At 71.4% G+C, this 115074-nt stretch carries 97 protein-coding genes and 5 pseudogenes (1 of these 102 only partly in view); 62 read left to right on the top strand and 40 right to left on the bottom strand.

Going from position 1 to position 115074, the window contains the following annotated elements:
- The 4 genes from ACWDA7_RS07695 to ACWDA7_RS07680 all read right to left on the bottom strand — a co-directional run.
- On the bottom strand, window positions 1-1011 hold the 5' portion of the coding sequence (locus ACWDA7_RS07695) for an NHLP family bacteriocin export ABC transporter peptidase/permease/ATPase subunit (protein WP_450603285.1). The gene continues 1149 nt to the left of window position 1, outside the view; only the first 1011 of its 2160 coding nucleotides appear in the window; it begins with the start codon at window positions 1009-1011; its stop codon lies beyond the left edge, outside the window.
- A gap of 74 nt (window positions 1012-1085) precedes the next feature.
- Window positions 1086-1892 (bottom strand): HlyD family efflux transporter periplasmic adaptor subunit, encoded by an 807-nt coding sequence (locus ACWDA7_RS07690; RefSeq protein ID WP_450603269.1) that lies wholly within the window; start codon window positions 1890-1892, stop codon window positions 1086-1088.
- 152 nt (window positions 1893-2044) lie between these two features.
- The gene (locus ACWDA7_RS07685; protein WP_450603268.1) at window positions 2045-2260 is read right to left on the bottom strand and encodes a type A2 lantipeptide; all 216 of its coding nucleotides are present in this window, start codon (window positions 2258-2260) and stop codon (window positions 2045-2047) included.
- A gap of 491 nt (window positions 2261-2751) precedes the next feature.
- Window positions 2752-3159: a PaaI family thioesterase gene (locus ACWDA7_RS07680; protein ID WP_450603267.1), complete on the bottom strand. Its 408-nt coding sequence runs from the start codon at window positions 3157-3159 to the stop codon at window positions 2752-2754.
- A gap of 190 nt (window positions 3160-3349) precedes the next feature.
- Here ACWDA7_RS07680 and ACWDA7_RS07675 point away from each other — a divergent pair, with 190 nt between their 5' ends.
- Window positions 3350-4660 (top strand): S1 family peptidase, encoded by a 1311-nt coding sequence (locus tag ACWDA7_RS07675; protein WP_450603266.1) that lies wholly within the window; start codon window positions 3350-3352, stop codon window positions 4658-4660.
- Between the two features lie 242 nt (window positions 4661-4902).
- Here the strand turns inward: ACWDA7_RS07675 and ACWDA7_RS07670 are convergent, their stop codons facing one another.
- Complete coding sequence (locus tag ACWDA7_RS07670) at window positions 4903-5862, bottom strand: helix-turn-helix transcriptional regulator (protein ID WP_450603265.1); 960 nt, start codon at window positions 5860-5862, stop codon at window positions 4903-4905.
- A gap of 162 nt (window positions 5863-6024) precedes the next feature.
- Here ACWDA7_RS07670 and ACWDA7_RS07665 point away from each other — a divergent pair, with 162 nt between their 5' ends.
- Both ACWDA7_RS07665 and ACWDA7_RS07660 read left to right on the top strand, forming a co-directional pair.
- Window positions 6025-8478 carry a SpoIIE family protein phosphatase gene (locus ACWDA7_RS07665; protein WP_450603264.1) on the top strand — a complete coding sequence of 818 codons (2454 nt, stop codon included), beginning with the start codon at window positions 6025-6027 and terminating at the stop codon, window positions 8476-8478.
- Between the two features lie 84 nt (window positions 8479-8562).
- On the top strand, window positions 8563-9084 hold the full coding sequence (locus ACWDA7_RS07660; RefSeq protein ID WP_450603263.1) for a metallophosphoesterase family protein: 522 nt from the start codon (window positions 8563-8565) through the stop codon (window positions 9082-9084).
- Between the two features lie 65 nt (window positions 9085-9149).
- Here the strand turns inward: ACWDA7_RS07660 and ACWDA7_RS07655 are convergent, their stop codons facing one another.
- Window positions 9150-10268, bottom strand: a complete 1119-nt coding sequence (locus ACWDA7_RS07655; RefSeq protein WP_450603262.1) for an XdhC family protein — start codon at window positions 10266-10268, stop codon at window positions 9150-9152.
- A gap of 525 nt (window positions 10269-10793) precedes the next feature.
- Here ACWDA7_RS07655 and ACWDA7_RS07650 point away from each other — a divergent pair.
- Window positions 10794-12779, top strand: coding sequence for a GTP-binding protein (locus ACWDA7_RS07650; RefSeq protein WP_450603284.1), 1986 nt, complete (start codon window positions 10794-10796; stop codon window positions 12777-12779).
- Between the two features lie 105 nt (window positions 12780-12884).
- Here the strand turns inward: ACWDA7_RS07650 and ACWDA7_RS07645 are convergent, their stop codons facing one another.
- Window positions 12885-14135 carry a YncE family protein gene (locus ACWDA7_RS07645; protein WP_450603261.1) on the bottom strand — a complete coding sequence of 417 codons (1251 nt, stop codon included), beginning with the start codon at window positions 14133-14135 and terminating at the stop codon, window positions 12885-12887.
- 222 nt (window positions 14136-14357) lie between these two features.
- On the opposite strand from ACWDA7_RS07645, the gene ACWDA7_RS07640 reads away from it, so the two are divergent.
- From ACWDA7_RS07640 to ACWDA7_RS07615, 6 genes are all read left to right on the top strand, one after another.
- Window positions 14358-15017, top strand: a complete 660-nt coding sequence (locus tag ACWDA7_RS07640; RefSeq protein ID WP_359406576.1) for a TetR/AcrR family transcriptional regulator — start codon at window positions 14358-14360, stop codon at window positions 15015-15017.
- A gap of 470 nt (window positions 15018-15487) precedes the next feature.
- A complete protein-coding gene (locus ACWDA7_RS07635; RefSeq protein ID WP_450603260.1) occupies window positions 15488-15781 on the top strand; it encodes a hypothetical protein in 294 nt (97 codons plus the stop codon).
- A 187-nt stretch (window positions 15782-15968) separates the two neighbouring features.
- Window positions 15969-17426 carry an aldehyde dehydrogenase family protein gene (locus ACWDA7_RS07630; protein ID WP_450603259.1) on the top strand — a complete coding sequence of 486 codons (1458 nt, stop codon included), beginning with the start codon at window positions 15969-15971 and terminating at the stop codon, window positions 17424-17426.
- Window positions 17427-17631: 205 nt separating this feature from the next.
- Window positions 17632-18159: a recombinase family protein gene (locus tag ACWDA7_RS07625; protein WP_450603258.1), complete on the top strand. Its 528-nt coding sequence runs from the start codon at window positions 17632-17634 to the stop codon at window positions 18157-18159.
- Window positions 18156-20126, top strand: coding sequence for a zinc ribbon domain-containing protein (locus ACWDA7_RS07620; protein ID WP_450603257.1), 1971 nt, complete (start codon window positions 18156-18158; stop codon window positions 20124-20126). The genes ACWDA7_RS07625 and ACWDA7_RS07620 overlap by 4 nt, the downstream gene beginning before the upstream one ends.
- Before the next feature lie 81 nt (window positions 20127-20207).
- Entirely contained in the window at window positions 20208-20591 is a 384-nt protein-coding gene (locus tag ACWDA7_RS07615; RefSeq protein WP_450603256.1) for a hypothetical protein, read from the top strand.
- Between the two features lie 240 nt (window positions 20592-20831).
- On the opposite strand, the gene ACWDA7_RS07610 is transcribed toward ACWDA7_RS07615, so the two are convergent.
- Window positions 20832-21740, bottom strand: a complete 909-nt coding sequence (locus ACWDA7_RS07610) for an EamA family transporter (RefSeq protein ID WP_450603255.1) — start codon at window positions 21738-21740, stop codon at window positions 20832-20834.
- Window positions 21741-21809: 69 nt separating this feature from the next.
- Between ACWDA7_RS07610 and ACWDA7_RS07605 the strand changes: the two genes are divergently transcribed.
- The 3 genes and pseudogenes from ACWDA7_RS07605 to ACWDA7_RS07595 all read left to right on the top strand — a co-directional run.
- Window positions 21810-22667, top strand: coding sequence for a LysR family transcriptional regulator (locus ACWDA7_RS07605; RefSeq protein ID WP_450603254.1), 858 nt, complete (start codon window positions 21810-21812; stop codon window positions 22665-22667).
- A 24-nt stretch (window positions 22668-22691) separates the two neighbouring features.
- A pseudogene (locus ACWDA7_RS07600) lies at window positions 22692-23174 on the top strand (GntR family transcriptional regulator); the annotation flags it as partial.
- Between the two features lie 312 nt (window positions 23175-23486).
- Window positions 23487-23819 (top strand): annotated as a pseudogene (locus ACWDA7_RS07595) (PIG-L family deacetylase); the annotation flags it as partial.
- Between the two features lie 226 nt (window positions 23820-24045).
- On the opposite strand, the gene ACWDA7_RS07590 reads toward ACWDA7_RS07595, so the two are convergent.
- Window positions 24046-25056, bottom strand: a complete 1011-nt coding sequence (locus ACWDA7_RS07590; RefSeq protein ID WP_450603253.1) for a M56 family metallopeptidase — start codon at window positions 25054-25056, stop codon at window positions 24046-24048.
- Window positions 25057-25060: 4 nt separating this feature from the next.
- On the bottom strand, window positions 25061-25486 hold the full coding sequence (locus tag ACWDA7_RS07585; protein ID WP_360993560.1) for a BlaI/MecI/CopY family transcriptional regulator: 426 nt from the start codon (window positions 25484-25486) through the stop codon (window positions 25061-25063).
- Between the two features lie 143 nt (window positions 25487-25629).
- Between ACWDA7_RS07585 and ACWDA7_RS07580 the strand changes: the two genes are divergently transcribed.
- Genes ACWDA7_RS07580 through ACWDA7_RS07570 form a run of 3 tightly spaced genes read left to right on the top strand, consistent with a single transcriptional unit; the run spans window position 25630 to window position 28343 of the window.
- Complete coding sequence (locus ACWDA7_RS07580; RefSeq protein WP_450603252.1) at window positions 25630-27015, top strand: MGDG synthase family glycosyltransferase; 1386 nt, start codon at window positions 25630-25632, stop codon at window positions 27013-27015.
- A complete protein-coding gene (locus ACWDA7_RS07575; RefSeq protein ID WP_450603251.1) occupies window positions 27012-27758 on the top strand; it encodes a polysaccharide deacetylase family protein in 747 nt (248 codons plus the stop codon). Before ACWDA7_RS07580 ends, ACWDA7_RS07575 begins: the two co-directional genes overlap by 4 nt.
- Window positions 27759-27818: 60 nt before the next feature.
- Window positions 27819-28343, top strand: coding sequence for a MarR family winged helix-turn-helix transcriptional regulator (locus tag ACWDA7_RS07570; protein WP_450603250.1), 525 nt, complete (start codon window positions 27819-27821; stop codon window positions 28341-28343).
- Window positions 28344-28352: 9 nt separating this feature from the next.
- Here ACWDA7_RS07570 and ACWDA7_RS07565 read toward each other — a convergent pair whose 3' ends face one another.
- Entirely contained in the window at window positions 28353-30119 is a 1767-nt protein-coding gene (locus ACWDA7_RS07565) for an ABC transporter ATP-binding protein (protein WP_450603249.1), read from the bottom strand.
- Window positions 30120-30341: 222 nt separating this feature from the next.
- On the opposite strand from ACWDA7_RS07565, the gene ACWDA7_RS07560 reads away from it, so the two are divergent.
- The 3 genes from ACWDA7_RS07560 to ACWDA7_RS07550 all read left to right on the top strand — a co-directional run bounded on the left by ACWDA7_RS07560 (window position 30342) and on the right by ACWDA7_RS07550 (window position 33214).
- Window positions 30342-31430 (top strand): S-(hydroxymethyl)mycothiol dehydrogenase, encoded by a 1089-nt coding sequence (locus tag ACWDA7_RS07560; RefSeq protein ID WP_450603248.1) that lies wholly within the window; start codon window positions 30342-30344, stop codon window positions 31428-31430.
- The gene (locus ACWDA7_RS07555) at window positions 31430-32059 is read left to right on the top strand and encodes an MBL fold metallo-hydrolase (RefSeq protein ID WP_450603247.1); all 630 of its coding nucleotides are present in this window, start codon (window positions 31430-31432) and stop codon (window positions 32057-32059) included. The genes ACWDA7_RS07560 and ACWDA7_RS07555 overlap by 1 nt, the downstream gene beginning before the upstream one ends.
- Before the next feature lie 186 nt (window positions 32060-32245).
- On the top strand, window positions 32246-33214 hold the full coding sequence (locus ACWDA7_RS07550) for an aldo/keto reductase (RefSeq protein ID WP_450603246.1): 969 nt from the start codon (window positions 32246-32248) through the stop codon (window positions 33212-33214).
- Window positions 33215-33296: 82 nt separating this feature from the next.
- Here the strand turns inward: ACWDA7_RS07550 and ACWDA7_RS07545 are convergent, their stop codons facing one another.
- Window positions 33297-33848 carry an RNA polymerase sigma factor gene (locus tag ACWDA7_RS07545; protein ID WP_359404584.1) on the bottom strand — a complete coding sequence of 184 codons (552 nt, stop codon included), beginning with the start codon at window positions 33846-33848 and terminating at the stop codon, window positions 33297-33299.
- Window positions 33849-33894: 46 nt separating this feature from the next.
- Here ACWDA7_RS07545 and ACWDA7_RS07540 point away from each other — a divergent pair, with 46 nt between their 5' ends.
- The 4 genes from ACWDA7_RS07540 to ACWDA7_RS07525 all read left to right on the top strand — a co-directional run bounded on the left by ACWDA7_RS07540 (window position 33895) and on the right by ACWDA7_RS07525 (window position 38324).
- The gene (locus ACWDA7_RS07540; protein WP_450603245.1) at window positions 33895-35280 is read left to right on the top strand and encodes a serine/threonine-protein kinase; all 1386 of its coding nucleotides are present in this window, start codon (window positions 33895-33897) and stop codon (window positions 35278-35280) included.
- Window positions 35281-35432: 152 nt separating this feature from the next.
- On the top strand, window positions 35433-36158 hold the full coding sequence (locus tag ACWDA7_RS07535) for a DUF4232 domain-containing protein (protein WP_450603244.1): 726 nt from the start codon (window positions 35433-35435) through the stop codon (window positions 36156-36158).
- 186 nt (window positions 36159-36344) lie between these two features.
- Window positions 36345-37601: a hypothetical protein gene (locus ACWDA7_RS07530; RefSeq protein WP_450603243.1), complete on the top strand. Its 1257-nt coding sequence runs from the start codon at window positions 36345-36347 to the stop codon at window positions 37599-37601.
- A gap of 72 nt (window positions 37602-37673) precedes the next feature.
- Window positions 37674-38324: an SDR family NAD(P)-dependent oxidoreductase gene (locus tag ACWDA7_RS07525; RefSeq protein ID WP_450603242.1), complete on the top strand. Its 651-nt coding sequence runs from the start codon at window positions 37674-37676 to the stop codon at window positions 38322-38324.
- A 6-nt stretch (window positions 38325-38330) separates the two neighbouring features.
- Here the strand turns inward: ACWDA7_RS07525 and ACWDA7_RS07520 are convergent, their stop codons facing one another.
- Entirely contained in the window at window positions 38331-40364 is a 2034-nt protein-coding gene (locus ACWDA7_RS07520) for an ArnT family glycosyltransferase (RefSeq protein ID WP_450603241.1), read from the bottom strand.
- A 437-nt stretch (window positions 40365-40801) separates the two neighbouring features.
- Here ACWDA7_RS07520 and ACWDA7_RS07515 point away from each other — a divergent pair, with 437 nt between their 5' ends.
- The 9 genes from ACWDA7_RS07515 to ACWDA7_RS07475 all read left to right on the top strand — a co-directional run bounded on the left by ACWDA7_RS07515 (window position 40802) and on the right by ACWDA7_RS07475 (window position 51890).
- Window positions 40802-41059 carry a hypothetical protein gene (locus tag ACWDA7_RS07515; RefSeq protein ID WP_450603240.1) on the top strand — a complete coding sequence of 86 codons (258 nt, stop codon included), beginning with the start codon at window positions 40802-40804 and terminating at the stop codon, window positions 41057-41059.
- 356 nt (window positions 41060-41415) lie between these two features.
- Window positions 41416-44310 (top strand): bifunctional glycosyltransferase/CDP-glycerol:glycerophosphate glycerophosphotransferase, encoded by a 2895-nt coding sequence (locus ACWDA7_RS07510; RefSeq protein ID WP_450603239.1) that lies wholly within the window; start codon window positions 41416-41418, stop codon window positions 44308-44310.
- Window positions 44307-45440 (top strand): glycosyltransferase family 4 protein, encoded by a 1134-nt coding sequence (locus tag ACWDA7_RS07505; RefSeq protein ID WP_450603238.1) that lies wholly within the window; start codon window positions 44307-44309, stop codon window positions 45438-45440. Before ACWDA7_RS07510 ends, ACWDA7_RS07505 begins: the two co-directional genes overlap by 4 nt.
- A gap of 273 nt (window positions 45441-45713) precedes the next feature.
- Window positions 45714-47030, top strand: coding sequence for an extracellular solute-binding protein (locus ACWDA7_RS07500; RefSeq protein ID WP_432936015.1), 1317 nt, complete (start codon window positions 45714-45716; stop codon window positions 47028-47030).
- A gap of 14 nt (window positions 47031-47044) precedes the next feature.
- Window positions 47045-48043, top strand: a complete 999-nt coding sequence (locus ACWDA7_RS07495) for a carbohydrate ABC transporter permease (protein WP_450603237.1) — start codon at window positions 47045-47047, stop codon at window positions 48041-48043.
- A 52-nt stretch (window positions 48044-48095) separates the two neighbouring features.
- A complete protein-coding gene (locus tag ACWDA7_RS07490) occupies window positions 48096-48935 on the top strand; it encodes a carbohydrate ABC transporter permease (protein ID WP_359404651.1) in 840 nt (279 codons plus the stop codon).
- A 29-nt stretch (window positions 48936-48964) separates the two neighbouring features.
- Window positions 48965-50329, top strand: coding sequence for a GH1 family beta-glucosidase (locus ACWDA7_RS07485; protein WP_450603236.1), 1365 nt, complete (start codon window positions 48965-48967; stop codon window positions 50327-50329).
- A gap of 525 nt (window positions 50330-50854) precedes the next feature.
- Complete coding sequence (locus ACWDA7_RS07480; protein WP_450603235.1) at window positions 50855-51550, top strand: L,D-transpeptidase family protein; 696 nt, start codon at window positions 50855-50857, stop codon at window positions 51548-51550.
- 154 nt (window positions 51551-51704) lie between these two features.
- Window positions 51705-51890 carry a hypothetical protein gene (locus tag ACWDA7_RS07475; RefSeq protein ID WP_359404622.1) on the top strand — a complete coding sequence of 62 codons (186 nt, stop codon included), beginning with the start codon at window positions 51705-51707 and terminating at the stop codon, window positions 51888-51890.
- 176 nt (window positions 51891-52066) lie between these two features.
- Here the strand turns inward: ACWDA7_RS07475 and ACWDA7_RS07470 are convergent, their stop codons facing one another.
- On the bottom strand, window positions 52067-53473 hold the full coding sequence (locus ACWDA7_RS07470; RefSeq protein ID WP_450603234.1) for a S1 family peptidase: 1407 nt from the start codon (window positions 53471-53473) through the stop codon (window positions 52067-52069).
- A gap of 116 nt (window positions 53474-53589) precedes the next feature.
- Complete coding sequence (locus ACWDA7_RS07465) at window positions 53590-54345, bottom strand: hypothetical protein (RefSeq protein WP_450603233.1); 756 nt, start codon at window positions 54343-54345, stop codon at window positions 53590-53592.
- Between the two features lie 17 nt (window positions 54346-54362).
- Here ACWDA7_RS07465 and ACWDA7_RS07460 point away from each other — a divergent pair, with 17 nt between their 5' ends.
- The 6 genes and pseudogenes from ACWDA7_RS07460 to paaI all read left to right on the top strand — a co-directional run bounded on the left by ACWDA7_RS07460 (window position 54363) and on the right by paaI (window position 59036).
- The gene (locus ACWDA7_RS07460) at window positions 54363-55109 is read left to right on the top strand and encodes a type 1 glutamine amidotransferase domain-containing protein (RefSeq protein ID WP_450603232.1); all 747 of its coding nucleotides are present in this window, start codon (window positions 54363-54365) and stop codon (window positions 55107-55109) included.
- A gap of 157 nt (window positions 55110-55266) precedes the next feature.
- The gene (locus ACWDA7_RS07455) at window positions 55267-55908 is read left to right on the top strand and encodes an HAD family acid phosphatase (protein ID WP_450603231.1); all 642 of its coding nucleotides are present in this window, start codon (window positions 55267-55269) and stop codon (window positions 55906-55908) included.
- A 278-nt stretch (window positions 55909-56186) separates the two neighbouring features.
- A pseudogene (locus ACWDA7_RS07450) lies at window positions 56187-56363 on the top strand (IS110 family transposase); the annotation flags it as partial.
- A gap of 298 nt (window positions 56364-56661) precedes the next feature.
- On the top strand, window positions 56662-57048 hold the full coding sequence (locus tag ACWDA7_RS07445) for a PPOX class F420-dependent oxidoreductase (RefSeq protein ID WP_361826132.1): 387 nt from the start codon (window positions 56662-56664) through the stop codon (window positions 57046-57048).
- Between the two features lie 112 nt (window positions 57049-57160).
- On the top strand, window positions 57161-58492 hold the full coding sequence (locus ACWDA7_RS07440; RefSeq protein WP_450603230.1) for an enolase C-terminal domain-like protein: 1332 nt from the start codon (window positions 57161-57163) through the stop codon (window positions 58490-58492).
- A 115-nt stretch (window positions 58493-58607) separates the two neighbouring features.
- Window positions 58608-59036, top strand: coding sequence for a hydroxyphenylacetyl-CoA thioesterase PaaI (gene paaI, locus ACWDA7_RS07435; protein WP_450603229.1), 429 nt, complete (start codon window positions 58608-58610; stop codon window positions 59034-59036).
- Between the two features lie 66 nt (window positions 59037-59102).
- Here the strand turns inward: paaI and ACWDA7_RS07430 are convergent, their stop codons facing one another.
- Window positions 59103-60383, bottom strand: coding sequence for a cytochrome P450 (locus ACWDA7_RS07430; RefSeq protein WP_450603228.1), 1281 nt, complete (start codon window positions 60381-60383; stop codon window positions 59103-59105).
- Between the two features lie 16 nt (window positions 60384-60399).
- Window positions 60400-61764 carry a glutamine synthetase family protein gene (locus ACWDA7_RS07425; RefSeq protein ID WP_450603227.1) on the bottom strand — a complete coding sequence of 455 codons (1365 nt, stop codon included), beginning with the start codon at window positions 61762-61764 and terminating at the stop codon, window positions 60400-60402.
- 345 nt (window positions 61765-62109) lie between these two features.
- Between ACWDA7_RS07425 and ACWDA7_RS07420 the strand changes: the two genes are divergently transcribed.
- The 10 genes from ACWDA7_RS07420 (at window position 62110) to ACWDA7_RS07375 (ending at window position 72215) form a co-directional block, all read left to right on the top strand.
- Window positions 62110-62298, top strand: coding sequence for a 4Fe-4S domain-containing protein (locus ACWDA7_RS07420; RefSeq protein ID WP_432936040.1), 189 nt, complete (start codon window positions 62110-62112; stop codon window positions 62296-62298).
- 2 nt (window positions 62299-62300) lie between these two features.
- Entirely contained in the window at window positions 62301-63509 is a 1209-nt protein-coding gene (locus ACWDA7_RS07415; RefSeq protein ID WP_450603226.1) for an NAD(P)/FAD-dependent oxidoreductase, read from the top strand.
- Window positions 63510-63520: 11 nt separating this feature from the next.
- On the top strand, window positions 63521-64327 hold the full coding sequence (locus tag ACWDA7_RS07410; protein ID WP_450603225.1) for an acetoacetate decarboxylase family protein: 807 nt from the start codon (window positions 63521-63523) through the stop codon (window positions 64325-64327).
- A gap of 33 nt (window positions 64328-64360) precedes the next feature.
- Window positions 64361-65824, top strand: a complete 1464-nt coding sequence (locus ACWDA7_RS07405) for an aldehyde dehydrogenase (RefSeq protein ID WP_450603224.1) — start codon at window positions 64361-64363, stop codon at window positions 65822-65824.
- The gene (locus ACWDA7_RS07400; RefSeq protein ID WP_450603223.1) at window positions 65817-66752 is read left to right on the top strand and encodes a 3,4-dihydroxyphenylacetate 2,3-dioxygenase; all 936 of its coding nucleotides are present in this window, start codon (window positions 65817-65819) and stop codon (window positions 66750-66752) included. The genes ACWDA7_RS07405 and ACWDA7_RS07400 overlap by 8 nt, the downstream gene beginning before the upstream one ends.
- A gap of 8 nt (window positions 66753-66760) precedes the next feature.
- Window positions 66761-67606, top strand: a complete 846-nt coding sequence (locus ACWDA7_RS07395) for a fumarylacetoacetate hydrolase family protein (RefSeq protein WP_450603222.1) — start codon at window positions 66761-66763, stop codon at window positions 67604-67606.
- 28 nt (window positions 67607-67634) lie between these two features.
- Window positions 67635-68249: a TetR/AcrR family transcriptional regulator gene (locus tag ACWDA7_RS07390; protein WP_450603221.1), complete on the top strand. Its 615-nt coding sequence runs from the start codon at window positions 67635-67637 to the stop codon at window positions 68247-68249.
- Between the two features lie 275 nt (window positions 68250-68524).
- Window positions 68525-69979, top strand: coding sequence for an APC family permease (locus tag ACWDA7_RS07385; RefSeq protein ID WP_450603220.1), 1455 nt, complete (start codon window positions 68525-68527; stop codon window positions 69977-69979).
- A gap of 38 nt (window positions 69980-70017) precedes the next feature.
- Entirely contained in the window at window positions 70018-71508 is a 1491-nt protein-coding gene (locus ACWDA7_RS07380) for an aldehyde dehydrogenase (RefSeq protein WP_450603219.1), read from the top strand.
- Window positions 71505-72215: a gamma-glutamyl-gamma-aminobutyrate hydrolase family protein gene (locus ACWDA7_RS07375; protein ID WP_450603218.1), complete on the top strand. Its 711-nt coding sequence runs from the start codon at window positions 71505-71507 to the stop codon at window positions 72213-72215. The genes ACWDA7_RS07380 and ACWDA7_RS07375 overlap by 4 nt, the downstream gene beginning before the upstream one ends.
- A gap of 193 nt (window positions 72216-72408) precedes the next feature.
- Here the strand turns inward: ACWDA7_RS07375 and ACWDA7_RS07370 are convergent, their stop codons facing one another.
- Both ACWDA7_RS07370 and ACWDA7_RS07365 read right to left on the bottom strand, forming a co-directional pair.
- Window positions 72409-72981 carry a MarR family winged helix-turn-helix transcriptional regulator gene (locus tag ACWDA7_RS07370; protein WP_450603217.1) on the bottom strand — a complete coding sequence of 191 codons (573 nt, stop codon included), beginning with the start codon at window positions 72979-72981 and terminating at the stop codon, window positions 72409-72411.
- 167 nt (window positions 72982-73148) lie between these two features.
- A complete protein-coding gene (locus ACWDA7_RS07365) occupies window positions 73149-74351 on the bottom strand; it encodes a permease (RefSeq protein ID WP_450603216.1) in 1203 nt (400 codons plus the stop codon).
- A gap of 194 nt (window positions 74352-74545) precedes the next feature.
- Between ACWDA7_RS07365 and ACWDA7_RS07360 the strand changes: the two genes are divergently transcribed.
- Window positions 74546-75208 (top strand): peptidoglycan-binding domain-containing protein, encoded by a 663-nt coding sequence (locus ACWDA7_RS07360; protein ID WP_450603215.1) that lies wholly within the window; start codon window positions 74546-74548, stop codon window positions 75206-75208.
- Window positions 75209-75397: 189 nt separating this feature from the next.
- Here ACWDA7_RS07360 and ACWDA7_RS07355 read toward each other — a convergent pair whose 3' ends face one another.
- Window positions 75398-76297: an N-acetylglucosamine kinase gene (locus ACWDA7_RS07355; protein ID WP_450603283.1), complete on the bottom strand. Its 900-nt coding sequence runs from the start codon at window positions 76295-76297 to the stop codon at window positions 75398-75400.
- Between the two features lie 286 nt (window positions 76298-76583).
- Between ACWDA7_RS07355 and ACWDA7_RS07350 the strand changes: the two genes are divergently transcribed.
- Window positions 76584-78413 (top strand): hypothetical protein, encoded by a 1830-nt coding sequence (locus ACWDA7_RS07350; RefSeq protein ID WP_450603214.1) that lies wholly within the window; start codon window positions 76584-76586, stop codon window positions 78411-78413.
- A gap of 74 nt (window positions 78414-78487) precedes the next feature.
- On the opposite strand, the gene ACWDA7_RS07345 is transcribed toward ACWDA7_RS07350, so the two are convergent.
- Window positions 78488-79174, bottom strand: coding sequence for a nucleoside/nucleotide kinase family protein (locus tag ACWDA7_RS07345; protein ID WP_450603213.1), 687 nt, complete (start codon window positions 79172-79174; stop codon window positions 78488-78490).
- A gap of 211 nt (window positions 79175-79385) precedes the next feature.
- Between ACWDA7_RS07345 and ACWDA7_RS07340 the strand changes: the two genes are divergently transcribed.
- From ACWDA7_RS07340 to ACWDA7_RS07330, 3 genes are all read left to right on the top strand, one after another.
- Entirely contained in the window at window positions 79386-80243 is an 858-nt protein-coding gene (locus tag ACWDA7_RS07340; RefSeq protein WP_450603212.1) for an ANTAR domain-containing protein, read from the top strand.
- A 115-nt stretch (window positions 80244-80358) separates the two neighbouring features.
- Window positions 80359-81099 (top strand): beta-phosphoglucomutase family hydrolase, encoded by a 741-nt coding sequence (locus tag ACWDA7_RS07335; protein ID WP_359397587.1) that lies wholly within the window; start codon window positions 80359-80361, stop codon window positions 81097-81099.
- On the top strand, window positions 81096-83453 hold the full coding sequence (locus tag ACWDA7_RS07330) for a glycoside hydrolase family 65 protein (RefSeq protein ID WP_450603211.1): 2358 nt from the start codon (window positions 81096-81098) through the stop codon (window positions 83451-83453). The genes ACWDA7_RS07335 and ACWDA7_RS07330 overlap by 4 nt, the downstream gene beginning before the upstream one ends.
- Window positions 83454-83554: 101 nt before the next feature.
- On the opposite strand, the gene ACWDA7_RS07325 is transcribed toward ACWDA7_RS07330, so the two are convergent.
- The 5 genes and pseudogenes from ACWDA7_RS07325 to ACWDA7_RS07305 all read right to left on the bottom strand — a co-directional run bounded on the left by ACWDA7_RS07325 (window position 83555) and on the right by ACWDA7_RS07305 (window position 87945).
- Window positions 83555-84316 (bottom strand): SDR family NAD(P)-dependent oxidoreductase, encoded by a 762-nt coding sequence (locus tag ACWDA7_RS07325; protein ID WP_450603210.1) that lies wholly within the window; start codon window positions 84314-84316, stop codon window positions 83555-83557.
- Between the two features lie 145 nt (window positions 84317-84461).
- Window positions 84462-85764: pseudogene (locus ACWDA7_RS07320) on the bottom strand (CAP domain-containing protein).
- Window positions 85765-85824: 60 nt separating this feature from the next.
- Window positions 85825-86130, bottom strand: a complete 306-nt coding sequence (locus ACWDA7_RS07315) for a DUF1232 domain-containing protein (protein ID WP_450603209.1) — start codon at window positions 86128-86130, stop codon at window positions 85825-85827.
- A gap of 125 nt (window positions 86131-86255) precedes the next feature.
- Window positions 86256-86642 (bottom strand): hypothetical protein, encoded by a 387-nt coding sequence (locus tag ACWDA7_RS07310; protein ID WP_450603208.1) that lies wholly within the window; start codon window positions 86640-86642, stop codon window positions 86256-86258.
- Window positions 86643-87024: 382 nt separating this feature from the next.
- Window positions 87025-87945: an SIS domain-containing protein gene (locus ACWDA7_RS07305; protein WP_432936092.1), complete on the bottom strand. Its 921-nt coding sequence runs from the start codon at window positions 87943-87945 to the stop codon at window positions 87025-87027.
- 184 nt (window positions 87946-88129) lie between these two features.
- Here ACWDA7_RS07305 and ACWDA7_RS07300 point away from each other — a divergent pair, with 184 nt between their 5' ends.
- Both ACWDA7_RS07300 and ACWDA7_RS07295 read left to right on the top strand, forming a co-directional pair.
- Window positions 88130-88516, top strand: a complete 387-nt coding sequence (locus ACWDA7_RS07300) for a hypothetical protein (RefSeq protein ID WP_450603207.1) — start codon at window positions 88130-88132, stop codon at window positions 88514-88516.
- A 259-nt stretch (window positions 88517-88775) separates the two neighbouring features.
- Window positions 88776-89789: an alpha/beta hydrolase gene (locus tag ACWDA7_RS07295; protein ID WP_450603206.1), complete on the top strand. Its 1014-nt coding sequence runs from the start codon at window positions 88776-88778 to the stop codon at window positions 89787-89789.
- An 85-nt stretch (window positions 89790-89874) separates the two neighbouring features.
- Here the strand turns inward: ACWDA7_RS07295 and ACWDA7_RS07290 are convergent, their stop codons facing one another.
- The gene (locus tag ACWDA7_RS07290) at window positions 89875-90711 is read right to left on the bottom strand and encodes a hypothetical protein (RefSeq protein ID WP_450603205.1); all 837 of its coding nucleotides are present in this window, start codon (window positions 90709-90711) and stop codon (window positions 89875-89877) included.
- A 142-nt stretch (window positions 90712-90853) separates the two neighbouring features.
- On the opposite strand from ACWDA7_RS07290, the gene ACWDA7_RS07285 reads away from it, so the two are divergent.
- The gene (locus ACWDA7_RS07285; protein ID WP_450603204.1) at window positions 90854-91837 is read left to right on the top strand and encodes an aldo/keto reductase; all 984 of its coding nucleotides are present in this window, start codon (window positions 90854-90856) and stop codon (window positions 91835-91837) included.
- 65 nt (window positions 91838-91902) lie between these two features.
- On the opposite strand, the gene ACWDA7_RS07280 is transcribed toward ACWDA7_RS07285, so the two are convergent.
- Window positions 91903-92190 (bottom strand): hypothetical protein, encoded by a 288-nt coding sequence (locus ACWDA7_RS07280; RefSeq protein WP_450603203.1) that lies wholly within the window; start codon window positions 92188-92190, stop codon window positions 91903-91905.
- A gap of 246 nt (window positions 92191-92436) precedes the next feature.
- Here ACWDA7_RS07280 and tgmA point away from each other — a divergent pair, with 246 nt between their 5' ends.
- Both tgmA and tgmB read left to right on the top strand, forming a co-directional pair.
- Entirely contained in the window at window positions 92437-92628 is a 192-nt protein-coding gene (tgmA, locus tag ACWDA7_RS07275; protein ID WP_450603202.1) for a putative ATP-grasp-modified RiPP, read from the top strand.
- Between the two features lie 13 nt (window positions 92629-92641).
- Window positions 92642-93586 (top strand): ATP-grasp ribosomal peptide maturase, encoded by a 945-nt coding sequence (gene tgmB / locus ACWDA7_RS07270; RefSeq protein ID WP_450603201.1) that lies wholly within the window; start codon window positions 92642-92644, stop codon window positions 93584-93586.
- Window positions 93587-93712: 126 nt separating this feature from the next.
- Here tgmB and ACWDA7_RS07265 read toward each other — a convergent pair whose 3' ends face one another.
- The 3 genes from ACWDA7_RS07265 to ACWDA7_RS07255 all read right to left on the bottom strand — a co-directional run bounded on the left by ACWDA7_RS07265 (window position 93713) and on the right by ACWDA7_RS07255 (window position 97727).
- Window positions 93713-95305 (bottom strand): serine/threonine protein kinase, encoded by a 1593-nt coding sequence (locus ACWDA7_RS07265; RefSeq protein ID WP_450603200.1) that lies wholly within the window; start codon window positions 95303-95305, stop codon window positions 93713-93715.
- Between the two features lie 163 nt (window positions 95306-95468).
- The gene (locus ACWDA7_RS07260; protein ID WP_450603199.1) at window positions 95469-96701 is read right to left on the bottom strand and encodes a 4-hydroxybenzoate 3-monooxygenase; all 1233 of its coding nucleotides are present in this window, start codon (window positions 96699-96701) and stop codon (window positions 95469-95471) included.
- Between the two features lie 54 nt (window positions 96702-96755).
- Window positions 96756-97727 carry an LLM class F420-dependent oxidoreductase gene (locus tag ACWDA7_RS07255; protein ID WP_450603198.1) on the bottom strand — a complete coding sequence of 324 codons (972 nt, stop codon included), beginning with the start codon at window positions 97725-97727 and terminating at the stop codon, window positions 96756-96758.
- Between the two features lie 153 nt (window positions 97728-97880).
- Here ACWDA7_RS07255 and ACWDA7_RS07250 point away from each other — a divergent pair, with 153 nt between their 5' ends.
- Window positions 97881-99344: a serine hydrolase domain-containing protein gene (locus ACWDA7_RS07250; protein WP_450603197.1), complete on the top strand. Its 1464-nt coding sequence runs from the start codon at window positions 97881-97883 to the stop codon at window positions 99342-99344.
- A gap of 65 nt (window positions 99345-99409) precedes the next feature.
- Here ACWDA7_RS07250 and ACWDA7_RS07245 read toward each other — a convergent pair whose 3' ends face one another.
- From ACWDA7_RS07245 to ACWDA7_RS07230, 4 genes are all read right to left on the bottom strand, one after another.
- Window positions 99410-99970, bottom strand: coding sequence for a type 1 glutamine amidotransferase domain-containing protein (locus ACWDA7_RS07245; protein ID WP_450603196.1), 561 nt, complete (start codon window positions 99968-99970; stop codon window positions 99410-99412).
- Between the two features lie 354 nt (window positions 99971-100324).
- Window positions 100325-100675, bottom strand: coding sequence for a UBP-type zinc finger domain-containing protein (locus ACWDA7_RS07240; RefSeq protein ID WP_450603195.1), 351 nt, complete (start codon window positions 100673-100675; stop codon window positions 100325-100327).
- Entirely contained in the window at window positions 100672-102171 is a 1500-nt protein-coding gene (locus ACWDA7_RS07235; protein WP_450603194.1) for an ATP-binding protein, read from the bottom strand. The genes ACWDA7_RS07240 and ACWDA7_RS07235 overlap by 4 nt, the downstream gene beginning before the upstream one ends.
- 22 nt (window positions 102172-102193) lie before the next feature.
- Window positions 102194-103873 (bottom strand): FAD-dependent oxidoreductase, encoded by a 1680-nt coding sequence (locus tag ACWDA7_RS07230; RefSeq protein ID WP_450603193.1) that lies wholly within the window; start codon window positions 103871-103873, stop codon window positions 102194-102196.
- A gap of 142 nt (window positions 103874-104015) precedes the next feature.
- Between ACWDA7_RS07230 and ACWDA7_RS07225 the strand changes: the two genes are divergently transcribed.
- Window positions 104016-104885 carry a universal stress protein gene (locus ACWDA7_RS07225; protein ID WP_450603192.1) on the top strand — a complete coding sequence of 290 codons (870 nt, stop codon included), beginning with the start codon at window positions 104016-104018 and terminating at the stop codon, window positions 104883-104885.
- Window positions 104886-105002: 117 nt separating this feature from the next.
- Here the strand turns inward: ACWDA7_RS07225 and ACWDA7_RS07220 are convergent, their stop codons facing one another.
- From ACWDA7_RS07220 to ACWDA7_RS07200, 5 genes are all read right to left on the bottom strand, one after another.
- A complete protein-coding gene (locus tag ACWDA7_RS07220) occupies window positions 105003-105779 on the bottom strand; it encodes a dienelactone hydrolase family protein (RefSeq protein WP_450603191.1) in 777 nt (258 codons plus the stop codon).
- A gap of 144 nt (window positions 105780-105923) precedes the next feature.
- Complete coding sequence (locus tag ACWDA7_RS07215; protein ID WP_450603190.1) at window positions 105924-108557, bottom strand: SpoIIE family protein phosphatase; 2634 nt, start codon at window positions 108555-108557, stop codon at window positions 105924-105926.
- Window positions 108558-108809: 252 nt separating this feature from the next.
- Complete coding sequence (locus ACWDA7_RS07210) at window positions 108810-110741, bottom strand: AMP-dependent synthetase/ligase (protein ID WP_450603189.1); 1932 nt, start codon at window positions 110739-110741, stop codon at window positions 108810-108812.
- Between the two features lie 193 nt (window positions 110742-110934).
- Window positions 110935-111885, bottom strand: coding sequence for a TauD/TfdA dioxygenase family protein (locus ACWDA7_RS07205; RefSeq protein WP_450603188.1), 951 nt, complete (start codon window positions 111883-111885; stop codon window positions 110935-110937).
- A 228-nt stretch (window positions 111886-112113) separates the two neighbouring features.
- Window positions 112114-113133 carry an LLM class flavin-dependent oxidoreductase gene (locus ACWDA7_RS07200; protein ID WP_450603187.1) on the bottom strand — a complete coding sequence of 340 codons (1020 nt, stop codon included), beginning with the start codon at window positions 113131-113133 and terminating at the stop codon, window positions 112114-112116.
- 191 nt (window positions 113134-113324) lie between these two features.
- Here ACWDA7_RS07200 and ACWDA7_RS07195 point away from each other — a divergent pair, with 191 nt between their 5' ends.
- Entirely contained in the window at window positions 113325-113765 is a 441-nt protein-coding gene (locus ACWDA7_RS07195) for a cupin domain-containing protein (protein WP_450603186.1), read from the top strand.
- Between the two features lie 446 nt (window positions 113766-114211).
- A pseudogene (locus tag ACWDA7_RS07190) lies at window positions 114212-115074 on the top strand (IS200/IS605 family accessory protein TnpB-related protein); the annotation flags it as partial.

Genomic DNA, 115074 nt, shown 5'->3' with positions numbered 1-115074 from the left:
CGCGCGCAGCTTGGCCGTGCGCGTCGCCCTCAGCCGTACGACGACCCGCATCGCCACCACGTTCAGCAGCGCGACGCCGATACCGACGAACGTCAACTGCGGGTCGTACGTGTACAGCAGCACCGCGTAGAGCACGACGACGACCGCGTCGACACCGGCCGCCGCGAGGTCGCGGGCCAGGGTCTCGGCGACCGCGTCGTTGGACTGGAGCCGCTGCACCAGATCGGCGGGGCTGCGCTGGGCGAAGAACGTGACCGGCAGCCGCAGCAGATGCCGCAGGAAGCGGGCACTGGAGAGAGTGGAGGAGATGATCCGCCCGCGCAGCAGGTTCGCCTGCTGCAGCCAGGTCAGCACGATCGTCAGCAGCACGCAGGTCGCCATCGACGCGAACAGCACGCCGAGCAGCGAGGTCTGGCCGCCGATCAGGAACATGTCGATGTAGGTGCGGCTCAGCGCGGGGAGCGCGGCCCCGACCACCACCAGGAGGAGACTCGCCAGGACGGCGGCGGGCATGGTGCCCGACGTGCCGCGCAGCCGGGCCGGCATGGCACCGAGGATGCCCGGCCTGCGGCCGCCCCTGGTGAAGCCCTCACCCGGCTCCATGACCAGGACGACGCCGGTGAAGCTGGTGTCGAAGTCCTCCATGGGCACGAAGCGGCGGCCCTTGCCCGGGTCGTTGATGTACACGCCCCGGCGGCCGAAGCGGCGGCCCATGCCGTCGTAGACGACGTAGTGGTTGAACTCCCAGAACAGGATCGCGGGTGCTTTCACCTCGGCGAGCGCGGCCGTGTCCATCTGCATGCCCTTGGCCGTCAGGCCGTAACTGCGGGCCGCCTTGAGGAGGTTGCTGGCGCGCGAGCCGTCGCGGGAGACGCCGCAGGCGATGCGGAGCTCCTCGAGCGGGATGTGCCGGCCGTAGTGGCCGAGCACCATCGCCAGGGAGGCGGCACCGCACTCCACGGCCTCCATCTGCAGCACGGTGGGGGTGCGCACGGTCTTGCGCCTGCCCATGGGAACGGTGCGCTTCGGCGGCGGCGCGGCACGGCGTCTGCCCCGGACCGGGGGCAGGGTGTCCTGGGGAGCGGTCACGGCAGCAGCCAATCGACGGGACGCTGATCGGCCAAGCGGATCGAACCCGTGGCCAGGGTCATGGAGGAGAGGGCGAACGGGGGGCCGTCCGCGGACGACCACTTGTAGCCGCTCTTCGAGCGGGACGAGGAGTCGAGCCGCACGAGCACGGCCACCGGCCGGTCCTTCTTGGTGAACTGCTCGCCCAGCTGGCTGTCCCCGAGGAACGCGGCGATCTGCTGCGCCGACTGGGGGGTGCGGTCCACGGACTTCACATGACCGCGCAGCACGCCGTACTCCTGCGCAGGCACCGACTGGACGGTGACGTCGACGGCGGCGTCGGCGGGGATGGAGGCGGCGTTCTCGGCGGGGATGTACACCGTCGCGTACAGCGGGTCCGACGCGTGCGCGACCTTCTCCACGGCGGCGACGCTCGCGCCGGTCTGGATGATCTGGCCGATGGTCGCGGCGAGCGCGGTGACCCGCCCCGCGGCGACCGTGCGCACCACCGAATCGCCTTGGCTGGTGCGGACCTGCAGCACGGGGGAGTCGGCGGGCAGCCGCTCTCCCTCCTTGGCGAGGACCGCGGTGACCTGCCCGGCCACGGGGCTCTGCAGGATGTAACTGCCCTCTCCGTGCGTGAGGATGGCGGGAGCGCTGACCGTGGAGGCCACGGAGCCCGTCACGGCCCACACGGACGCGGCGGCCATCGCGGCCACCGTGACCGTCAGTACGAACCAGCCCTGGGGGCGGGCGAAGCGCACCGGAAGGTCGAGCTCTTCGGGCGACTGCAGCTTGGCGAGGGCCTGTTGGCGGAACTGCACGGAACTTTCCCTCACCTGCGGGTGACTGGGAGCCGGCTCGGGTGAGCCGGGTCAACGGGGGAGCCGGCCCGTGTGCGAGCCGACCGATTCACGGCATCCGTGAGTCCCGGAACCGGTATGCGGTTCCGGGACTCAGCGGCGCAGGGGCGCGATCAGAGACCGGCGACCAGCGAGGTGACCGGGGCGGTGTTCAGGCCGGTGACACCCTCGACGGTGCCGACAGCCGTGCCGGCCAGACCGGAAACCGGGGCGACGCCGTCCACCAGGCCGGTGACGGTGCCGACGGCGTTGAGGGACAGGCCACCGGACACGGCGTCCAGCTCGGCGTCCGAGATCTCGGCGGTCTCAACCTGGGGGGTGGAGTTCATGATGGAACTTCCCTTCATATGGGTATTCACAAGGGGAGAGCGGCCCGTCTCTGGGGACAGACGTCCGGCCGCGGTCCGCAGGCGCCGGGAACCCGTTGCCGGGTGCATCCTCGGCGGCCCCGCGGTGCAACGGATCAAAGCACGCCGACGCTCGGCGATTCCACTCAACCATCGCTCTCACCAGGGCAATTGACGTCACCGGAGAGCGATCCGTGCAGGCTTGCGCACGTCTTTGAGGCGACTTCTTCACATGCTGCGCGGCATCGACGCACACGGTGCCTTGTCGCCGAGGGGCCGAATGGGACAGTCCTCTCCAATGGCGCGTCCCCCCGCGCGCGACTGTGCAGATCCGCCGTACACGGTGACTTGCTTGAGTAATCGGTGTGCAGATTCCCTGAAGTCGGGATTCCGCCGGGCGTCCGCCACCTTGCGTCACCGGCCGGTGGCGTACGGTGCCCGAAAGGCCCCCGGCCGGTGTCCGCCGGGCGTCCTCAGCCGAGCAGCGCGTACACCGTGCTGGCCCGCGCCGCGATCTCCGCCTCGCCCTCCGCGGTCATCGTCACGTCGGCGAACGCCATGCGCCGGCCGAGCTTGGTGAGTACGACCTCCACCAGTACGTCGGCGTCCATGACCGCGCGCTGGAAGCTGGTCGACTGCTGGACCGTCGTCATCGGCACAAAGCCGCCGCGCGCCGCCGAGACCGCGATCACCGTGGCCGTGTCGGCCGCGGCCATCAGCGCCTGTCCCGAAAGACCGCCGCCCTCCCGGGCGAGCCGGGTGGACCACGGCAGTCGCAGGACGGTCCGTCGGTCGTCCAGTTCCACCACGCTCAGGCCCAGCTCGAGCACCCAGGGGGCGAAGTTGTCGGAGAGGAGCTTGTCGGCTTCGGCTGGAGTCATGCGTGATTCTTTCCCCCGCCGCGCTCCGTCAGACGTGTTTGCCACCTATTTCACGCTTTCGCATACGCCAACTCGGCCAGTTGCAAGAGCGATTGAACGGCCCCCGTGACGCGTGCGTATCAACAGGCATCCAGGCGCCCAGTCAGCTGCCGGACGGCGGCAACGCACCCCCGTCCCAGGAGGTCAAGAGTTGAGTCACAAACGCATACCCAAGCGCAAGGCCGCGATCGCGGCGGGAAGCGTGGCGGCGCTCGGAGCTGCGGCCCTTCTGCTGCCCAACGCCAACGCCTCCCAGACGGACTCGTCGACGGACGCCACCCCCAGGACGTTCAAGGCCGGCGACGTCTCGGACCTCGCCTCGCAGTTGGCCTCCCAACTCGGTGACGCCTTCGCGGGCTCCTACTACAGCGCGGACAAGCAGCAGATCATCGTCAACGTGGTCGGCAACGACAGCAACGTCGTCAACACCATCAGAAAGGCGGGCGCGGTCCCCAACCAGGTGCGCAACAGCACCGCCGCGCTCCAGACCGCCGCGAAGACCCTCCGGACCAGGGCGACGATCCCCGGCACCGCGTGGTCCGTCGACCCGAAGACCAACGAGATCCGGGTCACCGCCGACAGCACCGTCACCGGCTCCGAGTGGAACACGCTCCAGTCGACCGTCAAGAGCCTCGGCTCTGGTGTCGCGACCGTCAAGAAGTCCGCCGGGACCTTCAAGGCGTTCGTGTCCGGCGGCGACGCCATTTTCGCCCAGGTGAACGGCGGCGGCGTCCGCTGCTCCCTCGGCTTCAACGTCACGGCGAGCGACGGCAGCCCGGCCTTCCTGACGGCCGGTCACTGCGGAGTCGCGGCCAAGCAGTGGTCCGACTCGCAGAACGGCCAGCCGATCGCCACGGTCGACCAGGCCACCTTCCCGGGCAACGGTGACTTCTCGCTCGTCAAGTACGACGACCCGAACACCCAGGCCCCGAGCGAGGTCAACGTCGGCAACGGGCAGACGGTCCAGATCAACCAGGCCGCCGACGCGGTGGTGGGCCAGCAGGTCTTCCGGATGGGCAGCACCACCGGTCTGCACGACGGGACCGTCACGGGCCTCGACGCCACCGTCAACTTCCAGAGCGAGACTGACCCCAACGGCGTCGACACCGTCACGGGCCTCATCCAGACCGACGTCTGCGCCGAGGCCGGCGACAGCGGCGGCTCCCTGTTCACCCAGGACGGCAGCGCCATCGGCCTGACCTCGGGCGGCAGCGGCGACTGCACCACGGGCGGCGAGACCTTCTTCCAGCCGGTGACCACGGCGCTCCAGGCGACCGGCGCGACGCTCGGCGGGGGCGGCGCGGCCGGCTCTGGCGCGGGCGACCAGTCCGGTGCCGTCGACCCGAGCGCCGGTGGGCAGACGGCGAGCCCGGGCGACCAGCCGAGCGGCGCGGCGGACCCGTCGGGCCAGTCGCAGAGCAACGGTGTCGGCGACGGTTCGGGACTGGTGTCGGGTCAGTGACCGGGACGCCGTAGCGGTTCCTGCGCGGCCGCTGAAGCGGTCCGGCCCCGGCGGGAGGGCTGGACCGCTTCCGTGTGTTCAGCAGGCCGCATACGGGCGTTGGCGTCCGCAAAATGAGCAAAGTCACGCTGGTGCGGCGGGACCGCGACGGCCGGACCTCGCCGGCGCGCGTCCGCGGGTCGGGCAAGCGTGCGTCGCACGCGCGACGCCGCGGACCTCGGATGCCGCCCGTTCACGGGCGTTCACCCTCTGTCGGCGGAAGCAGAACGACGCCCGGCCCGCCGCCCGCCCCGGCTTCCGCGGCTCCCGCCGGAGGCGGCGGAGTCGCGGCCGGTACGCGCATCGTGCGCCGACGTGTCAGGGTCGGCCGGTCGCCCGCCGGGGGCGTGCAGACTGGCCAGCAGCGCCAGCAGTTCGGCGCTGCGGCTGCCTGGTTCGGCGTGGAAGACGACGAGGGTGAGCCCGTCCGTCCCACCGATCTCGAATTTGTTCGAGTGCAGCTCCAGGTCACCGACCTCCGGGTGGGTCAGCCTGCTGAGGCGGCCGCGTCGGGGCAGCACGTCATGACGGCCCCACAGCAGCCGGAAGCGTTCGCTGCGCACGGACAACTCGCCTACCAGCTCGACGAGTCGCGGATCGTCGACCTCGGAGCCCACGTGCGCGCGCAGACTCGCCACGCCCTCGGCGGTGGCCTCTTCCCAGTCGCGGCGCAGATCCCGCTCGGCGGGGTCCAGGAACACGGCCCGCAGCAGGTTCACGCCGGGCGCGTAGTGGGGGGAGAGGGCCGCGGCGAGTGCGTTGACAGCGAGGATGTCGGTGAACTTGTTCTGCACATAGGCCGGGTTGCCCGTCCAGCCCTCGATGAGCTGACGGATGCTCACCGGGACCTTCTCGTCCCGCGCGGAACGCTTTCGGGCGCCGGGCTGTTGGGGCTGTGCCAGGCCGATCAGATGCGTGGTCGTGTCGTCGTCCAGGCCCAGGACGCGGGCGAGCGCCCGGAGGACCTGCACGGACGGATTGCGGTCGCGCCCCTGCTCCAGACGCAGGTAGTAGTCGGAGCTGATACCGGCGAGCGTCGCCACCTCCTCGCGGCGCAGCCCGGGGACGCGGCGCAGCCCGCCACCGGTGATCCCCACATCCTCGGGCCGTACCTGGGCCCGCCGGGCGCGAAGGAAGTCGCCGAGCGCGTTCGTGCTGTTCATAGGACCACGGTAGGACTGCGTGCGGGTCCCAGACTGGCCCTGTCACCCCCAGGAACGCGGCTGAACACGAGCGCGGCGGCCGCGTCTCACCCGTCGACGTTTGCGCGTACCGGGTTGCGCACAGGGGCTGCGCCGACGTCGCGGAAGCGCTGTAATTGCAAAATGGGCAGTGAGGGCGCTGCGGGGCGCAGAACGAGATCGCTCCGTGCCGAACTTGCCCTCAAGACCCTCACCACGGACCTCGACCCGCGCGAGCGCCTGCGCCGCGTCCTCGAACAAGCCCTCGTCTTCGCCGGCGCGGCCCTCGCCGCCGTCTACGCCCTGGCGGAGGACGGCGGCCAACTGTGCCTCACCGAGTCGGTCGGTGTGCCGCGGACTCTGTACGGACTGCGCGACGCCTACTCCCTCTCCGACGGCCCGGCGGCGCGCGTGCACCGCTCCAGGAAGTCCGTGTGGCTCACCGCCGAGGACCTCGCCCGCTGCGCCGAGGCCGAACGGCTGCCGGGCGGGGACTTCTCGCTGGCCGTCCTGCCGCTTCCGGACGGAGGGCGGCTGGTCGCGGTCAGCGACAGGCTGGACGGGTTCGACGCCGAGGAGCGCGGCTGTCTGCGGCTTCTCGCCGAAGCCATCACCGGACCCGCCCGCACCGAGGGTGATGTGGTCGAGCCGTCCGCCGGAAGCTCGTTCAGCCTCGCCGTGGACAGCGGCCGGGTCGAGGTCGACGACGAGATGCTGGAGTTGTTCGGTATCGCCCAGGACGAGTTCGACGGCCGGGTCGAGACCCTCCTGGCCCGGACCGTGCCGGAGGACGTGCCCTCCCTGATGTCCGTGGTCGAAGCCGACCACATGTCCCTCGGCGACCGGGAACTGGAGTTCCGCATCCTCAAGCCCTCCGGCGAGCCGAAGTGGTTGCGGCTGCGCGGGCGCATGCTCCCCGGCGGGGAGGGCCGGTCGGCCCGGCTGGTCGGCACCGTCATCGACGCCTCGAAGCTGCGTCCAGCGGTCAGCGACGTCACCCGTATCCAGCGACTGGCGGCGGACCTCGCCACGGCGGGCACGGTCCGGGACGTGAGCATGGCGGTGATCGGTGCCCTCCGCAAACCGCTCAAGGCCGACCGTGTGGCCCTCGCCGAGTTGGAGTCCGACCGGCTCGTCGTCACCTTCCTCGACCCGCCGGAGCCGGAGGCGTGGCCCGAGGTGTGGCGGACGGAGTGGCGCTCGGAGTGGCCCGACGCGCCCGTGCGGGCCATGCCCACTCTCGCCGCCGCGCTGCGGGAGGGCCGCCCCGCGGTCTGGCCCGCCGGGACCGAGCTGGAGCCCGCGGTCGCGGAGGTCGGCCCCGGCGGCCTCGCCGTGCTGCCGCTGCCCGCCGCGGGCACCATGGCCGGTGCCTGCCTGATCGGCTGGGACAGCCCGCACGACTTCGGTGCGGACGAGCGCGCCCTGCTCACCGCGGTAGCGGGCCTCGCCGGACAGGCCCTGGTGCGCGCCCACGCCTTCGACGCCGAGCACGAACTGATCGGCATGCTCCAGCGCGCCCTCCTCCCGCGCCGTCTGCCCGAGCTGCCGGGCGCGGTCGCCGTCGCCCGCTATCTGCCCACCACCGCGGGGCTGGAGCTCGGCGGCGACTGGTACGACGTGATCCCGCTGCCCGACAACCACGTGGCCTTCGTCATCGGCGACGTCCAGGGACACAACGCCGGTGCTGCCACCCTGATGGGCCAGATGCGCACGGCACTGCGTGCCTACGCCGCCGAGGGCCACCCTCCGGACGTCGTCGTCTCGCATGCCAACCGGCTCCTGGTGGACATGGAGTCCGATCTCTTCGCCACCTGCTGCTACGTCGACGTCGACATGGAGGAGGGCAGTGCCTGGTGCGTCCGCGCCGGCCACATTCCGCCCGTGCTCCGGCACCCGGACGGCAGCACGGAGATCGCCGAGTCGGAGGGCGGACCGCCTCTCGGCGTCCTCACCCAGGCCGACTTCCCGATGAGCCCGCTGCGGCTGCAGCCCGGGACGGTCCTCGCCCTGACGACCGACGGTCTGGTCGAGTCCGCCGACGTCGACATCGAGGACGGCCTCGCCCGGATGGCCCGCGAACTGTCCGCCGCCGATCCCGGGCACCTCGGGCTCGTCGCGGACGCCCTGCTCACCGGTGCCAACCGCAGCGACGACGTCGCCCTCCTCCTCATGCGCTACGACGGCATGGCGGTGCGTCCGCTGCGCGAGAGCTGGACGGTGTGGCGGGTCCCCGAGGCGGTCCGCCACGCCCGCCGCTTCACCCGCCGGACCCTCCGCGCCTGGAATGCGACCGAGGAACTCGACGCGGTGCTCCTCCTCGTCTCCGAACTGGTCACCAACGCCCTGGTCCACACCGAAGGCCCGGTCCGCCTTGACCTCACCCTCTTCAACCACCGGCTGCGTATCGCGGTCGCCGACGCCTCGCCGCGCACCCCGGTCAGGCCGACGAGCATCGGCTGGGAGGCCACGGGCGGACGGGGCATCTGGCTCGTCGAGGCCATGTCCACGGCGTGGGGCACAGTGCCGGTCAGCGGCGGCAAGCAGGTGTGGGCGGACCTCGCCCTGCCGCAGGCGCCGTCGCCGGAGCGCACCTGAGCCCGGCTCTCCGGGCCCACGCCGCACATCCGGCCAAGAAGTCGCGGGCAGGACGGGGCCCGGACGGCGTGACACCCTGACGTCGTGCGCCTGCTCCTCATGTCCGACACCCACCTCCCCAAGCGCGCCAGGGAACTGCCCGCGCGGCTGCTCGCGGAACTCCCGCACGTGGATGTGGTGATCCACGCCGGAGACTGGGTGGACGTCGCCACCCTGGACCTACTGGAGAGCCGGTCCGCCCGGCTGATCGGTGTCCACGGCAACAACGACGGCCCGGACTTGCGAGCCCTCCTCCCCGAGGTGGCCCGCGCCGAACTCGACGGCGTGCGCCTCGGAGTGGTCCACGAGACCGGGGCCGCCCAGGGCCGGGAACGCCGCTGCGCCGAGCGCTTCCCCGATCTTGACGTGCTGGTCTTCGGGCACAGCCACATTCCCTGGGACACCACGGCGGACAGCGGGCTGCGCCTGCTCAATCCGGGTTCCCCGACCGACCGCCGCCGCCAGCCCCACTGCACGTACATGACCGCGACCGTGACCGACGGCGCACTGACGGGCGTGGTGCTGCACCGGCTGCCGCCGTGGGCCGGACGGCCGGCGGACGACTGAGCCCGGCCGCCCGTCGCGGTCGGCGCGGCGCGTCCTGGGGTGCCGCAGCGCCGACGGATTGCCTGCTACGACGGCTCGCGACCGGTCCGGGCGGCATGGATCGCGCCGTCCGTCGCCGCCAGTGGCGTGCCGCTGCCTCCCCACCGCAGTGCGACGATCTCGGCGGCGACGGACACCGCCACCTCCTCGGGCGTGCGCGCCCCGAGGTCGAGACCGATCGGCGAGCGCAGCCGGGCGAGCTCGGCCGGTGAGAGCCCGGAATGCGTCAGCCGGCTCATCCGGTCCTCATGGGTGCGGCGGCTGCCCATCGCCCCGATGTACGCGGCGGGCCGACGCAGCGCCTCCTCCAGCAGGGGCACGTCGAACTTCGGGTCGTGGGTCAGCACGCAGATCACCGTGCGGTCGTCGGTGGCCGTGGCGTGCAGATAGCGGTGCGGCCAGTCCACGACGACCTCCACGCCCTCGGGGAACCGCTTCGGCGTGGCGAAGACGGGGCGGGCGTCGCACACCGTGACCCGGTAACCGAGGAAGTCGCCGATACGGGCGACCGCGGCCGCGTAGTCGATGGCGCCGAAGACCAGCATCCGCGGCGGTGGCGCGAAGGAGTGCAGGAACACGGAGACGGCGTCCTCGCGCCGCTCGCCGTGCGGGCCGTAGTGCCGCCGCCCGGTGGCGCCCAGGGCGAGCTCGCCGCGCGCGTCGGCCGTGACCGCCACGTCCAGGCCCGTCGACCCCAGGGACCCCGCCACCTCGTCGGCCCATACGGCGAGCGTGGCCCCACGCGGCGCGGGACCGTCGATCACCGTCGCCACCGTCACCGGACGTCCGGCGGCCACGGACTCGGCCACCGCCCCGAAGGAGACGTCCTCCTGCGGCGTCACCCGGCGCACCAGCAGCGTGATCCGGCCGCCGCAGGTGAGCCCCACGGCGAACGCGTCCTCGTCGCTGTAGCCGAAGGTCTCGAGACGGGCCTCGCCCGACTCGATCACCTCCTGCGCCAGTTCGAACACGGCGCCCTCGACACAGCCGCCCGAGACGCTGCCCACCACGTCGTCGCCGGCACCGACGGCCATCGCGGCGCCCGGGCCGCGCGGAGCGCTGTCGCTGACGGTGACGACCGTGGCGAGTCCGAACGGGGACCCCGCCGCGTACCACCGGTGCAGCGCCGGAAGGATCTCACGCATCACGTCCTCCATCGGTCACGGTCCGCTCCTGTCACCTGCGCCGCAAGTCTTCCGTGCGGTGGTCCCCTGTCTCTCGGCGAGCGCGTCCAGACCGGTGGCCCGGGCACGTGCTCGCGGCGGGCCCTGCGAGCACGTCCGGAGCACCCGGTGCGCGAGCCGGTGGGGGAGGCGCGCCCGGCCCGCGACGGGACCGGATCGCTCTGGGGCGGGGGGAGGACGGGCCGCGCCGTTCACCGGCCGGGTGCCGCCGGGCGGGTGACGGACGGCAGGCCGTCAGCGTACGGGGCCACCGGATCCGCCCACACCGCGAACGGCCCGACACGCCGGGAGGGCGCGGTGTGGGGGGACCGCGGCAGGGTCGCCCGCGACGGACGCCGTTTCGTTGAAGGTTAATCCGTTGCCGTCGCCGACGGGGTCCTGCTGCACTGCACGGGACCAGTCGTCGAGGCCGAGGAGCGGCAATGCGCACAGCGTTCATGTCCACCCAGGAAGGAATCACTCCCATTTCGAAGGACATGACGCTTGGTGCACACGCGCAACCCGCACACTCTGAATCTGGGAATCCTGGCGCATGTAGACGCCGGTAAGACGAGCCTGACCGAGCGGCTGCTGCACTCGGCCGGGGTGATCGACGAACTCGGAAGCGTGGACGACGGCAGCACCCGGACGGACTCGCTCGCGCTGGAGAAGCAGCGCGGCATCACCATCAAGTCCGCCGTGGTCTCGTTCGCGCTCGACGACATCACCGTCAACCTGATCGACACGCCCGGTCACCCCGACTTCATCGCCGAGGTGGAACGGGTGCTGAGCGTGCTAGACGGCGCGGTGCTCGTCGTATCGGCCGTCGAGGGCGTCCAGGCGCAGACGCGCGTCCTGATGCGGACGCTGCGGCGGCTGCGGATCCCCACACTCATCTTCGTCAACAAGATCGACCGGCGTGGGGCCCAGGAGGAGGGCGTGCTGCGCGCACTGTCCCAACGCCTGTCCGTGGCGGTCGTGCCGATGGGACGCGCCGGGGAACTGGGCACCCCTGAGGCGGACTTCGTACCCGGCCTGGGCCCGTCGGCGATCGACGTGCTCGCCGACCACGACGATGCGCTGCTGTCGGCGTACATCGAGGACGCCCTGGACGACGAGCACCTGTACACGGCTCTCGTCGACCAGACCCACCAGTCCCTGGTGCATCCCGTGTACTTCGGGTCCGCCATCACCGGGGCGGGTGTGGACGAGCTGATCGGCGGCATCAGGGAACTGCTGCCCGCCGCCGACGGCGCCCCTGACGAACCCCTCTCGGCCACCGTGTTCAAGATCGAGCGGGGCCCCGCCGGGGAGAAGGTGGCGTACGCGCGGATGTTCACCGGAACGCTCCGCGTCCGCGACCGCGTGCCCTTCGGCGACGGGCGCAAGGAGGGCAGGGTCACCGCGATCAGCGTCTTCGACGACGGCGGGGACGCCCGTTGCGACGCCCTGCAGGCGGGCCGGATCGGCAAACTGTGGGGACTCGCCGACATCAGGATCGGGGACGGCATCGGTGTACTGAGGAAGGCATATGGGCAGTTCTTCGCGCCACCGACACTGGAGACCGTTGTGGTGCCGGGGCCCGGCGTCGACACAAGGGCGCTGCACCTCGCGCTCATCCGGCTCGCCGAGCAGGACCCGCTGATCGGCCTCAGGCACGACGAGGTGCGGCAGGAGACCTCCGTGTCGCTCTACGGAGAAGTGCAGAAGGAGGTCGTCCAGGCCACGCTCGCCAATGAATTCGCCCTGGAGGTCACCTTCCGGGAGACGACGCCCCTGTGCATCGAGCGGCCGGCCGGCACGGGAGCGGCCGTGGAGTTCAACAAGAAGGACCCGAACCCGTTCCTCGCCACGGTCGGGCTCCGCGTCGATCCCGCCCCGGTCGGCTCGGGCGTGGACTTCCGGCTGGAGGTGGAGCTGGGCTCGATGCCGTACGCCTTTTTCAAAGCCGTCGAGGACACGGTGCGGGAGACGCTGGGACAGGGGCTGCACGGCTGGGAGGTGACCGACTGCACGGTCACCATGACCCACTCCGGCTACTCGCCCCGCCAGAGCCATGCCCACCAGGGATTCGACAAGAGCATGTCGAGCACCGGCGCGGACTTCCGGGGACTGACCCCACTCGTGCTGATCGAGGCGCTGCGCCGGGCGGCCACCCGGGTGTACGAGCCGATGCACGACTTCCGCATCGAGGCTCCGGCGGACACGCTCGGCGCCCTGCTGCCGGCGCTGGCCGCGATGCGGGCCCTGCCCCGGACGACCGGGACGAGGGGAACCCTCTGCGTCCTGCAGGGCACGGTCCCGGCGGCCCAGGTGCACTCCCTGGAGCAGCAGTTGCCGGGACTGACACGGGGCGAAGGGGAGCTGGAGAGCGACTTCGGCCACTACGCACCCGTCGGGGGCGGATCGTCGCCCAGCCGGCCGCGCACCGACCACAACCCGCTGAACCGGAAGGAGTATCTGCTGAACGTGACACGCCGGCTCGAGGGATGAGCCGCTCCGGCCACCACCGGGGGTGCGCGGACGGGGCGACGGCTCCGTCCGCGTCTTTGCTGAGCCCGGTGCGGACGGAGCCGTCGGTGCGGCGGGCAGAGGAGGTCAGCCGGCGGAAGGGCCCGCCCAGTCGGCCGGGACGTGTGCGAGGCGCACCCGCTGAGGGTGGTCGCCGACCGGGACCGAGGTCACCTTCTGGCCCGTGGCGAAGTCGATCGCGGTGACCTGGTCGGCGCCGCTCTCCGAGATGATGCAGTCCTCGCCGTCACCGCTCACCGTCGCCCAGTAGGGCTTGGAGGCGGTGACGAGCGGGCCCTCCTGGAGCGTGGCGCGGTTGACGACCGTCGCGTAGTCGTCCATCGTCCCCGCGACACACAGCTCGGTGCCGGACGGGTTCATCGAGATGCCGTGGTGCCGCGAGTCGTTCACCCATGTCGTACGGTCCTCGCTGGTGGCCGGGTTCTTCGGCAGGGTCTTCACCCGGGTGATCCGGTCGGCGGCCACGTCGTACTCCAGGAAGCCGTTGAAGAACGACACCTGGAAGTAGAGTTTGGACTCGTCGGGGCTGAAGACCGCGGGCCGCACGGCGTCGGAGAAGTCCTTGAGCCCGATCGCGTCCAGTCGGCTCCGCATGTCGATGACCTTGACCTGCTTGAACGTGGTGGCGTCGACGACCGTGATGTGCCGGTCGCCCTTCGTCCAGTCCCAGGCCGGGTCGTCGAGCAGGGTGTTGACGTCGCCGATGGCCATGTTCCAGATGTACTTGCCGTCCTTGGTGAAGATGTTCTCGTGCGGCTTGTCGCCCGTGGCGAACTCGCCCAGCTGCCTGCCGGTGCTGATGTCCAGCACCTGCACCTTGTTCGCGGTGGACGCGGAGACCGCGACTCTGGTGCCGTCGGGGGAGACCGCCATGTGGTCGGCGCGGTAACCGGCCAGGGGGAAACGCCAGTTGATCTTCCCCGTCGCGAGGTCGATGGAGACGACGTCGGCGAAGCTGGGCCGCGAGACGACCATGGAACTTCCGTCGGGTGTGGAGTACATGTCGTCGACGAACTGGTCGTGGCCCTCGCCGACGCTGTTGCGGATGGCCATGAAGTAGATCCACTTGATCGGATCGGCGTTGATCTCCGCCATCCGCTGTGCCTTGTCCGGGATGACGTTGACGCGGCCGATCCTGGCGAAGTCTCCGGTGGACTTGATGACGTCGGCGGTGCCGTCCCAGTTGTTGCCGACGAACATCACCTCGCGCAGCGCGGCGGGGGAGTCCTGTGCGGAGGCGGCCGTGGCCGTTCCGCCGGCGGTCAGGGCGAGGGCGGCGGCGAAGGAGAGGAGGTGGCGGGGTCTGGGCACGGACATGGGGGGTCCCATCTGTGAGGTCAATCCTGATCTAGGCATGACAAGCAGCGCTGAAGGGTCGGCTCGGGGGGCCGGGGGTGCCGCAGTTCGGGAATCTGAATACGCCCGCGTTCACAGTGGACTTACTGGAAAGTAAGGAAGGGGCGGCCCTCTCCACAAGACTCCGTACGCGACAAAATCGAGCAACGGTCGAACGGATCAGTGAGCGACGAGGGGGAGCGGGTGGCGGGCAGGCTCAGGCAGCCAACGGGCCGGTACGGCGGCAGGTCGGCCGAGGAGCGCCAGGCGGAGCGGCGCCGGCGGTTCCTGGGGGCCGCGCTGCAACTCTTCGGCGACAGGCCGGGCTTCCGCGCCACCACCGTCGCCGCACTGAGCGAGGCGGCGGGCCTGTCGACGCGTCAGTTCTACGAGGAGTTCCACACCCTCGAGGACGTGCTGGCCGCGCTGCACCTGCAGGTCAACGACTGGGCGGAGGAGGCCGCGACCGCCGCCCTGGCCGGGGCCCGCGACCGGCCGCTCGCGGAGCGGGCCGCCGCGGTCTTCCGGGCGTACGCCGCGAACGTCACCTCCGATCCGCGCCGGATCCGCATCGCCTTCGTCGAGATCATCGGCGTCAGCCCGCGACTGGAGGAGCAGCGGCTCGAACGCCGGTCCCGTTGGGTGGACTTCATCTGCGCCGAGGCCGCCGAGGCGGCGGCGCACGGCGAGGCGGCCCCCCGCGACTATCGGATCGCCGCCACGGCGTTCATCGGCAGCGTCAACGGCCTGCTGCACGACTGGCGGGCCGGCTGGGTGGACGCGACCCTCGACGAGATCGTCGACGAACTGGTCCGGCAACTGCTGGGCATCCTGCGGCCGGCCGGGTGGCTGCCGGGCGCCTGAGACTCGGCCGGACCGTCGGCCGCGGGCCACGGCGAGACCGGCGGCGGGTGCGGACGCGCCTCACCGATGCCGGGTCCGACCCCTGCGAACGGCACGACGGGCCGGCGGACAGGGGTGGGGGCGCGCGGCTCGCAGCACCGAACGCAGAAGGGAGACGGACGCGCGCAGACCTGCCGCGTAAACGGGTGATGGCAGCGAAGTCCGGCCCTGCCGGCCCAGTTCCGCCCGTGCGGAGAAGGTCCAGGAGAGCCGCGAGCCGACCTGGAACTTCAGACGCCGCTGTCTTCCTACTCGTCCCATCCCTGACCTCCGTCGAGGGCCCGGCCCGGGGAGCGGCGGGGCGTGGAGGGCCTCTTCATCGAGCGTCCCCCGCTGACAGGGGCCCGGCAAGCGCAGCGGACTGTGCCCCTTGCGGGTGAGGGCCGAGGTGCTGCCCGTGACCGTCCGTAGCCCCGTGACGTTGCTGGGGTATGATCTCAACACGACGCATCGTCGCCGCAGTCGGTCTCGCCGTGGGCGTCACGGGCCTGGCCGCGCCGGTGGCCGGCGCGGCCACCACGCCCCAGGACGCGGGCAGGCTCAACCCGGTCACCTTGCTCGACTCAGCGGCCCGCACCGGTGTCCCGGCCCAGTACAGCGAGGAGATCCCGACGGTCTCCGGCCAACTCGCGGGGCTGAACCACCTGAACGACCTCCAACAGCTCCATCAGGCCACCGACCTGGCCGCGCCCGCGACGGGGCTGCGGCCTGCCGTCGAGTCCTGAGGGCGACGCGGCCCGCGACCGCAGTGTGACAAGGCCCCCGGCCGCACAAGACGCCGGGGGCCTTGACATTCCCGGAGGCCCGCCGGAGCATCGCGAGGGATCAGTGAATGGGATTTCACCAGGCGAACAAGCCTGCACGGTTCGCCCGGTCCTCCTGCCGCCCTAGCCCGTACCAAAGGAAGCCGCCATGCCCCTCACCCGCGAACTCCTCATCGGCGGCAAGGACGTGCCCGCCGCGTCCGCCCGCACCACCGTCGACGTCAACCCCTACACCGGTGAGGTGTACGCGACCCTCGCGGCGGCGGGCCCCGAGGACGTACGGCGGGCGGTGGACGCCGCGGACGCGGTCTTCGAGGACTGGGCGGCCCTCGCGCCCTTCGCCCGTCGGGCGATCTTCCTCAAGGCGGCCGACCTGCTGGACGCCCGGGGCGAGCAGGTGGCCGAGACCATGGCCCACGAGGCGGGCGCCACCCGGCCGTGGGCCTACTTCAACGTGTCCCTGGCGGCGAACATCCTGCGTGAGGCCGCGGCCGCGATCACCGCGCCGCGCGGTGAGGTGCTCAGCGCCCAGGAAGAGGGAACGCTCGGCCTCGCGGTGCGCGAACCCCTCGGCGTCGTGGCCGCGTTCGCGCCGTGGAACGCACCGGTCATCCTCGGCGTACGGGCAGTGGCGGCACCGCTCGCCGCAGGCAACACGGTGGTCGTCAAGCCGAGCGAGGACGCGCCGATCGCCTGCGGTCTGCTCATCGCCGACCTCCTGCGGGAGGCCGGGCTGCCGGACGGGGTGCTCAACGTGGTCACCAACGCCCGAGAGGACGCGGCCGAGATCGCCGAGGCGCTGATCGGCGACGACCGGGTGCGCGCGGTGAACTTCACCGGCTCGACCGGAGTGGGGCGGATCATCGGCGAGCTCGCGGCGCGTCATCTCAAGCCCGCCGTCCTGGAACTGGGCGGCAAGAACGCCGTGCTCGTGCTGAACGACGCCGACGTCGACCATGCCGTCGACGCGGCCACCTTCAGCGTGTTCATGAACTCCGGGCAGATCTGCATGTCGGGCGACCGGATCCTGGTCCACGAGTCGCTCGCCGAGGAGTTCACCGAGAAGTTCGTGGAGAAGGTGGCCTCGCTGCGGGCGGGCGACCCCGCGCATCCGCGGACGGTGGTCGGCCCGCTGATCAGCGCACGGTCCGCGCAGCGGCTGGCCGCGCTGGTGAAGGACGCCGTGGCCAAGGGCGCCGACGTGCTCACCGGTGGTGAGCCCGAGGGAGCGGTGCATCCGGCGACCATCCTCACCGGCGTACCGAAGGACGCGGAGCTCTACTTCACCGAGTCGTTCGGCCCGGTCTGCGTGCTGGAGACGTTCGCGGACGATGACACCGCGGTAGCGCTCGCCAATGACACTGAGAACGGCCTGACCTGCGGAATCATCACCGAGAACGCCACCCACGGGCTGGCCGTCGCCCGCCGGGTGCGCACCGGCATCGTGCACATCAACGACCAGTCGGTGGCCGACGAGCCCCAGGCCCCCTTCGGCGGGGTGAAAGCCTCCGGGTACGGCCGCTTCGGCGGACGGTGGGGCATCGAGGCGTTCTCCAACACCCGCTGGGTCACCCTCGCCACCCGGCACGCGCGCTACCCGTTCTGACAGAAGGCCCGGGGCGGCGGCGACCGGCCGTCGCCCAGCGGTCACCCGAGCGCCACTGCCGCCTGCCAGGTTCACCGATTTGATGGAGAATCCTCGGTGATCGTACGGTGACCGTGTGGAGTTACTTCGACTGTCAAAGGCCATGAAGCGTCTGGGCGTTCATCCGGTTGCGCTTCGTCTGTGGGCTGACTCGGGGAAGACTCTGGTGACGTGGGTCGGTCGTGAGCGCCGGTTTTCCTCGGTCGACATCGAGGCGATGAAGGTCTCCAGTGGAGGCGAGCGCCTGCGTCTGGAGGGCCTGTATGTGCGGGTGGCCGGTTCCAGCGGGCAGGAGTCCTCACTCGATGCCCAGGAGAAGGAGCTGCGGGCCACCTCCACCGGTCAGGTGGTCAAGGTGTTCCGCGACCGGGCCTCTGGCGTGCGGGCGGATCGTCCCGGTCTCCTGCCCCTGCCGGGCGCTGTCGCCGACGGCTGTGTCACCCTGGTGCGTGTTACGCATGAGGGCCGTCTGGCCCGGTTCGGTGCGGGCCGGCTCAAGCGACTGCCGACCGTGTACGGCGCCACGCTTGAGGTACTGCACTCGAAGAAACTCGGTGGCCGGGAAGAACTCGTCGAAGACTTCGTGTCGCGGGTGACCACGTTCGCCGGCCGCCTGTACGGGATGCAGTCGGCCGTGAACCGGCGCCGTCTGCTGGCCGAGTTGAGCCAGTGCGGCACCGGGCGCGCCGCGTGAGCCGGAAGCTGCCGCTCGGTGAGGGCGAAACCTCCCGCACCGCCTGCGCTCGCGCCCTGCTCCGCGGCGGGCTGGACGAGAAGAGCGGCGAACTCCTGTCCTCTGGGGTGCTTGCGGAGCGTGTGGGCTGGTGCGTCGACCTGGTGTCCGCCATGGTGACGGATCTGCTGTGCGGGCGCTTCAACAGCCGTGATGTGAATGTCCTTGCCTGCGGCGTGGACGCCGGGGGACGGAAGTTGCCGTCCAGCGCCTGGATGGCGCTGCGTCGTCTGGGCTGGGCCGCGGCCCCGCCTCAGGGTGTGCGGGTCAACGACCGGATCGTGCGCATGGCCCAGGAGCAGGCCGGACGCACCCTGCGCTCGGCCAAGTGGCGTGCCGACCTGACCGCGGGGGTGCTGGCGACGTGGCCGGTCGATCCGCGCAAGCGCACGGCCGCCGAGTGGGAGCAGGTGCGTGCGGCCGTGCCGGGCGGGCCATATCTGCCGTCCAGCATCATCAAGGCCCGCACCCGCCAGGCAGCCGCGTTCCTCACCGCGCACGGCCGTCTCCCGGTGGACCTGTTCGAACTCGAGGACACACCTCACGTACCCAGGACGCTGCTGCTGTCGGCATGCGACGGACAGCAAGCCACGATCGAACGCTTGGAGACCGACCTCACCAGGGCAGTGTTACGGCTTCAGCTGCCCACCCGCCCCGACCCGGCCACGTACCGGGACTGGACATGGGTCACGTGCCTGATCACCCTGCCCCCGACCGTTCCCGTCACCGCGGTCCTGCACCTGCCAACCCTCCGCACCGCAGTCGGGAAGGTACACGTCGACGTCGCGTACACCCACGCCGTACCCAAGGCCCAAGCAACCGGGCACACGGTGGCACTCGGTGTGGACTGGGGCCTGAACACGCTGCTGTCCGCCGGTACCCTACGGCTCCACGACGATGGGCAGATCACCGCGCAGGGTGCCGGTGCCCAGTTCCGAGCCGCCGGCGTCCTGGCCAAGCAGCACCGGCTGCGCCGCCTGTCGGAGCGGCTTAACGCCAAGACGGACCAGTACATGCGGCTCATCGGTCACAGCGGACACCATGCGCTCGCTGGCAAACGGGACGTGCTCCGAGACGAGATCCGGAACGTGTCCGACCGTAGATCGAACCTCAACGACGCGCTCGCCCGGGCTGCCGCCAGGTGGGCCGTCGACCAGGCCATCGCAGCCGGGGCGACGGTGATCTATCTGGAAGACCTGCGGTCGATGGAAGCCCGCGGGATGGGCCGCACCATGAACACGCGCCTGTCCCAGCAGGTGCGGGGCCAGATCGCCGACCGTATGCGGCACCTGGCCACCGAGCACGGCATCGCGGTGGTCACGGTCCCGGCGCGCAACACTTCCAAACTGTGCCCGCACTGCCTGACTCCGCTGCGGCATCGCAAGGCCCCCGACCGCCCGACCGTCACGGGATGGAAGTGGGCCATCTGCCCCCGCCAGGAGTGCCGTTGGCAGGGCGACCGCGACCACGGTGCTTGGCGCCGTATCGCCGCCCGCGGACTCGCACACCAAGCCAAGACCATCATCGATCCCACCAGTGGCCAGATGGTCATCCGCACCGTCGTGGACACGCTGGAATCGACGGCGATCGTCACGTCCGCGAAGACCAGCCGGAAGGACCGGTCGAAAACCGGCCCCACCCGGCGCCGTTCCACACGCCCCGCGCCCAGGCGACGCAGGGCACCCTCCCCAGCACGGACCCGTGGTCCTGCTGGCCAGCGTCCGGAGGGACACGCTCACACGGGCCGGACCCAGCTGCCCCGCGCAGCCCACCGGCACCAGCGCGTGCACACGATCAGCACACCCACCCACCGGCACCAGCCGCGAGGGGCAGCCCTGGGCGCTGGATTCCATCTCCACGCCCATGCATCCCCACCACGGTGGGAAACGATCCCGGAAACTCACTCCGGCTCAGGATCACATAGCTGATCAGAGACGCTGACGGGATGGACAACGCTGCTGGAGCCCGTACCGGCGCATCGCACGGCCCGGATCGAGGTGATCCGAGCCGTGGACGAGGCGGCCGAGATCGTGTGCGAGACACCCGTGGAGCTGACCAACGTGATCGGCTCGCTCCATTCCGGCGGACTGATCGCCCTGCTCGACGCGGCAGGACTCGGCGCCCTCATTGCGTCAGCCCTGCACGCCCGCGCACTCGATGGGGTCGTGCCCCTCGGTACGGCGGCGGACTTGTGGAGTTCCTCGCCCCGGCCCGGGGACGCCTCGTCGCCTCCTGCGGTCGAGGAGGCCGGGCGCACCCTTGAGCCGCTGTGGCGGGGCGAGACCGACCGGGTCCGGCTCGCCACCCGGGCCGCGATCACCGATGCGGCAGGAACGGTGGTGTGCCGTGGCCGGTTCGACTGGACCGTGCGCCGCACGGCGCCGGCGGGATGACGCGGTTCGGCTGACGGAACGGGATCACTCCCGAGCCCTCACCCGCGGCAGGCCCCCACGCGCCGGACCGTCGCTCCACGAAGGCCAAGCCGTCTTCTCCACCGCCGTGGCGTCCGCGCGCGTTCGAAGGTCGCCGGACCAAGGTGAACAGGACGTGATGTGAGCAAGCGGCGCTCCCGGAGGAGCCCGAGGCCGTGGGCCCGACGCGCGGCGGGCTCCAGCGCGGGAGCAGTGCCTCCGTCAGTCGCGGCGTGCGCTGATGCTGACCGCGTTGGCGGCCACGACGGCCCCGATGCCCGCCCACTCCGCCCACCCCAGATGCTCGTCGAGGAGCACCCGGCCGACCACGGCGGCCACGACGGGGTTGACGCTCATGAAGAGCCCGAAGGCCGGAGCCGAGACCCGGCGCAGAGTGAACAGGTCCGCGAGGTACGGCACCGCGGACGACAGGACACCGGCGGCCACCGCGCAGACCGCGGCCTGCGCGGTGGGCGGATGCCGGACGGCGACGACGGCTCCGACCGGCAGGAACAGCAGCGCCGACACGGCGGCGGCCGCCGCCGAACCCTGCGCTCCGGGGGTGCGCCGGCCGACGGTGCGGTTGAGCAGGATGTACGACGCCCAGCAGTAGGCGGCCAGCAGACCGAGGCACATCCCGACGTAGTCGGTGGACGGCCGGGGACGCATCAGGGTGACGACACCCGCCATGGCGACCAGCGCGCAGCACGCGTCGACGCGCCGCCGGGTGGCGGCCAGGGCGATGCCGAGCGGGCCGAGGAACTCGAGGGTCACCGCGAGACCGAGGCCGACGCGATCGATGGCGGTGTACAGAGACAGGTTCATGGTGCCGAATACCAGGGCCAGCAGCAGGACCGGCCACCACTGCCGCCAGGTGAAGGCGCGCAGCCGCGGCCTGCCGACGAGGAGCAGGACGAGCGCGGCGACGTACTGGCGCACCGCGACTACACCGACCGGCCCAAGTACGGGGAAGGCGAGCGAGCCGAGCGCGGCGCCGACCTGGTTGGACAGGCCGCTGCCGGCCATCGTGGCGACTCCGGCGGGGCTCGTCCGGGCGCGCCTCGGGCCCGGGGAAGCCGGACCGGCCCGGCGCGTGACCGCGGCCGCCGGGCGTGCGGATGCTCCATGCATGGCCCGATCGTGCGAGAGCATCGGCCCTTGCGGAAAGTGCATCCGCCCCACTTTCCATACGCTTTGGTCATGCATGAAGTGGAACTGCGCCAGTTGCGGTGTCTCGTCGCGATCGTCGACGAGGGCACGTTCACCGACGCGGCCATCGCCCTCGGTGTCTCGCAGGCGGCCGTGTCCCGCACGCTGGCCTCGCTCGAACGCGCACTGGGCGTACGACTGCTGCGCCGTACCTCCCGCGAGGTGACCCCGACCGGCACCGGACTGCGCGTGGTCGCGCACGCCCGGCGGGTGCTGGCCGAAGTGGACGAGCTGGTCCGGGGGGCCACCTCCGGCCCGGCCCGGTTGCGTATCGGCTACGCCTGGTCGGCCCTCGGCCGCCACACCCTCGCCTTCCAACGGCGCTGGGGCGAACTTCACCCGCAGACCGAACTGCACCTCGTGCGCGTCAACTCGGCCACGGCAGGGCTCGCCGAGGGTGCCTGCGATCTCGCGGTGGTGCGCAGGCCCGTGGACGACCGCCGTTTCGACTCGGCGATCGTAGGGCTCGAACGCAGGCTGTGCGCGATGGCGGCGGACGATCCGCTGGCCGGACGCCGCTCGGTGCGCCTGGCGGATCTCAGCGAGCGCGTACTGCTGGTCGACCGCCGCACCGGCACCACGACCGCGCACCTGTGGCCCGCGGACGCCCGTCCGGCGACAGAGGAGTCCCACGACGTCGACGACTGGCTGGCCGCCATCTCCACCGGGCGCCGGATCGGGGTGACGGCGGAGTCCACCGCCAACCAGTACTCCCGGCCCGGGGTTGTCTACCGGCCGGTGCGCGACGCGGAACCGATCGCCGTACGGCTCGCCTGGTGGCGCGACGGCCCGCATCCCGCCATGCAGCCGGTGGTGGAACTGCTGATCTCGCTGTACCGCACGGGCTGAGCCCGCCGCCAGGGGCGGCGGGCCCTCGGCCTGGAGGCCCAGGGCCTGGTCGAGCGGATCCGCAACCGCGGCTCACGGGTGCGGGTGGTGACTGTCGAGGAGGCGGTCGCCATCACCGAGTGCCGCATGGTCCTGGAGGGGTTGTGCGCGGCCAAGGCGGCCGTCACGGCCGACGACGAGCAACTGACCGAACTGGCCGATCTGGGCACGGCGATGAGCACGGCCGTGGCCGGCGGCGAACCGGTGACGTACTCCGAGCTCAACCAGGAACTGCACGAGCGGATCAGGCTGTTCTCCGGCCAGCAGACGGCCGTGGCACTGCTGGAACGTCTCAATGCCCAACTGGTGCGCCACCGCTTTCAACTGGCGCTCCGTCCGGGGCGCCCGCAGCAGTCCCTGAGCGAGCACCTGGCCGTGATCGAGGCGATCCGGGCCAGGGACCCGCAGGCCGCCGAGGCGGCCGTCCGTGCCCACCTCACCAGTGTGATCGAGGCGCTGCGCGACTGACGCGAGCGAGGCGGGCGCGACCTGTCCAACCCGGCGAGTGAGCCGAACGGGCGGGTCGGTGTCGAAAGCGTGGGGTGTTCCAGCTCGCTTGCAACGGCAAGGGGCCAAGGCCCGATGGGCCGAGCACGCTCGCGTTGTCGGCACCGGCTGTGCCGCCCCGTCGACGAATCGCCTGAACGAGGAGAGTTTCAGCGATGACGCACGGCACCGCGCCCGCCGCCCCCGAGCCCCCGGCTTCTCCGCCGCTCCCGGCTCCGCTCGAGCAGGGGGCCCCATGAGCAGGCGGGACCGCCGTCACGGTCCACGCTCGTCATCACCGCCCATGCGGGGGACTTCGTGTGGCGCGCAGGGGGAGCCATAGCCCTGGCCGCCTCCCGCGGGGAGAAGGTCACCATCGCGTGCCTGACCTTCGGCGAGCGCGGCGAGTCCGCCAAGGCGATCCGCCGGGAGGAGGCCGAGCAGGCCGCCGCCGCCCTGGGCGCCGAGGTCGCCTTCTTCGACGCCGGCGACTACCCGCTGATCGCCACACCCGAGCTGACCGACCGTCTGGTGGCCGTGTACCGCGAGGCACAGCCTGACGTCGTGCTCACCCACCCGCTGGAGGACCCCTACAACGGCGATCACCCGGCCGCGGCCCGGATGGCTCATGGCGACTGGGGTTTCACCGCCTTCGCGCTGGCCGGAGTCTCGTCCATGATCTTCATCGGCCTGGCCGCGCTGCGCTTGTTCAGGCAGCCCCGTACGGGCACCGCGCAGTAGGAACTGCTCGCCGCCCACTGAGTCGGGCGGACGCGCGCACCGGGCCGGGCTCATTGGGGGAGCCCGGCCCAGCACGTCGGACACCCCGAGCAGACGGCCCCCCGCCCCCGGACTAGCCGTGGCGCCGCTCATGCTCCCCGTGCCGGTGGTGGCCGCAGCAGGTAGGGCGCTCCGCGGAGGACGCCCGGGCCCACGGCGGCTCGGCGTGCGCCGCGGACTCCGCCCGCTGTGCGCTCTCGACCATCCTCTCGCTGTCGGATGCCGCGTTGGCCACGCTCGCGCAGCACACCGCCAGCAACACGGCGCCCGCGGCGAACGGCAGGGCCCGCAGCGGGGGAGCGGGGGCGAGCAGCGCCCGTACCCGCTGCGGCACGGCCCCGCCGGTCGCGGCCAGCGCCGCGGGGCGGGAGGTCTCGGAGGCGGAGGCGAGGGCGGCCCGCCCGACCGCGCGGGCGACGACCGTACGGCTGCCGATCCGCGCCGCGGCCTCCTCGTCGGCCCAGCGTTCCAGGACGAAACCGCCCGTGTCGGCGAGCGGCCGCAACAGCGGATTCACGGCTGCCGCGAGCCGCCAGACGGTCTGGAAGAGGTGGTGCCTGCCGCGCAGATGGGCCCGCTCGTGTGCGAGGAGGGCCTCGCGCTCCCTGTCGCCGAGACAGCGCAGCATGCCGCGGGAGACCACGATCCGCCCGGGCGCGCCGGGAAGCGCGAAGGCATGGGGCGTGTCGTCGTCGAGCACGGCCAGTTCCGTGTCGCCGGGCAGACGGGCGCACTCCCGCCGGGCCCACCGGAGATGACGGACCTGACGTACGGCTGAGACGCAGAGCGCGACCATGCCCCCGGCCAGGGCGAGGGCGCCGGCCACCGCGACGACGAGGTACACCGGGTCCTCGGCCCTCAGGGCGTCCACCGACCAGCGGCCCTCCTCGGCGACTTCGGGGATCTGGGCGAAGCCGGTGAAGGCCAGCAGGGCCAGCGAACCCGTCCAGGCGAGCGCCGCCACCAGAGCGGCACACGCCAGGGCCCAGGCGGCCGGCCTCGGTGCCAGCCGGCGGGCCGGTCGCGGCGCGAGGACCGTGAGCGCCCCGGTGACCAGGAACGGAACGTAGACGCTGATCAGCACCGGGTCAGGGCCCTTCGTCCCGGGGCCGGGTGTCGTCGCGCCCGTCGTGCGCGGACAGCAGTCGCTGCAGCAACTGCTCGTCCTTCTCGGACAGTTCGGAGACGAACCGGGCCAGCACCGCCTCGCGGTCCGAGCCGCGCTCCAGCAGGGTGTGCATCCGCTCCGCGGTGTGGGTCGCCTCGTCCCGGGCCGGCTCGTAGGCGTATCCGCGGCCCTCGCGGTGGCGGACCAGCATGCCTTTGTCGTACAGCCGGGACAGGATCGTCAGCACGGTTGTGTAGGCCAGGTCGCCCGGCAGCCGCTGCCGGACCTGTCGCGCCGTCAGCGGTCCTTCGGACGCCCAGAGTGCGGCGAGCACACCGCTTTCCAGTTCGCCGCGTGCGCGCCTGCCTGATGCCCCACCGGACTCGTCACTCCTTCGGTCCTGCATCGTTCACCTCCCCTTCGCCGCTCGGCTCCCCAGACTACCCGGTGAGCTACTACAGGATGTAGGAAGTATGCTCCGGGCTTTGAACCGTGAACTACTACATGTTGTAGAGTTCCGTTCCCCTCGATGTGCGGAGGAAGAAGCCCATGCCCCACTCCGGAACGACGGTTCCCGCGCCCGCGCTCACGGGTGCCGTTCCGCCTCCCAGAGCAGCCACGACGCCGTCGGGGCGGGTCACGATCGTCTCCGCGAGCGTGGGGGCCGGCCACGACGGCGCCGCCGCCGAACTCGCCCGCCGTCTCGTGGCGGACGGATTCATGGTCGACCGCTACGACCTGATGGACCTGTTGCCCGCACGTCTCGGCAGGGCCGTCAAGGAGAGCTACCAGCGGATGCTGTTCCGGGCGCCGTGGGCGTATCAGCGGATCTACAACAGCACCGAGCGTGCCGGCGGCAGCGGCCCGGCGGCGCGAGCGCTGCTGCGCGCCGCCGAGGACCGGGTGCTGCGCGCCCTGCCCCTGGGCACAGGCGCGGTCGTCTCCACCTACCCGGGGGCCAGCAGAGTGCTGGGCAATCTGCGTCGCCACGGCCGGCTGGCCGTTCCCGTCCTCACCTATCTGACCGACTTCTCGGTGCATCCGCTGTGGGTGGCGGACGGCGTGGATGTGCATCTCGCGGTCCATGACGTGCCCGCCGCCCAGGCCCGCGCCGCCGGTGCCCGGGACGTCCGGGTGTGCGGACCGGTGACCGACCCGCGGTTCCGCCCCGGCGACGCTCAGGAACGACGCCGGGCACGGGCTCGGTTCGGGCTGCCCGAACGCGCGCCGCTGGCGCTGCTGGTCGCCGGATCCTGGGGCGTCGGGCCGGTCCGGCAGGTGGCGCTCGAGCTGCGGGACTGCGGCGCGGCCCTTCCGGTCGTCGTCTGCGGCCGCAACGAGGCCCTGGCCGAACGGCTGCGCGCGGACGGCATCGAGCACGCCTACGGCTGGGTCGACGACATGCCCGGCCTCATGCACGCCTCCGACGTCCTCGTGCAGAACGCCGGTGGACTCACCTCCCTCGAGGCGTTCGCCACGGGCCTGCCCGTCGCCGGCTACCGCTGCATACCGGGCCATGGGCTGACCAACGCCGCCGCCCTGGACGAGGCGGGTGTCGCCGCCTGGATCCGGGACCCGGCCGACCTCAGGACCGTGCTCTGCGACCTGATCGACGGCCCGCTCGGTCTCCGGCAGCGCGAGGCCGGCCTCGCCCTCTTCGCCGGACCGGGCGCCGGCCCCGCGGCCGAGATAGCCCGCGTCCACCGTTCGGGACCCGGGCACGAGGTGCCGCCTTCCGCCCCGCGGCGCCGCCGCCGCGGCTCCCGCAGGCTCGCCGCCACCACCGCCGTGGCGTGCGCCGTATCGGCCGGTGCCGTCGGTACCGGGATCGCCGGCACGGACGATGGCCCCAGCCTGATGCACGCCATCGGTCATGGCCTGGATCTGGACGACTCCGCTCCCGGTCACGCCCACGCGTCGGGGGGCCACCAGTGACCGGGACCCGGCTCGTGCGCGCGGCCGCGCTCGCCGCCCTGCCCGCCCTCGCCGCGGTGCACGCCGCGCCCGTCGTCTCCACCTTCGGGCCACTGCGCAACCGCGTCATGCCCCGCCTCTCGGGGCGTGGCCGTGCCGGTCACGTCGCCCTCACCTTCGACGACGGACCCCACCCGCTGTCCACCCCGCTCTTCCTGCGACTGCTCGCCGAACGCCGGGTGCAGGCCACCTTCTTCCTGCTCGGCAGCGAGGTCCGCCGGTCTCCGGGGCTGGTCCGGGAGATCGAGGCGGCAGGCCATGAGATCGGCATCCACGGCTGGCTGCACCGCCCGCTGCTGCTGCGCGGCCCGCGCGCCACGTACGACGACTTCGCCCGGGCCCGGGACATCGTCGCCGAGATCACCGGTCGCCGGCCACGGCTCTTCCGGCCGCCCTACGGGGTGATGTCGGCCTCCGCCCACGTCGCCGCCCGCCGACTCGGCCTCACCCCCGTCCTGTGGACCTGCTGGGGCGAGGACTGGACGGCCCGTGCCACGGCGGAGTCCGTGCACCGCACGGTCACGGCCGACCTGGACGGCGGCGGTACCGTGCTGCTTCACGACTCCGACTGCACCTCCGCCCCCGGCGCCTGGCGTTCGGCCCTCGGTGCCGTGCCCCGCATCCTGGACACCTGCGAGCAGCGGGGCTTCGAAGTCGGCCCGTTGCGCGACCACGGCTGGCCCCGCCCGTCCTCGGTGGTCTGACAGCAAGGGCCGGAGGAGCAATTTACTTGAGTTAGGCAACTATATGGTAGACTGACGGGTATGCCCACTGCACAGCCGCCCTCAGCCGCCGCCTCACCGGAAGTGATCGAGATCGAGCGAGCGCTCAGCCGTATCACCTATCTGAGCACGCGCGCCCGGCAGCACGACCGTCTGATGGCCATGGCCGGAGTGCCGCTGGACCGTGCGGCGGTGGCGCTGCTGAGGCAGATCGCCGACTCCGAGCCGCTGCGACCGGGCGAACTGGCCAACCGGCTCGGAGTCGAGGCGTCCCATGTGACCCGCCAGGTGCAGCAGTTGGAGAGGACGGGGCATGTCTCGCGGGTCCCCGACCCGGACGACCGCCGCGCCCAGCGCATCCAACTGACCCCCCAGGGCCGGGACGCCATCGACCGCATTCGCGCCGCGGGCGTCCGCGGCATGCAGGCCGCTCTGGCCGCCTGGTCGCCCGAGGACCTCGGGCGGCTGGCCTCCCTCTTCCACCGCATGGTCGACGACTTCCTCGCCTACGCCGCGGACGACGAAGCCGCCCACGAGATCCCCGCGGCCGCTCACCCGAAATCCTGACCGTCCCGCTCAGCCCGCCGTCGCCAGGAACTGCGTCGCGGCCAGCTCGGCGTAGAGCGGGTCGGCGGTGACCAGTTCGCGGTGCGTGCCGATCGCGCTGACACGGCCCGCGTCCATCACGACGATCCGGTCGGCCGTGGTCACCGTGGACAGCCGGTGCGCGACCACCAGGACGGTGGTCGACTGCGCGACCTCCGCGACCGTGTCCCGCAGCGCCGCCTCGTTGACCGCGTCGAGCTGTGAGGTCGCCTCGTCCAGCAGGAGCAGCCGGGGACGGCGGAGCAACGCCCGGGCGATCGCCACCCGCTGGCGCTCACCGCCGGAGAGCTTGGTCCCGCGATGCCCGACCAGGGTGTCCAGACCCTTGGGGAGCCGTTCCACCAGAGCGTCGAGCCGCGTCGTGACGAGCACCCGCCGCACGTCGTCGTCCTCGGCCCGCGGATTGCCGAGGAGCAGATTGTCGCGCAGGGAGCCGGACAGTACCGGCGCGTCCTGCTCCACGTAGCCGATGGCGGACCGCAGTTCGGACAGGTCCCACTCGGCGATGTCCCGGCCGTCGATCGTGATGCCGCCCGACTCGGGATCGTAGAACCGCTCGATCAGCGAGAACACGGTCGTCTTTCCCGCGCCCGAGGGGCCGACGAACGCGGTCATGCCCCGGGCCGGTACGGCGAAGGACACGCCGTGGTGCACATACGGCAGGTCGTCGGCGTACCGGAAGCGCACATCGTCGAAGGCGAGCGCGGCCGGCGGGGCGGCGGGCGACGGCAACGGGGAGGCCCCGGCGGGCGGTTCGGCGGGTAGCCGCAGCGCCTCGTGGATACGGGCGAGCGCGGCGGCCCCCGTCTGGTACTGGGTGACAGCGCCGACCACCTGCTGGATCGGGGACATCAGATAGAAGACGTAGAGCAGGAAAGCGACCAGGGTGCCCACGTTGATGGCGCCGGTCGCGACCCGTGCGCCGCCCACAGCCAGCACGGTGATGAACGCGATCTGCATCGCGAGCCCCGCCGTGTTGCCCGCGGCAGCCGTCCACCGGGCGGCTCGTACGCTCTGCCGCCACGACTCCTCGGCCGCCGCATGGACGACCTCCTCCTCGCGGTGCTCCGCACCCGAGGCCTTGACCGTGCGCAGCGCACCGAGGACCCGCTCCAGGGAGGCGCCCATCGCGCCCACCGCGTCCTGCGCCTTGCGGCTCGCCCGGTTGATGCGCGGCACGATCACTCCGAGCACCATGCCCGCCAGCAGGATCACGCCGAGTGTGACGCCCAGCAGGACCGCGTCGACCAGGCCCATCATCACCACCGTCGCGACCAGCGTCAGCCCGCCGGTGCCGAGGCCGACCAGCGAGTCGGTGGTGACCTCCCGCAGCAGTGTCGTGTCGGAGGTGACCCGGGCCATCAGATCGCCGGGCTCGGTGCGGTCGACGGCGGAGATCCGCAGCCTCAGCAGATACGACGACAGGGCGCGCCGTGCCCCGAGGACGACCGACTCGGCGGTGCGGCGCAGCACATAGGAACCCAACGCGCCCACCGCCGCGTTGGCGACCACCAGGCCTGACATGCCGAGCAGCGCCCCGGTGATGGACCGGTCGTGCGCCAGGTCGTCGATCAGCCCCCTGGCCACCAGCGGCAGGAGCAGCCCGGTGGCGCCGGTGGCCAGTGCCAGCAGCGCACCGGCGAGCAGTGCCCACCGGTGCGGCCGTACGTATCCGAGGAGCAGCCGCCACGAGGGCGGCATCGATTGCGGCTCTGCTTCCGTCTCTGCGATGCTCACGGCTTTCCTTGCGGCGTAGGGAGGTTCAGACTACGTCCGCCGTGGGGCGCGGGTGTCACCCGGATGCGTTCCGGGAGGATGCGGCCCGCAGCCGATCTCACATTCGCCGCGCGGGATACGTGCGGGGGCAGTGCCCGCCGCGCGAGGATCAGCGTGCGGGCCGCCGAGACCCGCACCGGGCGCGGGAGGCGTCCGCGACACCTACGGGAAGGCAGTAGCACCATGGCGCAGGAAGTACGCGGCGTGATCGCCCCTGGCAAGGACGAGCCGGTGCGGGTCGAGACCATCGTCGTACCGGATCCGGGGCCCGGTGAGGCAGTGGTGCGCATCCAGGCCTGCGGGGTGTGCCACACCGACCTGCACTACAAGCAGGGCGGCATCACCGACGACTTCCCGTTCCTGCTCGGGCACGAGGCCGCCGGGATCGTCGAGTCGGTCGGCGAGGGCGTCGACGACGTGGCACCCGGCGACTTCGTGATCCTCAACTGGCGGGCGGTGTGCGGGAAGTGCCGCGCCTGCCGCCGTGGCCGGCCCTGGTACTGCTTCGACACGCACAACGCGCGGCAGAAGATGACCGTTGCCGCCACCGGCCAGGAGCTCACCCCGGCCCTCGGCATCGGTGCCTTCGCGGAGAAGACGCTGGTCGCGGCCGGACAGTGCACGAAGGTCGACCCAGCCGTCTCCCCGGCCGTGGCGGGCCTGCTCGGCTGCGGCGTGATGGCGGGCATCGGCGCCGCCGTCAACACGGGCAACGTCGGCCGGGGCGACTCGGTCGCGGTCATCGGCTGCGGCGGCGTCGGCGGCGGGGCGATCGCCGCCGCACACCTGGCCGGCGCTTCGAAGATCATCGCGGTGGACGTCGACGACCGCAAGCTCAACTCCGCCAGGGAACTGGGCGCCACCCACACGGTCAACTCCCGGGAGACCGATCCCGTCGAGGCGGTCCGCGGGCTCACCGACGGCTTCGGGGCCGATGTCGTCATCGAGGCGGTAGGCCGCCCGGAGACGTACACACAGGCCTTCTACGCCCGTGATCTGGCCGGCACCGTCGTCCTCGTCGGCGTCCCCACCCCCGAGATGAAGCTGGAACTCCCGTTGCTGGAGGTCTTCGGACGCGGCGGTGCCCTGAAGTCCTCCTGGTACGGCGACTGCCTGCCCTCCCGCGACTTCCCCATGCTCATCGACCTGCATCTGCAGGGGCGCCTGCCGCTGGAGAAGTTCGTGTCCGAGACCATCGCCCTCGACGAGATCGAGAAGGCCTTCGAACGGATGCACCACGGCGACGTGCTGCGTTCGGTGGTGGTGCTGTGATGACCGCGCGCATCGACCACCTCGTCACCTCCGGCACCTTCTCCCTCGACGGCGGCACCTGGGAGGTCGACAACAACGTGTGGATCGTCGGCGACGACCACGAGGCCGTCGTCATCGACGCCGCCCACGACGCGGACGCCATCGCCGAGGCCGTCGGCGACCGGCGGCTGCGCGCCATCGTGTGCACGCACGCCCACAACGACCACATCGACGCCGCCCCCGCGCTCGCCGACCGGACCGGCGCGACGATCTGGCTCCACCCCGACGACCTTCCGCTGTGGCGGATGACCCATCCCGAGCGGCTGCCCGACAACTGGCTGGCCGATGGCCAGATCATCGAGACGGCCGGAACCGATCTGACCGTCCTGCACACCCCGGGCCACGCGCCTGGCGCGGTCTGCCTCTACGACGCGGGCCTCGGCACGGTCTTCACCGGGGACACCCTCTTCCGGGGCGGCCCGGGCGCCACCGGGCGCTCGTACTCCGACTTCCCGGCGATCATCAGGTCGATCCGCGACCGGCTGCTGAGCCTCCCGCCCGAGACGGTGGTCCGCACCGGGCACGGCGATACCACGAGCATCGGCGACGAGGCGCCCCACCTCGATGAGTGGATCACCCGCGGCCACTGACCCGGACAGGGCGACAGAGGGTCCGGGACGCGGGCGATCCGGTGGGCCCCGGCGGCGGGGCTTCGGGGCACCTAAGGTGGGCAGGGATCACGTCGTCAGGGCCAGGGCGCTACGCCACCGGCCCGTGCGGCCGCGACCGCGCGGTCCGCGGCGCCCTGCCCCGCCCCGAGTGAAAGCAGGACGCGCATGGAGTACGTGAAGCTCGGCTCGACGGGTCTCGAGGTGTCCCGGATCTGCCTGGGCTGTATGAGTTTCGGCATCCCCGACCGCGGCGGTCACACGTGGAGCCTCGATGAGGAGGCGTCCCGGCCCCTCATCCGCCGGGCCCTCGACGCCGGCATCACCTTCTTCGACACCGCGAACGTCTATTCGGACGGCACGAGTGAGGAGATCGTCGGCCGGGCGCTCGCCGAATACGCACAGCGCGACGAGATCGTGCTGGCGACCAAGGTGCACGGCCGGATGCGGCCCGGACCCAACGGCGGCGGCCTGTCCCGCAAGGCGATCATGACGGAGATCGACCACAGCCTGCGCCGCCTCGGCACCGACTACGTCGACCTCTACCAGATCCACCGCTGGGACCCGGACACTCCGATCGAGGAGACGATGGAGGCCCTGCACGACGTGGTCAAAGCGGGCAAGGCCCGGTACATCGGGGCGAGCTCGATGTACGCCTGGCAGTTCTCCAAGGCCCAGTACACGGCCCGGCTCGGCGGCTGGACGCGGTTCGTGTCGATGCAGAATCACTACAACCTCCTCTACCGCGAGGAGGAACGCGAGATGCTGCCGCTCTGCGCGGACCAGGGCGTCGGCGCCCTGCCCTGGAGCCCGCTGGCCCGCGGGCGCCTGACCCGGGACTGGGACGAGGCCACCGAGCGCAGCCGCACCGACGAATTCGGCAAGGGGCTCTACCAGGAGGGAGACCGGGCCGTCGTCGAGGCGGTGGCCGCGGTCGCCGCCACCCGGGGCGTCCCCCGCGCACGGGTCGCCCTCGCCTGGCTGCTCCAGCAGAGCACCGTCACCGCGCCCATCGTCGGTGTCACCAAGCCGCACCACATCGACGACGCCGTGGCGGCGCTCGACCTCGACCTCACCGACAAGGAGATCGAGGCGCTCGAGGAGCCGTACCGCCCGCACCCCATCCGCGGCCACTGACGGTTCGCCGGGACGCGGCCCGCACGGCGGGACGGTACGCGACGCCCGTACCGTCCCGCGTGGGAGATCCGGCCCGGCACCCTCACAGGGAGCCGGTCAGCCAGGGCCTGACCTGCTTGCGCGCCTCGTGCAGCCGGGACTTCAGCGTGCCCAGCGGGACACCGACACGCTCGGCGGCCTCCGCGTACTCCAGCTGGCAGATGTCCCGGTAGACCAGCGGTGCCACCAGGTGCGGGTGCTCGCGCTCCAGCCGCTCCAGGGCCTCCAGCAGATCCACGCGAGAGCCGGCGATCACGCTGGTGGTCCGCGGGTCCACGTACTGGGCCGCGTCGATGGTGGCGGGCTGCTCGGCGGCCCGCCGCTTCAGCTCCCGGTACTTCTGCCGGGCGCAGTTCGCGACCACCGTGTACAGCCAGGTGCTGAAGCGGCTGCGGCCCTGGAAAGTGCCGATCTTCCGGGCCACCTGGAGCAGCACGTCCTGTGCCGCCTCCTCGGCGTCCTCGCGGCACGGCAGGAACCGTCCGCAGCGCCGTACGACCTCCGGCTGGATCTGCTGGAGCAGCGCGTGCAGAGCCGCTCCGTCCCCCGCGGCCGCGCGCCGGGCGAGCTCCTCCGTGTCCGCAGCGTCACCCACTGGGAGCTCCCCTCGTCACCGTTTACCGACCAGGCATGATAGTCGCATGCACTCCCTGGAGCGGATCGACCGCTACCGCCTGCAACGGCGCTTGGGCGGCGGCGCGTTCGGCGTCGTCTGGCTCGCCCTCGACGACGTCCTCGAAGCACCGGTCGCCGTCAAGGTGCTCGCCGAGAACTGGGCCGACCGGCTCGATGTCCGGGAGCGCTTCCTGGCCGAGGCGCGCCTGCTGCGCCGCGCCGACTCGGCCCGGGTCGTGCAGGTCTACGACATCGGTGAGCTCCCCGACGGCAGGCCCTACTTCGTCATGGAGTACGCGGACGGCGGCACCCTCGCCGACCGGATCGCCGACACTCCGCTCCCGGTGGCCGAGGCGATGCGCCTGACGGCCCTCGCCGCGCGCGCCGCGGCCGCCCTGCACGAGGCCGGCATCGTGCACCGGGACATCAAGCCGTCCAACGTCCTGCTGCGCACCGCGCCCGACGGTTCCACCCGGCTGCTGCTCGCGGACCTGGGTCTTGCCAAGAGCCTCGCACAGGCCTCGGGACTGACCATGGCGGCCGGATCCGCCGGGTACGCGCCGCCCGAGCAGACGGAACCCGGCTCGGGCATCGACGCACGCGCCGACGTCTACAGCCTCGGCGCCCTGGCCTACCACCTGCTGACCGGCACGGTCCCCGCCCCGCCCGGCAGGGTCCAGCGCCCCGACCGACTCCGCCCCGACCTGCCGCCCGAGGTCCAGCGGGCGGTGCTGCGGGCCATGGAGCCCGACCGAGACCGGCGCTGGCCGACCGCCGACGCCTTCGCGGACGTACTCGACCGGCTCGCGGGATCCGCCTTCCCTGCACAGGCGGCCGAGCGGCCGAGGCGCCATCGGGGGACCCTGTACCTCGCCCTGGCGGCCGTGGCCGTCGCCGCCGCCGCGGCGGTCACGACGACCCTGCTGCTGCGGCAGGCCCCGGCCGCGGACGCGAAGGTCCAGGACTCCACCGGGCGCATCCACGCGGTCGTTCCGGCGGCCTGGGACCGCCAGCTGCGCGACGCGGGCTGGGACCCGAAGACGGTGGGCCTGCCCACCGGGCAGGAACCCGCTCTCGCCGTCGCCGACGACCTGTCTCACTGGTCCGACCTCGGCACCGCCGTGAACGGCGCGTTCATCGGTCTGAGCGTGCACGGGGACCTCGCCGCCAAGGTCCGTGAGCTCCGGCACACGAGCTGCCACTACGCGGGCAGCCGGGATTACCATGGCGCGGTCTGGCAGGGCAGCATACGTACCTGGGACGCCTGCGACGGCGGCAAGGGCACCGTCACGGAGGCCGTTCTCGGCCCGGTGCGCAGCGCCGGCCGGACGCAGGTCTACGTACAGCTGCGCCAGGACGGCGGCAACGACGAGACCGACCGGGTCCTGGACTCGGTGCGCGTCACCGGCTGACCCGGGAGTGCCGAGGCCGCTGGTCCGTTCCGTGCCCGGGGCCGCACGCGAACTTTCCCGCGCCGGCGTGCATCGGACAGGGAGGACGGGGCACAAGGCACCGTCCTCACGCACCGCCCCCCACAAGCGGTGAGTCTCAAGGAGCAACAGACATGGTGACCTTCCGGCGCGGCACAGCGGGCCCGGACCTCGGCGGCACGGCCCCCCGCCTGACGGCACGACGCGTGGCGGCCGGGTTGACCGCGGTCGCCGCCCTCGGCCTGCTGACCGCCTGCGGTGAGAACCACGGCACGGTCGCTGCCCCGCAGAAGCTGCCCGGGACGGCCCAGCCCGCCTCCGGCGACAACACGAGCCCCGACGGGTCCGCGACGACCACGGGCAGCAGCACGTCCTCCACCCCCTCCGCATCGAAGAGCGGCACGAAGTCCTCCGACGCGGCCTCCGGGGGCGGCACGGCGAGCACCCGCTGCCACACCACCGAACTGCGCGCGTCCGTCGGCGCCAACAATCCGGGCGCCGGGCAGGAGAACTTCCCCCTCGTACTGACCAACCGCTCGGGGCGCACCTGCACGATCGACGGGTACCCGGGCGCCGCCTTCGTGGACGCCTCCGGCAAGCAGCTGGGATCGGACCCCAAGCGCACCTCTGGCAGCCCCACGAAGATCTCGCTCGCGCCGGGCAAGAGCGCCTGGGCCGGCCTCTCCTTCTCCAACCCCGACATCAGTGAGGCGAACAAGGCCACGCCCGCGGCGATCCTCGTCACACCCCCGGACGAGAAGGACGCGCTGAAGGTGAAGTGGTCCGGTGGCGCGGTCCCCGTCTCCGGCAACTCCTCCTCCGTGTTCCTGACGGTCTTCAGCCCGGGCATCGGCGTCTGACCCACCCCCCCGAACCCCGCTGTCCGCTTGCCGGCAGCGGGGTTCGTCATGGAACCGCCGCGGTTGTCACAGCACGGCAACACGTCCCCGGCCCGGCGATCTTTCCACCGTCCCGGCCCATCGAACTCGTCGGCCACACCGGAAGGGCTCCGCACGGAGCCGTACGACGAGGAAACGGGGACGACCATGAACGGCATCTCACGCAGGCGCCTGCTGACCGCGGGCGCGACGGCGGGCGCCCTGGGCGCACTGTCCGCCTGTGCGCCCGGCGGCTGGTCCGTGGGCGGCGACAGCCCCTCGGGCGACGGCAAGGACACCGTCCAGCCCCCAGCCGTGAAACTCATCGGCGACGGCTCCACCGCGGACACCGGTGCCCAGCCGCACCAGCCCACGGCGGAGCGGTTGAAGCCCGGTCAGCGTCCCCCGCAGTTCGTCGTGTTCTCCTGGGACGGCGCGGGTGAGCTCAGCAACCAGCTCTTCTCGCGCTTCCGTAAGGTCGCGTCCGACCACGGGGCCGCGATGACCTTCTTCCTCAGCGGTATCTACACCCTGCCGGAGTCCAAGAAGGACCTCTACCGGCCGCCGCGGCACGCGGTCGGCGCCTCCGCGATCGGCTACCTCGCCGACCGGCACATCCACTCCACACTCCAGCAGGTGCGCGCCGCCTGGCTGGAGGGACACGAGATCGGCACCCACTTCAACGGCCACTTCTGCGGCGCCGACGGCGTACGCAACTGGTCGTCCGCCGAGTGGCGGAGCGAGATCGACCAGGCCGTGCGGTTCGTCACCGAGTGGAAGACCAACACCGGCTTCACCGACCTCGACCCGCTGCCCTTCGACTACCGCAAGGAGCTGATCGGCGGGCGCACCCCCTGCCTGGAGGGTCAGGCCAATCTGCTGCCCACCGCGGCGGCGCTCGGCTGGAAGTACGACGCCAGCTCGCCCGGCGGCCTGCAGATCTGGCCGGGGAAGGTGCAGGGCGGCCGGATCTGGGACTTCCCCCTTCAGTCCATACCCTTCTCGGGCCACTCCTTCCAGGTCCTGTCGATGGACTACAACATGATGGCCAACCAGTCCGGCGGCAATCCCCTGGGCGACCGCTCCCAGTACGACACTTGGCGCGTCCAGGCCCGTGACACGTATCTGGCGGGCTTCCGGCGCGCCTACGAGACCAACCGCGCCCCCTTCTTCATCGGCAACCACTTCGAACGCTGGAACGGGGGCGTCTACATGGACGCCGTCGAGGAGGCGATCGAGCGGATCGCGGCGTACGACGACGTGCGCATGGTGTCCTTCCGGCAATTGGTGGAGTGGCTGGAGGCGCAGGACCCCGCGGTCGTCAGGAAGCTGCGCACCCTGGCCCCCGGACAGGCGCCGCTCGGCGGCTGGGAGGAGTTCCTCGGCGTCCCCGCGTCCCCCACGGCCACGGCGAGCGCCGGCTGACAGGCCCTTGTCCGATCGTCTCGACGGCACCGACCGGTGCCCTTGGGCCAACCGGGCTAGTAGCGTCGGCGCATGGATCACATGCGGCGGTTCGAGGGGCACAGCGTGCTGATCACCGGTGCGGCGCGGGGCATCGGCGCCGCGACCGCCCGGCGGTTTGCGGCGGAGGGTGCCCGCGTGCTGGTCAACAACGCGTACGGCTGCACCCCTGACGTCCCGCTCTTCGAGGACGAGCCGGACGAGGTGTGGGCGCGCGACCTCGACCTCACCCTGACGGGGGCGTACCGCTGCAGCCGGGCGGCCCTTCCGTACCTCGTGGCCTCGGGGCGCGGCGCCATCGTCAGCATCGGCTCGGTCAACGGCGTCCAGGACTTCGGCAACCACGCCTACAGCGCGGCGAAGGCGGGTCTGATGTCGCTGACCCGGACCCTCGCCGGGCACGCGGCACCGCGCGGGGTCCGCGTCAACCTCGTGGCGCCCGGCACGGTCCGCACCACCGCCTGGGAGGGCCGCGACGCGGAACTCGGAGCGGTCGCCGAGCTGTACCCACTGGGCCGGGTCGGCGAGCCGGAGGACATCGCGGCCGCAGTCGCGTTCCTCGCCTCCCGGGACGCCGCCTGGATCACGGGGACCGCGCTGGGCGTCGACGGCGGCCTCCTTGCCGTGAACACCGGGTTCCGGCAGGCGTTGCGGCACCCCGGCGAGCACCCGGACTCGGCGTAGGACGATTCAGCGGGCGGTCCGTGCGTCGCACCGGTACAGCAGGAGCCCGTCGGCGCCGCCGTCGTAGGCGGTCGGCGGCACGGCCGTGCAGTGGCCGGTGACCCAGTGGGTGATCGAGGCGTTCCCCGCCGAAGCGGTTCCCGCCTGCCGCCGGCTCGCCCCGTACGTCCCGGCCCCGCCGTGCGGCGCGGCCCCGCTGTCCCGTGCGGACCTGCGAGGGTCCTGCAGAGCGACGTAGTGCAGTTCGCCCGAGCCGACCAGTCGGCGCAGCTGGGCGGGAGTGGGGTCCGGGACCCGTCCGGTGAAGCCGCCCACGGGAAGCACGGACGCGTTGGCCTGGAGGATGTAGGGCGCGGCGTCCGGCCAGCGGGGGAGCGCCACGAGGTACTTCGCCCCGTCCCGGTGGGCGGTGAGGTACGACAGGAGACGCCGGTCCCCGGGCGTGAGCAGGGACGGATCGGTGCGGGCCGGGTGGATGCCGGGGCCCACCCGGCCCATGCCGCCGGGCTGGTTGTAGCGCGTCGACAGAGCAGAGGCCGACCAGGCTCCCGGTATCACCAGGAGCGAAGCGAGTCCGGCCGCAAGCCCGGCCACGAGGATCCGCGGGCGGGCCGCCCCGGGCCTGCGGCCGGCCCCGACAAGCGCCAGGGAGAGGACGCACAGTCCGACGGCGGCGGGAGCGAGCCAGTCGTGGAAGTGCGGGTAGCAGAGGGTCAGAGCGGCGCACCAGACGACGTTCGCGGCGGTCACCGCCGACAGCACCCAGGCACGGCGGTCACCGGCCCGGCACGCCGCCCACGCCCTGGCCAGACCGGCACCGCTCAGCGCCGCCAGGGCCACGGCGACGACCCCCATGTAGTACGTGTGACCGGTGACGCTGCCGAAACTGAAGGTGGCGAAGAAGGTGGCCAGCCACACACCCCACAGCAGATACCCGGCAAGGGCCGGGTCGGTGCGGGCGGCGCGGCGGCGCCGGGCGACGGCGAGGCCCCAGACGAGGGAGCATCCGGCCAGCGGGTACAGCCACCCCGTCTGCGTGGCGAGGCCCGGGCTGAACATCTTCAACTCGCTGTTGCCCATGGCGGGGCCCCTCCAGCCGGTGGGCCGTGCGGTGTGGCCGGTCGTGCCGGCCCCGCCCGCGCGGGTCCCACGACCGGGTCGGTTGCTGATGCGGGTGCCGTGACCGGTGCCGCCGCCCGCGCCCCTGCCGGTCGCGTGGACCGGACCGCCGCCCCTGTGCGAGGTCTGGCCGGTGACGACACTGCCGGTGGCGCCGGCGTCGACGCCGAGCGTGGTGAACCGGGTCAGGAAGTTGTAGCCGACGACCATGCTGAAGGCCGAGTTGTCCGTGGTGCCGTCGATGTAGGGACGTGACTGTGCGGGGACGACCGTCGCTACGGCCACCCAGGACGCCGACACCGCCACGGCGACCGCCCCGGCCACGGCGACATGACCTATTCTGCGGCGCAGTGTCGTGGGCGCGCCGACCAGATAGGTCACGGCCAGCGCGGGCAGCACCGCCCAGGCCTCCAGCATCTTGCACTGGAAGGCCACTCCGACCCAGACAGCGGCGAGCAGCAGTGTGCGCAACCGGCCGCGTGCGACGGCCCGCCAGGTGGCCTCGGCAGCCAGGAGCAGCAGCAGGACGAACGGTGCGTCCTCCACGACCGATCGGCCGAGGCCCACGGTCACCGGGGTGAGCGCCAGGAACGCGGCGGCCAGCAGTCCCGCCACGACACCGGCCCAGCGGCGTACCAGCAGATGGAGGAGGAGCACACACGCCACTCCCTCCACGGCCTGTGGCAGCACCAGCGCCCAGGGGTGGAAGCCGAGGACCATGGCCGACAGGGCCTGGGGCCACAGGAAGCCGGGCAGCTTGTCGAGGGTGATGGAGTTGCCCGGGTCGAACGAACCGAAGAAGAACGCGACCGGGTTGTCGGTCATGCTGCGCACGGCGGAGGCGTAGAAGGTGTGGTAGAGGCTGTGGCCGATGCCCCAGGTGTAGAGGACGGCCGCGAGGGCCGCGATGCAGAGCAGCACCGGGAGTTCGTATCGCGGCCGTGGCCCACGGTGTGGCCGTCCTCCGTCGTCGGGGTGGCCCGTGCCGGTCGAGGTCGCCACGGCCGTTCCCGGCTCCCCGCTGGTCGCCGCAGTCGGTTGCGCATGAGAGCTGAGCATGGTGGGCCTTCCAGGACTCCTGCGGATTCTGCACCGTCGTGTCGGTCCGGTCCCGGGGATCCCGTCGCCGCTCCGTCGCCCACGAAGAGGAGTCGTGCTCGCTTCCCGTTGTCCGATTTGTTCAGGACCTTGGTAAGAACATGCTCACTGTCCTCCGGAGCGTCCCCAGGGACGAAGCCGCTCGTCGGCGTGTCTTCGCCCCCGAACAGGTGAAGGATTTAGTCCGGTCAGCCGTGCGTAAGGTACGTGGGCGGGGCACAGGGAAGAGAATGCTGAACCCCTCCCCACTGGACCGTGCGATGAGCCACCCCACCGGACAGACCACCGCCCGCGCCGCCGCGATCCTCGCCGGCCCGCCGCTGGACAAGGCCCCGGCCTTCACACGGCAGGAGCGCGCGGTGCTCGGCCTGGACGGGCCGGGTTCGCCCGCGGTGGACACCCTGGACGTGTGGGTCCGCCGTGCCCACCGGGCCTGGGTGGCCCCTGAGGCGGCCGACGCGGATCAGCGCGGGAGGGTGGCGAGGACACAGTGGACCCCGGACCCCCCGGGCCGCTGATGCTCCGCGCACCGTCGACCCCGCAGTCGGCCACGTCGCACCGGCGCCGTGGCGGGACCTCGGCGGGCATGGGCACCGCCGAGCGAGCACCGGGCCCGCCACGCGTCGGGCGATCGTCCGGGAGCGCTCTGCGCCCACGGCCCCCGCCGCGTCCCTCACGTAGCGTGGAAGGGCCGAGGGGAGCCCCCTCGCCCAGGCCGGACACGCACGCGAAACCCTACAACATGTAGGGTCCAGTTCCAGAGCCGAACCCGGACGTACCCCTGTCCGCGGGATGCCCTCGCGGACGCCACCGAGCCGTGGCGGTGACGGGTCAGTCGTCCGGAGAGAGCCGCAACCCGAGACGAGAGGTGGCCGTGTCGATCGACAATCCCGGAGCAGACGGGGCGGAACCGGACATCAGCGTCGTCGTCATCGTCTACAACGATGCCCGGCGGCTCCCGGTGGCCGTACGCTCCGTGCTCGACCAGACGCTGCGCAACGTGGAAGTGATCATCGCCGACGACTGTTCGACGGACGACTCCTACACGGTCGCGCGACAGCTCGCCGCGGACCACCCCGGCCGGGTGCGGGCGATCCGGCTGGAGCGGAACAGCGGCGGTTGCGGGGAGCCGCGCAACCAGGGCATGGTCGTGGCCCGGGGCCGCTATGTGATGTTCCTGGACAGCGACGACACCCTCGAGCGCAACGCCTGCCGCAACATGCTGGAAGCGGCCGACCGCACCGGTGCGGACCTGGTCTCGGGACTGTGCGTCCGGGTGCACACCGACAGCCGGCACGACAAGCGGATCCCCTGGTACCCCTGGCTGTACCAGTCCACGCGCACCGTCGAGTCGATCGCGGAGCTGCCTGACCTCTTCGTCTTCGACACCCTGTCGACCAACAAGTGCTACCGGCGCGCGTTCCTCCTCGAGAACGAGCTCACCTTCCCGCGGGGCATCCACTACGAGGACCTGCTCTTCTCGGCGCAGGCCTATCTCGCGGCGGGCCGGATCACCCTCATCCCCAACACGGTCTACTACTGGCACGTGGCGGAGAAGACCACGGCCAAGTCGATCAGCAACCGGCGCCACGAGATCAACAACTTCACGGACCGGCTGGAGATCCACCGCCGTATCGACGCCGTGCTGGACCGTCGGGCCCTCGACGGACTCAAGCTGCAGAAGGCCATCAAGTTCCTCAAGCACGACCTCGTGCTGTATCTGCGCGACCTGCCGTTCCTCGACGACGGTTACCGGCACCGCTTCGCGGAGCTGGCCCGCGGCTACATCCAGGACTTCCCCGAGGCGGCGTACGCCCAGCTGGACCGCGTGCACGCCATCTGCGCCTACCTGCTGCTGCGGGAGGACTGGGACAACCTGATGCCCGCGATCGACACACTGATCACCCGGGACAAGATCTCGGCGCCGCTCGCCGAGCGCGACGGCCGCGTCTACTGGTGCCACCAGTACCTGGACGACCCCAAGGCACGCGAGATCATGGACGTCACCGGTCTCGGCCACCACGGCACACCGCTGGAGCGGATGTTTCTGCGCAACCTGCTCACTGGATACGCCGTACGCGGGGACCTGGTGGTGCTCGAGGGCGCGGTGGTCAATCCGCTGGGGACCGTCGCGCCGGACGCCCGACTCGCCGCCGAGCTGGAGTTCCGGGCCCGCCGCCGTAGTCTGCAGACCTTCCGGTTCCCGGTGCGGACGGTCCGTCACGCGGGCGACACCATCACCTGGCAGGCCGTGATCCCGCTTTCCGCCCGCTTCCGCCCGCTCGGCGTCGTCGACGAGGTCTGGGACGTGCGGCTGCACCTGACGGCGGACGGCAAGCGCACCACCACCCGCATCACGGCCGGGCGCGTCGACCTGGAGAACTCCGCGTCGGTGCCCGTGCAACCCAGGCTCAGCCGGCTCGTGGCCGACCGGCTCGAACCCCAGGCCTCGGCCAAGGGGCATCTCGCCTTCCGCCTGACCCAGCACGGCGCGCCGGCCCGCCGCGGGCGCGCCGTCGTGGACCGCAATCTGCACGGCTCCGCAGCGAGGACCGTCAAGGGTGCCTACCGCACCGCCCGGGCCGTCAGAAGAGAGCTGGTCTCCGGCCCGCGCAAGATCCAGGGGTACCACCACATGCTGCGCCTCCTTCCGGTCCGCAGGGGCACGGTCGTCTTCGAGAGCCACCTCGGCCGGCAGTACAGCGACAGCCCCAGGGCCGTCTACGAGGAAATGCGCCGCCGCCGTGCCCCGGTCACGGCCATCTGGTCCTACGCGGGCAAGCGGCCCGAAGGCTTCCCGGCCGACGCCGAACTCGTCCGCCGCTGGTCCTGGCGTTACCTGAGGGCGCTGGCCCAGGCCGAGTTCTGGATCGACAACCAGGGGTTCCCGCTGCGGCTGTCCAAACGCCCGGAGACCACCTACATCCAGACCTGGCACGGTTCGGCCCTGAAGAAGATGGGCTTCGACGAGCCCGGCTACCGGGTGATGCCGGAGCAGGAGCAGCGCGCCTACCAGGCGGCGCTGGACCGCTTCGACCACTTCCTGGTCCGCAGCGAGCACGACGTCCGCACCCTGGCCCGGGCCTACCGCATCCCCGAGGGGAAGCTGCTGCGCTCGGGCTACCCCCGCAACGACGCTCTCGTCCGGGCGGCCCGCGACCCACAGGCGCCCGACCCGGACCTGCGCCGGCTCGCCGAGAGACTCGGCATCCAGCCGGGACACCGCGTGGTGCTGTACGCGCCCACGTTCCGTGCCCGTGCCGACGGCGCCGTACGGGCCTTCGAGTTCCCCTTCGACGTGGAACGTTTCGCCGACCGCTTCGGGGACCAGTGCACCCTCCTGGTCCGCTCCCACTACCTGAACCGGGTCGCCCTGCCGCCGTCGGTGGCGGGCCGGGTCGTGGACGTGACCGGTGAACCCGACATCACCCCGCTCCTGCTGCTCGCCGACGCTCTGATCACCGACTACTCGTCCGTGATGTTCGACTATGCGCTGCTGCGCCGGCCGCTCGTCTTCTACGCCTACGACTGGGAGGAGTACGCCGAGGACATGCGCGGCACGTACTTCGACCTGCTGACGGAGGCCCCGGGACCGGTGGCCCGCACCGAGGACGAACTGTTCGCCGCGGTGTCCGACCTGCCGGCCGTGGGCACCCAGTACGAGGCGCAGCTCAAGGAGTTCGTGGACAAGTACGGCGAGTACGACCGCGGGGACGCGGCGGCTCGCATCGTGGACCGTTTCTTCGGCCCTGCGGGAGAGACCCGATGACGCAGCGTGAGATCTACTTTGTCGCCAACGAGGTCAACGAGCTCGGTGGCGTGGGCCGCTGGCAGGCCCAGATGGCCAGGCTGTTCGCGGAGCGCGGCCACCGGGTGCGGATCATCGGCGTCTCCCCGCCCGAGGTGCCGATGGACCTCGGCGAGGATCCGCCGTTCGAAACGGTGACCCTGTACGACCGGCGGCCACCGGGCCGGCGCAGACCGCGGGTCCGGCTGGGCCGGCTGGATCCCGCGGTACACCGCCGGGAGGCGGGTATGCGGGCCGCGGCCGAACGCCTGACCGGCATCTTCCGCGCCGCACGGCCCGGCGCGGTGATCATCGTGACCCAGGTCTGGGCGATGGAGTGGGTGGCGCTGGCGGACACCGCCGGGCTCCCGGTCATCGGCATGAGCCATGAGTCCTTCGACGCCTCCCGCCGCTCCTCGCGCTTCGAGCGGGTGAAGAAGTACTACGAGGGCGTGGACAGGCTGCTGGTCCTCACCCAGGAGGACGCGGACCGCTGGGTGCGGGAAGGCCTCAACAACGTCGGGTTCATGCCGAACCCGCTGCCGCTGATGCCCGGCGCTTCCTCGCCGCGCACGGAGAAGGTGGTGGCCAGCATCGGGCGGCTGAGCCACGCGAAGGGTGTCGACTTGCTGCTGGACGTCTGGGCCGAGGCCGCGCCGCGGCAGCCCGGGTGGATCCTGCGGATCTACGGTGCCGGCGAGTACGAGGACGCGCTCCGGCAGCAGTGCACCGGGCTCGGTCTGGACGACTCGGTCGAGTGGGCGGGGCAGACGGACGACGTGACCGTGGCGCTCGGGCGGTCCTCGGTGTTCGTGCAGTCCTCCCGGGGCGAGGGCTTTCCGCTCGTCATCCTCGAGGCGATGGCCTGTGGCGTGCCGTGTGCCGCGTTCGACTGTTCACCGGGGGTGCGCGAGATCGTCAGGGACGGCGAGGACGGTCTGCTGGCCCGGCACGGCAACATCTCCGAACTCGCCCGGCAACTGGTGCGGTTGATGGCCGACGAGAACCTCCGCGACACGATGGGGGAGAAGGCGCGCCAGAACGTGCAGCGCTTCGCCCCGGATGTGATCACCCGTCGGTGGGAGGAGCTCTTCGACTTCCTGGAGCGCTGAGGGACGGCGCCCCGGTGCGAACCGGGGCGCGCGGTCGTGCGGGGGCGAGGTGGGACGGGGCGCTCGCCCGCGTGCGAATGCCTCAGCCGTCGTACGGATGCATCAAGAGTTGAAACCGGATTCCGCGAGGGGTGTGAGAACCCTTGACGTACCTACCCGTTGAGGTTTAACTCACGTCCTAAATTAAGCCATGAGGAGCTTCGGGGGCCGCACGTGTGCCGCTGCCGCAGCCTTCCTCTGGGTTTCGACTCCCGGAAAGGGACACCAGGAGCCATGCGCAGTATCCGAGCCGCGGCCGTAGGCGCCGTCACCTTGTCTCTCGCCCTTGCCGCCTCGGCCTGCGGAGGCGGTTCGTCGACGAACGGCGGGTCCAACGACTCGCCGAAGACGCTCACGTACTGGGCCTCCAACCAGGGCGCCAGCATCGAGGTCGACAAGAAGGTCCTCCAGCCCGAGCTCGACAAGTTCGAGAAGCAGACCGGGATCAAGGTCAAGCTGGAGGTCGTCCCCTGGTCGGACCTGCTGAACCGGATCCTCACCGCGACCACGTCCGGTCAGGGCCCCGACGTGCTGAACATCGGCAACACCTGGAGCGCCTCCCTGCAGGCCACCGGGGCACTGCTGCCGTGGGACGCCAAGAACTTCGACAAGATCGGCGGAAAGGACCGCTTCGTCGACTCGGCGCTCGGCTCCACGGGCGCGCAGGGCAAGGACCCGGCCGCGGTACCGCTGTACTCGATGGCGTACGCGCTCTACTACAACAAGCAGATCTTCAGCGACGCCGGCATCTCCCAGCCCCCGGCCACCTGGAACGAGCTGGTCGCGGACGGCAAGAAGATCCAGCAGAAGGGCAAGCAGGTCCTCGGCGCCGAGGGCTCCAACGTCTCGGAGAACATCCACCACGTCTTCGTCTTCGCCAAGCAGCACGGCGCAGACTTCTTCACCGCGGACGGCAAGGCCGACTTCACGAGCGACGGCGTGGTCGCCGCGGTCAAGCAGTACGTCGATCTCATGGCCAAGGACAAGGTCATCCCGCAGGGCAACGCGGAGTACGCGCAGAACCAGTCGGTGAGCGACTTCGCCAAGGGCAAGACGGCGATCCTCCTGTGGCAGTCCGCCTCCGCCAACCTCAAGTCGCAGGGCATGAGCGAGGACGCGTACGGCATCGCCCCGGTGCCCGTGCAGTCCGGCACCCCGGGGACGGGCACGAACGTCAACTCGATGGTGGCTGGAATCAACCTGGCTGTCTTCAAGAACTCGCACAACCTCGACGGCGCCACGCAGTTCGTGAAGTTCATGACCAGCGACGCGGAGCAGAAGATCCTCAACACCGCGTACAGCTCCATCCCGCCGGTCAAGAACGCCCAGTCGGACGCCGCGTTCAACAGCCCGGCGAACGCCGTGCTCAAGAACACCCTTGCCACCAGCGCCGCCGCGCTGCCGCAGGTCGCCGACGAGTCCCAGTTCGAGACGACGGTCGGCACGGCCGTCAAGGGACTGTTCGCCGACGCCGCGGCCGGACGGCCGGTGACCACCGAGTCGGTGAAGGCGGCACTCCAGAAGGCCCAGCAGCAGATGCCGGCGAAGTGAGCGCGGACACAGCCATGACCACCACGACCGCCTCCGCCGAACCTGGCGAGCGGACGGTACGGAAGAGCTCCCCCGGTGCGGCGCGCGGCCCGCGCCGCACCGGGCGGATCCGCCGCATCGCACTGCCCTACCTGCTGCTCCTGCCCGCCCTGATCCTCGAACTCCTGGTCCATCTGGTGCCGATGGTGATCGGCATCGTGATGAGCTTCAAGGAGCTCACGCAGTTCTACATCCGCGACTGGGGCAACGCCCCCTGGTCCGGCCTGGACAACTACAAGGTCTCGGTGGACTTCAACGCCCCCGTGGGGGACGCACTGCTCCACTCGTTCCTCGTCACCGTCGCCTTCACCCTCCTGTCGGTGGGGCTGTGCTGGCTGATCGGCACCGTGGCCGCGATCTACATGCAGGACACCTTCCGCGGCCGCGGGCTGCTGCGCGCGCTCTTCCTCGTGCCGTACGCGCTGCCCGTCTACGCCGCCGTCATCACCTGGGTGTTCATGTTCCAGCACGACAACGGCCTGGTGAACCACGTCCTGCACGACCAGCTGCACCTCACGGACAAGCCCTCGTTCTGGCTCATCGGCGACAACAGCTTCATCGCCCTGCTCGTCGTGTCCGTCTGGAAGGGGTGGCCCTTCGCCTTCCTCATCGTCATGGCCGGTCTGCAGAACATCCCCAGGGAGCTGTACGAGGCGGCCGCCCTCGACGGTGCCGGGATGTGGCAGCAGATCCGCCGCATCACCCTGCCGTCGCTGCGCGCGGTCAACCAGGTGCTGATCCTGGTGCTGTTCCTGTGGACGTTCAACGACTTCAACACCCCGTACGTCCTGTTCGGCAGGGCCGCGCCCGAGGCCGCGGACCTCATCTCGGTCCACATCTACCAAGCCTCGTTCGTCACCTGGAACTTCGGCACCGGCTCGGCCATGTCCGTGCTGCTGCTGCTCTTCCTGCTCGTCGTGACGGGCGTGTACCTGCTGCTGACCTCCCGAGGAAGGAAGACGGCCGATGTCTAGCACCATCCGGGCACCGCGCCTGACGCGCACGCCCAGTGCGCCCCGGTCGCCGATGGCCCCGCCGCGCTCCTTCCTCTGGTCCCGGCGGATCTTCCTCACGCTGCTCACCGGCTTCGTCCTGATACCGGTCTACGTGATGGTCTCCAGCTCCCTGAAGCCGCTCGCGGATGTGTCGGGGAAGTTCCGCTGGCTGCCGAGCGGCCTGACGATCCGCCCCTACATCGACATCTGGTCGACGGTCCCGCTGGCCAAGTACTTCATGAACTCGCTGATCGTGGCGGGTGCGGCGACCGTCTGCTCGGTGGTGATCGCGGTGTTCTCGGCGTACGCCGTCAGTCGCTACGACTTCCGGGGCAAGCGCGTCTTCACGGTCACCGTGCTGTCCACCCAGATGTTCCCGGGCATCCTCTTCCTGCTCCCGCTGTTCCTGCTGTACGTCAACATCGGCAACGCCACCGGCATCGCCCTGTTCGGCTCGCGCGGCGGGCTGATCCTCACGTACCTCACCTTCTCGCTGCCCTTCTCGATCTGGATGCTCATCGGGTATCTCGACTCGGTGCCGCGCGATCTGGACGAGGCGGCGCTGGTGGACGGATGCGGACCGCTCGGCGCGCTCTTCCGGATCGTCGTACCGGCCGCGATCCCCGGCATCGTCGCGGTCGCCGTCTACGCCTTCATGACCGCCTGGGGCGAGGTGCTCTTCGCCTCCGTGATGACCAACGACACCACCCGCACCCTCGCCGTCGGCCTGCAGGGCTACTCGACGTTGAACGACGTCTACTGGAACCAGATCATGGCCGCCTCGCTCGTCGTCAGCGTCCCCGTGGTCGCCGGCTTCCTGCTGCTGCAGCGCTACCTCGTCACCGGGCTCACCGCCGGAGCCGTGAAGTGACCGACACGCCTATTCCTGAGAGGACTTCTGTGTCCGAACGCATCGACCTCGCCGCGCTCCCGCACGACTTCCTGTGGGGCACGGCCACATCGGCGTACCAGATCGAGGGGGCCGTCGACGAGGACGGCCGCTCGCCCTCGATCTGGGACACCTTCTCGCACACCCCGGGAAAGATCGCAGGTGACGACAACGGCGACGTCGCCTGCGACCACTACCACCGCTGGCGCGAGGACATCGGGTTGATGAAGCAACTCGGCACCAACGCCTACCGGCTGTCCATCGCCTGGCCCCGGGTGATCCCCGGTGGCGACGGCCCGGTGAACCCCAAGGGGCTCGCCTTCTACGACGAGTTGGTCGACGCCCTGCTGGAGGCCGGCATCACCCCGTCGGTCACTCTGTACCACTGGGACCTGCCGCAGGTGCTCCAGGACCGGGGCGGCTGGCCCGAGCGGGAGACCGCCGAGCACTTCGCCGCCTACGCGTCGGTCGTCGCCGAGCGGCTGGGCGACCGCGTCACTCACTGGGCGACGCTCAACGAACCGCTGTGCTCGGCCTGGATCGGGCACCTCGAGGGCAAGATGGCCCCCGGTCTCACCGATCTGACCGCCGCCATCCGGGCCTCCTACCACCTGCTCCTCGGCCACGGCCTGGCCGTCCAGGCGATCCGCGCCGCCGCCCCGGACGCCCAGGTCGGTATCGTCAACAACCTGTCCACCGTGCACGCCGCCAGCGACAGCCCCCAGGACCAGGCCGCGGCCCACCGCATGGACGGTCATGTCAACCGCTGGTGGCTGGACCCGGTCCACGGCCGCGGCTTCCCGGAGGACATGCGCGACGTCTACGGGGTCGAACTCCCCGAGCGCCCCGGCGACCTGGAGACGATCGCCGCACCCCTGGACTGGCTGGGCCTGAACTACTACTTCCCGGCCACCGTCGCCGACGACCCGGCCGGTCCGGCTCCCCGCGTCCGCTCAGTGCGCCGTTCCGGAGTGCCGCGCACCGGCATGGACTGGGAGATCGACGCGAGCGGCATCGAGACATTGCTGCTGCGCCTCACCGACGACTACGGCGCCCGCAGGCTGTTCGTCACCGAGAACGGCTCCTCCTTCCCCGACGTCGTACGTCCCGACGGCACCGTGGACGACCCCGAACGCCAGGACTACCTGGTCGGGCATCTCGCGGCCTGCGCCTCGGCGGCCCGCAAGGGCGCCCCGCTGGCCGGCTATTTCGCCTGGTCGCTGCTCGACAACTTCGAGTGGGCGTACGGCTACGACAAGCGGTTCGGACTCGTCCACGTCGACTACCGCACCCAGGTTCGGACGATCAAGGGCACGGGGCACCGGTACGCGGACATCGTGCGCACTCACCGGGGCCGGGCCGACAAGGCCGCCTGAGCCGTACTCGCCCGGGTGGTGGCGCGGGCCTGCGCCGCCACTCGGGCCGCAGCGGCACGCGACGCCGGGTGCCGGTCCGCGCCCTGAGCCGCGGACCGGCACCCGGTCGTGGACCCGGAGGGTGTCCGTACCCGCCCCAGTCGCCGCAGTGGCCCCAGTCGCCCCAGTCGTCGTCCTTGTGGCCATGCTGGTGCTGTGCCTGGACGGTGGGAGGAGCCGTGGCGGGGGTGCCGCCATCGCCACTCCGCTGCCCGCCGCACCGGCCGGCAGCATGGTGCCGGCGATCAGCGCGACCCTGTTCTCCGCTCCGCGGTCGGATCCGCATCGGCCCCCGATCACGGTCGGGGGCCCTCATATGTCCCCGCACACCGCCGCGAAGGGGAGATCCCGGTGGAATGTCACCGTTTCGTCGCAGTGTGATTCGTGCTACAACCAGGGCGGCTCGGTGCCGGTCTATCACACGAAACCTGTTAGGCAGGGGAGAGCACCCCGCTCGGGGCGCGCACGGATGACGAAAGGGCGGCCATGGGGGACATACGCAGACGGGGAGCCGTCGCACTGGGCATCACCGCACTGGTGACTCCGCTCACACTCGCACTCGGCGCCGCGCCCGCGGGTGCCGCGAGTTGCACCACGAGTACCGGCCCGTATCAGAAGCAGGTCGAGAAGTTCCTCGGCCGGCCGGTCGACGGCAAGCAGTCAGCCGCCGACTGCAAGGCCATCCAGGCCTTCCAGAACAAGCACGGCATCACCCCGGCCATCGGCTACGCGGGTCCCGTCACCTGGGGCGTGATGGACCTCATGAACAAGCAGAAGGCCGTCGGGAAGAACCCCAACAAGGACGGGAAGTGCCCCGTCAACAAGGGCCGTATCGCGTGTGTGAACCTCACGCTCCAGCTCAGCTGGATCCAGGACGGCAGCCGGCTCGTCTATGGCCCGGTCCCGGTACGCACCGGCCGCAACGGCTACGAGACCCGCACCGGACTGAAGAAGATCTACTGGCGGGACATCGACCATGTGTCGAGCGTCTACCACGTGCCCATGCCGTACAGCCAGTTCTTCGACGGCGGCCAGGCCTTCCACTCCGTCGGTCTCAGCATGTGGAACCCGCCGGGCTCGCACGGCTGCGTCAACATGACCACGACCGACGCCAAGAAGTACTGGTCGCTGCTCAAGGTCGGCGACGACGTGTTCGTGTACGGCCGCAAGCCGGGCACCTGATGTGAACCCGCGGCCCGGCCGTCCTGGTGCACGGCCGGGCCGCGTACGACCCACGTGGGTGCGTCCCTGTTCCCTCCTGAGAAGTGATCAGCTTCACGGCCCGGAATGCCGGGAGATGCCTGATTACTCACAGCGCCTTCACGCCGGGCCCCGTATGCTTCACGGCATGTCCACCACTCCCCAACCTGCGGCGGAACGCTCCGCCGACGAGGTGAACGAGGAGATCCGGGCCTTGTGGTTCCGGAGCGGCGGGACGCTGAGCATGGAGGAGCGGCGGGAGTACGAGCGGCTCGTCAAGGAGTGGGCCGCGGCTTCGCCGGACCCGACGCAAGCGGCGTGAGGGCCCGCCCGGTCGCTGCGTGAAGCTCCCCGCTTCGGAAGACCGACGGCTCGGCAGATCCGCCGCTCTCCCCGTCTCCCTCGATACCCGCCGTTCTCAACAGCAACGGCCGTAGCACGCCGTCCGACGCCGCTCGGGCACGGGCGCCGACGCTGCGCACCCGTGCCTGAGGAGCCTCAGCCCCAAGTGCCGGAGTAGGCGCGGCGGTAGGCGTTGCGCTCCTGTTCCGTGCGGATGTAGCGGGTGGCGACCAGGGCGACGAGGCTGCCCGCGATGACGAGAAGGCCCGGCCCGACGTTCCGCGGGTCGGTGAGCCGTGCCACGAAGCCGTCGGAGGCACCGGTGACCCCGACCCCCTGGACCGCGCCGGGAGCCGCCGGGCCGGGGGCCGCCGAGCCGGGCGCGATGGCCGCACCCTGCGCGGGCGAGTCGGACGGCGCGGGACCTCCTGAGGTCTGGGCGCCCGCACTCGCCGACGCCGGCGACTGCCCGGTGAGCTGCACACCCAGCGCCGCCATCGCCTGCGTCACCGGCTGGAAGAACGTCGTACCGCCTGACCGGCAGTCCCCGCTGCCGCCCGACGTGACCCCGAGCGCGATGCCCTCGGAGAACAACGGGCCGCCGCTGTCTCCCGGTTCGGCGCACACCGTGGTCTGGATGAGGCCGGTGACCGTGCCCTCGGGATAGTTGACCGTGGCGCCCAGCGCGGTGACCTCGCCCTCGCGCAGACCGCTGGTACTGCCACTGCGGAAGACCTTCTGCCCGACGACCGGGTCCCCGGACGCCGTGATGCGCACACCGCGACCGCCGCCGATGGCCACCACGTTCTCGCCGGGGGTCTCCTGACCGTTCTCGTACCGGATGAGGGAGAAGTCTCCGTTGCCCGGGAACTCCGACGTCACCGTCCGGCCCAGCTGCGTGCGGCCCGTGTTGTCGGAGAACCAGAGCGTGCCGCCGGGCCCGCAGTGTCCGGCGGTGAGGATGAACTCGCTCTGGCCATTGGTCACATTGAAGCCGGCCGAACAGCGGCCACTGGTCGAGAAGATAGGCTGCGCGCCGTTCACCCGGGTGGTGAATCTGCCCTGGGTGCGCTCCATGTGCACGAAGTCGCCGATGCCATCGGCGAGTTGGGTCAACCGGGACCAGTCTGAGGCGGACACGCTGCTGTCGGCCTCTACCACGACCTTGTTGGTCCGGTAGTCCACGGCCCAGGCGGTGCCGGCCACCCTGGGCGCCGAACTCAGCTCCTGCGTAGCCGACTTGAGCTGATCCATACTGTGGCCGACCATCTTCGCCCGGGCCCCGGCCGCCGTGACGCGCAAGGCCGCGGCACGGTCCGTCACGGCCACGACGGGTGTGCCGTCGGAGGCCACCCAGCTGCCCGCGGTGCGCGAGGCGCCGAGCCCTGCCAGCAGTTCGGCACCCGTCCGTGAGGCGACCTGCACCGATGTGCTGTCGGGAGTCTGCGCGCCGGACGGTTCGGCGGCCAGGGCCTGGGTGACCATCAGTCCTCCCAGGAGCACTCCGCCGGCTGCCGCGATGCGTGCCCCCCGCCGGACCATCCGTCGTCGTGCATGCCTCATCCATGGCTCCCGAACTGCGAACGCACGGCGTCACCACCGCGGGGCACTCCGGTCGTCGAGCGCCTCCACTCCATACGTGCGGCCGCGCCGGGGTGTTCAGCGATGAGCCGTGGAACTCACCCTGTGGGCGATGCCGAGAACGGCCCCAGCAGCACGCCGCTGCGCTCGTCGCCCCACATCGAGTCCCCGTCCACGTACGGCCGCAACAGCTCGGTCAGCGTGGATTCACCTCGTCCGTTCAGCTCGTCCGAGGCGATCTTCCGGGCGATCCCGGCGAGAAAGTCGGCGAGTTGCACCCGTGGGTCCAGCCGTGAGTCGACGAGCCGGAGCCGGTGGAGCCGGGCCGTCTCCTCGATCCAGGCGATGCGCTGCGCGGTGAGCACGTTCTGCTCGTCGTGGACGAGCGAGACGGGCCGCCCGCCTGCCCGCCAGTACGCCGCCGTGCCGAGGATCGCCGGAACCAAGAGGTTGAGCGCGGGCACGATCGACGGGTTCTTCACGACCCGCGCGCGATGCGCCCGGGCCCGCTCCCGTGTCCGGCCCAGCAGGCCGAGGATCTCGTCGGCGTCGTCGTGCGGATGCGCCCTGTGCAGGGCGTCGACCACGCGGAAGAAGGAATCGGCGGGAGCCCCCGGCTCGTCGCCGCTCTTGACCCGCATCAGCTCGTTGGCCGCCTCCAGAAAGCGCCGCCACTGCTCGTCGCCGAAACGGTCGCAACCTTCGCGGAAGAGGACGAGGGCCGCCGCGGGATCGTCGAGCAGCAGGTCCACCATCCTGTCGACGACGAAGAAGGACTTCTCGACGAGCAGCACATGTGCGTGCCCGGACAGCGGTCCATGCAGCGGGTCGTGCTGCCATGGACACGAGACCACCCTGCCATGATGAGCGCATGCGCGTACTGATGCCGGTGCCGGACCACGACTTCGACGTCACCGAGGTCGCGGTGCCCTGGCGGCTGCTGACCGATGCCGGCCACCAGGTCGTCCTCGCGACGGAGCGGGCCGGCACCCGTCCGGCCGCCGACCCCCGGCTGCTGACGGGAGTGTTGTTCGGCCGGCTCGGCACCGCGCCGGAGCCCGTACGGTTCTACGAAGAGCTCACGCGGGCGCCGGAGTTCGCGGCCACGGTGTCCTGGGCGGATCTGGACGTGACGGAGTTCGACGGGCTGCTGCTGCCGGGCGGTCACGCTCCCGGCATGCGGCAGTACCTCGGCTCCGGCGAACTGCGGCGGCAGGTCGCCCGGTTCTGGGCGCTCGAGCGGCCGGTCGGTGCGATCTGCCACGGCGTCCTGGTCCTTGCGCGGACGCCTGACGGCGGAACCGGGCGCAGCGTGCTGGCCGGCCGCCGTACCACCTGTCTGCCGAAGTACATGGAGCGCACCGCGTACCTCACCACGGCCTGGCGTCTTGGCCGTTACTACCGCACGTACCCGGCGTACGTGGAGGACGAGGTGCGCTCGGCGCTCACCGGGCCGGGGGCGCGGTTCGAGCGCGGGCCCCGCGTGCTCACCCGGCGCGGCTCCGCCACCGACGACAGGCATGCCTTCGTGGTGGAGGACGGCCGCTATCTCTCCGCCCGCTGGCCGGGTGACGCTTATCTCTTCGCACGGCGGTTCCTGGCCCTTCTGGCCAGGTGAGCGCCCCTGTCCGGATCTACTCGCGAGTAACTGTCTACCGGGGAGTAACTTCTCGGTGGTCTGTCGTCCACTCTTGGACGTGAGCATGTCGGGCGCGGCGGCGGTCGAGGAACTGCCGCCGATCTGAAGCGAGTTGGACGCGAGAGAAGGGACCGGCATGACAAGACCGGGTGTGGGGCGCCGGATCGGCGCGGTATCGGCGGTCGTGGCGCTGGGCATCGGCGGCACGGTCGCCGCCGCGCAGACGGCTTCGGCGGCTCCCGCCAAGACCACCGTGAGCGTGGCGACGGCACAGTCCTCCGCCGTCGACTACGTCACCTGGCAGGCGGACGTGAAGGCCGTCATCGACCAGGCGCGGCCGTACGTCCAGCAGCGCACCGCGAACGCCGCCGGGCAGAAGCTCGCGATCGTCTTCGACATCGACAACACCACGCTGGAGACGTACTTCCACCCCTGGTACCAACTGCCCACTCCGGCGGTGAAGCCTTCGCTGGACCTGGCCAAGTACGCCAAGTCCCGCGGCGTCTCCGTCTTCTTCGTCACCGCGCGCCCCGGCATCATCGAGGAACTCACCGAGTGGAACCTCAAGACCGTGGGCTACCCGGTCGACGGGCTGTACGTGCGTGACCTGCCGGACCTGTTCGACGAGGTCAGCGCGTACAAGACCGCCAAGCGCGCGGAGATCGAGGCGAAGGGCTACACGATCATCGCCAACGTCGGCAACAATGACAGCGACCTGGTCGGCGGCCACGCAGAGCGCACCTTCAAGCTGCCCGACTACGGCGGCCAGCTGTCCTGACGCTGCTCTTCGCGTATCCCGGCGCCGGTACGGCCGTACACCCGTACCGGCGCCCCCGTGCGATGCCGTGCCGGGCCGCGAGGTGCCTAAGACCCGTCACCTATTGCAGGGGGGACCTGTCTCACCGTGGTTGCTGACTTGCTTACCGGATGTCGAGCTTCAGTTTGGGGAGCGCGCCGACGCCTGCGGCGGCGTGGTTGATCGCGTTGTCTCTGCGTCGGCATTGGCGCTGGATCTCGTGGTCTTCGAGCCGGCAGCAGACCCGGGCCGAGCGGCGCGCGGCCGCCGGGGCCAACGCCCACTACCGGCGCCGCAGAGAGGTCGGCGACTGGCACGCGGCCGCCCAGAGGAACCTCTTCAACCGCATGATCGGCCAGCTCTACCACTGCCTCCAGCACCGCAAGCTGTTCGACGAGGCCACGGCGTTCCCCACCGAACGGGCCGCCGCAGCTTGACGCGTTGGCATCGTGAGGTGTCTGTCGAGTCAACCGCAGCGCGGTGCCCGCCTCACCCAGGGCCGCATCCACGCGGCAGCCCCAAGCCGGAAACACCCGGCCGAGGACCTCTGCTCGGCAAAACGCCACCAACTGGTACCGGACCAACCCCGAATGAGACCCGACCCGCGAACAAGCGGCACAAGGCCCACGTCGGAACAGCCGGCTGTACGGACAGCGCATCACCCAGGCGCGGCAGTTCCGCACAGGCACCGGACGGACATCACAGCAATACGTGATGACTCTTAGACTGCGGCCCATGGACGATGCCTCCCTGGACCGGCTCGCGACGGGCAAATATCTGCTGATCACCAGTTACCGCAAGAACGGCACCGGGGTCGCCACCCCGGTCTGGGTGGTGCGGGACGGTGACGCGCTCGGTGTGTGGACCACCGCGGACTCCTGGAAGGTCAAGCGGATCCGGGCCCGCGCCGATGTCCTCGTGGGGCCCTGCGACGTGCGCGGCAACCCGACCGGCGATCAGGTCCCGGCCACCGCCGAGTTGACCGACGCCCCCGCCACGGCCCGCTACCGGCAGCTGATCGCGCGCAAGTACGGCATCCTCGGCCGCCTCACCCTCCTGGGCAGCCGGCTGCGGAGGGGTGAGCAGGGGACGGTCGGTATCCGGGTGACGCCGACATCCTGACACCACCCGGCTGAGCGGGCGTCGCGATGATCACCGGCGCCCATTGACCTCGGTGGTTTCTCCACCTAACCTCTGTCTACATGGGTAGACGGCATCTGTATGTGAGGACGATATGAGCCAACCGGTCGTCACCTCGTTCTCCGTGTACCCGGTCGCCGGCCGGGACTCCATGGCGCTCAACCTCTCCGGCGCCCACGGCCCCTACTTCACCCGCAACGTCGTTGTCGTCGAGGACTCCGAAGGACGTACCGGACTGGGCGAGGTCCCCGGCGGGGAAGGCATCACGCGTACCCTGCGCGAGGCCGAACCGCTGGTCGTCGGCGCGCGTGTGGGCGATTACCGACGCGTCTTGCGCGCGATGGGCCACCGGTTCGCCGACCGGGATTCCGGCGGCCGCGGCGAGCAGACCTTCGACCGGCGCACGACGGTGCACGCGGTCACCGCCGTCGAGTCGGCGCTGCTCGACCTCCTCGGGCAGCATCTGGAGGTACCCGTCGCCGCTCTGCTGGGCGACGGGAAGCAGCGCGACTCCGTTCGCGTCCTCGGCTACCTCTTCTACGTCGGCGACCCCGACCGCACGGACCTGGAGTACGTCCGCGAACCCGACGCCTCCGTGGACTGGTATCGGATCCGCCGCGAGGAGGCGCTCACCCCTGAGGCGATCGTCCGGCAGGCCGAGGCCACCCAGGACCACTACGGATTCAGGGACTTCAAGCTCAAGGGCGGTGTCCTGCCGGGCGGCGAGGAGGTCGCGGCGGTCCGCGCGCTCAAGGAGCGCTTTCCCGAGGCCCGGATCACCCTCGACCCGAACGGCGCGTGGTCCCTGCGGGAGGCCGTCGAGCTGTGCCGTCCGCTCGTCGGCACCCTCGCTTACGCCGAAGACCCCTGCGGGGCCGAGGGCGGGTACTCCGGCCGGGAGATTCTCGCGGAGTTCCGCCGGGCCACGGGGCTGCCCACGGCCACCAACATGATCGCGACCGACTGGCGCCAGCTCACCCATGCGCTGGCGCTCCAGTCTGTTTCCATCCCGCTCGCCGATCCGCACTTCTGGACCATGCAGGGGTCGGTGAGAGTGGCCCAGTTGTGCAACGCCATGGGGCTGACGTGGGGTTGCCACTCCAACAACCACTTCGACATCTCCCTGGCCATGATGGCCCATTGCGGAGCCGCGGCCCCCGGCGAGTACAACGCGCTGGACACGCACTGGATCTGGCAGGAGGGGCTGGAGCGCCTCACCGCCGAGCCGCCACGGATCACCGGCGGCGAGGTCGCCGTTCCCGACACACCCGGCCTCGGTGTGCGGCTCGACCGGGACCGGCTCATGGCCGCCCACGACCTCTACCTGCACAAGGCGCTGTCGGACCGCGACGACGCCGTGGGCATGCAGTACCTCGTCCAGGGATGGGCCTTCGACAGCAAGCGGCCCTGCCTGGTGCGGCCGTAGCCCGTACGGCACGGTCCCTCGCGCCCGGCGGACAACGCGGCATCCGCCCGGTCGCAGGCGGCCAGGTCGACTATGCTGACCGAATGTTCGTTCGGCGCCTGGGGTGGTGAGTGGGATGTCATCTGCGCGGGACTCCGCGGCGGAGGCCATGTTCGCCGAGGACAAGGCCTCGCGGCGGCTCGGCATCGAGCTGCTGGAGCACGGCCGCGGGACCGCTGTGCTGCGCATGACCGTGACATCGGACATGGTCAACGGTCACGGGATCGCCCACGGCGGCTATCTCTTCCTCCTCGCGGACACCGCCTTCGCCTGTGCCTGCAACAGCCACGGCCCCGTGACGGTCGCTGCCGCGGCCGACATCGACTTCGTGGCCCCGGCCCACGAGGGCGATGTGCTCGTCGACACGGCACGCGAACGCACCCGGTTCGGGCGCAGCGGCATCTACGACGTCAGCGTCCTGCGCGGTGGCGAGTTGATCGCCGAGTTCCGCGGCCGCAGCCGCAGTCTGCGCACGGTGCCGGCTCCCGGGGCGAGGGGGGAGTGAGGTCGTCCGGGCCCGGGGGTCACCGCCGGGACGTCGTGGCCGACCTCCCGGCGGTGCGCGTGCCGCTCAGGCGAGGGTGACCTCGACCGGCAGGTGCTTGATCCCGTTGACGAAGTTGGACCGCACCCGGGGGGCCTCGCCGGTGAGACGGATGTCCGCCAGACGCGGGATCAGTTCCTCGAACATGATCCGGATCTCGGTACGGGCGAGCAGGTTGCCCAGGCACAGGTGCGGGCTGCCCTTGCCGAAGGTGACGTGGTCGTTGTTCTGCCGGGTGACGTCGAAGTCGTACGGGTTGCCGAAGACCTTCTCGTCACGGTTGCCGGACGCGTACCACATGACGACCTTGTCGCCCTCCTTGATCCGCTTGCCGCCGACTTCGGCGTCGCGGGTCGCGGTGCGGCGGAAGTGGTACACCGGCGAAGCCCAGCGCAGGAACTCCTCGACCGCCGTCGGGATCAGGGAGGGGTCTTCCTTGAGTCGGGCGAGCTGCTCGGGGTGCTGGATCAGGGCCAGCATCGAGTGGGTGATGGTGTGCCGCGTGGTCTCGTTGCCGGCCACGACCAGCAGCAGGAAGTAGTTGTCGAAGTCCTGCGCGGACAGTGGGACTCCGTCGCGCGGGGTCTGGTTCACGAGCCGCGAGACCAGGTCGGTTCCGTCGCCCCCGCGCCGCTTGCGGGCCAGCTCCCGTCCGTACTCGAAGACTTCGAGCGAGGCGGGGGAGCGGAAGGGCAGGTCGCGGTACTTCTCGCTCTCCTCGCTGTGCAGCAGGACGTCGGCGTAGTCGGGGTCGGTGTTGCCGATGATGCGGTTGCCCCAGTCGATGAGCTGCTGGTTGTCCTCCGGCGGCACGTCCAGCAGCCGTGCCAGCACGTTGATGGGGAAGTCGGCGGACACCTCCTTGACGAAGTCGAATCGGCCCTTCGCCAAGGCCGCGTCCAGCGTCTGCGCCGTCAGACCGCGCAGGAACTCGGTGTAGCTGTTGATGACGCCCGCACCGAACTGACGCTGAATCAGACTGCGCAGCGCACGGTGGCGGACGCCGTCCAGCTCCAGGATGGACGCCCGCTTCTTGATCTGGTCGTCGTCGAGTTCCTCGAGATTGACGAACCTGGTCGAGGTGAAGGTCTCCGCGTCGCGGTCCACCCGGGCGATGTCCTCGTGCCGGGTCAGCGCCCAGAAACCGGAGTTGGGCGCCTCCTCCGGCTGCCAGTGCACCGGGTCCTGGTGGCGCAGAGTGTGGAACATCCGCCAGGGAGTCACCCCGTCGGTGAAGTTGTCGAGGTCGGCGAGGTCCACGTCCTCAAGCGGCATCGGCTCGTTGACGGTGGCGAGGGTTTCGGTCATCGATGGCTCCCGGACATCACAGGTGGTAGGCGTACTCGGTGAACTCCCAGTCGGTGACGTGCCGCCCGAAGCGCTCGACCTCGTCCCGCTTGTAGGAAAGGAAAGAAGTGGTGAAGGCCTTGCCGAGGACGTTGGTGAGGGCGGTGTCCGCCTCCAGCGCGTCGAGTGCGGCGGGCAGGCTCGTGGGCAGCACGGCGGACCTGGCCGTGTCGTAGCCGTAGCCCTCCAGCGGTGCCGGGGGCTCTTCGCCGGCCAGGACGCCGAGGAGCGCGGCCGCGACGGTCCCGGCGATCAGCAGATAGGGGTTGGCGCTGGCGTCACCGAGCCGTACCTCCAGACGGGCGCCCGCGCCGCGCTCGGGCGGGATGCGGACCATGGCGCTGCGGTTGTCCAGGCCCCAGTCGATCAGCCAGGGTGCGAGGGTGTCGGGCCCGAAGCGCTTGTAGGAGTTGACGGTCGGGTTGGCCAGCGCGGCGAGCGCCGGCGCGTGGGCCAGGATGCCAGCCACGGCGTGGCGCGCGGTGGCGGACAGGCCGTACGCGCCGGAGGGGTCGTCGAAGGCGTTGCGGACGCCTTCCGCGTCATCGGCCTCGCATGACAGATGGAGGTGGAAACCCGAGCCGCCCGCGTCGTTGAAGGGTTTCGCCATGAAGGTGGCGAGTCTGCCCTCCTTGCGTGCCAGTTCCTTGACCGCCGATTTGAAGCGGAAGGCCCGGTCGGCGGCCTCCATGGCGCCCGTGTGGGTCAGGTTGATCTCGAACTGGGCGCCGTCGAATTCGTGGTTGCCGTTGCTGACGCCGATGCCGAGGTCGCGCAGCAGTCGCAGGACGCGCAGCAGGTGGTTGTCGGGGTCGGCGCGCAGTCCGGAGGTGTAGACGCAGCCGAGCGCGTCGGTGTAGCGGCGCCAGCCCTGGGGCGAGTCGGGTGCCGGGTCGCACAGGAAGTACTCCAACTCCGGGCCGACCACCGGCCGCAGTCCGTGCTCGGCGCACCGGGCGAGGACCGTGCGCAGCAGGTCTCGGGGGGACTCGGGGGCGGGGAGCCCGGTGGCCGGGTCCGTGACGTCGCCCAGACAGGAGGCGACCCCTGGTTCCCAGGGCAGGGGGACGAGCGTGTCGAGGTCGGGCCGTACGCAGACGTCGGGCAGGCCGGCGTCCAGTCCGCCCGGGACCGGCACGACATCGCCCTGCGGGCTGGTGTGGTAGACGGCTTTGCAGAAGGCGAGTCCGTGCTCGCACGCCGAGGGCAGATGTTCCAGCAGGACGTCGCGGCCACGGTCGGTGCCGATCAGGTCGGGGTAGGTCACCCGGACCACATCGATGCCCTCTGCGGCGAGCCGGTCCTGGTGCCGGCGGACGGGTGGGGTGTCGGATGCGCTCACCGATGTCTCCTCGGGCGGACGAAAAAGGGGGGCGGCCCCTCCCGGCCCTCGAAGGCCTGGGGGTGGCGGGCGTCGATGCGGGGTCGGCAGTGGAGAGCCCCGACGCAGTCGTTTGATGTCAAACGGTAGGAACGCCCGTCGCTTTCCCGCAAGGGGGTGGTCTCAAAAATTTATCCATCCGGATAGCTATTGACCAGGGTCCGGCCGCTTCCTATGTTGTTTGAAGCCAAACGAGTTGGGGGTGCGGTCATCCGCACCCCTGTGGCCGGGGCCCGGCCCCCAGCCGGGCCCCTCTCCCTTTCGCGTATCCCCGCTCCGACGCCCTCACCACCAGGAGGACCGGCCATGAAGGTCGTCGTCGACATGAACAAGTGCCAGGACCACGGCCAGTGCGTCTTCGCGGCGCCCGACGTCTTCCAGCTCGACGAGAACGGGCGTCTCGCCTACGTCAGCGACCCGGACGACGCGCTCCGCGAGGAGGTCGAGGAGGCCGCTGACGTCTGCCCGCTCCAGGCCATCCGGATCGAGGCGTGAGCATGAGCGCCCGCATCGTCGTGGCCGGCGCCTCCATGGCCGGCCTGCGCGCCGCCGAGCAGCTGCGAGGCGCCGGCTGGACCGGGGCGATCACGATCGTCGGGGACGAGCCCCACATGCCGTACAACCGACCCCCGCTGTCCAAAGAGGTCCTCGCCGGCAAGGCGCCCTTCGAGTCCCTGGCCTTCCGCCCGCGCGGGAGCGTGGCGGACGTGGACTGGCGTCTCGGCACGAGGGTCGTCGCGGCCTGCCTCCGGGAGCGGACCGTCGAGCTCGGCGGCGGCGAGACGCTCCCCTACGACGGCCTCGTCGTCGCCACCGGCATGCGGCCCCGGCGGCTGCGCTGCCCCGGTCCGCTCCAGGGCCGCCACACCGTCCGCACCATCGCCGACGCCCAGGGGCTGCGGGACGCACTGACCCGGCCCGGCGTACGCGTGGTCGTGGTCGGCGCCGGTTTCATCGGCTGCGAGGTCGCCGCCACGGCACTCGGCCTCGGGGCCGTCGAGGTGACCGTCGTCGATCCGCTGCCCCTGCCGATGGTGGGCCCACTCGGTGAACTTCTCGCCCGCGCCCTGCTCGAGCGGCACGAGAGGCGGGGAGTGCGCTTCGCGCTCGGCACGGGTGTCGCCGGCTTCGAGGGCGAGGACCGGGTCACCGGCGTCGTGCTGAGCGATGGGACCGTGCTGTCCGCGGATGTGGTCGTCGAGTCGGTCGGCTCGATCGCCAACACGGAATGGCTGGAGGGCAACGGCCTCGATCTGAGCGACGGTGTGCTGACCGACGAGCAGTTGCGCGTCGGGGGCCGCCCCGAGACCGTGGCGGTCGGCGACGTGGCCCGTTTCCCCAATGCCCGCTACGACGGCGTGCCCCGCCGCGTGGAGCACTGGAGCATCCCTACCGACACCGCGAAGCACGCGGCGAAGGTCCTTGTCGCCCATCTCACCGGGACCGAGGCCGCTTCGGCCCCCTTCGCGCCGCTTCCCACCTTCTGGAGCGACCAGCACGACTTCCGCCTCCAGTCCTTCGGCGCGCCGGTGCTCGGCAAGGACGACGTCCGCGTCCTGGACGGAGACCCGGACGGCGACGTCCTCGTCGGCTACCACTCCGGCGGCCGGCTGGTGGGCGTCGTCGCCCTCGGCGGCCAGGCCGTCGCGTCCGCCGCCGCCCGCCACCGAGCCGAACTGCTCCAGCAGCCCGCCCTCACCGCCTAAGGAACCCCGACATGACCACCGTCCGCGGTTACTTCCACCCCAAGTCGGCGACCGGCGCCTCGTCGCTGATTCCCTCGCCCCCGTGGCGCTACTCCGGCGACCTGCTCACCGTCGAGTACCGCACCGACCCCGCGCGCGTTCGCGAACTGCTCCCGAAGCCACTGGAGTTGGCCGAGGACGACCCGGGTGCCGTGGCGCTGATCTGGGCTGACTGGCAGTCCTGTTCGGCATCGGGGGAGGAACTGCTCGACCCGGTGCGCTCCCAGTACAAGGAGGCCTTCGCGGTCGTGAGGTGCAGGTACCGGGGACAGACGTACTCGCGGTGCGTTCACATCTGGGTCGACAAGGACTTCGCGATCGCGCGGGGACTGCACCAGGGCTACCCGAAGAAGCTCGGCTCGATCCACCAGACCCGCCCGCACTCGTACGGGCCGGCGCCGCGCATCGAGGCGGGCGCCCGCTTCGGCGCCACCCTCGCGGCCGGCGACCGGCGGCTCGCCCAGGCGGTGGTGACCCTGAGGGAGCCGTCGGCGACCAATGGGTTCGTCAATGGGCACCCCATGGCACACCACCGCTGGCTGCCGTCCATCGAGAAGGGCAAGGGCCTCGCCCTCGACGAACTGATCGAGTCCGGTGCCGCCTCCTTCGAAGGCGGCACGCCGTGGGTCGGGGACGCCGAGCTGGAGCTGTTCGAGGCACCCACCGAGGAACTGGCCCGGCTGGAGATCCACGAGCCGATCGCCGCCTACTACCGCCAGGTCGGCGTGGTGTGGGACGGCGGTCGCCTGCTGGAGTCCGGGACGTCCGGCGCCGAGTGAACACCCCCAGCACAGAGGACTTGGAGACCGGACATGACCGACCACACCATCACCGTCGCCGGGACCGCCGTCGACACCCGGCATTGGATCGGCGGCGAGCGCGTCGCCTCCGCAGAGACCTTCGCGGACGTCTCACCGATCGACGGCACGGTCCTCGGTGAGATCTCCCGTGGACGGGAAGCCGAGGCCGCGGCCGCGGTGGCCGCCGCGAAGGCCGCCTTCCCGGCCTGGGCCGCCACCTTCCGCGCCGAGCGCGCCCGCATCCTGCACGCCATCGCCGACGGCGTCGAGAAGCGCCTCGAGGATCTCGCGATCGTCGAGACCACCGACAACGGCGCCCTGCTGCGCTCCCACCGCCGGGGCGTGATGCCGCGCGTGGCGCACAACTTCCGTTTCTTCGCCGACTGGTTGCTGAAGCTGGAGCACGAGGATTTCGAGACCCGAGGCCACACCAACCGCGTGAGCTGGGACCCGGCGGGCCCGTGCGTGCTGATCACGCCCTGGAACGCCCCGCTGATGCTGGCCACGTGGAAGGTGGCGCCTGCCCTCGCCGCCGGCAACACCGTGGTCCTCAAGCCGGCCGAGTGGTCCCCGCTGACCGCCTCGCTGCTCGCCGACATCGCCGCCGAGGCCGGGCTGCCCGCCGGAGTCCTCAACGTCGTCCAGGGCTACGGCGCCGAGATCGGCGACGCCCTCACCTCCCATCCGGACGTACGCCGCATCAGCTTCACCGGCTCGGTGCCGACGGCCCAGCGGATCGCCGCGTCCGCCGCCGCGAACCTGACCCCGCTCAGCCTGGAACTGGGCGGGAAATCGCCGCTGTTGGTGTTCGCCGACGCCGACCTCGGCTTGGCCGTGGACCTCGCGGTGGAGCAGTACGACAACGCGGGGCAGGTCTGCCTCGCGGGCACCCGCCTGCTGGTCGAGGAGCCGATCGCCGAGGAGTTCACGCGCCGATTCGTCGAGAGGGCGGCCCGGTTGAACCAGGGCGACCCGCGCGAGGAGGCCACGGACATCGGCCCCAACATCCACTCCCGCCAGGTGGAGAAGATCGACGGGTTCGTGCGCAGGGCTGTCGAGGCCGGTGCCCGCGCCGTCATCGGCGGCCACCGCGGGGACGGCCTTCACTACGCGCCGACCCTGCTCACCGATGTCGCCCAGGACTCCGAGATCGTCCAGGAGGAGGTCTTCGGCCCGGTACTGACCCTCCAGACCTTCGCCACCGAGGAAGAGGCCGTCCGTCTCGCCAACGACACCCGCTTCGGACTCGCCGCCACGCTCGCCACCGGCGACCGCGAGCGCGCCGGACGTGTCACGGCGCAGCTCGTGGCCGGCACCGTCTGGGTCAACTGCTTCTTCGTACGCGACCTGCAGGCACCGTTCGGCGGCTCCCGCCTCTCAGGCGTCGGCCGCGAGGGCGGCACCTGGAGCTTCGACTTCTACTGCGACCTGAAGAACACCGTCACCGCCCCGAAGGGATGGAACGACCATGGGTGAGATCGTCGGGGCGGGCCTGCTCGCCCACGTCCCCACCATCGTGCTGCCCGAGGCCGACCGGCTGGCACTGAACGAGGGCAAGGAGATCACCCTCGTCACGGGCCTGCGCCGGCTCCGTGAGGAGGTCTTCGAACGGGACGACTACGACACCGTCGTCGTCCTCGACTCGCACTGGGCCACCACGGTCGAGTTCGTCGTGACGGCCCAGCAGCGGCGCGCCGGGCTGTTCACGTCGGAGGAGCTCCCGCGCGGCATGTGCCGTATGCCGTACGACTTTGCCGGCGACCCCGAACTCGCCCGCAACGTCGCGCGGTTCGCCGACCGGCACGGCACCTGGATCACCGCGATCGAGGACGACTACCTGCCGGTCTACTACGCCACCATCAACCTCTGGAAGTTCCTCGGCGAGGGACTGCCGGACAAGCGGTGGGTGACCATCGGCGTCTGCCAGACCGGTGACATGGAGGACCACCTGCGGCTCGGCCGCGCCCTGGCGGACGGCATCGCCGCGACTCCCGGCCGCCGGGTCCTGCTGATCGCCTCCGGTGCCCTCTCGCACACCTTCTGGCCGCTGCGCGAACTGCGTGACCACGAGGCCAGCGACCCGGTGCACATCTTCACGCCGGAGGCCCGCGAGGCGGATCACGAGCGCATCGCCTGGTTCAAGGAGGGCCGTCACGACAAGGTCCTCGACACCATGGACGAGTTCTGGAAGTTCAAGCCCGAGGCCAGGTTCTTCCACTACCTGATGATGGCCGGCGCCCTCGGTGAGCAGGAGTGCGTCGCCAGGGCCCGCCAGTACGGCGAGTACGAGAACTCCATCGGCACCGGACAGGTCCACCTGTGGTTCGACCGTCCCGCCGAGGGCTGGACCGGCACCGGCCTGCCCGCACCCGTTGCCCAGCGCACCCCGCACAGCCGCATCTAGGAGCCCGCATGCCCGAGTACCGCCGCATCCTGCTCGACGGCGCCGCCGTCCAGGTCACCGTCGAGGGCGACGAGCTCGTCGCCGGCGACGGCCGCCGTGTGAAGTCCGACGGCGCCCAGCACCTGCCGCCGGTGGTCCCCTCCAAGGTGATAGCCGTCCACCTCAACCACCGTAGCCGGGTCGAGGAGTTCCGCATCGACCTGCCCGACACCCCGACCTACTTCCACAAGCCGACCTCCGCCCTCAACTCCCACCAGGGCGCGGTCGTCCGCCCCGAGGGCTGCAAGTGGCTCAACTACGAGGGCGAGGTCGCCATCGTCATCGGGAGGACGGCGCGCAACATCTCCCCGGCCGAGGCGGGGGAGTACATCGCCGGCTACACCGTCGCCAACGACTACGGTCTGCACGACTTCCGCGACACCGACGCCGGGTCCATGCTGCGGGTGAAGGGCTCGGACACCCTCTGCCCGCTGGGCCCGGGCCTGGTCACCGACTGGGACTTCCACGGCAAGCGCCTGCGCACGTACGTCAACGGCGAGGTGGTGCAGGACGGCTCCACGGACGAGATGAAGTGGGACATGCACTACCTCGTGGCGGACATCGCGCGCACCATCACCCTCTACCCGGGCGATGTGCTGCTGTCCGGCACCCCGGCCAACTCCCGGCCCGTGCGGCCGGGCGACGTCGTCGAGGTCGAGGTCGAGGGCCTGGGCCGGCTCACCAACCACATCGTCACCGGCCCGACTCCCGTCCGGACCGACGTCGGTGCCCAGCCGACGGAGTCCGAGGAGGTCCTGTCCACCGCGCTCGGTGGCGACTGGGAATTCCGTGGCATCAGGCCGCCCAGGCGCTGAGCCGGGCGGCGTCGGTAGGGTCGGGACCATGACCGATCCCGCAGAGCCCGCCGGTGAGCGCCGCCCCCGCAAGCGCGTGAGGAATTACGGGGCGGGCCGGGCGGCACTGCTGGAGGCCGCTGTGCGGGTGGTGGCCCGCGGTGGGCTGCGCAAGCTCACCTACCGGGCCGTCGCCGAGGAGGCCGGGGTCACCCACGGGCTCGTCGTGCACCACTTCGGGTCGCGTGACGCGCTGATCGAGGAGGCGCTCGCCCACGCCGTCCGCTCCTCTCTCCGGAGCAGCGCCCTCGAGCCCGGGACGGGCAAGGTCGCGGACTTCTCGGCCGGCCTCGCGGACATGGTCGAGTCCGGGCCGGACCTGCAGGCCTTCCAGTACGAGCTGCTGTTGGAGGCGCGGCGCCGCCCCGAGCTGCTGCCGCACCTGCGCGGCCTGTACGAGGAGTACTTCGACGCCACCCGGCGCGAGCTGTCGCAGATGCTGTCCCGCCCGGTCGACCGGGGCCTGTACCGGCTGGTCTTCGCTGCCCTGGAGGGCCTCGTGCTGCACCAGTTGGTGTTCGGTGAGCGCGAGGTCACCGAGGAGGCCCTCGCGCAGCTGCGCACCCTGCTGGACGGGCTCGCCGAGCAGCGGGGCGACGACTGAGGCGACCCCGCCGGATCGAGCCGCTCCCACCGCCCACGGCGTGGGCTTCGATCGCGGACCGTGACCGCTCCGACGTGACCGCTCCGACCGCGGACCGCGCCCGCTCCGGGCCGGATCGCGGCCGGAGCGTGCCCGTGGATCACGGCATCGCAGGAATCTTCGGGCGTCGGGGATTCTCCGCCCCTCACCCCTTGTCAAACGGATAGTTCCGCCCGCACGATGGGGCAACTCGTTTGGCCTGAAACGACCATTCCCCTATCTGGCAGGTGATCCGAGTGGACAGTCAGACGGTCTCCGCCCAGCGGACCGTGCGGGACGCATCCACCGCAGCCACACTCAAGCCCAATGCCCTGGGCGTTTTGGGCATCCTCTTCTTCGTCCTGTCCGCTCAGGCCCCGCTCACGGGTATCGCCGGGGCGGCCCCGATCTCCGTGGCCATCGGCAACGGGGCCGGCACCCCCGCCGCCTATGTGCTGGCCGGGGCGATGATCCTGCTGTTCTCGGTCGGCTTCGTCGCCATGGGCCGCCATGTCGTCGACACCGGCGCCTTCTACACGTACATCGGTACCGGTCTCGGCCGGACCGTGGGCGCGGGCAGCGCGGCCGTGGCCCTGTTCTCGTACTGCGTCATCCAGGCGGCCATGTACGGCCTCTACGGCTCGATCGTCGCCGGCCTCGTCGCCGACCACACGGGTCTGCACCTGCCCTGGTGGGTGTGGGCCGTGATCACCATGCTGGTGGTGCAGGTTCTGGGAGTCACCGGAATCGAGATGGGCGCCAAGGTGCTGGCGGTGTTCGTCACGGCGGAGTTCAGCATCCTGCTGCTGTTCGGTCTGGTCACCCTGTTCAAGGGCGGCGGGCCGGAGGGCCTCGGGGTCGCCGACAGCTTCTCCCCGTCAGCGGCCCTTCAGGGGGCTCCGGGCGTCGCCGTGATGTTCGCCGTCGCGTCCATGTTCGGCTTCGAGGCCACCGCCATCTACGGCGAGGAGGCGCGGGAGCCGAAGAAGACCGTCCCGCGGGCCACCTACCTCTCGGTCCTCGTGGTCACCGGCTTCTTCGCCCTCACCTCCTGGATGCTGATCTCCGCCTACGGCGCCTCCAAGGCCCCCCAGGCCGCCGGGAAGGCGCTGGCAAGCGGCGACTCGGCCGGATTCGTCTTCGCGCCGATCGCCGCGCAGTTCGGCGGCTGGGCCAACGATGTCCTCCCCGTCCTGCTCGCCACCTCTCTGTTCGCCGGCATCCTCACCTTCCACAACTCCGCCAACCGCTACCTGTTCTCCCTCGGCCGTGACGGTCAGCTGCCGCGCCGTCTGTGCACGCTCAACACCCGGCACTCCCCCTGGGTGGCCGGGTGCGTGCAGACCGTCGTGGCACTCGCCCTGGTCGTACCCTTCGCGCTGGCCGGTAAGGACCCGGTCCTGACCCTGTTCTCGTGGTTCAGCGGGCTCGCCGTCCTGGCGATGATGCTGCTCTACCTTCTGACCTCGGTGTCCGTGGTCGTCTTCTTCCATCGTGAACGTCTGGACGCACGCCTGTGGAACACCCTGATCGCGCCGGCGCTCGGCGCGCTCGGCCTCGCGGGAGCCATCTGGCTCATCCTGGAGAACTTCACCACCCTCATCGGCGGTGAGACGAGCACGGCCGTGTGGCTCGCGATGTCGGTTCCCCTGGTGATGGCGCTGGGAGCGGCCAACGAGCGGTTCGGGCGCCGCAGCCGGGCATCGGCGTAGACATTTCATCCGGTATCAAACGTGGTCTGGAGGACCGCATGTCCGCTGTCACCCACGACGAATGGCTCCGCCGCGCGAAGGCGATCGAGCTCCCCGGCACGCACCACATCGACGGCGCCGAGGAAGCCGGGGGCGGCACCGTCTTCGGCGTCGTCTCGCCCCGCGACGGTCAGCTGCTGACCGAGGTCGCCGACGGTGGTGCCGCCGAGATCGACGCCGCCGTGGCCGCCGCTCGCCGTGCCTTCGACAGCGGGCCGTGGCCGCGGTCGGCGCCCGCCGACCGCGGCCGGGTCCTGGTACGCATCGCCGAACTCCTCGAGGAACGGCGTGCCGAACTCGCCCTCACCGTCAGCCTGGAGATGGGCAAACCGATCACGGACGCCCACGACATCGAACTGCGGGCGGTCATCAACACCTTCCGCTGGTACGGCCAGTTGGCCGACAAACTCACTGACTCATCCCCGCACACCGCACCGGACGCCCTCGCCCTGGTCACCCGGGAGCCCGCCGGTGTGGTGGGGGCCGTGGTGCCCTGGAACTTCCCGCTGACCCTGGCCGGCTGGAAGGTCGCGCCCGCGCTGGCGGCCGGATGCACGGTCGTCCTCAAGCCGTCGGAGAACTCTCCGCTCTCCGCCCTGCTGCTGGGACGGATCGCCACCGAGGCCGGACTGCCGCCCGGCGTGCTCAACGTCGTGGCCGGCAACGGACCCGTGGCCGGCCGAGCCCTCGGCCTCCACCCCGATGTCGACGTCCTGGCGTTCACCGGCTCCACCGCAGTTGGCCGCCACTTCCTCCACTACGCCGCCGACTCCAACCTCAAGCGCGTGTGGCTGGAACTGGGCGGCAAGTCGCCGAACATCATCCTCCCCGACGCCCCCGATCTGGAGAAGGCCGCCGCGACGGCCGCCTGGGGCATCTTCTTCAACCAGGGCGAGATGTGCACCGCGCCCTCCCGGCTGCTGGTGCACTCCTCGATCGCCGAACGCGTCACCGAGGCGATCGTGGCGCGCGCCCGCGACCTGCGCGTCGGGGATCCGCTCGACCCGGCCACCGAGATGGGCGCTCTGGTCGGCGAGAGCCATCTCGGCCGCGTGCTCGACCACGTCCGGCACGCCACCGACGACGGTGCCCGCCTGCGCACCGGGGGATCGCGCATCCTCACCGAGACCGGCGGCACCTACCTGGAACCGACGGTGTTCGACCGGGTGGACCGGGACAGCCGACTGGCCCGCGAGGAGATCTTCGGCCCCGTGCTGTCCGTCCTCACCTTCGACGAGCCGGATGAGGCGGTGGAACTCGCCAACGCCACCGAGTACGGCCTCGCCGCCGGTGTGTGGACCGCGGACCTGTCCACCGCCCACCGCCTCTCCCGCGCGCTGCGGGCGGGCACGGTCTGGGTCAACTGCTACGAGGAGGGCGACCTGACCGTGCCGTTCGGGGGCATGAAGCAGTCGGGCAACGGGCGCGACAAGTCGGCGCACGCCCTGGAGAAGTACACCGAACTCAAGACCACCTGGATCCAGCTGTGACACGCCCCTTGATAGCGATCCCGGCGCGCTTCTCGGCGACCACTTCGGCGCTGCGGTACGCGGCCGAGGTCAACGCCCGTGCACTCGTCGAGGCGGTGTGGCGGGCCGGTGGCGAACCCGCGACCGTCCACCCCGTCGACCCCGCGGACAGCGATGTCGCCGCGCGGCTGACGCGCTTCGACGGCGTCCTGCTGCCTGGTGGCGGGGACGTCGCCCCGCACCGTTACGGGGCGGCCGACACCCACGACTCCGTGTACGACGTCGACGACCTCCAGGACGCCTTCGACCTCGAAGTCGCCCGCCGGGCACTGGAACGGGGGCTCCCCCTGCTGGCGATCTGCCGGGGTCTCCAGGTCGTCAACATCGCCCTGGGCGGCACCCTTCACCAGGACATGGGCGGCCCGGAGCACGAGCACCGGCACCTTGTGCACCCGGTGGCGGTCCGGCGGGACACACGGCTGGCGCGGGCGGTGGGCACGGAGAAGGTGGAGGCCTCCTGCTACCACCATCAGCGGGTGGACCGCCCGGGGGCGGGGCTGACCGTCACGGCCTCCGCGGTGGACGGCACGGTCGAGGCTCTCGAACTCCCCGGCGGCCGCGGCTGGTTCACGGCGGTGCAATGGCATCCGGAGGACACCGCGCACCGTGACTCCACCCAGCAGGCGCTTTTCAACGCCTTCGTGGACGCGGCGCGCAGGCGATCCTAGGGGCCGCAAGGAGGCGGCGGACCGGCGCCGCGCCGGGTTCCGGCGGCGGTCGGGAAGGGTAGTGCCGCGTCAGGTCCCGGCGGTCGGAAGGGACGGTGCCGCGCCCGGCCGTTGAGCCGGGGAAGGCAGGAGATGATCTGCCGGCGGATCCCCGTTGGATGCCGGGCGGACCCCCGGAGGGTCCCCGCCGGAGTCATGACCTCGGACGGCGGCCGCTGCGGCGCGGTGCGGGTTCGGCGCCGTTGAGCAGGGCGCGCCGGCGCTCCTCGCCGTGCTCCTCGACCTGCAGGACGATGCGCCGCAGCGACTCCGCCAGCCCGCGGCACTCCGCGTCGCTCAACTGTCCCGTGACGAAGGCTTCTTCCTCGTTGAACGCCGGGAACACGCGCTGCATCAGCTGCTCACCATCGCCGGTGAGACCGAGCAGTACCAGCCTGCCGTCGCTTGGGTGGTCGGCGCGCTTTATCAGCCCCCGGGACTCCAGGGTGCGCGCGACCCCCGTGAGCGTGCCCTTGGAGATCCCCGCCTCCGCGGCCACGTGCCGGGTTTCCTGTTCGCCCCAGACCCACACCACCCACAGGACGACGAATGCGGTCCAGGTCAGATCGGACTCCCGCAGCACTGAGTTCTCCAGGTGCTGGCGTACCGTCGACGCCGCCCGGTAGATGTTGGCCACGGCCGCCATCTGGTCCCGGCGGATGGGAATGCCGCCGAGCTTCGCCGCCGCGAGGTTCTCGGCCTCGGTGATGGATCGCTGGCCGGGCACGGGCGCTCCTTCGGTCTGCTCGCCGGAACCGGGACGGCTTGTCGAGCCGCCAGGTCGCCCGGTCACCCGGTCGTTCGGGCCTTCGAGCGTTCGGTCGTTCGGTCGTTCGGTCGTTCGGCCTCAAATTGTACGGGCGTGATGCCCGTGTATGCCGGGTGCGGTGCCAGTTACTGGGGATGGCCCCCGTGCGCCCCGTTCGCCGATGTGTGCTCGTTGCGCCCAGCGCTCTCGTCGCGCTCGGGTCCGCCGCCCATCGTCCGCAGCATGGCCGGGCCGCCGGTGCGCAGGAACCGCACCACCAGGACCGCGGCCAGGAGCAGGAACGCGATGTTGAGCCAGGTCGTGTAGTCCCAGGTGACCCCCTCCTCGGGGATCCTGGCGTCGGCCTGGTCGGGGATCAGGCCGAGACCGCCGAAGAGGAACTCCACCACGAACCCGGCGACCACCATCGCCGCGTAGAAGGTGCCGAGGAGGAGCGCGGCCATGCGCGCTCCATAGTATTTCCGGTAGATGTTCAGGATCGGCAGGATGACCAGGTCCGCGTAGATGAACGCGATCACGCCGCCGAAGCTGATGCCGCCCTTCCACAGCACCACCGCCAGCGGCACGTTGCCGATGGAACAGACGAACGTGGCGATCGCGACCAGCGGTCCGACGAGCGGCCCGATCACCCGGGCCGCAGTGGGGTGGTCGGCCAGGAAGAACGTACGCCAGAAGTCGTCCGGCACCCATGCGGCGATCGCGCCCGCGATCAGCAGCCCCGCCACCAGATCGCGCAGGATCGCCGCCCACTCCATGGCGAAGATGTGCGACACGGAGGTCAGGCCGTCGCGCGAGAGCAGCCGGCGCAGGAAGCCGCCCTCGCCGCCCATCGACATGTCCATCGCCGCGTGCCCCTCCATCGAACCGGCCAGCCCCCGCTCGGCCTGCTCCCGGGCCTCACCCAGCAGCCGGTCGCGCAGCAGCACGCGGAAGAGGACGGCGAGGACCACGATCATCACCGGTCCGCCGACGAACTCGGCGACGGTGAACTGCCAGCCCATCAACAGGGCCAGGATTACGCCTAGTTCGACCACGAGGTTGGTCGAGGCGATCTCGAAGGCCATCGCCGCGGTGAAGTTCGCCCCCTTGCGGAACAGGGAGCGCGCCAGTGCCACAGCCGCGTAGGAGCACGAGGACGAGGCGGCGCCGAGTCCGGAGGCCAGCGCGAGCGTGCGCGGCCGGTCGTCGCCCAGCAGTCTTACGACCGTCGACCGGCGCACCACCGCCTGCACCACGGCGGACAGGGTGAAACCGAGGATCAGCGCCCAGGTGATCTCCCAGGTCATCGACCCCGTGATGAACAGCGCGTGCCCGATCGCATGCCACATGGGGTGCCCTTCTCCATGGCGGTCCGGTACGCGGACACACTGTACCCCCAGGGGGTATCGGGAAAACGCTCCGAAACGGACTCCGGGCGGGCCGGTCGTGCGACGGCTGGGGGATTCCGGTGAACCGGGTGGCGGGCGGCCACGTATCACTCCGCGGGGACGACGGGAGACCGCGCGCACGGAAGGAGAGCAGTGTGTCGACACCGCCCGAGCAGAGGCAGCCGCCGCGGCGCCCGGTGCTGGAGCCCACCCACGTCGTGCGCCGCCGCCGCACGGAGGCCCTGGCCGAACTGATGCGCGAGTTCCGCGAGAACGAGAGCCGGCCCCCGGAACCCGTCCACGAACCGATCGTCGTCCATGTCGAGCCACCGACCCCCGACGACGCGACGGAGGAGCTGCCGCCCGTACCCTCCCGCGGTCGGCGGGCACGGCCCGCCGACGACGGACTCACGCTGCGGCGCGCGGCCCTCGTGGTCGGGGTGACCGCGGCCGCCCTGATGGGTTTCGGCGCCGCGTTCCTCCTCCCCGGGCCCGGGAACGACGGCGCGAAGCAAGGGACGGCCGCTCCGCCCCACCGGTCGCCCGCCGCCGTCGCCCCCGCCGAGCGGCAGAGCGCCGACCCCGACGGCCCCGGCACCCTGCGCGAGGGCGACAGCGGACCGGAGGTGACCGAGCTGCAGCAACGCCTGCTGCGCGTCCCCGACGTCTACGACCACGGCTCCACCGACGGCCGCTACGACGCCACGCTCGCCGCCGCCGTCGCCCGCTTCCAGCTCTGGTACGGCATCCGCGGCGACGAGACGGGGGTGTACGGCAACGACACCCGCCGCGACCTCGAGTCCCGCACCACGCTCTAGCGGTGCGGTGGCGGGCACGGCACGGTACGGCGGCCGCTCACCCTGAGCCGTACGGTCCGTGCTCGCACAGCGGTACGGGCGTGTCGCGCACTCCCCTGGCGCGACACGCCCGTCACCGTGCGACGGGCGGCTCCCGCGTCAGCAGCCGGGGAGCCGGTCCGCCGACCCGGCTCACCGGCACCGTCCGGCTCACAGGATCGAACGGGCCAGCGCCACCGCCCCCTCGACGGGCGGTACCCGCAAAGGACTCGGCCGCGAGCCGGGCAGCGCCGCGGCGAGCGAGACCGCGAAGGCGTCGTACAGGGCGGGCTGGGCCAGCACCGTGCTGCCCGCGACCACGACATGGTCCACAGGGACCCCGCGGTCGGCGAGCCGCACGACGAGCCCGGCCAGTGAGCGGCCACCCGCGGCGATCACCTCGCGGGCGAGGGCGGAACCGGCCTCGGCGGCCTCGAACACGACCGGTGCGTGCCGTCCCCATTCCGCGGACACGTCCGCTGCGCTCTCCAGCGCCGCGCCGAGTGCCGGGACTTCGGGTACACCGAACGCGGCGATCAGGCGCACCGCCAGCTCGTCCGGTGCCTCGCCGCGATCGTGCGCCGCCCAGACGGCCCGCGCCGCCTCACGGACGAGACCGGCCGAACCGCCCTCGTCACCGAGGACGGCTCCCCAGCCGCCGACCTGAAGGGGGCTGCCGTCGCCGAGCCGGCCCACCGCCACCGAACCGGTGCCGGCGACCAGTCCGACGCCCTTGTCCAGTCCCGCGGCGGGAACCAGCAGTTCGGCGTCGCCCACCACCAACGCCGGTATCCGGAGCCGTTCGCACAGTTCGGCCCGGATCTGTTCGCACTGGCGCGGTGTCTCGCAGGCGTGCCCGCCCACGGCGACGGCCGAGGGACGCACGCCGTGCGGCAGTGCGTCGTGGACGAGCGCGGTCAGCCAGTCGGCGGCGGCCGCGGGGTCGTGCGGACGCCAGCCGCTGCTCGGCCGGACATGGTCGGCGACGCATACCTCACCCGCGACCGCCTGAAGACGGGTCTTGGTGCCGCCCACGTCGACACCGACCACGAGGGACGTCGAGTCCTGCACGGATCCTCTTTCAACCGTCACGCTGTGCCTGCTCCTTGTGCGGGCCACTGTGATCCCCGCAGTACACGATTTTCTACGATTCGGCCCCGAACAGCACCCACCCGCATTTGACCGGCCCGGGTTCCTCGGGGCTGACGCGTTCTTCACCTCGGTGAAACGTCCAGTCCCACGGGGCGATGTTCGCCCTGTCGACGCCCGTCCTCCTCCCGGCGCTCATCTGCTTCCTCGACTTCCGTAAGAGGCTGGGCGAAGGCCCGGCGAACTGCGGCTCGAAGGGATATCGGACATGCATCTCCCGTACCAGCGGGGCCCGTTGCACGACCTCGCGGACACCCCGGTGGCGTACGACACCGTCCTCGCCGAGGTCACCGAGGAGGCCCTGGAGCGCCTGACGCCGGAGGGCAGCCTCGAACACCCCGGCGCCCTGCTCGACGTCGGTGACACCTCGCTCGGCGTCACCGCGCTGCTGGCCCTGGCCTGGCAGCGCACCAAGGACCCGCGCCTGCCCGAGGCGGTCTGCCGCAGCCTGGCGTTCCATCTGCGCGAGCGGGTGTTCACGGACGACAACCCCGGCTACCCCAACCTTCGGCTCCGCGACTCGGGGCTGCCATACGCCCGTTATGTCCTTGATGCGGGAGCGCACCCCATCGGCGACTGGCCGAGCACGGTCTGGGCACTGCTCCAGGCGGTCAACCTCCTCGACGCGGCGGACGGGCTCCTCGACGGCGAACAACGCGCCGGCCTCCTCACCGTGGCGCACGGGTACTGGCGTTGGCTGACCGAGGCGACCTTCTTCAACCCGCAGGAGGCGGGCAATCAGGCGATCGGCTGCGTGGTGGGCGGCCTGATGCTGGCCCGCCACCTCCCCTCCTCCGAAGCCGAGCCGGTCCGCGCCCGGGCGCTGAGCCTGTACGCGGACCGGATCCGTGCCCACCGGGTGCTGGACCGGGGTGCGCTGCTGCCGCCCGAGCACGGAGGCGCGTACGACAACAACTACGGCCCGATCTCGCTCTCCTTCCTGGCCCAGGCACACCGGGTCAGCGGCGAGGACGTCTTCACCGAGGACGGCGACGCGCTCGCCCGTTACATCGACGCACGCCTGACCAACGGGGGTTTCGACATCGGAGGCCCCCGCTACAGCGAGCAGCACTCCGGCTTCGAGTCCGTCCTCGGCCTGCGCTACTTCAGCGGCCGCATCGGTTCCGATCTGGGCCGCTACCGGGGCGACACGCGCTGGGGGCGGCACGCGGTCCACCTGGACGGGGGCATCGACGGCCACTTCGCCTTCATGCTGGTCTGGCAGATCCAGAACCCGGCACGCTGGCACCGGACGCCGTCTACGGGGATCGCCCGCCACCAACTGCGGGCGGGCACGGTCTCGGTGGCCTTCGACGACCGGATGACCCCGTCGCTGGTGGAGGCCGGCGGCACCTACTACCTGCCGGCCGCCGTGAACCGCCAGCACGGCTTCGGCCCGGTGACCGACGGTTTCCTGTTGTGCCGGCCGATGGGCCGGGTACGGGTCCGCGACATCCGGACCGACGCTCTGGCGGCCAAGCTGGTCAGCAAACCGGTCGTCGGCCGTGACCATGTCCTGCGGCACGTCAGGTCCCTGTACGTCACCGACGGCAAAAGCCTGTGGATGACGGTCGCGGTGGAACGGCTCGACGGAACGCCGTACCTGCTGGCCGGCCTGCCGTATGCCGCGGACGACGGCGACCGGGTGCGCAGAACGGCGGAGGCGCAGGCGGAGGCCGCCGGCGAACTGAGGCTCACGCACCCGCGGATGGCGGGCGTCGAGCACTTCGCGGCAGATGCGGAGAGCACCCAGGAACAGGCGGCCTTCGCCCTCGCCGCCGACCCGCGCGGTTACGGCAACCCGGACGACGGCTGGCGCCATCTGGTGTCCTCCACCGCGCTCGAAGTGGAACCGGCCCCCGGTATCCCGGACGATCTGTGCGTGTTCGCCGTGCGGTACGGCCCCGGAGGGCGCTACGCCCCGGTCCTCGAGCACACCGCGGAGGGGCTGACGGTGCGCACGGAGGCCTTCGAGGCGACGATCGGCGAGCCGACGGGCGATGCGAGCGGCGAACCGGTGCTCACCCTGCGGGCCTGACCCGCCGGTGGCGGGCGAGAGGCGGATTCAGCGGCGCGGTCCCCTGACCGTGCTGCCCGGCACCGTGGGACCGGTCACCGGCGAGCCACCGGCACATGGTTCGGGCCGGGCTGCGGTGCCGAGGGCGCGGGCAGCGCCGTCTCCGGCACGATCAGGTCCGCCAGGTCCCGGGTGATCGCCACCAGGTCCGCGTTGCGCTGGTCCGTGCCCAGCACCCATGCCACCGCCGCGTCGTGGTCCTTGCCGAACTCCTCGTGGCGGGCCACCAGCCGCTCGATGCGCTGCCGCTCGTCCGTCTCGCAGAACCACACCTCGTCCAGCTGCGGGCGAACCCGCGCCCAGGCACCGGTGTCCAGCAGCAGGTAGGTGCCCTCCGTGACGACCAGGCGCGTCGCCACCGGGACCGGGAGGGCTCCCGCGATCGGCTGTTCCAGCACCCGCTCGAAGCCTGGCGCGTACACCGTCTCCGCGTCCTCCTCGCGCAGGCGCCGCAGCAGCGCCGCGTACCCCGCCGCGTCGAAGGTGTCCGGCGCGCCCTTGCGATCGCGGCGCCCCAGCCGCTCCAGCTCCACGTCGGCCAAGTGGAAGCCGTCCATCGGGACGTGCGCCGCCCACGGCTGGCCGCCGTCGTTGAGGTCGCGCACCAGGCGTTCGGCGAGTGTCGTCTTGCCCGCCCCCGGGGCGCCGGCGATGCCGAGGATCGCACGGCGGCCGGAGCCGGCGAGGGACGCGGCCCGCTGGAGAAGGTCGTCGAAGGTCATGGGGGTGAGCCGCTCGCTGCCGGGGGTGGGTCCCCGCCATTGGACCAGAGACGGCGCCGGAGCGCGAGAAGGAGAAGCGGCTCACGGCCGCCACGGCCGAGGCACCGGGCGGCCGGGGAGCCGTCGGTGTAGGCATGGGATTCCGGGGCATGCGGGGACACGGCACCGCGCGCACGGCACGCCGCCTCGCGGGAAGGGATCAGGGCATCGTATGAGTGAGTCGCCAGGGCATGAGCAGGATGAAGCGGAGGAGCTGGAGCTGATGCGGGCCGAGGTCCGGCATCTGCGGGCCCGGCTGCGCGCGCATCCGCTGATCTCCGAGGCACAGGGCCTGCTGCGGGAACGCTATGGCCTGCCGGACGCCGAGAGCGCGTTCGCTCTGCTCCAGCGGGCCTCCCAGCAGTACAACGTCAAGTTGCGCACCCTCGCGGGGGCCCTGACGCGCGCCCAGCGCCCGGACGAGCGGGAGGCGCTGTGGTTTCCCCGGCGGGCCCGCCGCGCCGAGCCCCGACTGACCTTCGACGGGGCCGGACGGGCCCGGGGTGGCAACCGGGGCGCGGTGCTGAGCGCCGTGCTCAGCCAGGCCCTCGCGGTCGTCAGCTCGGACATGGCCAATGTGCAGACGCGCGACCGTGCGACGGGCGGTCTGCTCCTGGAGAAGCACACCGGCCTGTCCGCCGACTTCGTCGACTTCTTCAGCCATGTCGAGGAAGTCGGTACCGCGTGCGGGCTGGCTGCCCAGAAGGTCGCACAGATCACCGTCGAGGACGTGGCCACGGACCCGGTGCTCACCGGACCCGTCCGCGAGACGATCCTGCGTGCGGGCAGCCGTGCCTGCCACAGCGTGCCGCTGACCACCGCTGCGGGAACGTGTGTCGGAGTGGTCTCGGTCCACCTGGACCGCCCTATCAAAGGGCTGACGGCGGCTCAGACCAGGACGCTCGACCGGGTCGGCGCCGAGGCGGGCGAGTGGCTCGGCTGGTACGACCGTACGGTCGTCGTGGACGCCCTCGAGTATCTGCACGCGCTCGGCCGGGAGCACGGCGGGAGACGGTTCAGACGTTCCTGAAGCGCCCCGCCCACGTGCCCGCCACGGCCACCCAGCGGCAACCGGGTGGTACCGCCGGGGCCGAATGTGGTGCTCATTACTCTCTGCCCGGCGTTCTTCGGGGAAAGTGGCTCCTATGACAGAGCTCGGTCTTCCGGACGGCATCCAGGCCTGCCTCTTCGATCTCGACGGGGTCATCACCAAGACCGCCGTCGTCCACGCGGCCGCGTGGAAGCAGACGTTCGACGACTTCCTGCATCAACGGGACGGGGACGCATACCGCCCCTTCGACGAGGTCGCGGACTACGACGAATACGTCGACGGCCGCCCCCGCGCCGATGGCGTGCGCACCTTCCTGGCCTCCCGGGACATCCGGCTGCCCGAAGGCGCTCCCGACGACCCGCCGGACCGGGAGACCGTCCACGGTCTGGGCAACCGCAAGAACGAACTGCTCCTGGAGCTGATCCGCACCCGCGGTGTCGAGGCCTACGACGGCACGATCCGCTACGTCGAGGCGGTGCGTGCCGCCGGTCTGCGCACGGCCGTCGTCTCCTCCAGCGCCAACTGCCGGGACATCCTGCGGTCGATCGATGCCGAGCACCTCTTCGAAGTGCGCATCGACGGTGTCGTCGCCGCCGAGCGGCACCTTCCGGGTAAACCGCACCCGGACACCTTCCTCGCCGCCGCCCACGACCTCGGCGTCGAGCCCAAGGCGGCGGCGGTCTTCGAGGACGCGCTCGCGGGCATGGACGCCGGGCGCTCGGGCCACTTCGGGTACGTCGTCGGCCTGGACCGCGTCGGTCAGGCGGACGCGCTGCGCGCCCACGGCGCCGACGTCGTCGTACCGGACCTTGCGGAACTGGGGGAGCGGCGTTGATCACCCACACCTCGTACGCCGTCGAACCCTGGGTGCTGCGCGAGCGGGGGCTGCACCTCGACGTCCTCCCGCAGAGCGAGTCCGTGTTCGCGCTGTCCAACGGGCACGTCGGCTGGCGCGGCAACCTCGACGAGGGCGAGCCGCACGGACTGCCGGGCTCCTACCTCAACGGCGTCCACGAACTGCACCCCCTGCCCTATGCCGAGGCGGGGTACGGCTATCCGGAGTCCGGTCAGACCGTCATCAACGTCACCAACGGCAAGGTCGTCCGTCTGCTGGTGGACGACGAGCCCTTCGACCTGCGCTACGGGCGGCTTCGCTCCCACGAACGAGTCCTGGACCTGCGGGCGGGCACGCTCACCCGTACCTGCGAGTGGACCTCACCGGCCGGCACGACGGTTCGGGTGCGCTCGACGCGCCTGGTCTCCTTCACCCAGCGTGCCATCGCCGCGGTCGCCTACGAGGTGGAGGCCGTCGACGGGCCCGCCCGTATCGTCGTGCAGTCGGAACTGGTGGCCAACGAACAACTGCCCGGCCACAACGGCGATCCGCGAGCCGCCATGGTCCTGGAGTCACCCCTGCAGTCGGAGGAGCACTTCGCCTCGAGCGACCGGCTGCGGTTGGTGCACCGCACGCGCCGCAGCGGTCTCAGGGTCGGTGCCGCGGCCGACCATGTGGTCAGCGGTCCCGAGCCGACCACGACGAAGAGTGAGGCGACCGACGACCTCGCCCGGCTCACCGTGGCCTCCGCTCTCAAGGAGGGCGAGCGGTTGCGCGTGGAGAAGTTCGTCTCCTACGGCTGGTCCGGCACCCGCTCGCTGCCCGCGATCAGCGACCAGGTGGACGCGGCGCTGGCCGCCGCCGCCAGCGTCGGCTGGGTGGGACTCGTCGCCGAACAGCGGGCCTACCTGGACGACTTCTGGGCGCGTTCGGACGTCGAGGTGGAGGGTGACGAGCAGATCCAGCAGGCGGTGCGGTTCGCCCTCTTCCACGTTCTGCAGGCCGGGGCCCGCGCCGAGCAGCGCGCCATTCCCGCCAAGGGGCTGACCGGCTCCGGCTACGACGGCCACGCCTTCTGGGACACCGAGATGTTCGTGCTGCTGCTGCTGACCTACACCTCGCCCGGCGCGGTCGCCGAGGCGCTGCGGTGGCGGCAGAACACACTGCCCGCCGCCAGGGAGCGGGCGGCGCAACTCGGGCTGCGCGGCGCCGCGTTCCCGTGGCGGACCATCGAGGGCTCGGAGGGTTCGGCCTACTGGCCGGCCGGCACCGCCGCCTTCCATGTCAACGCCGACATCGCCGACGCCGTCGTGCGTTACACGGCAGCCACCGGCGACGAACGCTTCGAACGCGACACCGGCGTCGAACTTCTCGTGGAAACAGCCCGGTTGTGGCGCTCGCTCGGCCACCACGACCAGCGCGGCACCTTCCACATCGACGGAGTGACGGGCCCCGACGAGTACAGCGCGGTCGCCGACGACAACACGTACACCAATCTGATGGCCCAGGCGAACCTGCAGGCCGCCGCGGACGCTGTGGGGCGGCATCCGCGCCGGGCCGAGGAACTGGGCGTCGGTGAGGAGGAGAGCGCCGCCTGGCGTGATGCCGCCGAGGCGATGCACGGCCCGTACAACGACGACCTGGACGTGCACGAACAGCACGCCGGGTTCACCCGCTACCAGCGCTGGGACTTCGCCGCGACCCGCCCCGACCAGTACCCGCTCCTGCTGCACTTCCCGTACTTCGACCTGTACCGCAAGCAGGTGATCAAGCAGGCCGACCTCGTGTTGGCGATGTACACGTGCAGCCCCTGCTTCGACCCGGAGCAGAAGGCGCGCAACTTCGCCTACTACGAACCCCTCACCGTGCGGGACTCCTCTCTGTCCGCGTGCTGCCAGGCCGTCATCGCGGCGGAGACGGGCCATCTCTCGCTCGCCTACGACTATCTGCACGAAGCGGCCCTGATGGACCTGCAGGACCTGGAGCACAACACCCGCGACGGCCTGCACATCGCGTCTCTCGCCGGTACCTGGATGGCGCTCGTCGCGGGCTTCGGCGGACTGCGCCACCACGGGACGAGGGTCGACTTCGCGCCGCGTGTCCCGGAGAAGATCGGCCGTCTCGCGTTCACGCTGGAGCTGCGGGACCGCCGGCTGCGGGTGGAGATCGACCGTACGACGGCCACGTACACCCTGATGGGCGGAGAGCCGCTGACGGTCCACCACCACGGTGCACCGCTCACCCTGGACGTCGACAAACCGCAGACCCTCGACATCCCGCCCCTCAGGCCCCGCGCGGCGCTCGACCAGCCCCTGCACCGGCGTCCCAACAACCGGCCCGGCAAGAAGGCCTGACCGGGGACCGGCCCGCCGCCGCTCACCGTGCCCGTCCGGCACGGTGGGCGGACCGGTGCCGTGCCCCGTCCAAGCGGGTCGGACATGACGGGTGATCCGCGTCAGACGCTGTACCCGCCGTCGACGCCGAGCACCTGCCCGGTGATGAACCCGGCCCGCTCGGAGGCGAGGAACGCGACCGCCTCCGCGACGTCCACCGCGGTGCCGAACCGGCGCAGCGGGATGTTGCGCCGGGCGATCTCCAGCGCCGCCTCGTCGAGTTCACCGGTCGCCATCAGCCGTGCCGCCATGCCGTCCGTCAGCATGCCGGGTGCTACGCAGTTCACGCGCACGCCGTACCGGCCCTCCTCGGCGGCGAACGCCCGAGCGACCGCCTCGACCGCGCCCTTCGTTCCCGCCGACAGCCCGTCGCGCACCGGGAACCTGCGGGTGGCGACGGTGGTGACGGCGACGACGCTGCCCCGGCTCTCCCGCAGCACCGGCAGTGCCGGATGCACCAGATTGAAGAACGCCGCGGCGTCCGCGTTCAGCTGCGCCCGGTACTGGCCGGGGGAGACCCTGCTCAGATGCACCATCGGCACATGCGGGCCCGCCGCGTAGACAAGGGTGTGGAGCCCGCCGAGGGAATCGGCGGCCCGGTGTACCGCCCGAGCTGTGGCGGACTCCTCGCTCAGGTCCAGCCTGAGCGCCAGGCACTGGCGCCCGCACTTCTCGACCTCCCCGACGAGGGTCGCTGCCAGCCGCTCGTTGGCCAGGTAGGAGAACGCCACGTCGCTGCCCCGTTCGGCCAGCGTCCTGACGAGCGCCGCACCGATGCCGCCGGTGCCGCCCGCGACGCCGGTCCTGCGCGAGAAGTCCGCCACCGTACCGCCTCACAATCCTGGTTCCGGTGTGCGGGGCGGCGCCCGTCTCCCCACGCGCCCGGTGATGGGTACTCCAGCGTGTAGCGGCATACGCCGAAGAGTGGAAGACCTGTGCGGTGAGGTTCGGGTGAGTCGGAGGGCGCTCTCAGCCGCCGAACAGCTGTGTCCAGTACGTTCCCGCCCGGCCGCCGCCGACGAAGCCGACGCCGATATGGGTGAAGGCCGGCTTGAGGATGTTGGCGCGGTGACCGGGGCTGTCCATCCAGCCGCGCACGACCTCGGCGGGGGAGCGCTGGCCGCACGCGATGTTCTCGCCGATCGTGTGGTGGCGGGAGCCCGCGGCTGCGGCGCGGTCCCAGGGCTCGCGGCCGTCGGGGGAGGTGTGGGCGTAGAACGCTCGGGCCACCATGTCCGCGCTGTGCGCCTGAGCCGCGGCGGAGAGCAGGGGATCGGCCGCGAGCGGCGGCAGACCGGCCGCGGCCCGTTCCGCGTTGGTCAGCGCGACCACCTCCTCGGCCGTCCGCACCAGCCCGGCAGCCGAGAAGGGCCGGGCCCACAGCGCCGTCCAGTACAGGTCGCCCGAGCGCGGATTGGGAACCCAGGCCACACCTGCCTGGGTGAACGCGGGCTCGCACAGGGTGCGGCGCGACCGCTCGTCGCCGAGGCAGTAGTCCACGAACTCGGCCGGATCGCGCGGACCGGAGACCAGGTGCTCGCCGACCGTCAGATACGCGTACCCGGTCGCGGTGATGCGCTGGTGCACGGAGACGCCGTCCGCGCTCTCCCCGGCCAGAGCGCCACGGGCGGCCATCCCCGCGGCGTGCGCATGCGCTGCCGCCGTGAGTCGCGCGTCGAGCGAGACGGCAGGTGAACCGGTCCTGGCGCGGGCCGAGTTGACGAGGTCCAGGAAGCCGTCGGGAGGCGGCAACGGCATCGGCGCGGGGGCGAGGGGGGGGTGCCGGTGCCGGGTCGTCCGCCACGTCCACGCCGAAGTCCCGGGCCACGCCCGCCAGTCCGTCCGCATAGCCCTGCCCCAGCGCGCGCAGCTTCCAGCCCGCGCCCCGGCGGTAGAGTTCGGCGAGGAGTAGAACGGTCTCCTGCCGCGGGCGTGGCGGGGTGAAGTGGGCGACGGCGCGGCCACCGGGTCCTGCGACGTACAGCGTGGGGGCGGGCAGGGCGCTCAGGGACAGGGACGGGTCGGCGGGACTGACCACCACGGTGACGCGTTCGGCTCCGGCCCTGAACCCGGCGGGGCGGACGCTCAGTTCCCCGTCGAGCAGCCGGACGCCCGGCGCGGACGGCTGGTTGTAGAACACGAAGTCGGCGTCGCCGTGCACCTTTCCGCCGGCGTCGGTGACGAGCGCCGAAACGTCGAAGGGTCCGGGCACCCGGAGCGTCAGGGTGCCGTCCGGGAGGGCCAGATTGCCCCCGGGAACCAGCTCGTTCATCGTGCCGCCCGCTCGTCCGTGCCGCTGCCAGGACGCGTGCGGCCGCGCGGCCGCCGCCCGTCAGTCGGACAACGCGCCGCCGCCGCGCCCGGGTTCCCGCACCGGAACGGCGGCACGCATCGACCTGAGGGCGAGCAGCAGCACACCGATGTCGTCCAGATAGACGGGATCGGGCAGCAGATCGGTGGGCAGCACCAAGTACAGGATCGCACCCCAGAAGACCCAGCGGGGCCCTGTGGGCAGTCCGGCCCGGCGCAGATCACGACGGGTGCGGACCAGCCGCCGCAGCAGGGCGAGCGCCACGCCGAGCACCACCGCCGCGAGGACCGCGACGGCGGCGATCAGGATCCAGGTGGTGGAGTCCATGCACAGCTCCAGGCATCCGTAGGAGTCGTCCCATCCTACGGATGCCCGGCTTCGCGGCGGGCAGTGCCCGCGTCGGGGCGCAATGCCCCGCACGGACGCGGAAGGAGGGGCGCGGCGCCGTGCCGTCAGTGACCGGCGCGGGTGGAACTGCTCTCCAGCAGTGCCTGGCTGACCGCCCGTACGCTGCGCGCGATGTGCTGGAGCTGCATGACCTCGGCGGCGTACAGCCTGATGGTGTGCTCGATGACAGACTCGGGCAGACCCAGAGCGGGCAGCTCGGTGCGGGCCGTCTGCAGCGCCGTCCGGGCCACCCGCACTTCCTGCTGCACCTGGATCTGGGCGTGCCGGGCGAGCAGGACCGGATGGCGGATCAGGGCCGGGTAGCTCGCGTAGCGCGCTGGTACGAGGTCGCGCAGCCACTTGGCCGCCGAACGCTCCCAGTCGTAGCTACCGGGTGTCTTGACCTGGCACGGCCAGTCCGAGCTGATCGGCGAGTACGTCGTCAAGGCCATGATCTTCGCTTCCGGGTCACGTCGGCTCAGGGTGGTACGGCGACTTGGGGGCGGCCCCGGCCTAGGGGAGGACCGGAGCCGCCGCCATGGACGCCCGCGCAGCGGGGCCCGGCCGGACACCAGGAGTCCGTGGGTAGGAGCGGACGCCCGGGATGTCCGTACGGCGTGGCCCGGGGGTCCGGGTCACGATCCGCGAGCAGTATTTATATATACCTACGGGTACGCAAGGACATGAAAAAATTCACCCAGGATTTGTGGAGAACGATCCCGTCTTGTGATCGAGCCGAGGCGGACTGCGGGCCTTCTGTGCAAGAGGAGGCCGGGGCAAGGAGCCGCACGGAGCGCGGACGCCATCCCCGGTAGGCCTCGAGGACGAGGCGGGTCAGTCCTTGAGGAAGAACTGGTGCTGGTCGGCGATCTGCTCGTATTCCTCGAGGCGGGCCTGCGTCCGCTCCGGGTCGGCGTCCGTCATGGCCTGCAGGAGGGCCGCGGCGATCAGACCGGGCGCGGCGTACGAGTCGAAGACCAGGCGCGACCCGGTGCCCGTGGCGAAGACGACGTCGGCCTCGTCGGCCAGCGGCCCCAGCCCCAGATCCGTGATCAGCGCGACCTTGAGCCCCGCGGTGCGTGCCACCTGCACCGCGGTCAGGGTCTCCTGGGCGTGCCTGGGCATTCCGAACGCCAGCACCCAGGTACCGCCCGCCTCGCGGGACTGCAGCAGCGCGTCGTAGGCCACCGTGCCCCCGCGCGTCACCAGCCGTACGTCCGGGTGGATGCGCCGGGCCCCGTACGCGAAGTACTCGGCGAGCGATCCGGAGATCCTCAGCCCCATCACGGTCAGCGGCGTCGACTCCGACAGCGCGCGACCGACCCGGATCACCTCGTCGGGATCGGCGAAGTCCCGGCGCAGGTTCTCCAGGTTCTCGATCTCGGCGTCCACGGCCGCCTGCAGTTCGTTGCTGCGCGACTCCGGCGGCGTGCCCGGGCTGCCCAGTGTGCTCAGGGCGATGGACTGGAGCTTCTCCCGCAGCGCCGGGTAGCCGCTGAAGCCCACGGCCGCAGCGAAACGGGTCACCGAGGGCTGGCTGACCCCCGCCCGCTCGGCGAGATCGGTGATCGACAGGAAGGCGGCCTCGGTGATGTGCTCGATCAGATACTGGGCGATCCGGCGATGGCCGGGGGACAGCCGAGGACCGTCGAACAACTCTCTGAGCTGGGACGTCGGGGAAGCACCTGCCTCCGGGACCGTCTTGCCCGCAGTGATCGCAGCCGCCTGCGCGCGTGCCTTCTGCGGGGACGACACCGGACCGCCTCCTTCATGTCCCGGGAACCTCAACATAGCTCACCCGCGGCGCTGACCAGGGGCCTTGTCTCCACCAGGGCGGACGCGGCTCCGACAGGCGCGCCCGCCGCTTCGGCCGTACCGTCGTGCATGGGGGTGTCGGGGGTGGGGTACCCGCGTCGGTCAGCGAAGGAGAGGAGCGGCCGTGAACTCGCCCGTAGCCCACGCACCACAGGTCGAAGTGGTGGTCAGCGACTGCTCGGCGTCGGACGCCGGAAGGCTGTTCGCCGAACTGTGCCGGCGCTTCGGCTCGGACCGCAGTGCCGAGGACGTGCCCCATGAGACCGAAGGGTCCAGGCCCACGATGTGGACCGGGACGTTCGACACATCGGCCACCTCGGGCGCCTCCGAGCAGACGTCGCCGCCTTCCCTCTCGGGCCCCGTGAAGCTCGAACTCCAGGGCGAGCCCCTGGCGGTGGAGCGACTCCGTCAGGCGCTGGACGCGATGTACGACGTCCACCAGCTGGGCGTGGTCGCCGGCGACCAGGAGGTCGACGTAGAGCTGCGTCTGGAGAGCCTGGCACACGCCTGAGAAGGCGAGCCGGCCCCGGTCCGCCGGGAACGCACTTCCGTCAGGGCGGGGCCGGCGCCCTCGCGGCCGGCTGCGGGCCGGCCGCGAGCGGACGACAGGTGTCATGGAAGAAGGCCGCCGGGGTACAGACCCGGAGGGTCGTCGGGTTCCCGCTGTGCGGCGAGGGACTCCCGCGCACGGCGTGTACCGGGACGACGGCCCCCGTGGGCACCGTGAACGCACCGGCCGCAGGGGCCTGGCCACGACGCGAGGAGCAGCCATGACCGCCGAGCCGGGGGCCTCCTCCGCAGCGGCGGACGACGGTCCGGTCCTTCCTCCTCCGCCCTTCGATCCGGAGCTGGCGGCGGCTTTGGACCTCACCGCAGAAGCGCTGCCACCGGGCTTCCCGCCCGAGGCGATCCCCGAGGTCCGCGCGAGCCTGCTCCTGCCGCCGCCCACGGACGACCACCTGCGCCGCGGCGGCGCCTTCGAGGTCGAGGAACGGACGGTGCCCGGCCCGGCCGGTGCGCCGGAGGTCTCCGTGCTCATCTGCCGGCCGGCCGATGCGAGCGCCCCCCTGCCGGCCGTCTACCACACGCACGGCGGCGGGATGATCGTCGGCAACAACCGGATGGGCGTCGACGAGATGCTCGACCTGGCCGAGGAGCTGGGGCTCGTCGTGGTCTCCGTGGAATACCGGCTGGCCCCGGAGCACCCGCACCCGGCCCCGGTCGAGGACTGCTACGCCGGGCTGGTGTGGACGGCCGGGCAGGCGAAGGAACTCGGCGTCGACCCCGAACGGATCGTCGTCGCCGGCAGCAGCGCGGGCGGGGGCCTCACCGCGGCACTGGCCCTGCTCGCACGGGACCGCGGCGGTCCTTCCCTGTTCGGCCAGATGCTGCTGTGCCCGATGCTCGACGACCGCAACGACTCGTACTCCGCCCGCCAGATGGCGGGGCACGGAGCGTGGGACCGCACCGCCAACGCGACAGGCTGGGGCGCGCTGCTCGGCGACACCCGCGGCGGCCCGGACGTCTCCCCGTACGCCGCCCCGGCCCGCGCCACCGATCTGTCGGGCCTGCCGCCCGCCTTCATCGACGTCGGCTCGGCGGAGACGTTCCGGGACGAGGACGTCGCCTACGCCACCGGGATCTGGCAGGCGGGCGGGGTCGCCGAACTCCATGTGTGGCCGGGCGGCTTCCACGGCTTCGACGGCTTCGCCCCGCAGGCCCGGCTCTCCCAGGAGGCCCGGACGGCCCGTGCGCGCTGGCTGCGACGCCTGCTGCGCGCCTGACCCGGACCGGGGCCCGCCCCGAAGGGCGTGCCCCGCACTGCCCGCCGCCGGCCGACCGTCCCGGTACGGCGGTCGGGAGAGGACCTCAGACGCGGGGCTCCGTCCGCAGATACCCGTGGAGCGAGGCCGTCATCGCCGCGACGAAGGCGTCACGGGTCTCGGCGGGGACGAGGTCGAGGGACAGGTAGGGGTTGAGGTCCTCCAGCTCGACCAGCAGGAGCTCCCCCTCCCGGGTGCGGCAGGCGTCCACACGCTGGATGCCGTGCTCGAGGGTGTTCCAGCCGATGAAGCGCCGGGCGAAGGCCAGGTCGGCGACCGTGGGCTCGTAGGGCACGAGGTCCCAGCGGCGGCCGGGATCCGGGGCGTGGAGCGCGTACAGGAAGGCGTCGTCCACGTAGTAGAACGACACCTCGTAGCGGAAGTCGATGCGCGGCTGGACCAGGACGTCGCCCCAGGACAGGGCCCCGAGCCGGTCGGATGGCAGGAACTCCAGACCGATGGAGTCCGCACCGGCCTTGGGCTTGACCGCGTACAGATCGCTCGCGGGCAACCGGACCAGGTCCTCGGGCTGGTCGGCGGTGGGTATGACCGGGTACCCGGCGGCGGTCAGGTCGAGCAGGTACTGCTTGCCGGCCATGTCGGCCTGTCCGGTCAGCGGGTTGTACACACGGGTCCCGCATGCCGCGGCCCGGGCGCGGAAGGAGTCGTACTGCTCCTGGTAGTGCAGCACCGGTCCGCTGTTGCGCACCACGACGGCGTCGTAGCCGTCCATCAGCGCCTCCGCGTCCAGCGGATGGCACAGGGCGATGTCGAAGTCCGCGCGCAACCGGGAGGAGAGCGCGATGTCCTCGTCGCAGTAACGCCGACCCCGGGCCTCGTAGGCCAGGTCGGTCACGTACAGGAGGCGGGGGCGGGCGGGCATGGCTGGCTTCTCCTCGGTCGGCGGCCATCAATCTAGTCGGCGCGAGTGGTCGCGCCGGAGCCGGCCGGTGATCGCGTCCCCCTGGCGGCGCGCAGGACGGGGTATTCCGTTCCCGGGCGAGTGCGGATGACAAACTGGCCGTATGGAAGAGCGAGAATTCCGCAGGTTGGGACAGCACGCGTCGGTCATCGGCCTGGGTACCTGGCAACTGGGCGCGGACTGGGGTGACGTCGACGACAAGGACGCCCATGAGGTGCTGGAGGCGGCGGCCGAGTCGGGCGTGACCTTCTTCGACACCGCGGACGTGTACGGGGACGGACGCAGTGAGCAGACCATCGCGGCCTTCCTGCTCGGCAGGCCGGATCTGCACGTGCTGGTGGCGACCAAGATGGGCCGCCGCCTCGACCAGATCCCGCAGAACTACGTCCTGGACAACTTCCGTGCCTGGAACGACCGTTCCCGGCGCAACCTCGGCGTCGACCGCATCGACCTGGTCCAGTTGCACTGCCCGCCGACGCCCGTCTACTCCTCCGACGAGGTGTACGACGCCCTCGACACACTGGTCGAGGAGGGCCGGATCGCCGCCTACGGCGTGAGTGTGGAGACCTGTGACGAGGCGCTGACCGCGATCGCCCGCCCGAACGTGGCGAGCGTGCAGATCATCCTCAACCCGTTCCGGATGAAGCCGCTGCGCAAGGTCCTCCCGGCCGCCCAGGAGGCCGGCGTGGGCATCATCGCGCGGGTGCCGCTGGCCTCCGGCCTGCTGTCGGGCAAGTACACGAAGGACACGGTCTTCGCCGCGAACGACCACCGCTCCTACAACCGGCACGGCGAGGCCTTCGACCAGGGCGAGACGTTCTCCGGTGTCGACTTCGGGACGGGGGTGGAGGCGGCGGCCGAGTTCGCGGCGCTCGCTCCTGAGGGCTTCACCCCGGCCCAGCTGGCGCTAGCCTGGATCGTCCAGCAGCCCGGGGTGACCACGGTGATCCCTGGTGCCCGGTCCGCGGACCAGGCTCGCGCCAACGCGGCGGTCGCCAAGATGCCGCCGCTCCCGCAGGAGACGCTCGACGCCGTCCGGGAGCTGTACGACCGGCGGATCAAGGAGCAGGTCGAGGGCCGCTGGTAGGCACCGGGAAGGCGACCGCGCGGCGGTCCGTCCCGACCGGACGGGCCGTCAGCATGCCGGAGCCGTCAGGCCGTCAGCGCGGAGCGTGCCGAGCGGGACGCTCCGCGCGCGGCGGCTCGCACCCGGTACATGGTCTTGGCCCGGTCGACGACCGGGTCGCCGAGCACGATCCGTCCTGCGGCGTACAGCGCGTCACACTCGTCGGTGGGCAGTGCCACAGGACGGCCCCCGGACCGCCAACAGCCCCAGCGCCGCCGCCCGTTGCCCTGCACCGTGAGGAAGACCGGGGCGCGCTCGTCGGTGATCAGGCGCAGCACTTCGGCAGCACGGGAACTGAGCCGAGGGCGCGTCATGGGCGGTCAGCCTTTCGGGGCACGGGCGGACGGTGTCTTGTCCGGGGACAAGATGATCTCTACCCGCATTGTTGCCGAGGGCACTGACAACGTGCATCCGGCTTGTGGGACACCCTGCCGCACCGGCCGGTTGTCCGCCGCCGATGTGATGACCTTCACCCTGATGTGGCGGAAAGTGATGAATTCCTTACGCGAGGAATGCGTAAGGAGTTGGGAAGAGCCGCCTCAAGAACGCGGAGGTTTCCCGTGCGACCGTTCACTCTCAACTATGCCCGGCCCAGAGGGCTTCCGGCTGTGGTGACGCCGTACCGTTTCGACTACTCCCGGCAGTTGAACGTGCTCCCCGACGGCCGTCCCGCCGTGAGCGACCGCGAGCTGCTGCTGGCGGCCGGCACGACGACGTCCACCGCCGGTTCCCAGACGCACTTCGACGACTGACGGCCGTACGCGCATGACGGTCCTCATCCTTACGTCCGAGGAGGACGTGACCGCCGACATGGTGGTGGCCGTGCTGCACGAGCGGGGCGTTCCCGTGGTGCGCCTGGACCCGGCCGACGTGCCCGGCAAGGTGGTGCTGTCCGCCGACTACGCCCACGGCGACTTCGACGGCCACCTATCGGTCAACGGGCACGTCCTGAGCATGGCGGGCCTGCGTTCGGTGTGGGTGCGCCGGCCCGGTGAACCGGCCGCGCACGCCCCTCAGTCCTCGCCGTGGCTGACGGCGGAGACCCGTCAGGCGCTGTACGGCATGCTGTACTCGGCCTCGACGCGGTGGATGAACCACCCGCGCAACGCCGAGCAGGCCTGCCACAAACCGTGGCAGTTGCGGATTGCCCACCTCAGCGACTTCGCCGTCCCGCCGACCGTCATCACCACCGCGCCGCGCGTGGCCAAGCAGTTCGCCGAGGAGTACCGGGACGTCGTCGTGAAGGCGGCCTCGGGACCGCCGCCCGAGGACCCGGCGCTGGCGCTGCCCACCACGCGCATCGGACCCGACGCCGACTTCTCCGCCGTCGCGTCCGGTCCCGCCCTGCTGCAGCGCTACATCCCCAAGCGCGCCGACATCCGCCTGACCTGCGTCGGCCCCCGTCTCTTCGGTGCCCGCAAGAGGACCGCGCCCGGGCAGGTCGACGGCCGGTACGGCGACACCGGCTACGCCTGGGAGAGCACGGTGGTGCCCGACCGCATCGTGAAGTCCGTCCACGCGTATCTGGCGCTGGCGGGACTCGCCTACGCCGCCTTCGACTTCGCGGAGGACGAGGACGGGCTGTGGTGGTTCCTGGAGTGCAACCAGGGCGGGCAGTTCGGCTTCGTGGAACTGCAGACCGGACAGCCGATCGCGGAGGCGGTGGGGTTGTGGCTGGCGCAACGCACGACGGACCGTCGCGCGTCCTAGAGCCGCCGGTGAACAGCCGGCGTCCGGTGGTGGCCTGAACCAGGCCGTCACCCCATCCGCGGTCCGGTCCGCACGGGGGCGCGGACCGGGCTGCGGATGCCCCTCTTCCGGTGACCTGGCGCGCCGTCAGGACGGCCTGGGGCGGAAGGACCGCAGGAACACGTCGAGCGCCCGCTGGTTCTCCGCGCTCCCGGCGTCGGTGACCGGGGTCGTCCAGCGCAGCGAGTAGCCCCGGTCGTCGCCGGTCAGGAAGCCCCGGCCGAAGGTGTGCACCCGGACGCCGTCCACCGTGGACAGCCACTCCATGTCGGCGCCCATGCGGCCCTGGTAGGTGACGGGTCTGATGTCGCCCACCCGTGTGTAGCCGGTGTAGGTGTCCTTGAGGGACGGCTCCAGGGCCTCCCAGATCGCGACCGGGTCCGGACCGAGTCGCACGCCGGAGGTGACCGTCAGCGTGCGCGGGTCCCCGCTCGTCCCGAACGTCGCGCGGTAGGTGCCCTCGGCGGCGCTCTGCGTGTTGATGCGCTGCCATCCTTGCGGCAGGAGGATGGAGAAGCCCTCGGGCGCGGCGTAGGGGGTGAAGCCGGCGTTCGGGTCCCGAGCGGCGCCGGAGGAGGGGGAGGGAGCCGGAGCCGTCGCGGGCGGAGACGCGTTGCGACCGGTGCGGTCTGCCGAGGCGGAGGGTGCGCTGGAGCGGGACGGCTGGGTACCGGACGCGGACGTACGGCCGCCGTCCGATTGGCCCGCCGCGACGAGGACGGCGACAGACGAGGCGACGACCATGAGGCCCGCGCCCGCCAGCACCGACCGGCGCACCACCGGCGTGCCCCACGCCCGCCCGGCTCGGTGGGCGAACTGCCACGCGCCCTGGAGGCGCGGCATTAGCGTCTCCGCAGCGGCTGCGTCGAAGTCGTCGTTCACGATGCGCGTCAACGATGCGCGCACCACAGGCTCCGGCACCCGTTCCAGGGCGTCGCGCCGCAGCAGCCCCGTGACGGCCGGAGCGAGCGGGCCGGCGTTCGTGGGGGCGCGCAGCGGCAGCCGGTCCACGGCGCGCAGCGTCGCCTCGACTGGGCCCCGGTCCTTGAACGGCGGACGTCCCTCCACCATCGCGTACAGCAGCGCCCCCAGTGCCCACTGGTCCGCCGCCGGGCCCGCGCTCGAACCACGCGCCTGTTCCGGGGAGGCGTAGGTCGGCGCGGTGACCCGCTGGGTGACGGACGTGCCGATCAGCCCGAATCCCGTCACCACGACTCCGCCGCTCTCCTGGACGAACACCTGCCCGGGGCTCAGGTCGCCGTGCGTCACCCCCCGGCGGTGGGCGGCCTCCAGCACATCGAGGATGCCGAGGCCGATGCGGGCGGCCCGCACATAGTTCAGCGGGCCGCGGGTCAGGAGCGCCCCGAGGGGCGTGCCCGGGATCCGCTCCGCCACGGTCCACAGGACACCGTTGTCGTCGACGACGTCGAGGACGCTGGCGACCCGGCCGGGGCACAGCACTTCCATGGCCTCCGACTCACGCAGGATCCGGGCGACCGTGCGGCGCGGAGTGACCTCGGGCCGCAGCGCCGTGAGCCGGGACGCGGTGAGCGTGACGGGGCGCCCGAACTCCAGGTCCTCACCGAGCCGGACGGCCCGGCCCTCCTCCTCGTGGGCGACCTCGAGTGCCCGGTATCTTCCTGCGATCAACTCGCGTGCGGAGACCTGGTCATGGTCCATCGTCATCCCTCGCTGTGCCCCGGACTGTCCCGTTTCAGGGATGTACGGCGGGCGTGACGGTGGGTGTTCAAAGAAAGGGGATTTCCACCGACGGGATTTTCTTCAACTACCCTTGCGTCGCTCACACGTGCGAAAACATCGCCGTGGTCTACTCGTCAGTAAGTTACCCTCGGTTACTGTTTCCGCCCGACCCGATGTACGACTCGGCGAACGCGGCCGCCGCGACCGGGGAGTCGAACAGCCGCCGCAGCCGGGCGGTGGCGTTGCCCGCGCGGAACGGATCGCCCGAGGACGGTCCGTGCAGCAACTCGGCGAACCACTGGGAGAACTCCTGGTACTCCCACACACGGCGCAGGCAGGCGGCCGAATAGCCCCGCAGGCCGGCCGCGTCGCCTGAGCGGTAGTACGTGATCAGCGCGTCCGCGAGCACCAGGGCGTCGTACAGGGCGAGGTTCATGCCCTTCGCGGCGATCGGGGCGACGAGGTGGGCGGCGTCACCGGCCAGGAACAGCCGTCCGTGCACCATGGACTGGACCACGTAGTTGTGCATGTCCAGGACACGCTTCTCGATCAGGCGCCCCTCGGTCAGCGGCGCCCCGTCCGCGGCGGACAGCCGTTCGTGCAGCTCGGACCAGACACGCTCGTGCGGCCAGTTCTGCGGGTCGTCGCCGGGCGGGCACTGGAGGTAGTAGCGGGTGACCTGCGGGCTGCGGGCCATGTGTGCAGCGAACCCGTGGGGATGGACCCCGAAGACGACACAGTCCGACGACGGCGGCGACTCGGCGAGGAGGGCGAGCCAGCCGACCCCGTAGTCGAGCCGCGCGACGTGCGCGCGCTGGGGCGGCAGCGAGGCCCGGGTCACGCCGCGGGCGCCGTCGCACCCTGCGATCACGTCGCAGGCGATCCGCCGCCGTTCGCCCGAGCCGGGATCGGTGTACGACACCGACGGGTGCTCGGTGTCGATGTCGTGCAGCTCGACATCCGACGCTCCGAACCGGATGTCGCCGCCCTTGGCGTCCGCGTACTCCCGCACCAGATCGGTGACGAGCAACGGCTGCGGATAGACGAAGTGGTGGTGCCCGGATATCTCCGTGTAGCGGAACCGGTGCCGCCGGCCGCCGAGGCGGAACTCGCACTCGGTGTGTGTCTGGGCCCGCTCCAGCAGCCCCCCGGCCAGCCCGTGCCGCTCCAGCGCCCGCACCGCCCACTCCTCGATGAACCCCGCCCGGGGCCGCCGTTCGATGAACTCCCGGCTCTCGGACTCCAGGACGACGCAGTCCACCGAGGCGTCTCTCAGGACGTTGGCAAGGGTCAGCCCGGCCGGGCCCGCGCCGACGATGACGACGGGTATGCGCTGCTCGGACGGAGGGACGGCCAGATGTGGGGAGGCGATCACCGGGTCATTATGGCCGCATCACGTCAACGCCTCGTCGGCGCACCCGTGTTGGGGTCAGTGCAGTGCCTCCCGCAGGGCCGGCAGCAGCTCCTTCGCCGACCACTGGACGAACTCGGGCTGGGTGTCGCCGCCCACCTGCACCAGCGCGATCTCCGTGAACCCGGCCTCGGCGTAGGGCCGCACGGCCTCGACGAAGTCGGAGGGATCGTCGCCGCACGGAATCGAGGAGGCCACGTCCTCCGGCCTGACGAACCGGGTGGCAGAGTCGAACGAATCTGGGTGCGGCAGCTCGGAGTTGACCTTCCATCCACCGCCGAACCAGCGGAACTGCTCGTGTGCGCGGCGGACGGCGACTTCCCGGTCCCGGTCGTAGCAGACCGGCAGTTGCCCCACCCGGGGTTTGCCCTCGCCGCCGTGCCGGTCGAACGTCGTGAGCAGTTCCCGTTTCGGCTCGACGGCGATGACGAGGTCGGCGAGACGGCCGGCCAGGGCGCAGGACCGCTCCCCGGAGACCGCGATGCCGATCGGCGGCGGCTCGTCCGGCAGGTCCCACAGCCGCGCCGAGTCCACGCCGAAGTACGTGCCCCGGCGACTGACATGGCCTCCGCCGAACAGCTCGCGGATGATGCCGACCGCCTCTTCCAGCATCTCGTGCCGTACCTCGACGGACGGCCAACCCTCGCCCACCACGTGCTCGTTGAGATTCTCGCCAGCGCCGAGACCCAGCCGGAACCTGCCCTGCGACAGCAGTTGCACCGTCGCCGCCTTCTGGGCCACCACCGCCGGGTGGTAGCGGAACGTCGGGCAGGTCACGTAGGTCATCAGCGGGATGCGCGAGGTGGCCTGCGCGGCGGCGCCCAGCACGCTCCACGCGTACGGCGCGTGCCCCTGGGCCCGCAGCCACGGGAAGTAGTGGTCCGAGGTCACGGAGAAGTCGAACCCCGCCTCCTCGGCCCGCACCACATGGTCGACGAGTTCGCGCGGGCCCGCCTGTTCGGTCATCATCGTATATCCGATTTGCACCATAAAGCGCGGGTTCCCCTTCGGGAAACGGGAAAACAGGCAGGGGGATCCGCCTGGGCCCGGCCGTGGACATTCCCCGGAGCGCGGCGAAAGGATGGTGCTTGCCGCGAGCCCCGGTCCCGATCACCCGCCCGTATCGCCCAGGAGGCCCACAGGATGAGCGCCCGTCCGCTGCCCGTCAGCACACCCGCCGAGCAAGGGGTGGACGCCCGCGGGATCCAGGCGTTCCTCGATGCGGTCGAGGCGGCACCGGACATCGAGCCGCACAGCCTCATGATCCTGCGCCACGGCCGTCTGGTCGCCTCCGGCTGGTGGACGCCCTACAGCGCCGACCGCCTCCACCTGCTGTACTCGCTCAGCAAGAGTTTCACCTCGACGGCCGCCGGAGCGGCCGTCACCGAGGGACTGCTCGACCTCGACGCGCCCGTGCTGTCGTACTTCCCGGAGTTCGAGGCGGACATCACCGACCCGCGCAGCCGCGCCATGCTGGTCCGGCACGTCGCGTCCATGGCGAGCGGGCACCTCGCCGAGACCCAGGCGGAGGCGTTCGGGCTCGACCGGGCGGAACCCGTACGCGGCTTCCTGCTGATCCCTCCGGACCGCGACCCCGGCACGGTCTTCGCGTACAACCAGCCCACGACCTACACACTGGCCGCGCTCGTGCAGCGGCTGTCCGGCCAGTCGCTCACCGAGTACCTGCGCCCGAGGATCCTGGACCCGCTCGGCATCGGCGAGGTCAGCTGGACCCAGCATCCGCGCGGCCGCGACCTCGGCTTCACCGGACTGCACGCCACCACGGACGCGATCGCCCGCCTCGGTCTGCTGTACCTCCAGGACGGCGTCTGGGAGGGCAGGCGCCTGCTGCCGTCCTCCTGGGTGGCCCAGGCGACCCGCCCGCACATCTCGAACGCCGACGGGACGGCCGAGGGCACCGTGTCGGACTGGCAGCAGGGGTACGGCTTCCAGTTCTGGATGTCGCGGCACGGGTACCGCGGCGACGGGGCGTACGGCCAGTTCTGCGTCGTCCTGCCCGAGCACGACGCCGTGATCGCGACGACCGCGGCGACCATGGAGATGCAGAAACTGCTCGACGCGATGTGGCGTCATCTGCTGCCCGCGTTCGCATCGAGGCCGCTTGCGGACCGCGCCGACGACGACAAGGCGCTCCAGGAGCGTCTCGACCACCTCGCTCTGCCCGCGGTCCCCGCGCACTCCGGGCCCGTGGCGGACTCCGGCCGCTGGCAGGGCGCCCGCTTCACGCCCGGGGAGGGCCGTTCGGACCAGCCGACACTGACGGCGGCCGAGGTCACCGCGGCGGAAGGGATCTGGACGGTGACCCTCGTGGAGGGCGACGAGCGTCTCGCGCTGCCGCTTCCCGGAGCCTCCTGGGCCGTGCAGGAGGACCCCGTCCCCACCGCGGTGAGCGGTGGCTGGACCGATCCGGACACCCTTCGCCTGGACGTCCTGTTCCTGGAGACGCCGCACCGGCTGACGGTCACCTGTGCCCTGAACGACGGCACGTTCACGGCCCGCTGGCACACCACACCGTTGCATGGCGGCCCGTTGCGGCGCCAGCGGGCGCCCCGCACCGCTCGGAAGGGTGGCGCAACAGGCGGGTGACGAGGCGGGTGCTCCTCCGGTCCAGGGCGTCCCGTCCAGGCCCCGTCCAAGGCCTGGCGGTGCCCTCAGGAGGCCTTGCTCGGGGCCTTGCTGAACTGCTCGATGATGGCCTCGCAGAATGCGGGCAGGTCGGCGGGTGAGCGGCTGGTGGTGAACTGGCCGTCGATGACGACTTCCTCGTCGACGACCTCGGCCCCCGCGTTGCGCAGGTCGGTGCGGATGCTCGGCCAGGAGGTCATGCGATGGCCGCGCACGGCGCCGGCCTCCACCAGGGTCCAGGGGCCGTGGCAGATCGCGGCGATCGGCTTCCCGCTGGCGGCGAAGGCCTTGACGAAGGCGACGGCGTCCTTGTTCATGCGCAGTTGGTCCGGGTTCATGGTGCCGCCCGGAAGGAGCAGGGCGTCGTAGTCGTCCGCGGAGGCGTCTGCCACGAGCCGGTCGACGGGCAGGGTGCCCGCCGCGTTGATGTCGAACTGCCGGGCCTGGATCTCACCGGGGTGGATCGAGATGATGTCGCTGGTGGCGCCGGCGCCGTAGAGGGCTCCGCGGGGTTCCTCCAGCTCCACGCGCTCCACACCGTCGGTGGCCAGGATCGCGACCCTCCGGTCACGCAGTGCCTGTGCCATGGTGGTTCCTGCCTTTCCGCTGAGCGATCGGCCGTATGGCGAGCGCGGCCGGCCGGACGGACCCCTGCTCGGCCGCCGTCGGCCTGCTCTCCGGGGCGGACACAGCGAAGGACAGCGCCGGGCGGCCGGAGGGCGCGCGGCGAATCACCCCGTTCCGGCATGTGCGCCATGCCGCTGGAGGTGAGCATGCGAACGGCCGCACCTTCCCTACTTCTCCACCCTCCCACCCGCCTCAGGGGTGTCAACCGGAGCCCGCACTCCATGGCGGGGCGATGGAGTGCGGGCTCCGCGACTGGGGAGACGGGGAGACCGGCGGTCGGTCGGTGACCGCCCCCCGCCCGGACGGCCGCTCCGCTAGCCCAGCGCCTGCTCCCAGTTGGCCGGCACCCGGCCCGCCGGTCCCGGCACCGGCTGGTCCTCGGGATGGCAGGCCGGGGGAGCGAGCTCGGGCCCCGACTCGTACAGCTGCGACGTGGTGTAGTCCCAGAACCAGCCCTCGCCCGGCTCGAAGCTGCGGATCACCGGATGCCCGCTGGCGTGGAAATGGGCGGTGGCGTGCTTGGCCGGCGAGTCGTCGCAGCAGCCGATGTGTCCACACTGCGCGCAGCGCCGCAGATGGAACCACCAGCCCCCCGCCTCGTCGCACTCCACACAGCCGGTGCCGCTCGGCGGGACGGCGGGCTCGATGCCTTCTACTGACGTCATGACGCCTCCGGTGAGGTCTGGGAAACCCGCTGCGGCTCGATGTCCGGCTCGTCGGCATCGGACTCCGCGGCGGTCAGCGGCAGCCGCACCTGGAACCGCGTGTCGCCGGGCACGGACCGGAAGTCCAGGCTGCCGTGGTGCTTGTTGACGACGATGCGCCAGGAGATGTCCAGGCCGAGTCCGGTGCCCTGGCCGACGGGCTTCGTGGTGAAGAAGGGGTCGAAGATACGGTTGCGGATCTCCGGCGGCACGCCAGGGCCCGTGTCGCCGAACTCGACCAGCAGCCGGTCGCGGTCGAGAGCGGTCCGCACGGTCAGCGTGCCCTCGCCGCCCCCGTCGTTCATGGCCGAGACCGCGTTGTCGATGAGGTTCGTCCATACCTGGTTCAGCTCGCCGGGGTAGGCGGGAATCGGCGGCAGGCTGCGGTCGTACTCCTTGACGACGGTGATCCGCTTGCCGATCTTGCCGGAGAGCATCAGCAGGGTGCTGTCGAGGAGTTCGTGCACATCGGAGTTCTGGAACGGCGCCCGGTCCAGCTGCGAGTACTGCCTGGCCGCGTTGACGAGCGTGGAGACCCGGGTGGTCGAGTCCTCGATCTCGTTCATCAGCAACTCGGTCTCGACCGTGTAGTTGAGCCAGCGGATCGCGCCTTCCAGGGTCTGCTCGTCGACGGCCGCCGCCACCTGGTTGAGCCAGTCGGTGTCGAGCCCGGCCTGTACGAAGTTCGGAGCGATCTGCCAGGCGCCCTGGATGCCGTGGTCGTCGAGCCAGTCGCCGAGTTCGTCCTCGCGGTCGGACGCATCCAGGGGGCTGACCGGAACGGCCTTCGCGACCTGTTCCGCGGTCCTCTCCTGGATGTCGACCAGCGTCCGCAGCGTGTCCGGCTCGTACCGTCCCGCGGCGATCATGCCCAGCTTGTGCCGCATCCCGGCGACGCGCTCGCGCAGCGCCGCCGTCGCGCTCACGGCCGCGGCGGCCGGGTTGTTGAGCTCGTGGGTGAGGCCCGCCGACAGCGAGCCGAGGGCCAGCAGCCGCTCGCGCTGATTGATGATCTGCTGCGTGTTCTTGGAGCCGAAGAACAGCCCCTCCAGCAGATGCACCGCCATCGGGAACCAGTCCCGCATGATCGCGGCGAAGGTCGCGGCGGGCAGGACGAAGAATCGCGAGGGTTCGGTGACCCGCATGGAGCCGTTGTACGTCGCCCCCCGCGCCCGGTTGCCGAGATACGCCTGGAAGGCGCCCGCGTACACGCCGCGCTGCGACGTCCGGGAGATCTCCACGTCGTCGGCGCCGACCCGGCGCGAGAGCACCACGGTGCCCTCCATCAGGACGAAGAAGCACGTGGCGGGATCCCCCTCGGTGTACACCGGACCGGGGTCGAACAGTTCCACCCGCCCCTCGAGGCACAGCCGCGCCAGCTGGTCGTCGGTCAGCTTCTCGAACAGGAAGAGCGTCCTCAGCTCACTCTTGTCGCAGGACATCGGCCGGCTGCTCACGACCGCTCCCCGAACTGTGGGTTCATGACTGCTCCAGATACCGGTGGACGAGCATCACGGCCATGGCTCCCTCGCCGACCGCGGAGGCGACCCGCTTGGCGGACTCGGCGCGGGCGTCGCCCGCCACGAAGACGCCGGGGACATTGGTCTCCAGGTGATAGGGGGGCCGCTCCAGTTCCCAGCCGGGCGGTGGCTGCCCGTCGCAGGTCATGTCGGGACCGGTGGGGATGAAACCGTGCTCGTCCCGCAGCACGGTCCCCTCCAGCCAGTCGGTCAGCGGGGCCGCCCCGATGAACACGAACAGCCACTGCGCGTCGACGAGTTCGATGACTCCCGTCGCCATGTCCCGCAGTGTCAGCTGCTCCAGGTGCTCGGTGCCGTGCGCGGCGTCCACGACGGTGCGCGTGCGCACGTTGATGTTGGGCGTCTCGGCGATCTGCTGGACCAGGTAGTGCGACATCGACGCGGACAGCGACTCGCCCCGCACGATCAGGGTGACCGACTTGGCGCCCCGGGACAGGTACATCGCCGCCTGGCCCGCGGAGTTGGCGCCGCCGACGATGTACACGTCGTACCCCGAGCAGGCCGGTGCTTCCGTCAGCGCCGAACCGTAGAAGACTCCGCACCCGGTCAGCTCCTCGAGACCGGGCGCCCGGAGCTGCCGGTACGACACTCCGGTCGCCAGGATCACGGTGTGCGCGGCGATCGCCGAACCGTCGGAGAAGCGCACGATGCGCGCCGCCCCGTTGATCTCGAGTGCGGACACCTCGCGTGCGGTGAGGATCTCGGCGCCGAACTTCTTCGCCTGGCGGCGCGCCCGGGTCGTCAGCTGAGCGCCCGACACGCCGTCCGGGAAGCCGAGGTAGTTCTCGATCCGTGAACTCTGCCCGGCCTGCCCGCCGGTCGCCGACCGCTCCACGAGCAGGGTCCGCAGCCCTTCCGACGCCCCGTACACGGCGGCCCCGAGTCCGGCGGGCCCGCCGCCGATGACGACGAGGTCGTAGAAGTCCGAGGTCGGTGTCGTCGCGAGCCCCACATGTCCCGCGAGCTCCGCGTCCTCCGGCTCGATCAGCGGCGTGCCGTCCGGGGTGACGACGAGCGGAAGCCGCACCCCGTCCTGGCCGGCGGCCGCCAGCAGCCGCTGTCCCTCAGGCGTGTCGACCGAGTACCAGTGGTACGGCACCTGGTTGCGGGCGAGGAACTCCCGGACCTCCGACGACCTGGCCGACCAGCGGTGCCCCACCACCTTGGTGGTGGGGACCGACTTGTAGTCGGAGGCCCGCCATGCCTCCAGCAGGTCGTCCAGGACCGGGTACAGCTTCTCCTCCGGCGGATCCCATGGCTTGAGGAGGTAGTGGTCGAGATCGATGACGTTGATCGCGTCGATGGCGGCGCTGGTGTCCGCGTAGGCGGTCAGCAGCACCCGGCGCGCCCCCGGGTAGACGTCCAGGGCCTGTTCCAGGAACTCGATGCCGTTCATCTCGGGCATCCGGTAGTCGGCCACGATGACGGCCACCAGTTCACCGCGCAGCTTAAGTTCCCGCAGTGCCTCCAGCGCGCTCCGGCCGGATTCGGCACGCACGATGCGGTACGACTCGCCGTACCGTCGGCGCAGGTCGCGTGCCACGGCGCGGGACACCCCCGGGTCGTCGTCCACGGTCAGGATGACGGTCCGTGCCGCTGCGGCGGCCGCTTGTGACATCAGGTCTCCCACCCCGGTCAGTCGGCGTCCCGCCCATCGTATGTTCGATCGTCCGGTTTCGCTCCGGAACCCGGCGACCGTCCGGATCGGTAACGTGTGACCGCCGATCATGGACCCGGATCAGGAACAGGGAGGCAGCCCTATGACCCGCCCCATCACCGTGGGAGTGGACGGATCACCGGAGAGCGAAGCCGCGGCGGCCTGGGCGGGACGGGAGGCGGTGCGCCGGGGCCTGCCACTGCGGATCGTGCACGCCTGGCAGTGGCAGCCGTACGAAGTGGCCTCGGCCGCCGACCGGGACGCCCAGGCGGGATGGGCGCGGGAGATGGTGGACGGGGCCCGGCGCGCCGTCGCCGAGCGCCATCCGGAGCTGCCCGTGACCGCCGAGGCCCTGGAAGGGGCGCCCGCCGGGACGCTGGCCGCCGAGGCGGACACAGCCGAGCTGCTGGTCCTGGGTTCGCGGGGCCACGGGGCGGTCGTGGGCTTCCTGCTCGGCTCGGTGGGCCAGCAGGTCATCGCCGAGTCCGCCCGGCCGGTGGTGCTCGTACGGTCCGACGACCGGGCCAGCGCGGAGGCGGCGGGCCGCGAGGTCGTCGTCGGACAGCACGGGGGCCCCGACGACAGCGCGCCCACGCTCGGATTCGCGTTCGCCACCGCCGCGGCGCGGGGCGCCGCCGTGCGGGTCGTGAGGGCCTGGAGCCTGCCGCCCGTGTTCGCCTACAGCCCCGGCTCGATCAAGCTGCTCGACGAGGCCGGCGGTATGGAGCCGTACGAGCGGAAGGCGCTCGACGAGGCGCTACGGCCCTGGCGGGACCGCTATCCGCAGGTGCCGGTGACCGAACACGTGGAGATGGGCAGCGCGGGCCAGGTACTGCTCGCCGCGGCCGCCCACGCCCAGCTGGTCGTGGTCGGGCGGCACGCCTCCCGGCCGGTGGGCCCGCGCATCGGATCCGTGGCGCACGCGCTGCTGCACCACGCGCCCTGCCCGGTGGCGGTCGTCCCGCCCGCTTGACCGCGGACGTGCCCCGTCTCCCCGGCCTGCCGAGGCCGGGGAGACATCTTCAGCAAGGTTCCGGGCGCCGGCTGACGCCTCCGCCGGCGCCCGGTGACCGGGACGGTCCCCTCCGGCCTACGACGCGCTGCCCTTGCCCCGCAGAGTGCGGTCCAGTAGTGCCAGCAGCTCCTTCCAGTGGCGTTCCGTCGCCTCGGCGTTGTACGCCGCGGTGTCGGCCTGGGTGTAGCCGTGGTGCGCGCCCGGGTAGACCTCGCTGCGGTGGCGCACGCCCGCCTCCGTGAGCACCTTGTCGAGCAGCTCGATCTGCTCGGGGGGCATCGAGGAGTCCTGGTCGGCGTGGCCGAAGTACACCTCCGCGGTGACGCGGTCGGCCACCAGGTGGGGGCTGTCGGGGGTGTCGGTCGCCAGACGCCCGCCGTGGAACCCGGCGATCGCGGCGACCCGCTCGGGGTACGCGCCGGCGGTGCGCAGGGCCAGCCTGGCGCCCATGCAGTAGCCGGTGATGCCGATTGGCCCGTCGGCGACCTGGGGGAGGTCGGCGAGCCGGCTCAGATAGGCGTCGGCGTCGCGTTCCACCGCTTCGGGCGTCAGGGCCTGTATGAGCGGCATGATCTGCTGGAACAGCTCGGGGCGCGCGGACGAGTCGATGGAGTCCGGCAGGTCGACCACGGGAGCCCGTCCGCGCCGGTAGAAGACATTGGGCACGAGGACCGTGTAGCCGTGCTCGGCGAGGTGGTCGGCCATCCGCTTCAGGGACGGCCGCAGCCCGAAGGCATCCATGTAGAGCAGGACCGCGGGGTGGGGGCTGTCGTCGTCGGGGTGGACCAGGTAGGCATCGGCCGTGCCGTCCTGGGTGGGGATGTCCAGGGACGTCCCACGGATGGAGGTCATGAGCTGTACTCCTGCCTTTCGACATCCGGCCGGTGGCGGGCCGGCCGGGCCTTGGAGCGCCATCATCGCAACGCCGCCTGTCGGCCCATCGCCTGGGGATCGTCATCGAGGGCGCACCGCTCAGGGTGCGGGCCTGCCGGGCGTTCACGCGGACGGCGGTCCGGGCCCCTCCTGCTCCCCGGGATCGGCGAGCTCCTCCCGACCAGGCCGGGCGGCTCTGGTCGGCGCGCCGTCGGACACCCCGCCGCCGGGCCGCTCGCCGTCGGCACCGTGGTCGTCGCCGACCTCGTAGGGCGGCCGGTGGTGCCGAGTCGCCAGCAGGAGTGCGATGTCGTCCGGTCGGTCGAGGGTGCGCCGGGCCCGTTCCATGAGCCGGTCCGCGATGTCCGTCAGGCTGGGCCTGCCGACGCTGTCGATGTCTTCCCCCGCGCGGGCGAGCGCCGCGCGCAGGACCTCGACGCCCTCGTCGATGTCGGTGCCGGGCCGCTCGACCAGCCCGTCGGTGTACAGCGCGAGGACGGCGTCGGGTTCCAGTGACAGATGCGTCACCGGATAGCGGGCCTGCGGATCCACCCCGAGCACCAGTCCGCCGGGCAGGTCCAGGACCTCCGTCAGACCGTCGGGATGGCGCAGCAGGGGCTGTGTGTGCCCGGCCCGTACGGCCCGCGCATATCCCGTGTCCGGGTCCAGCCGGATGTAGCAGCAGCTGGCGAACTGACCCGGATCCAGGTCGATGAGCAGCCGGTTGGTGCTGCTCATCACCTGGTGCGGGGCGTGGTCGCCGAGGGCGAACGCCCGGACCGCGCTGCGCAGTTGGCCCATCGTGGCGGCCGCCTGCACTCCGTGTCCCTGTACGTCGCCGATGACCAGGGCGAGTCCGTCGCCGGCCTCGACGACGTCGTACCAGTCGCCGCCCACGTCCATGCCCTGTGTGCCGGCCAGATAGCAGCCGGCGGTCTCCACCAGCGGATGGTCGGACAGCCGGTGCGGCAGCAGGGCCTCCTGCAGGCCACGGGCGAGGGCGGCCTCGGAGTCGTAGCGCTGGGCGCGCTCCAGGGCCTGGGCGATCAGACCCGCGAGCGCGGTGAGCACGGTGCGTTCCCCGGGGCTGAAGGTGCGCGGCCGCTCGAAGCCGAGGACGCACGAGCCGACCGGCCGGCCGGAGGCGATCAGCGGCAGGAAGGCCCGTGAGCCCGACTCCGTGTCCAGCGAGAGGCCCGGATAGGCGGCCTCGACCTGCTGCATCGACTCGAAGAACAGAGGGCGTCCGGTGGTGAGCGTCTCGACGCTCGGCAGCTTGGCGTCCAGGCCGACGCCTTCGAACTGGGCGAGGTACCCCGGCGGAAAGCCGGTCTCCCAGGCCACGTACAGATGCCGCTCCTGCAGCAGATAGATTGCCAGCCGGCGCCCGCCGAACGCGGGCAGCAGCTCCCGCATCACCACCTCGGACACCTGACGTGCCGTCATGGCCTCGGACAGCGCGATCGCCAGGACGATGGGGCGGTACACCGGGGCCGAGGGGTCCGGTGTACCGAGCACTCCCGTGGCCGAGGCCGGCGACTCGCCCAGTGAGGGCGCCTCCACGGTGGGCCCGAGCGGCACCACCCGGCAGCTCACGACATCCGGGCCAGGATGGGCCGAGACGGTGAGCCAGTCGCCCTCGTCCTCGGACTCCGTCGTGGGACGCCGGACTTGGAAGTGCACCGGTTCCGGCGAGATGAGAGCCGCGCGCAGATAGTCCTCGTAGGCGGGCTGTTCGAGCCAGGGGACGGCCTCCCACAGGGGCCGGCCGACGAGCTCCGCCTGCGTCCGGCCCAGCAGTTCGGCGGCACGCGGGTTGACGTAGGTGATCAGTCCCAGCCGGTCGAACGCGAACACGCCGTCTGGGAGAAGGTCCGTTGCCTCCTCCGCCGCAGGTCCGGGGCCTGGGTCGACGACGAGGCCGCCCACCCTGTGCTCCCGTCCCGTCGATGCCTCGGGCCAGAACTCCAGCATCCGCCGGCTGCCGTTCGCGGCCCGGACCCGCAGCGGACGCACGGGTGGGGAGCCGGCGGCCGAGTCGCTCAGTGCGCACAGCACCCGGCACGCGTCATCAGGGGAGATGGCCGCGGCCAGGGCCTCGGGCGAACGGGCGAAGTCCTCCTTGGTGCCGCCCGTCAGCTCCCAGAAGACGTTGTCGGCGGTCACCGTGGCGTCGGCGGGGTCCCAGACGAAGTGCCCGATCGACCCCTGTGACGGCCCGCTCACCGGTGGCCGTACGCACAGCGGCTCGCGGTCCCAGATCACGGGATCCCCTTCGGCCTCCAGGGCACCCAGGGCCTCGCCCAGACGATCCGCCACCGCGGTCAGGCGGGCCCGTTCGGGCAGCGCCTCGGAGACGTCCGAGGCCGGAGGCCGCAGCACCGTCAGCACGCCGTACCTGGTCGTACCGTCCGACACGGGCATGCAGACCGAGCCGAACCGGAACGGCAGCCCCGCAGCCAGTTGCGGGTAGCGCCGCATGGTCTCCGTGGAGTCGGTGAGCACGACCGGGTTGCCGTGCCGGTAGGCGTCCGCGACCGGGAACTGGCGCTCCGTGTGCAGCCGCCACCATGGCCGGAACAGCGGGCCCGGAAGGCCGGTGAGTACGGCCAGGCGCAGTACCGCGGGCGTGCCGGAGCGCAGGTACACGCCGCCCGCGAAGCCGCCGACGGCGTGGATCGCGTCCGCCACGGCGCCGGTCAGCACGGCGGTCGGCGTCCCGGGTGCGCTCTGCGCGCGCTCGGCGCTGCCTTGCATCGGTCTGCCCTCGTCCCGGGCCGTCGGGTGGGTATCACAGCAAGAATGCGCCGTATCGGCCCGGATGCGCATCCGGGCCGGTCAGTGCGGATGCAGCGACCACCGCACCGGGTGAATCAAACGGCGTGGCGGACCGGGCCGCCGCCGCTGACAGGGCGGACGTGGGTCAGGCGGGTGTTCCGTGCCGGGCCCCGCAGGTCCCGCCCCGCTCGGCTCGGAAGCCGGCCAGGAGACCGCCGGGCCGTCTCCGGCTCACCGTACGCGCCGGAACACGTCGTCGGATTCGTCCCAGGTCGCATGCTCGTCCAGCCTGCGCTCGCGCGGGATGCGGGACGCGGACTGGTACATCGCCTCGATCTCCCCCGCGTACCGGCGCGCGATGACGTCCCTGCGCAGCTTCATCGACGGCGTCAGCAGCCCGTTGGACACGTCGAACAGCTCCGGCAGCACCCGGAAGACCCGGATGGACTCCGATCGCGACACCGTGGTGTTGGCCGCGGCGACGGCGCGGGCCACCTCCTGCCGCAGCGCGTTCTCCTCCCGGGCCTCGCGTCCGGGCGCGTCCCCCTGCGCGAACAGGGCGCGGCGCCAGTGCGCCAGGAACTCCGGGTCAAGGGTGATCAGAGCGCCCACGCAGGGCCGGTTGTCACCCACGACCACCGCCTGGTGGATGAGCGGATGCATCCGCAGCCGCTCCTCGAGGGCCGCCGGGGAGACGCTCTTGGCACCGCTCGTGACGATGGTGTCCTTCTTGCGGCCCGTGATCGACAGATAGCCCTCGGGGTCGAGGTGCCCGAGGTCGCCCGTCGCCAGCCAGCCCTCGCGCAGTGCCGAGTGCGTGCCCAGGTCGTCGTTGACGTACCCCTGGAAGACCGAGGGGCCGCGCACCAGGATCTCCCCGTCGGGGGCCACCCGTACCTCGACGCCCGGCAGGGGGCGCCCCACGGTGCCCCACTTCTCCCGCCCGACCGGCTGCGCGGTGATTCCCCCGCTCGTCTCGGTGAGGCCGTAGCCGTCGTGCACGGAGATCCCGATCCCCGCGTAGAACAGGGTGAGTTCCCGGTTCAGCGACGATCCGCCGGACACGGCGCCGCACACCCGCCCGCCGAGTGCGGCGCGCACCTTGCGGTACACCGCCTTGTCGTACAGGGCGTGCTGGAGCTTGAGGTCGAGGCCGGGACCGTGCCCGGTGCCCAGCCGCTGCCGCTCGACCGCCAGGGCGTAGTCCTGAGCCGTGCGCACCGCCTTCTCGAACAGGACGCCCCGCCCCGCCTGCTGGGCCGTGCGGAGGAACGTCTTGAAGAGTCTTTCGAAGACGAAGGGGACGGCGTACAGGTACGTGGGGCGGAAGCTCAGCAGCGATGCGGCCAGGGTGTCCGCGCGCAGGTCCGGTTCATGGGCCATGAGCAGGCCGCCGCGCAGGCACATCCCTTGGATCATCAGCCCGTAGACATGGGAGAAGGGCAGGAAGGCGAGGACTGCGGGCTGCTCCCCGGGCGGTGCCCCGGTGTGCCCCCAGCCGGCCAGCAGTGTGTCGCAGGGACTCGCCAGATTGCGGTGGCTGAGCGCGCAGCCACGGGCGTGTCCGGTCGTACCCGAGGTGTAGGCGACGACCGCGGTCGAGTCCGGCAGCACGATACGGCGCAGCGAGTCGATGGTCGTGGCCGGCACCGGTCGGCCGCGCTCCACCAGTGTCGCCAGCGCGCCGGCGTCCAACTGCCACACGTGGCGCAGCAGGGGCAGCGAGGCGCACACCGACCCGACGGTCATCACCCCGTGCTCGTCCTCGACGACGACGGCGACGCAGCCGGAGTCCCGCAGGATCCACTCGACCTGCTCGTGCGAGGACGTCGGATAGACCGGCACGACCTCGGCGCCGACCGCCCACAGGGTGCAGCTGAGCAAGGTCCACTCGTAGCGGGTGCGGGCCATGATGGCCACGCGGTGGCCGGGGCGGATGCCGGAGGCGACGAGTCCCTTGGCCAGATCGACCACTTCGTCGCGCAGTTCGCCTGCCGTCATGGTGTTCCACGTGCCGTCGCCCCGCTCGGAGCGGCGGGCGATCATCGGCAGGCCGGGGTCGTGGTTCGCCGTGTCGAAGACGCTGTCGGCGAGCCCGCCGGTCATCGCGGGCCATCCCGCCCTGTCCGGGGCGATCGCCCGGGCGTTTCCCATGTCGCGCATGCGCCGCCCCCGAGCCTCTCCTGCGACGTCGCCGATGGATACGGGATCGGCGGGCACGAATGTAGCCCAGCCTGTGACCGGTCGTGCAGGAAATGGACAAGGAATCCTCACGAATTGGCAACAGCGGGTTCCGGACAATCAGTTGGGGTGCCGGTGGTCGTTCGTCTCCTTGGTCCGAGTGCCGTGCCCCGTGTCACCAGCGGCCTGGTTCCGTGCCGGTCACAGGTGCCGAGGGCGTGCCGTTTGGTCCCACCGGGACGTCTCCGGCGAGCATCACCCGGTGCATGATCCGGGGCTGTCCGGGGGTGACGAGGTCGCTCGGGGCCAAGTGGATGGTGGCCCGGTTGTCCCAGAAGGCGACACTGCCCGGCTCCCAGCGGAAGCGGACCGTGTACTCCGGGCGAGTGGCCTGCTCCAGGAGCATCTGCAGGATGTGCGCGCTCTCGGCGCGCGAGAGGCCGGCGATCTGCTCGACGTAGTAGCCGTTGACGAACAGCACGCGTTCGCCCGTCTCGGGGTGCACCCGGACCAGCGGGTGCTCGGCGGCGACCTGGTGGTCGAGGAGATGACGCAGGTAGGCGTCGTCGCCGGGCCGCGCCTGGTACCCGACGCCCAGCCGGTGCTCGGCGCGCAGTCCGTCCACGAACGTCCGTACCGGCTGCGAAAGGCCCGCGTACGCCGTGGTGAGATTGGACCACTGGGTGTCCCCGCCGTACGGGGGCACGGTCTCGGCCCGCAGGATGGTCGCGGCGGGCGGGTCGACGCGGGCGCCGTGGTCGCAGTGCCAGCCCCGCAGGAACGAGTGCCGCCTGCGCCGCAGCCACTCCTCGTGGTCCATGCCGTAGCGCCCGCCCAGCTCCAGCCGGTCGGCCGTCGTCTCGATCTCGGGGAAGTCCGGCGGGGAGGCACTTCCGCGTTTGCCGAGGACGACGGGTTCGCCGAATCGCCGTGCGAACGCGATGTGCGCGGCGTGGTCCAGTTCCTGGTCCCGGAAGAACACCACCTTCCAGCGCAGCAGCGCCGACCGGATCGCGACCACCGTCGCGTCGTCCAGGCCGGCGGCGAGGTCGACCCCGGTGATCTCCGCGCCGATGTGGCCGGCGACGGGCCCCACCTTGACCTCGGTACCGCTGTCCGTCGTCATACCGGCTCCGTCCGTCGTGGGTCCGTCCGCCGTGCGTGCGGACTCCCTGGGGGCAAGCATCGTCCGCCTGCTTGCCGGTGCGAAAGATCGCATGGGCAGCAGGCAGGCGGCCAGAGGGCTCCCTGGCGCCGGTGCTTTTGCCTTCTCATTGCCTCCATGACCGGAGGACTACATATCTGTAGTCATGATGGTTCGCGCGAGTAAGGCATGCCTTCGCCCAGCGGGCGTTCAGCCGGCCGGCCGCCAGCCCAGCGCCGAGCCGAGGGCGGTGGCGATGTCCGTGAGGATCTGCACGTAGTCCTCGTGCTCGAAGGTGAACGGCAGCGCGAACGCCACCTCGTCGACCTCCCGGAACGCGGCGTGCGCGTGGAGCTGCTCGGCGATCTGCCCGGACGGGCCGACGAGGTCGGGCGCGAACATCATCCGCAACGGGCCCTGCGGCGACGCGGTACGCGGCATCCGCTGCGCCGCGTACGCCTCGTACTTGGCGCGCTGTCCGGACGAGGCGCTGTCCGTGGGGATGACGACGAGCCCCTGCGATACGCGGGCGCGCTCACCGTCGGGGTGGTGGGCGCGGAACCTGCGGATGTGCGAGAGCTGAACCTCGGCGAAGTCCTCCGACTCCTCCGCCTTCACCACACTGCTGGTCAGCAGGTTCATCCCGTGTTCGCCAGCCCATTGCGCCGAACGCAGGCTGCCTCCGCCGTACCACATACGCCGGCCCAGGCCGGGGGAGTACGGCTGCACCCGCTGTGAGAACACCTCGAAGCCCTCGACCCCGCTGAAGTCGGTGGCCGGCTTTCCGCGCACGAAGTCCAGCAGCCGCTGGACGCGGTCGTAGCCGAAGTCCTCCGCATCGGCCGTGTGGGGATAGAGCGCCTGCTTCAGATGGTCGTAGTGCATCGGCGGGCCGACGCTGATCCCGGGGTTGAGCCGGCCCCCGGAGAGGACGTCGACGGTCGCCAGGTCCTCGGCGAGCCGCAGCGGGTTCTCCCAGCCCAACGGGATGACCGCCGTGCCCAGTTCGATCCGGCTCGTGCGCTGGGACGCGGCGGCGAGCACCGCGACGGGCGAGGAGATGCCGTACTGCAGATGGCGGTGGCGCACCCATGCGCTGTCGAAGCCGAGCCGCTCACCGAGTTCGATGATCTCCAGCGTCGACTCGTGCCCGCGGCGCGGATCCGACTCGTCGAACAGGCCGATGGTCAGGAAGCCCAGTTTCTGCAGCGGTTTCGAGGTCGGGGGCACGGGGCTCCTCCAAGATCCGTGGCGTGTCTGCCGTACGCCGGTTCCTTGTTCGATTCTCGCAGGTGATCGTTGCGCGCGTGTGAAGGGAGAGCGGTGCCGTGCGGACCGTGGCGGCGGACGTGAAACGGGAGGGGCCTGGGAAGGCTCCCGGGGCACGCCGCGCACCGAGTCACCCCGACCCTGGAGGACGCATGCATGTGATGTTCCGAAGAGTGCTGACGGGAGCCGCCGCCACGGCCCTGGGCGTGGCCGGCCTGTCCGGCACGGCCGGTGCCACCCCGCCGGGTCCCGGTGTGACCGGCGTCGTCCTCGCCCAGAGGACCGTCGGCGGCACGGACTACATCCTGCGCGAGATAACCGTCCCGGCCGGGCAGAGCACCGGCTGGCACTACCACGACGGCCCCCTGTACGGATACCTCAAGCAGGGCACCCTCAGCCACTTCGACTCCACCTGCGCCTCCGACGGCGTCTACCGGGCCGGCAGCACGATCACCGAGCCGAGCGGTCCCGGCCACGTTCACATCGGCCGGAACCTCGGCACCACCCCCGTCGTCCTGGACGTGCTCTATGTGCTGCCGCACGGCGCGCCGTTCTCCGAGGACGCGCCGAATCCCGGCTGCGACTTCCAGTAGGCCGGGCATCCGCCCCCGGCCGGCCGGAGGGTGAGGGCATCCCGTCCCGGGCACCGTACGGGCGGGGTGACCTGGACCTGCTGCACCTGCCGTCGGCGGGCGCCGTCCGCGTCTCTCTGAGGCTGTCGTCGCAGCCCGGGGACGTCGCCACGTTCGTGCGCTTCGTCGACGAGAGCTATCGGGACCGGGCGCCGGGGGCGGCGGGACTGACCGCCCGTCAGGGCTGCTGAGCGCGTTCCCCGTCGCACCGGCTGGTGGGCTGCCGGACCGGCCGTAGGGGGTTGGGAGCTGTTCGGTTTCGGATGTGCAGGAGTGTGTGTGAGTGTGCACGAGCATGTACTTGTTCGTGGTGTTGCAGCGCGCACACAACGCTGGCGGGCACTGTCAGTGCCGGCCTGTACCGTTCTTCCTGTTGCTGATCAAGCGTTGGGGAGGGAGGCACATCGATGCGTGGTGAGTCGCTGCGCACGATCGCTGCCCCCTTCGTGGCCGTCGGCCCGTCCGGCGTGGCGATCCGCACCCGCATCAAGGCCCTCACACCGGACGATGACACGGTGTTACGTCTGGTCGGCGCGCATCTGGGGTCGCTGGCCTCGAAGGATCTCAAACGCCGATGCGCCGAGGGCCTGGAGCACTCCGCGGATACATGGGCCAGGCGCAAGCGGGCCCTGACCGACACATCGTCCTCGCGCTGGGCCGGTTCGATCACGAAGGCCACCCACGATCAGTGGGCGCTGTCCAGGCGTGCCCAACTCGCGCACATCCACAGCCTTGAGGCCGGCATCAAGACGATCGCGCACCGCCTGTCGCTGCCGGTGGGCGAGAAGGGCTCGAAGCGGGCTCCGGGCGGATACCGCACCCGGCGGGAGTGGTTCCACAAGTCCCGGCGGCTGCGTCTGCTGGAGGATCGGCTGGAGCGGGAGCGGGCCGATCACGAGGTGGGGCGGGTGCGGGTGGTGCGGGGCGGCAAACGCCTGCTCCACACCCGACACCACCTTGAGGCGGCGCAGCTCACCGAGCAGGCGTGGCGGCGGCGTTGGGAAGCGGAGCGCTGGTTCCTGCAGGCGGACGGCGAATCGGGCAAGCGGTTGGGGAACGAGACGATCCGCGTCACCCCGGACGGCGAAGTCTCCCTCAAGCTCCCCGTCCCGCTTGCGCACCTGGCGAACGCCCCGCACGGCCGGTACGTCCTGTCCACAGCTGTGACGTTCCATCACCGCAGCGACGAGTGGGCCGACCGCATCACCACGAACCGGGCCGTGGCCTACCGCATCCACTACGACACAGACCGCTGCCGCTGGTACCTGAC

This window comes from Streptomyces sp. NPDC001156, from assembly GCF_053598275.1.
Note: the sequence above shows the minus strand (reverse complement) of the source record. Positions and strands in the feature narration are given on the sequence as shown.

Bases quoted from the DNA above. Each gene is read 5' to 3' on its own strand.
- ACWDA7_RS07685 (WP_450603268.1), bottom strand. From the start codon at position 2,260: ATGAACTCCACCCCCCAGGTTGAGACCGCCGAGATCTCGGACGCCGAG.
- ACWDA7_RS07680 (WP_450603267.1), bottom strand. From the start codon at position 3,159: ATGACTCCAGCCGAAGCCGACAAGCTCCTCTCCGACAACTTCGCCCCC.
- ACWDA7_RS07670 (WP_450603265.1), bottom strand. From the start codon at position 5,862: ATGAACAGCACGAACGCGCTCGGCGACTTCCTTCGCGCCCGGCGGGCC.
- ACWDA7_RS07665 (WP_450603264.1), top strand. From the start codon at position 6,025: ATGGGCAGTGAGGGCGCTGCGGGGCGCAGAACGAGATCGCTCCGTGCC.
- ACWDA7_RS07655 (WP_450603262.1), bottom strand. From the start codon at position 10,268: ATGCGTGAGATCCTTCCGGCGCTGCACCGGTGGTACGCGGCGGGGTCC.
- ACWDA7_RS07645 (WP_450603261.1), bottom strand. From the start codon at position 14,135: ATGTCCGTGCCCAGACCCCGCCACCTCCTCTCCTTCGCCGCCGCCCTC.
- ACWDA7_RS07635 (WP_450603260.1), top strand. From the start codon at position 15,488: ATGATCTCAACACGACGCATCGTCGCCGCAGTCGGTCTCGCCGTGGGC.
- ACWDA7_RS07630 (WP_450603259.1), top strand. From the start codon at position 15,969: ATGCCCCTCACCCGCGAACTCCTCATCGGCGGCAAGGACGTGCCCGCC.
- ACWDA7_RS07610 (WP_450603255.1), bottom strand. From the start codon at position 21,740: ATGCATGGAGCATCCGCACGCCCGGCGGCCGCGGTCACGCGCCGGGCC.
- ACWDA7_RS07605 (WP_450603254.1), top strand. From the start codon at position 21,810: ATGCATGAAGTGGAACTGCGCCAGTTGCGGTGTCTCGTCGCGATCGTC.
- ACWDA7_RS07585 (WP_360993560.1), bottom strand. From the start codon at position 25,486: ATGCAGGACCGAAGGAGTGACGAGTCCGGTGGGGCATCAGGCAGGCGC.
- ACWDA7_RS07580 (WP_450603252.1), top strand. From the start codon at position 25,630: ATGCCCCACTCCGGAACGACGGTTCCCGCGCCCGCGCTCACGGGTGCC.
- ACWDA7_RS07570 (WP_450603250.1), top strand. From the start codon at position 27,819: ATGCCCACTGCACAGCCGCCCTCAGCCGCCGCCTCACCGGAAGTGATC.
- ACWDA7_RS07560 (WP_450603248.1), top strand. From the start codon at position 30,342: ATGGCGCAGGAAGTACGCGGCGTGATCGCCCCTGGCAAGGACGAGCCG.
- ACWDA7_RS07555 (WP_450603247.1), top strand. From the start codon at position 31,430: ATGACCGCGCGCATCGACCACCTCGTCACCTCCGGCACCTTCTCCCTC.
- ACWDA7_RS07550 (WP_450603246.1), top strand. From the start codon at position 32,246: ATGGAGTACGTGAAGCTCGGCTCGACGGGTCTCGAGGTGTCCCGGATC.
- ACWDA7_RS07540 (WP_450603245.1), top strand. From the start codon at position 33,895: ATGCACTCCCTGGAGCGGATCGACCGCTACCGCCTGCAACGGCGCTTG.
- ACWDA7_RS07535 (WP_450603244.1), top strand. From the start codon at position 35,433: ATGGTGACCTTCCGGCGCGGCACAGCGGGCCCGGACCTCGGCGGCACG.
- ACWDA7_RS07530 (WP_450603243.1), top strand. From the start codon at position 36,345: ATGAACGGCATCTCACGCAGGCGCCTGCTGACCGCGGGCGCGACGGCG.
- ACWDA7_RS07525 (WP_450603242.1), top strand. From the start codon at position 37,674: ATGGATCACATGCGGCGGTTCGAGGGGCACAGCGTGCTGATCACCGGT.
- ACWDA7_RS07515 (WP_450603240.1), top strand. From the start codon at position 40,802: ATGAGCCACCCCACCGGACAGACCACCGCCCGCGCCGCCGCGATCCTC.
- ACWDA7_RS07505 (WP_450603238.1), top strand. From the start codon at position 44,307: ATGACGCAGCGTGAGATCTACTTTGTCGCCAACGAGGTCAACGAGCTC.
- ACWDA7_RS07500 (WP_432936015.1), top strand. From the start codon at position 45,714: ATGCGCAGTATCCGAGCCGCGGCCGTAGGCGCCGTCACCTTGTCTCTC.
- ACWDA7_RS07495 (WP_450603237.1), top strand. From the start codon at position 47,045: ATGACCACCACGACCGCCTCCGCCGAACCTGGCGAGCGGACGGTACGG.
- ACWDA7_RS07490 (WP_359404651.1), top strand. From the start codon at position 48,096: ATGGCCCCGCCGCGCTCCTTCCTCTGGTCCCGGCGGATCTTCCTCACG.
- ACWDA7_RS07480 (WP_450603235.1), top strand. From the start codon at position 50,855: ATGGGGGACATACGCAGACGGGGAGCCGTCGCACTGGGCATCACCGCA.
- ACWDA7_RS07475 (WP_359404622.1), top strand. From the start codon at position 51,705: ATGCTTCACGGCATGTCCACCACTCCCCAACCTGCGGCGGAACGCTCC.
- ACWDA7_RS07470 (WP_450603234.1), bottom strand. From the start codon at position 53,473: ATGAGGCATGCACGACGACGGATGGTCCGGCGGGGGGCACGCATCGCG.
- ACWDA7_RS07460 (WP_450603232.1), top strand. From the start codon at position 54,363: ATGCGCGTACTGATGCCGGTGCCGGACCACGACTTCGACGTCACCGAG.
- ACWDA7_RS07455 (WP_450603231.1), top strand. From the start codon at position 55,267: ATGACAAGACCGGGTGTGGGGCGCCGGATCGGCGCGGTATCGGCGGTC.
- ACWDA7_RS07445 (WP_361826132.1), top strand. From the start codon at position 56,662: ATGGACGATGCCTCCCTGGACCGGCTCGCGACGGGCAAATATCTGCTG.
- ACWDA7_RS07440 (WP_450603230.1), top strand. From the start codon at position 57,161: ATGAGCCAACCGGTCGTCACCTCGTTCTCCGTGTACCCGGTCGCCGGC.
- paaI (WP_450603229.1), top strand. From the start codon at position 58,608: ATGTCATCTGCGCGGGACTCCGCGGCGGAGGCCATGTTCGCCGAGGAC.
- ACWDA7_RS07430 (WP_450603228.1), bottom strand. From the start codon at position 60,383: ATGACCGAAACCCTCGCCACCGTCAACGAGCCGATGCCGCTTGAGGAC.
- ACWDA7_RS07420 (WP_432936040.1), top strand. From the start codon at position 62,110: ATGAAGGTCGTCGTCGACATGAACAAGTGCCAGGACCACGGCCAGTGC.
- ACWDA7_RS07415 (WP_450603226.1), top strand. From the start codon at position 62,301: ATGAGCGCCCGCATCGTCGTGGCCGGCGCCTCCATGGCCGGCCTGCGC.
- ACWDA7_RS07410 (WP_450603225.1), top strand. From the start codon at position 63,521: ATGACCACCGTCCGCGGTTACTTCCACCCCAAGTCGGCGACCGGCGCC.
- ACWDA7_RS07405 (WP_450603224.1), top strand. From the start codon at position 64,361: ATGACCGACCACACCATCACCGTCGCCGGGACCGCCGTCGACACCCGG.
- ACWDA7_RS07400 (WP_450603223.1), top strand. From the start codon at position 65,817: ATGGGTGAGATCGTCGGGGCGGGCCTGCTCGCCCACGTCCCCACCATC.
- ACWDA7_RS07395 (WP_450603222.1), top strand. From the start codon at position 66,761: ATGCCCGAGTACCGCCGCATCCTGCTCGACGGCGCCGCCGTCCAGGTC.
- ACWDA7_RS07390 (WP_450603221.1), top strand. From the start codon at position 67,635: ATGACCGATCCCGCAGAGCCCGCCGGTGAGCGCCGCCCCCGCAAGCGC.
- ACWDA7_RS07380 (WP_450603219.1), top strand. From the start codon at position 70,018: ATGTCCGCTGTCACCCACGACGAATGGCTCCGCCGCGCGAAGGCGATC.
- ACWDA7_RS07365 (WP_450603216.1), bottom strand. From the start codon at position 74,351: ATGTGGCATGCGATCGGGCACGCGCTGTTCATCACGGGGTCGATGACC.
- ACWDA7_RS07350 (WP_450603214.1), top strand. From the start codon at position 76,584: ATGCATCTCCCGTACCAGCGGGGCCCGTTGCACGACCTCGCGGACACC.
- ACWDA7_RS07345 (WP_450603213.1), bottom strand. From the start codon at position 79,174: ATGACCTTCGACGACCTTCTCCAGCGGGCCGCGTCCCTCGCCGGCTCC.
- ACWDA7_RS07340 (WP_450603212.1), top strand. From the start codon at position 79,386: ATGAGTGAGTCGCCAGGGCATGAGCAGGATGAAGCGGAGGAGCTGGAG.
- ACWDA7_RS07335 (WP_359397587.1), top strand. From the start codon at position 80,359: ATGACAGAGCTCGGTCTTCCGGACGGCATCCAGGCCTGCCTCTTCGAT.
- ACWDA7_RS07315 (WP_450603209.1), bottom strand. From the start codon at position 86,130: ATGGACTCCACCACCTGGATCCTGATCGCCGCCGTCGCGGTCCTCGCG.
- ACWDA7_RS07310 (WP_450603208.1), bottom strand. From the start codon at position 86,642: ATGGCCTTGACGACGTACTCGCCGATCAGCTCGGACTGGCCGTGCCAG.
- ACWDA7_RS07295 (WP_450603206.1), top strand. From the start codon at position 88,776: ATGACCGCCGAGCCGGGGGCCTCCTCCGCAGCGGCGGACGACGGTCCG.
- ACWDA7_RS07290 (WP_450603205.1), bottom strand. From the start codon at position 90,711: ATGCCCGCCCGCCCCCGCCTCCTGTACGTGACCGACCTGGCCTACGAG.
- ACWDA7_RS07285 (WP_450603204.1), top strand. From the start codon at position 90,854: ATGGAAGAGCGAGAATTCCGCAGGTTGGGACAGCACGCGTCGGTCATC.
- ACWDA7_RS07280 (WP_450603203.1), bottom strand. From the start codon at position 92,190: ATGACGCGCCCTCGGCTCAGTTCCCGTGCTGCCGAAGTGCTGCGCCTG.
- tgmB (WP_450603201.1), top strand. From the start codon at position 92,642: ATGACGGTCCTCATCCTTACGTCCGAGGAGGACGTGACCGCCGACATG.
- ACWDA7_RS07265 (WP_450603200.1), bottom strand. From the start codon at position 95,305: ATGGACCATGACCAGGTCTCCGCACGCGAGTTGATCGCAGGAAGATAC.
- ACWDA7_RS07255 (WP_450603198.1), bottom strand. From the start codon at position 97,727: ATGGTGCAAATCGGATATACGATGATGACCGAACAGGCGGGCCCGCGC.
- ACWDA7_RS07250 (WP_450603197.1), top strand. From the start codon at position 97,881: ATGAGCGCCCGTCCGCTGCCCGTCAGCACACCCGCCGAGCAAGGGGTG.
- ACWDA7_RS07245 (WP_450603196.1), bottom strand. From the start codon at position 99,970: ATGGCACAGGCACTGCGTGACCGGAGGGTCGCGATCCTGGCCACCGAC.
- ACWDA7_RS07240 (WP_450603195.1), bottom strand. From the start codon at position 100,675: ATGACGTCAGTAGAAGGCATCGAGCCCGCCGTCCCGCCGAGCGGCACC.
- ACWDA7_RS07230 (WP_450603193.1), bottom strand. From the start codon at position 103,873: ATGTCACAAGCGGCCGCCGCAGCGGCACGGACCGTCATCCTGACCGTG.
- ACWDA7_RS07225 (WP_450603192.1), top strand. From the start codon at position 104,016: ATGACCCGCCCCATCACCGTGGGAGTGGACGGATCACCGGAGAGCGAA.
- ACWDA7_RS07220 (WP_450603191.1), bottom strand. From the start codon at position 105,779: ATGACCTCCATCCGTGGGACGTCCCTGGACATCCCCACCCAGGACGGC.
- ACWDA7_RS07215 (WP_450603190.1), bottom strand. From the start codon at position 108,557: ATGCAAGGCAGCGCCGAGCGCGCGCAGAGCGCACCCGGGACGCCGACC.
- ACWDA7_RS07210 (WP_450603189.1), bottom strand. From the start codon at position 110,741: ATGCGCGACATGGGAAACGCCCGGGCGATCGCCCCGGACAGGGCGGGA.
- ACWDA7_RS07205 (WP_450603188.1), bottom strand. From the start codon at position 111,885: ATGACGACGGACAGCGGTACCGAGGTCAAGGTGGGGCCCGTCGCCGGC.
- ACWDA7_RS07195 (WP_450603186.1), top strand. From the start codon at position 113,325: ATGCATGTGATGTTCCGAAGAGTGCTGACGGGAGCCGCCGCCACGGCC.